The following is a 113,413-nucleotide window of genomic DNA, read 5'->3' as shown; positions in this document are numbered from 1 at the left end:
AGAGAAATGAAAAAGGCCTCGTTTTTCAACGAGGCCTTTTTCGTGGCAAGTTTTATAAATCAGCGCAATGAGGGTTAACGCTTATTTATAAATTACTGCTGTACCATGCAGAGTGTTCGGGCCAGTTACAGAAGTGATACGGAATGAGCTGGCACCCATTTGATCGGCTTTCTCAGCCAGTTGGTCTTCAAGCGAACCCAGGTTTGTACCGGCAGTCGCGGTGATAGTGCCGACTTTTTGTTGACCGGTTGGCGTTGCCTGCACTTCAACAGCGGCAAAGCTTGCAAAAGAGAGTGAACTCAGAACAGCAGCAGCGATAAGAGTTTTTACGTTTTTCATGTTATTTACCTTGAGCAGATGATTTATTAGGCCGTTAAGTTCTTTACTTAACGATCGATAACTAAATCATAGATGTGATCTGCATCACACGTCAAACTATTTTTATAACGCTCGTTAATTATTTTATAAACACGCTAATTTTCATAAGCATAGGATTAAATTTTTTTTAATAATCAACCTATGGCTTACGCGTGTTATTATTTTTATAATGATCGTTCATTAAACAACAAAAGGTTAAACGGTTTTCTATGTCTACTGACACCAGTTGCATCAAAAAAAGCCGTGGCCGACCGAAGGTGTTTGACAGGGAAGCAGCACTCGACAAGGCCATGGCTTTGTTCTGGCAACACGGCTATGAAGCCACCTCTATGGCACATTTGGTTGAAGCAACTGGCGCGAAAGCCCCGACGCTGTATGCCGAATTCACCAATAAAGAGGGGCTATTCAAAGCGGTGTTAGATCGCTACATCGCGCGCTTTGCACAAAAACACGAAGCCTGTTTGTTCTGTGAGGAGCGCTCACTTGAAGAGGCTTTAGAAGATTATCTCTCTATTGTCGCGAAGCTTTTCACCGATAAAGACACGCCGGCGGGCTGCTTTATCATCTGTACATCGTCAGTACTGGCGGCATCTTCGGAAGATATTGCTACGGTCATCAAAGCCCGTCATGCAATGCAAGAAAAGACGCTGGTGCATTTCCTGGAAAAACGTCAGCAGAAAGGTGAGATTCCGGCCAGCAGTTGTGTTCACAAACTGGCGAAGTACCTGTGCTGTATCATTCAGGGGATGTCGGTCAGTGCCCGTGAAAACGCAAGCTACGCAGAGCTGATGCAGATAGTCAGCACCACGATGCGGCTATTACCAGAGCTGAAGAAAGTCTGAATATCGGGCGGCATTTGCCGCCCTTTTCGTTTGCCTTAATGCTCTCGCCCTTTGCTCCAGTAGGCCATAAAGTTGATAGCGTCATGGCTCACACTGCATTCTCCGATTAAATAACGGCGCAGCATTTTCACAACGGATGATTCCGCCGCAACCCAGCCGTAAAAGGCGTTACTGGCTGTAGTGGCTTTATCCCACAACAGTTCACCTTCAGACTCTTCATTAACTGTTTCTGTAATTCCAGCAGTTTCAGGAAGCTGGGCACATTGACTCACCGCCTTGAGCAAGCACTCCCCATGCCTTGCGTTAACAGCCTTTCGCGGCAACCAATGAATTTTCGCAAAACCAAATTCACTTAAATCCACACAGTCCCCCTGCTCCGGGACTTCAAAAAACGCCTGAATTTCTGGCGGATGTTGCTGTTTCGACAGGAGTTCAAGTATGCCTCGCGCCGCAGGCATTGCCGTTTCATCCGCAACAATTAACCCCTGGCGTAAACCCACAGGTGGCGTCCATTCATAACCGCCGCTGTCTGCCGGATACTCAGCATTCGGTGCAACAATTTGTATTTTGTCACCAGGTTGCGAGCTAATCGCCCATGCGGAGGCTGGCCCTTCCGTGCCGTGGCTCACGAATTCAACCGTCACTTCCTGACGCTCGCGGTCAACGCGGCGCAAGGTATAGGTACGCACAACTGGCCGCTTTTCTTTAGGTAATTCTTGCAGCAACGAATACCACTGCCCGTGGTCTGGCAAGTTAGGAATTGAGCCATCTTCAGACGGGAACAACATTTTGATTCGCTGATCGGGCGAATCACATTTCATGTTTGCCACATCCGGACCGCCAAATACCAGACTCAACAGCGAAGGTGAAACGTGTGATTTATGCATTAGCCGCACATTAAACAATCTGTAGCTTTGTACCTCTGCCATTTCAACTCCTTTGCCTTGTCTTGCCTAAGCCCGAAAAAGTAACCCACAGAAATCATATGATTATTCATAAGATTAATTTGAGAAATACTATCAATTGAGATTGATAATGAGAAACGTTATCGGCAAAATTCAGCTCGTTCTTATTTCAAAACATTTTCAAATGTTAATATTTTCCCATCCAAGGAATGATGATGATGCATAAAAACGCACGCTGGGTGCTTAACCCTCTGCTTCTGGCGATGATGGCTCCGGCTTTCGCGCAGCAAACTTCCGAAGAAAATATTCTGGTTTCTGCCAACCGTATGCACCGTACGGTGGCTGAAATGGCGCAGACCACCTGGGTTATTGAAGGCACCGAGCTTGAGCAACAGATTCAGGGAGGTAAGGAGCTGAAAGACGCACTTGCACAGTTAATTCCCGGTCTGGATGTCAGCAGCCAAAGTCGTACCAACTACGGCATGAATATGCGTGGACGTTCTATCGTGGTTTTAGTGGATGGCGTTCGTCTGAACTCTTCCCGTACCGATAGCCGCCAGCTCGACTCTATCGACCCTTTTAACATCGAACATATCGAAGTTATCTCTGGTGCAACTTCGCTGTACGGCGGTGGTAGCACTGGTGGCTTGATTAACATCGTGACGAAAAAGGGCCAGCCTGACACTCAGGTCGAATTTGAAACCGGGATTAAGTCTGGTTTTAACAGCAGTAAAGATCATGATGAACGTGTCGCCAGCGCCATATCTGGCGGTAACGATAATGCCTCTGGCCGTTTATCGGTGGCTTATCAGAAATTTGGTGGCTGGTTTGATGGCAATGGCGACCAGACTTTGCTCGATAACACGCAAACCGGTTTACAGTATTCCGACCGTCTGGATGTGATGGGTACCGGCACAATAAACATTGATGAAACCCAGCAATTGCAGGTGGTGACGCAATACTACAAGAGCCAGGGAGACGATGATTACGGGCTGAATCTGGGTGAAAATTTCTCAGCAGTGACCGGCAACGGCAACGCGTTTGTCAGTGACAAGCTTAATTCTGACCGCATTCCTGGTACCGAACGCCATCTGATTAGCCTGCAATATTCCAACAGCGACTTCCTCGGCCAGGAAGTGGTTGGGCAAATTTACTACCGTGATGAGTCACTGACCTTCTATCCATTCCCGACGCTCACGCGTGGAGCCGTAACCAGTTTCTCAGCCTCCCAGCAGGATACCGATCAGTACGGTGCGAAACTGGCTCTCACCAGCCAACCAATTGATGGCTGGCAGATTACCTATGGAGTTGATGCCGATCACGAGAGCTTTACCTCCAACCAAATGTTCTTTGATCTGGCGAAAGCGAACGCTTCAGGTGGCCTGAATAACCAAAGTATTTACACCACCGGGCGCTATCCGGGGTACACCATCACGAACCTCGCACCGTTCCTGCAAACCAGCTATGACATCAACGACCTGTTTACCGTTAGCGGCGGCGTGCGCTATCAGTGGACTGAGAACAAAGTCGATGACTTTGTCGGCTTTACTCAGCAACAAGGTATCGCAAACGGCATCGCTCGGTCTGCGGACGCAATTCCTGGCGGCAGCACTGATTACGACAACGCGTTATTCAATGCCGGTCTGTTGATGCACATCACTGAACGCCAACAAGCGTGGTTTAACTTCTCGCAAGGCGTGGAGCTGCCAGATCCAGGCAAATACTACGGCAATGGCACTTACCGTCTGGTGAATGGTCATTACCAACTGGTAAATAGCGTGAACGTTGGGCAGTCAAAACTTCAGGGGATCAAGGTCGATTCTTATGAGTTGGGTTGGCGTTATACCGGCGACAGTCTGCGTAGCCAGATTGCGGCGTACTACTCATTGTCCGACAAGTCTATCTCCATCAACCGTGCAGATATGACCATCAATGTGGAAGATGACAAACGTCGTATTTACGGTGTTGAAGGTGCGGTGGATTACTTTATTCCGGACTCCAACTGGAGCACCGGCGTTAACTTCAACGTGCTGAAGTCCGAAACCAAAGTGGATGGTAAATGGCAGAAATGGGACGTGATTTACGCAAGCCCATCGAAAGCCACCGCTTATGTCGGCTGGGCGCCAGACCCATGGAGCCTGCGCGTTCAAAGCCAGCAAACCTTTGATTTAACCGACGCCAGCGACAATAAGATTAATGGTTATAACACCGTCGACTTTATTGGAAGCTACGCTCTACCATTAGGCAAACTGAGCTTCAGCATCGAAAACTTGCTGGATAAAGATTACACCACCGTGTGGGGCCAGCGCGCACCGCTGCTGTATAGCCCAACTTACGGCAGCCCTTCACTGTACGAATACAAGGGCCGTGGACGCACTTACGGTGTGAATTACTCGTTCTTGTTCTAAGCTAATACCCGCTGACTGGCTAAAAACCAGTCAGCTTTTTACCCTCGTACACAAAATCCCACTCGACCCCAGCGCAATAGTCATTTAAAACATACGGACTCTAACGATAGGCACGACTTCTATTTGGTAAGGTATTTATATGTTGGCAGGTATTATTGGTTTAGGTTCGGTTATCGAAACAGCATATCTTCCGGCGCTACGCCGCATGTCACTCCCTTCTATCGAATTGTTTGGTTACGATGCTGACCCGGCGAGGCAAGTTGACGGTGTTAAACGTTGTGATTCAATGGATGCATTACTGGCATTGCCGCTCGACGTCGTGCTGATAACCACCTCCTCACTTCACCACTTACCGGTGCTTGAAACGGTGCTGCAAAGCAAAGTTCCCGTCATTGTGGTTGAAAAGCCAGTCTCCGCCACACTTGCGCAGCTTGAACAACTAAAAACGTTGCTAGCAGATCCCCGGAAAGCCGCGCGTGTTCTGGCGTTAGATCACTGGATGGTGCGCACTCAGGCTTGCCAATATATTAATAATATCAATGAAATAAGCCATATCGAAGCGTTCTTGCTTGAACCCAGCGGCTTTAATGCTGCTGGAGAACCTATTGCGTTGAACTTTGCTACGGGTGAGGCAGATACCCGCCAGTTACGCCACCCTGATGGCGTAATTGTTGATATCGGCACCCATATTCTCGCCATGATGCGTGAAACCGTCCAACAGTTGGGTGGCAATGACAAATTATGCGTTGAGCTCAGTTACGCCCGGGATCGGTTAGGAAATGCGATTTCAGTCGGTGATTTTACGACCGCTGAGGGCGCGGCGCTGTTAATCGGAACTATGAGCGGCATTCCATTTACGCTCCATCTTAATAAATATGCCGGGCCTGCCGGTGGCCAAAAAGGGATGCGGATTCATCTTCATGACGGGCAAATTATTAATATCGACCGTGAAGGTACGAATGAAGTGGTTGAGCGAATTTCAACGCAAAACAGCGAACGCAATCTCATCGCTGGGCCGTTATATGATCGCTGCTTACTGGATGTGGTGTTTGGCGAAAACAGACTCTTCGCCCGTGCCGCCGAACAAGTCCCTGCCTGTACTCAGCGGCGGATAGTTGAGGTGACTGCGCTCCTGGAATTACAGCAACAATTACGTGGTTGTCATTAGTAAAAACGAAAGCAGTGGTGCATGACCATTCCCAGGAGAATCAGCCAGCGCATCACTGTTAATTTTTTCAACGGAAAGTATTTGACTGATCGTTCCATAATCAATACTATGCCGCCTCAACTCATTTCAAGTCCCCCACCCCTATGAGTGCTGAAAAACCAACCTTTCCCGGTCGTCCGCGCAAGTTCGAAGATCAGGATGTCATTGATGCTGCTGTCGCTGTTTTTAGTGCCAATGGTTATGCAGGTACCTCTGCGCAAGATTTATGCGATGGCACAGGACTAGGGCGGGGAAGCTTATATAATGCCTTTGGTAGCAAGCAAGCTCTGTACGAGCAAGCTTTGTTGCGCAGCCATGAGCAAACTATGTCAGCACAATTAGCAATACTCACACAATCTGGTCTGGTGAAAGAGCGATTACATACTCTGCTACTTTGGGGTATTGCCGAAGATCTTTCTCTTCCAGAACAGCATGATGCTATGGTTTTATTTTCAGCCCTGGAGATGGGCAGCAAAGATGAAGCTGTTGCCGGTCTGAATAATGAATATCGTCAACGCTTAGAACAAACGCTGGTTGCAGTATTTATCGAAGGTCAACAAAGCGGTGAACTAGGCAATAAAGCATCGCCCGTCGAAATGGCAAGAGGCTTTATGGCGGGCTATTACGGTTTACGTGTGCTAAATAAAAATATCTCAGATAGAAAAATCCTCGAAGATGTCGTCGCTGGTCTGTTAATCAATTTATAAATTCAAGCGTAAAGTTCATCAATTTTCCACATCCATTTTTGTAACGAACATTCCAATAAAGGGAGAAAATAAAAAGCTATGCCATTAGTCGTATATATTTTAGGGTTGGCCATTTTTTCATTAGGTACAGCAGAATTAATGGTAGCCGGCATGATGACCACGCTATCTGAAGCATTTGGTGTTACCGTTGGTGAAGTTGGGCACTTGATTTCGTATTACGCATTCGGCGTTATGCTAGGCGGCCCAGTATTAACTTACGCTTTCCTTAAATTTAAAGCCCCATACCGTGCGACGTTATTATGGTTATTAGGATTATATGTTGTCGTGCAAGGATTAAGTGTCTTTGTGTCTGATTACAATGTTCTGGTGGCTATTCGAATTGTGACAGGTATTTTATGTGCCGGATGTTTAAGCCTTTCTCTCGCCACAAGTATGGCCCTTGTAACTATAGAAAATCGCCCAAGGGCTGCCTCAATAGTGATTGCAGGTTTTATGGTATCCAATGTATTTGGTGTGCCAATCGCGACCATTATTGACCAGTACTGGGGCTGGAAAATGAGTTTTGGGCTAGTTGCTGTGCTGGTTTTAGTGTGTTTGTTGGCATTAGTTCGCTTATTACCACAGATGACCGGCGGCGCCTCTATCAAAATGGCCGAAGAAATTAAGGCATTTAAAAATAAAGCCTATTGGAAAGCCTGTACAACCAGCTGTTTAATTTTAGGCGCAAGTTTTGCTGCATTTAGTTATTTTGTCCCAGTACTGATGGATGTTAGCGGATTTACCATACAAACAGTCCCCTTCATTCTGATGCTTTACGGGTTGGCAAATATTATCGGAAATATGGTAACGGGGCGCCTGGCATATCGCCATAGTTTAGCGGTGATGGTCGTCGGTTTAACGGTATTGAGTATTTCTTTGCTAGGCATGGCGCTATTTGTACAATATCAATCAATCGCTATTCTGGCAGTTATACTTATCGGTTTATCGGGTGTGCCAATGAATCCAGCAATGATGGCACGTATTGTTAGCGTGGCGCATCCGGGCCCAATGGTAAATGCTGTTCATACTTCTGTCATTAATATTGGATTAGGTGGTGGTTCTTATTTAGGTGGAATGGCTATTTCTTCTGGGTATGGATTACGCTCAGCTTTATGGATCGGTCTGATATTGGCTATTCTGGCTTTATTGTCTGTCTTACCTTATGCACGCCGCGGAAAACAGGGATGGAATTAATCGACTGAGTCGTAACTAAAACGCCCTAGTCATTAATGACCTGGGCGTTTAGCGATCAATTTATAACCGTTAGATTTTGTTTAAAACTAACTGGCCTTTATCATTCAGTGGGATCTGCGTACCAGGGTCTTTATCCATACGGATTTTGCCCTGCTGCTCGCCAATGCGATAGGTTACGTCGTAACCAAGCATTTTTTCTGATTTGTCATAGACGGTTTTGCATTTCTGCTGGCTAGTTGTGTAGGTGTCGCGATCCTGCATTGCACCCTGAACCTGGTTACCTGCGTAACCACCACCTAATGCACCTGCTACCGTTGCAACATCTTTACCGCGCCCACCGCCAAACTGATGACCAATAACACCGCCTGCAACAGCTCCCAGAGCAGAACCAAGAATGCGGTTCTCATCCTGCACCGGACGACGGTGAGTTACCGTTACATTGCGGCACTCCTGACGTGGTGTTTTTACCGTTTCCTTGATGGGTGTCGCTGACACCACCTGTGCGTACTGAGGACCACGGTCAAAAACATTCATGCTGGCAACCGCTGCCACACCCAGTGCTGCGGCCACGCCGATACCAATACCCGCTACCATTGATTTATTCACAGGACATCCTCCTGATTGTGCAATTGCTTACAATTTTGCAACCAAAGGAGGCTTTCCACAAATCAGACAACGGATGAAAAATGCGGATTCATAGGTTAGAAATATGTGTTTGAGAGGAATCCTAAGCATGAAAGGCTAATTTACGGATTTTTATGCTGCTATATAAAATGAAAAAACCCGGCTCAAGGCCGGGTTTAGAGATCTCATGGAAACTGGATTAATGCAGTTTCAGGCGCGGACGAATCACGCGGTTAATACTGCCCACCAACATCATCAGGCCGGTTTTGAAGTAACCGTGTAGTGCCACCTGGTGCATACGGTATAGCGAGATATAAACGAAACGTGCCATACGCCCTTCTACCATCATCGAGCCGCGCATCAGGTTACCCATCAGGCTACCCACAGTTGAGAACTTAGACAGCGAAACCAGTGAACCGTGATCCTTATAAACATAGGACTTCAGCGGTTTATCTTTCATCTGCGCCAGAATATTGGTCAGAACCAATGAGGCCATCTGGTGTGCGGCTTGCGCACGTGGAGGCACAAAGCCCCCTTCAGGACGCGCACAGGATGCACAGTCACCAATCGCGAAAATATCAGGGTCGCGGGTGGTTTGCAGCGTAGGCTCAGTCACCAGTTGGTTGATACGGTTAGTTTCAAGACCACCAATATCTTTCATGAAGTCCGGCGCTTTGATACCTGCAGCCCAAACCATCAGATCTGCTGCGATATACTCGCCATCTTTGGTATTGAGTCCACCTGCATCTGCAGAAGTAACCATAGTTTGCGTCAGAACGCGCACGCCCAGTTTAGTTAACTCGCTGTGAGCCGCTGCTGAAATACGTGGTGGCAGCGCAGGCAGAATACGTTCACCAGCTTCCACCAGCGTTACATTCAGCGCTTCGTTCGTCAGGCCTTTGTAGCCGTAGCTGTGCAGCTGTTTTACTGCGTTGTGCAGTTCCGCAGACAGCTCAACACCGGTTGCCCCGCCACCAACGATAGCAATATTCACTTTGCCACTGGCACCCAGATTTGCAGAATACTTGAGGAACAGATTCAGCATTTCGGAGTGGAAACGACGCGCCTGGTGCGGGTTATCAAGGAAGATACAGTTATCTTTCACGCCTGGCGTATTGAAGTCATTGGAAGTACTACCCAGCGCCATCACCAGCGTGTCATAAGGGATTTTGCGTTCAGGAACCAGCAATTCCCCTTTATCATCACGCAATTCTGAGAGCGTCAGGGTTTTGCTTTCACGGTTGATATCAACCACTGAACCTAGCTGGAACTGGAAGTGATGATTACGGGCATGTGCCAGATAGCTAAGCGCGTCCACACCTTCATCCAGTGAACCGGTTGCGACTTCATGCAATAGCGGTTTCCACAAATGACTGTGGTTACGGTCGATAAGCGTGACTTTCGCTTTTTTACCACGGCCTAGTTTTTTACCGAGCTGAGTGGCCAGTTCAAGTCCGCCAGCACCACCACCGACAATGACAATCTTTCTTAATGGCGTAGTCAAAGTGACCCCCTTAAAATATTAACCAATTGTTAACTAAAGGTTATGGAAATAGCATTTAATTAACAACAAGTTACCTAAACAAACTCACTAATGTGACCAAAGAATAACATGGATGGTGTATTGGTCATACCAAAATTGATGTGCATCAAATTTTTATGCCGAAAAGATAAACAAAAAGGGCCAGCACATGGCTGACCCTTTCACTTTTACATCTTTAAGCCCCGGCTAGCCGAGAGTTTTGAAAGCTTTTATGCGCTGCAAATGTGGTGAGATATTTTTGAATTTATGGGTCTGTTCCTGATCCCATACAATTTCATAGTAATGATGTAGCAATTCTGCGGCGCGGGTATTATCCAGCGCTTCATCATTACGCGACAAAATCGCCAGGCAACGATCGCGGTTTTTCTCACGGAAGTTTTGCACGCATTTTGTCGAAATGTCGGTGTACTCTTCAGGGCGATCGATTTTGCCTTCCATGTTCTCTTGCGGGAACAAATTCGGGTTAAAAATCACCTGACGAATATCACACAAGAAACCGATGCGTTCCGCCCAGAAACCACCAAGCCCAACGCCACAAATCAGTGGGCGCTCATCGGCACTCAGTTGCAGCATCTTGTCGACTTCTTTGAGCAGATGTTGCATGTCGTGTTTAGGATGCCGCGTGCTGTAGCTGATAAGCCGCACGTCCGGGTCGATAAACTGGAGTTGCAGCACCTTTTCATGGTTACCAGGACTATTAGAGTCGAAACCGTGTAAATAGATAATCATTGCATCCTCACCACACGAATTCAGGCCATTTGGCCCGAGGAGTTAAAGACCCGCCTTGTGGGCTTGCCACTGCTCATGCAGCGCCTCAAGTTGCTGATTTGCTTCCTTCCAGCGCGCTGATGACATCAGCTCCTGACGGGTAAATGAACCTTTATGATACAAACCTGTAACACGCTCTGCTTTGACCGGAGACAGGTTATCTAACACGCTGACCGCACCATTACGATTATTGCAGACCAGGATCATATCGCAACCTGCATCCAGAGATGCCTGTCCACGTTCAGCATAGCTGCCCATAATCGCGGCTCCTTCCATCGACAAATCGTCAGAGAAGATAACGCCGTTAAAGCCAAGCTCACCACGTAGCACCGTTTTCAGCCAGTGCGGAGAACCGCTGGCTGGAAGGGGATCGACATCGGTATAGATGACGTGCGCAGGCATAATCGCATCGAGTTTGTTGTCGGTAATCAGCGTGCGGAAGATCTGCATATCGTGTTCGCGGATCTGCGCCTCTTCACGCGGATCACGAGGTGTTTCTTTATGAGAATCCGCAGTGACGGCGCCATGCCCAGGGAAGTGTTTACCCGTCGTTTTCATACCGGCTGCGTGCATCCCGTCTATAAAACGAGTTGCCATCGCGAGCGCTTTGCGCGGATCTTCATGATATGAACGCTCACCAATCGCGGCGCTGATATGGCCGATATCCAACACGGGCGCGAAGCTGATGTCGATATCCATGGCAATCATTTCACACGCCATCAACCAGCCCGCTTCCTCAGCCAGTTTGCCTCCCTGCTCCAGACCATGCAATGCAGCAAAAGATTGAGCAGCAGGCAAAAGGGTAAAGCCGTCACGAAAACGCTGAACACGGCCACCTTCCTGGTCAACAGCAACCACCAGACGATTGCGGGAAGCTTCACGAATCTGGCGCACCAGTTCACGCAGTTGCTCAGGATCGTGATAGTTGCGGGTAAACAGAATCAGCCCACCAACAAGTGGATGTTTTAGAATTTCACGCTCTTCGGCATCCAGCTCAAAGCCTGCCACATCTAACATTACCGGACCCACATCAACCTCTCTTTATCAATTCTTATTCCACAGCAGGCTCCAGGCCTCATCTGCAAGAGTTAAAAATGTTTTATCCTGCGTTTGCGACCAACGACATTCATACCAGGATGCCATCAGCATAATGACCCAGGGCTGCCAACGCGCAACCTGCTGGACTAGCACTTGTAATGGAATATGGCTTAACTTCGCGTAAGCATGAACCAACCGCTCGCAAACAATGTTATTAGCCAGCGCGACTGCCGCCAATTCCAGTGCTACATCCCCATCACCGGCATATTCCCAGTCGATAAGCTTGATACCATCTGACTGATTTACCAGGTTTCCGGCATGAACATCCATATGCAGCGGTGCCAGACGCAACGGCTTAGGTTCGCCTTGCCGCTTCATTTTTTTCAACAACCGTAGCCAGAGCAAACTTCTTCGTTCTGATGCTGTGTTTTGCCAATAATGCTCAAGTAATGGCAACAAACTGATTCGCCAGCCAAAACAGTGTTGACGATGCAAATCATACAGTAACGAAGTGAGCGTTTGCAGTGAGGGGAGTTCCGATTTCACCTCCCCATTTAACCATTCAACGATAAGCCAGCCTTCAGCCAGACAAACGGGCCGAGGACCTATTCCAGGAGGAAGGCGTCTCAGAGCCCGATGCTGTCTGCTGAGAGAAACCCCAGGCATTGGCGCGGCAAGCTGATGCCGGGCGACATATTCTTCCCTTCCAAGGTTGAAATGCAGACTGCCGCCGCTTAATCCCTGAAGATGAGAAAAGCAACCGGCGGCCTGAGCCGCCGGAAGGTACTTCTCAATCAAACGTTGCAGTGTCGAATTATTGAGTTTGTTGTACAGCACCGCTTCCTGACCAGATAATTTCGCCAGTTTGTACCAACATCAACTGCATTTTCAGCGTCGGCGCATTCACATTACCGCTGGCGTTGCTGTAGAGCACATATTGCGCGCCAACATTACGGGCAATGCCAATCGCTTTACTGCGCGATCCAAGACTGTCTTGCGGTGATAACCCTAATTGCTGTTTCGCCAACGAAAGTTGTTGTGCTGAAACAAGGGTAAATTTGGCATTGTTCTCCAGCGCACCACGCAGTGCTTCCGTCGCTTTGCTGGTTTGCAGTGAACCATTAGTGTGGTTATTTACGCTATCCACCAGTAATACACCACCGGCTGTCACACCATCGGCTTGCAGCATTTTTCCAACCATAGGCTGCATGGTGCTGCCCCAATCGTAGGTGCGCACTTTTGGTGTTGCAGGAATGGTAGGTTGTGGTTGTTCAATCGGGCCTGGCTGAGTGGGTACAGTTGGCACTGTTGGAACAGTTGGCGGCGGCTCTACGGGTTGCTGTGGAACAGGTTTCACTTCTTCCACTGGTGCAGGCGCTTCTCCACGATTAATACACCCGGATAAAATCATCGCCGCAGCGAGAATAACCAGATAACGATAGATTCCCTTAATCAAAATTCACCCCTTACAAAGAGAGAGAAAGACGAACTTTACGTGCGTCTGGATAACTGGCTATGGATGAGACCGAAACGCTTGATTTCGCTGGTAACGTAATCGTGCGTGGCTGCTCGAGAGGATGAATCTCAAGACCCTTTTCGTCATACCAATAGAAACGATAGTTGATGATGACCGGATTAGACTGTTCATTATATAGCTGGCTGCGAGAAACAGTGGCCCCCTTGTCAGTTGAAATTTCAGGCTTTTCAGCACTGACCCCCGCCGCAAGCACAGATGCCTCCATGACCAGCGTTTGCCCATCATTGACAGGGATAGCCGGTTTGGAGCTACACCCAGCCATCACAATGACGGCCAGTAGCGTTAACAGCGGTTTATTTTTCATCAACTTATCCTTTATGCGCCAGCATCGGCCCCAGCACGCGGCCGCCCAGCAGATGCATGTGGATATGATAAACTTCCTGCCCGCCATGACGATTACAGTTCATGATCAGACGATAGCCATCTTCAGCAATCCCTTCTTGCTCAGCAATTTTTGCAGCAACGGTCAACATGCGCCCCAGCGCCAGTTCATGCTCAGCAGTGACATCATTCACTGTTGGGATCAGTATGTTCGGAATAATGAGGATGTGGGTAGGTGCCTGCGGCGATATGTCACGGAATGCAGTAACTAACTCATCTTGATAAACGATATCTGCCGGAATCTCGCGGCGAATAATTTTACTGAAAATAGTTTCTTCGGCCATGACGTTACCTTTATTCATTAATTGCTGACTAATTGCTCGTTTAAGTCGCTGCGCGCACAGCCTTAAAGGCATAACGTAAGAGTATGAGCGAGTTACTCGTGCTCTTTCAACCTCAACCCGTTATTTCTTTATCACTCTTTGGGCAACCTTCTTCTCAGATCTTTCGTAAACCCTGCACTTCTCATGATTAAAACGATATTTCATTTGAGCTGTAACATATGTTTACAGCCAGTTAATGAATGAGTATATTTCTCATTTTCATTTTCATTCGTATGAAATAAATAAAATCGCAAACACTCTATGTACTCCGCGACCGGATTCCTTTGGCGCAGAGACACAACCTCCAACAATTCATTAAGGGTTTAAGATGTCTTTAACCATTTCTACCAGGGATGGGCAGCGCGCACCTGCCAGCGCTATTTCTATGCTGGCATCCTGTATTGCTTTCGCACTCCTTCCTTCTACCGCGCTCTCTGCCACTCAAAATGCAGAAGAAACGCTGGTTGTCGAAAACTCGGTGTCTAATACACCCGATACAGAAGAGAAGGATTACAGTGTCAAAACCACCACCAGCGGAACGAAAATGTTGCTGGTACCGCGTGATATTCCGCAGTCCGTTAGCATCATCAGCGAACAGCGCATGCAGGACCAGAATCTGGAGTCACTGGGCGATGTACTGAAAAACACCACGGGCATATCAGAAAGTGTTGCCGACTCCGACCGCAGCAACTTCTACTCGCGCGGATTTTTAATAGATAACTATATGGTCGATGGCATCCCAACGCTGTTTGAATCGCGCTGGAACCTGGGCGACGCCCTGACAGATACCGCGATGTATCAGCAGATTGAAGTGGTCCGTGGTGCTAATGGCCTGATGACCGGTTCCGGCAACCCTTCAGCTGCCGTCAATATGGTGCGTAAACATGCCGATAGTCGTGAATTCCAGACCAACGTTTCGGCAGAATATGGAAGCTGGAATAAACAGCGCTATGTTGCTGATATGTCTACGCCACTGACCGACAACGGTAATGTTCGCGGCCGTATGGTTGCAGGTTATCAGGATAACGACAGCTGGCTTGACCGCTACAATCAGAAGAAAAAATTCTTCTATGGTGTGCTCGATGCAGATTTGACCGAGGCCACCAGTTTCTCAGTCGGTTATGACTATCAGGAAACCAACGTTAACAGTCCGACATGGGGCGGCATTCCGCGCTGGTACACCGATGGCAGCAAAACTGATCCGGATCGCAGCTACAGCACGGCCCCTGACTGGGCCTACAACGATAAAGAATCGCAGCGCACCTTCGTCACCCTGAAGCAAAAGTTTGCCAATGACTGGCAGCTCACGGTGAACGGTACACACACGGAAATGGACCTCGAGAGTAAGCAGCTTTACCTGGACGGACTGGTAGATAAAAACAGCGGCATGATGGTTAGCCCGTATGGCGCATCCTACCCATATGTAGGTGGCACGGGTTACAACACCGGTAAGCGAAAAGTGGATGCGCTCGATACCTTTGCCAATGGCTCTTATGAGCTCTTAGGGCGCCAACATGAACTGATGATCGGTACCAGCTATACCAAACAGAACAACACCTATTACAGCTCCTGGGAAAATATCAGCGATACCCAGTTAGGTAATTACAATGATTATGACGGTAACTTCCCGGAAACAAACTGGACGCCGTTGAGTCTCGCTCAGGAAGATACGGTTCGCCAGAAGTCTGCCTATATGGCGACTCGCATCACTCTAGCCGACCCTTTGCACGTGATCGTCGGCGCACGTTATACCAAATACAACCTGCATACCCTGACCCAGGAACTTGAGAAAAATAACACCTCGCCTTACGCCGGTGTGGTGTTTGATATCAATGATGACTGGTCAACTTACGCAAGCTATACCTCAGTCTTTAAACCGCAAACCGAACGTGATGAGCAAGGTAACTACCTCACCCCAATCACCGGTAACAACTATGAAGCAGGTGTGAAGTCTGACTGGATGAACAGCCGTCTGACCACTTCTCTTGCCATCTTCCGTATCGAGCAAGATAACCTCGCACAATCGACTGGCATGGTAATCCCTGACAGCAACGGTGAGACAGCCTACCGCGAAGCTGATGGTACCGTAAGTAAAGGTGTGGAGTTTGAGATCAACGGCGCGCTGACTGATGACTGGCAGATGACATTTGGTGCGACACGCTATGTTGCTGAAGACAGCGACGGTAAAGCTGTTAACCCTAACCTGCCTCGCACTTCAGTTAAATTGTTCACCAGTTACCGGATCCCAACCCTGCGCGAGCTAACTGTCGGTGGCGGCGTCAACTGGCAAGACCATGTGTGGGCGGATGTTCCAGTACCGGGCGGTACTTTCCGTGCGGAACAAGGCAGTTATGCGTTAGTTGATTTATTTGCCCGTTATCAAGTCACGAAGGCGTTCTCCGTTCAGGCGAACCTCGATAACTTGTTCGACAAAACTTACGACACCAACATCGACAGCCGTTCCATCGTTTACGGTGCGCCGCGCAACTTCTCTGTAAGCGCTAATTACGCTTTCTAGCATCCTTAATGGCGGATGACGCAAGCTATCTGCCATTTAATTCATAGCCTAAATAATTCATGTTCAGGGTAGGCGGCAAGAGAACGAGTCCCGATAAGCTTAAATCAGTAAGTGATTCGGGCGAGAGCGCGAAGCCAACCCCCCCTGCTATTTGAAGTATGACGGCAATAAAAAAGGGAGGCCAATGGCCTCCCTCAGTTCTCCCCAACTACTTGTTAGCTGTTACGGATCCACTCATCCATTTCAGTTTTCAGGTTATCGGATTTAGTACCGAAGATTGCCTGAACACCTGAACCAGCTACAACTACACCTGCTGCACCCAATTTCTTCAGGCCAGCCTGGTCGACTTTAGAAATGTCGGCCACGCTAACACGCAGACGGGTAATACACGCATCCAGGTTAGTGATGTTTTCTTTACCGCCGAAAGCGCTAACCAGAGCTGGTGCCATTTCGCTTGTGGAAGTGGTAGAAGTCTCTGAAGTTGCGTCTTCACGACCTGGAGTTTTCAGGTCCAGCGCTTTAATCAGCACACGGAACACGGTGTAGTAAATCGCCGCGTAGCACAGGCCAACAATTGGGAACAACCACAGTTTGCTGCTGTTTCCGCTCAACACGATGAAGTCAATCAGACCGTGAGAGAAGGAAGTACCGTCACGCATACCCAGAAGGATACAGATTGGGAACGCCAGGCCTGCCAACACCGCGTGGATGATGTACAGGATTGGAGCAACGAACATGAAGGAGAACTCGATTGGCTCGGTAATACCGGTCAGGAACGAGGTCAGTGCAGCGGAGATCATGATACCGCCGACTTTTGCACGGTTCTCAGGTTTAGCTGAGTGCCAGATTGCGATAGCAGCAGCAGGCAGACCATACATTTTAAACAGGAAGCCACCAGACAGTTTGCCCGCAGTTGGGTCACCTGCCATATAACGTGGGATATCGCCGTGGAATACCTGACCTGCAGCATTGGTGTATTCACCAATTTGCATCTGGAATGGAACGTTCCAGATGTGGTGCAGACCGAATGGTACCAGGCAGCGTTCTACGAAACCGTAGATACCGAATGCCACAACCGGGTTCTGGTAAGCAGCCCACTGAGAGAAGGTCTGAATAGCCGTACCGATTGGAGGCCAGATGAAGGACAGCACAACGCCCATGAAGATCGCAGCCAGACCAGAGATGATCGGTACGAAACGTTTACCCGCGAAGAAGCCCAGGTATTCTGGCAGCTTGATGCGGTAAAAACGGTTAAACATGTAGGCTGCAATTGCACCAGAGATAATACCGCCCAGAACACCGGTATCAGCCAGGTGTTTTGCTGCGATCTCTTCAGCAGGTAAATGCAGAACCAGAGGCGCAACAACTGCCATGGTTTTCACCATGATGCCGTATGCAACCACAGAGGCTAATGCAGAAACGCCATCGTTATTTGTGAAGCCTAATGCCACACCGATAGCAAAGATCAGCGGCATGTTGGCGAATACTGAACCGCCCGCTTCCGCCATAACATGAGAAACCACTGCTGGCAGCCAGCTGAAGTTTGCAGAACCGACGCCCAGCAGGATACCTGCGATAGGCAGTACGGATACTGGCAGCATCAGCGATTTACCCACCTTTTGCAGGTTAGCAAATGCATTCTTAAACATAATTGAGAGTGCTCCTGAGTATTTGTGCTTTTTTTTACGCGTTATGCGCATCGGACTGGGGGGAGATCCGGTCCATAAACAGGCATCTAAGTACCTTTTGATTTATTACGCAGAGTAAAATAAATCGACGAAAGTTTGTTTGACGGCTATCACGTTTCTCAAACAGCCCTGTGAAAAACTTTCATAAGTTTACAAAACGCGTTTCTGAATGTTACAAAAATGGCGTTCACCGCCCTTTTTGAGGCGGTGAACTTTACTCGCTTCAATAATTAATTACGAGCTTTAAAATAACTTAGAATTATCAGGCGGATTGCAAGCGGGAGTCAGGAATATGGAACAAGGTGGCGAAGTTTTTTGTCGTCGCAACGGCCAATTCCTCAAGTGAAACACCTTTCAGTACCGCCATATATTCCGCTACATCACGAGTCATCGCTGGTTGGTTTTCTTTGCCACGATGTGGCACTGGCGCAAGATAAGGTGAATCAGTCTCCACCAGTATGCGATCCAGTGGCACATAACGGGCTGCATCCCTGAGTTGCTCTGCATTGCGGAACGTCACAATGCCCGAGAAAGAAATGTAAAACCCCATATCGAGCAATTTTCCAGCAGTTTCTCTGTCTTCCGTAAAACAGTGTAGTACCCCACCGCAGTCTGTCACTTTCTCTTCGCGAAGGATCGACAGAGTATCGGCGCGTGCGTCTCTGGTGTGGACAATCACTGGTTTGTTAAGCTCGCGGCCAATCTGGATGTGATGACGGAATGATTCCTGCTGGCGTGGCTTGGTTTCCGGGGTATAAAAATAATCCAGCCCAGTCTCCCCCATTGCCACCACGCCTGGATCGGCGGCCAGACGGCGAAGTTCTTCCACGTCGTACTCTTCATCCTGATTGAGCGGATGCACGCCACATGAATAAGCGACGTTCTGACGCTCGCCAACCAACTGGCGCATATTACGATAACCCTCCAGCGTCGTGGCAACCGCAAGGCAGAACTTCACATCGCGCGCGGCAGCTTTTTCCAGAACATCATCAACACTTTTGTGTAGGGATTGATAATCGAGGCCATCGAGATGGCAATGTGAGTCAACCAGGAACATACAAATACTCTTTAAAGATGGAAGGTAGGAAGGACAGCACCCGGTTGCATTAAACGCTCCCAGGTGAGCAATTGTTCAGTCAGCATTAATTCGCGGTTCACGCCCACAACACTTAACAGTGTTTCTCGGCATGAAAACCAGCTATGCAGTATAGCTTGTAGCATCGCAGGGGTTGCGATGGAGGCAAGGTTTGCTACCAATGAGTGTTGGTCATCGTTAGTCAACCACGGTGTCGCCCCTTGCTGCCATTTTAGTGCATCAACCAAAAGAGAACATAACCAGTGAACACGGACAGCTGCATCATCGCTGTTCAACGCTGGCAATAACGCCAGCATATTTTTGGTCGCACAGGCCTCATTGAGTTTGTCACACAGCAACTGCCGATGTTTCCACTGCTCGGGTTGCAGCAATGCCAAAGCGCCTGCTGGTGCTCCAGAACTTAAACGTAACGCAGCACGCAACTGGGCGCTATCAAGTGAGATTTCCCGCGCAAGCCAGGCCAGAGCAAAGGTTTCGTCTGGTGGCGTGAGATACCAGAACAGGCAGCGGCTACGCAAGGTTGCAGGTAAACGAGCCGGTTCGCGGCAACCCAGGAAAAACCAGGTATTCGCTGGTGGCTCCTCAAGTGTTTTTAGCAGCGCATTGGCTGCCGCTTCGGTGAGTAACCCTGCATCTTCAAGCCAGACCACTTTTGCCCCGCCCTGTTGAGCGTGGCTGTAGAGCTTCTCAGTAATTTCACGAATGGCATCAATGCCAAGGCTTGACTTGCCTTTCTCTGGCGCAACCACATAGCTGTCCGGGTGCGTGCCAGCCTGCATCAACTGGCAACTACGGCACTGACCGCAGCTTTTACTGCCTTGCGGTTTCTGGCACATCAACCAACGGGTAAGTGCGTAAATTAACGCGTCATCACCCATACCGGATAATGAATGAAGCAGTAATGCATGGTGCCCACGCCCGGCCTGATATTGGCTCAGGATTTGCTCAAATGGCGCGCGTAACCATGGATACCATTTCATTACGCCAGCCCCTTAGCCCACTCGAGTACAGTGTTGCGCACGTCTTGCGACACTTTATCCAACGATTGTGTTGCATCAATCGTATGAATACGGCTGTCAGCTGCGGCGAGTTCAAGGTAACGCGCACGGGTGCGGTTAAAGAAGTCGACAGACTCCTGTTCGATGCGGTCTAGCTCACCACGCGCACGCGCACGTGTCAGACCCACTTCTGGCGTGACATCTAGATAAATAGTCAGGTCCGGGTAAAAATCACCAAGCACTGTGTTACGCAGCGCCATCAATAATTCCTGATCGATGCAACGACCACCACCCTGATAAGCCTGAGTAGAGAGATCATGGCGATCGCCTATCACCCAGGCTCCACGTGACAATGCCGGTTTGATAACCGTTTCTACCAGTTGAACTCGTGCCGCGTAGAACATCAGCACTTCGGCTTTATCAGTAACGATTTCATCACCGATACCTTTGTTGTTCAGCGTCAGCTCGCGCAATCTTTCCGCAAGGGGGGTACCGCCGGGTTCACGCGTGAACACCAGATCGGTGACTCCCAGCTCTTTTAAGGTCGCAACTACCACGTTGTGCGCGTTAGTTTTCCCTGCTCCTTCGAGCCCTTCAATGACGATAAATTTACTGACCATTCTTATCCTTCAGCGCTTTGATATACACCTGTACAGCCTGGTTATGGCCTGCAAGGTTGGTATTAAATGTGTGGCCGCCCTTTCCATCAGCGACAAAATAGAGATACGGCGTTTTCGCCGGATGAGCCGCAGCCTGTAGCGAGGCATTGCCTGGAATTGCAATCGGCCCAGGCGGCATGCCACTAATCACGTAGGTATTATACGGCGTAGGCGTTTCGAGATCTTTGCGTGACAGCTTACCATTATAGCTTTCGCTCATGCCGTAAATTACCGTCGGGTCGGTTTGCAGGCGCATGCCGATACGCAGACGGTTGATAAACACCGATGCGACTTGATCGCGCTCTGCTGCAACAGCCGTTTCTTTCTCGATGATCGAGGCCATAGTGACCAGATCATTCTGAGTTTTGTACGGCAGCCCCTCTTTTTTGCCATCCCACGCCGCCTGCACCGCTTTGACCATGCGCTCATGAGCACGTTTTAACAGGGCTAAGTCAGTGGTATTAGCGGTATACAGCCAGGTGTCCGGGAAGAACCAACCTTCGACCCATTCCGGGTTTTCGAATTTTAAGGCGTCGGCAACAGTGGCGTAACTATCGTCTTTAAGCGTGTGCTGAATATATGGAGCTTCGCGTAATTGTTTTAGCCAGTCACTCAGGCGAGTGCCTTCCACAAAGCGAATCGGGAACTGCGCTTCTTTACCGCTCGCTAACAGTTTTAGCATGTCGCGCACGGTCATTTGCGGTGTAAACCGGTAAGTCCCCGCTTTGAATTTAGCGAGGTCGGGCTCAACTTTAAGCAACCACTGGAATACACGTGGCCGGTTAAGTAATTTTTCGTCATACAGCTGTTTACCCAACGCCAGGCGACCGGTGCCAGGTTTAAGGGTGAAAATGGTTTCTTGCGCAATCGTCAGATGGCTATTAGCGAGCTGGCGGACTTTGTATAAGCCAACACCTGCCGCCACGCCAAATATCACTAACAGCAGCAGAAAGAAACGTAGCATCTTTTTCATCGTTAATCGGTTACTCACAAAGTGGTGCTAAAAATTGATAAAGCTCGCGAGATTCAAATCGCCATAATTGAGCCTGATTCACAGGGACAACCGGCATCAATGCATTGCAAATGAGTAACTCGTCGGCTTGAGCCAGACTTTCAGGACGCTCCCGCACTTGCGTTACTTGCCAGGGTGAGTCTGCAAGACAGGCAATAATATGCTGGCGCATCGTGCCATTTACACCAGATTTATCCATATAAGGGGTAAATACCTGAGATCCTTTACGCCAGAATAAATTAGCGGCACAGCATTCCGTAAGCCACCCGTCACTGTCAAGAACCAGGGCTTCCTGAGCCTGCGTCTGTTCAAGATGCGTACGAATCAGTACCTGTTCAAGGCGGTTCAGATGTTTAATTCCAGCCAGATGCGGATTGATGCCTAATCGAATGGGGCTTAATGCAAGGCTAATACCCTGCTCTCGCCATTGCGGATAAAATGAAGGGTAAGCTGAAACGCTGAGTAACCGTGTCGGATGCTGGCAATTTGCTGCACTGTAACCGCGTCCGCCGCTTCCGCGAGTAATCATCACTTTCAGCACCGCTTGTTGGTGCGCCACAGCCAGTTGCTGCATTTCACTTTCCAGCACTGACCATTGAGCAAACGGGATCAGGAGTTTTTCGCAGGCTTGTTGTAAACGACCAAGGTGCTGCGCTAAAAAGCGAACGCGACCATCTTTGATCCGTGCCGTTGTGAAACAGCCATCGCCAAACTGCACGGCGCGGTCGTTTGCGGGCAAACTGGTCGAGAACTCACCATTGATTAAATACATAACAACTCCTCAACGTTCTGTGAGTTAAGAGTGCCAGTGTGAAAGATGTGCAGCAAGAGGGGATTAGTTGAGATGTATAAAGGGCCCGCAAGCGAGCCCTTTATTAAAACGACTTAGACCTTTTTAAAGATCAACGAGCCGTTTGTACCACCAAACCCGAAGGAGTTACACAGGGTGTACTCCATTCCTTTTACCTGACGTGCAACATGAGGAACAAAGTCCAAATCGCAACCTTCATCAGGATTATCGAGGTTAATCGTTGGTGGAACGACCTGGTCGCGCAATGCAAGAACGGAGTAGATTGACTCTACTGCTCCAGCAGCACCCAACAGGTGGCCGGTCATAGACTTGGTAGAGCTCACCAGAACACGGTACGCATCTTCACCAAAAATAGTCTTAACCGCTTGTGTTTCAGCTTTATCGCCAGCTGGCGTAGAGGTGCCATGCGCATTGACATAACCCACCATGCCCGGAGTAATACCTGCATCACGCAGAGCATTTTCCATAGCTAGTGCAGCCCCCGCCCCTGTTTCTGGCGGAGAAGTCATATGGTAAGCATCGCTGCTCATACCAAAACCAACGACTTCTGCATAGATTTTCGCGCCACGTTTCTTAGCATGTTCGTACTCTTCGAGTACCATCATGCCCGCACCATCACCCAACACAAAACCATCACGGTCTTTATCCCACGGACGGCTTGCCGCTTGTGGGTTGTCATTACGGGTAGAAAGTGCACGTGCGGCACCAAAGCCACCTACGCCCAACGGAGTACTGGCTTTTTCTGCACCACCTGCCAGCATAGCGTCTGCATCGCCATAAGCGATGATACGCGCTGCCTGACCGATGTTATGCACACCAGAAGTACACGCTGTAGCGATGGAAATGCTTGGACCACGTAGGCCGAACATAATGGTCAGGTGACCTGCCACCATATTCACAATAGTAGACGGCACAAAGAATGGGCTGATCTTACGTGGACCACCGTTGACCAACGAGGAGTGGTTCTCTTCGATAAGACCCAGACCACCGATACCAGAACCAATTGCGGCGCCGATACGGATTGCATTCTCTTCCGTTACTTCCAGACCAGAATCCAGCATGGCCTGGTGGCCAGCAACAATTCCATATTGAATGAAGGCATCCATTTTGCGCTGTTCTTTGCGCGAAATGATGTCGTCACAGTTAAAATCCTTTACTAAGCCAGCAAATTTCGTTGCATAGGCGGTAGTATCGAAATGGTCGATTAGGCTGATGCCACTCTGACCGGCAAGGAGAGCTTTCCAGGTAGACTCTACGGTATTGCCGACAGGAGACAACATGCCCAGTCCGGTCACAACTACACGACGCTTAGACACGTTTGTCCTCCAGGGAGGGAAAAAATAGGACTTGTGGGACACTTAGATAAAACTCAGGCGGTCGAATGACCGCCTGGAGATGTTCACTTACGCTTGGTGACCGTTGATGTAATCAATGGCAGCCTGAACGGTGGTGATTTTCTCAGCTTCTTCGTCCGGAATCTCAGTATCAAACTCTTCTTCCAGAGCCATTACCAGCTCAACGGTGTCAAGAGAATCAGCGCCCAGGTCCTCTACGAAGGAAGCGGAGTTGATAACTTCTTCCTGCTTAACGCCCAGTTGTTCGCCGATAATTTTCTTAACGCGTTCTTCGATAGTGCTCATACTCTTAAATTTCCTATCAAAACTCGCTTTCGCGATGGTTTTCGTAGTGTATAAAATGTTGAAAAAGATGCAACTAAATCCCGGCAGGTCATACCACGATTTTACGCTATTTTGCGGGCATTCGCCCAAATAACGCAAATAGTTTTATCTTGCGGTTAAACCATATACATTCCGCCATTGACGTGCAGGGTCTCACCAGAGATGTAACCCGCCTCGTCAGAGGCTAAAAATGCAACAGCACTGGCGATTTCTTTTGCGTCGCCTAAACGACCCGCTGGAACTTCCGCCAGTATACCCGCACGCTGTTCATCAGAAAGCGCACGTGTCATGTCCGTTTCAATAAAGCCCGGAGCAACAACGTTTACAGTAATACCTCGTGACGCAACTTCACGTGCCAGAGATTTACTGAAACCAATCAGACCCGCTTTCGCCGCAGCGTAGTTAGCCTGACCAGCATTTCCCATGGTACCAACCACAGAACCAATAGTGATAATACGACCATGACGCTTTTTCATCATAGCGCGCATTACCGCTTTTGACAGACGGAAAACTGATGACAGATTGGTTTCGATGATATCGTTCCATTCGTCATCTTTCATGCGCATTAACAGGTTATCACGAGTGATACCGGCATTATTAACCAGAATGTCGACTTCGCCAAATTCTGCGCGAATATTTCCTAAAACAGCTTCAATTGAAGCCGGATCGGTCACATTCAGCATATAACCTTTGCCGTTATCACCCAGATAATCACTGATCGCCTGCGCACCGCTTTCGCTAGTAGCAGTACCGATAACTTTCGCACCACGGGCCACTAAGGTTTCCGCGATTGCGCGGCCAATACCGCGGCTTGCGCCGGTTACCAGCGCAATTTTTCCTTCAAAACTCATGGTTTTCCTCGTCTTATTGCTCGAGCGCTGCTGACATCGCTACCGGCTCGTTAATGGCCGATGCAGTCAGTGTGTCAACAATACGTTTTGTCAGGCCAGTCAATACCTTACCAGGCCCTACTTCCAGCAACTGGGTCACACCCTGCGCTGCCATAAATTCTACTGATTTAGTCCACTGTACCGGGCTATAAAGCTGGCGTACCAGAGCGCTACGAATAGCTTCAGGAGAGGTTTCACATTTCACGTCAACGTTGTTCACTACCGGAACAACTGGAGCATTGAAAGTAATATCTTCCAGCGCAACAGCTAGTTTATCAGCTGCGGGTTTCATCAATGCACAGTGAGATGGCACGCTAACAGGCAGTGGCAGAGCACGTTTTGCACCGGCGGCTTTACAAGCTACACCTGCACGTTCTACAGCGTCTTTGTTACCCGCAATCACAACCTGGCCCGGTGAGTTAAAGTTCACCGGAGAAACCACTTCGCCCTGGGCTGCTTCTTCACAGGCTTTTGCAATAGACGCATCATCAAGACCGATAATGGCATACATGGCGCCTGTACCCGCTGGGACCGCTTCTTGCATCAATTTGCCACGTAATTCAACCAGACGGACTGCATCTGCGAAACCAATGACGCCGGCACAAACCAGAGCAGAGTACTCGCCCAGGCTGTGTCCTGCCATCATTGCAGGGGTTTTGCCACCCTGCTGCTCCCAGACACGCCACAATGCAACAGAGGCTGCCAGCAAAGCTGGCTGAGTTTGCCAGGTTTTGTTCAGTTCTTCAGCCGGACCTTGCTGGGTCAGCGCCCACAAATCATAGCCCAGCACATCAGAAGCTTCACGGAAGGTTGCTTCAACGACAGGGTTTGATGCCGCGATGTCTGCCAGCATACCTACAGCTTGCGAACCTTGTCCCGGAAAAACAAAAGCAAATTGAGTCATGGTTAAATCCCTAATAATCAAAAACGAACCAGTGCTGAACCCCAGGTAAAGCCGCCACCGAAGGCTTCGAGCAATACCAACTGGCCACGTTGAATCCGCCCGTCGCGTACCGCTTCATCCAGCGCTGCCGGAACAGACGCTGCTGAGGTATTACCGTGACGATCAAGGGTAACGACGACATTATCAAGTGACATACCGAGTTTTTTCGCAGTCGCGCTGATAATGCGCAGGTTAGCCTGATGCGGAACCAACCAATCAAGATCGGAACGATCCAAATTGTTCGCCTCAAGGGTTTCATCAACAATGTGCGCAAGCTCTGTAACCGCGACTTTAAAGACTTCATTACCGGCCATCGACAGATGAATCGAATTTTCGGGATTCACGCGATCGACATTCGGCAGCGTCAGCAGTTCACCATAGCTACCATCAGCATGCAGGTGGGTTGAAATGATACCAGGCTCTTCAGAAGCACTCAGTACAACCGCCCCCGCACCATCACCAAAAATAATAATTGTGCCGCGATCGGTAGGATCGCAAGTACGTGCCAGCACATCAGAACCAATAACCAGCGCATGTTTTACTGCACCGGACTTCACATATTGGTCTGCCACGCTCAGAGCGTAGGTAAAACCTGCGCAAGCGGCTGCAACATCAAACGCAGGGCAGCCTTTGATCCCTAACATTGCCTGAACCTGGCAGGCAGCACTTGGGAAAGCGTGAGTTGAAGAAGTTGTGGCAACGATAATCAGCCCAATTTCAGACTTATCGATTTCTGCCATTTCAAGCGCACGCGTAGCCGCAGCAAAAGCCATTGTTGCAACGGTTTCATCTGGTCCAGCAATTCGACGTTCACGAATACCTGTGCGGGTGACAATCCACTCGTCAGAAGTATCCACCATTTTTTCCAGGTCGGCGTTGGTACGCACGTGTTCTGGCAGATAGCTACCAGTACCAATAATCTTCGTATGCATGTACGTCAGTCACTCTTGGGTAATACAGATTCCAGGCGGGCAGCAATCCGTGTAGGGACTTGCCGCACCACCGCCTGCACTGCCTGTTCTATCGCGACAACAAACGCTCGCTGATTGGCCGCTCCGTGACTCTTAATCACTGTGCCGCGCAATCCTAACAGACAGGCGCCATTATACTGGTCGGGGTTGAGGTGACTGAATCGCCTTGTCAGGCTTTTTTGTAACCAATGCTTCAATATAATTAGCCACCACGACCTTTTTTTCCCTTCGCCCTGCGATTTCAAAAGCGAGAGGAACATCCTTGCAACCCCTTCCATCGTCTTGAGGGTGACGTTACCGACAAAACCATCGCACACCAACACGTCGGTTTTTCCCGTCAACAACTCGTTCGCTTCAAGATAACCAATATAGTTGATAGAAGGCATTGTTTTTAATAAAGCTGAAGCATCACGAATGCTATCGAGACCTTTCGTCTCTTCTTCGCCGATATTCAGCAATGCGACACGTGGAGAGTTGATGCTGAGGAGTTCCTCAGCCATCACTGAACCCATTATCGCAAATTGGACCAGCATATTGCTGTCACAATCTACATTCGCGCCAAGATCCAGCACGACTGTTTTGCCTTTTTGCTGATGCGGCAACACCGTCATCAACGCCGGGCGCGCAATCCCTTCAATTGGTTTGAGCAATAATTTGGCCAGGCCCATCAGAGCACCAGTATTTCCTGCACTGACGCAAGCTTCTGCACGGCCTTCTTTTACTAACTCAAGCGCCACTCGCATTGAGGATCCGCGACTATTTCGGATCGCATGCGAAGGTCTTGCATCACTGGCAATAACCGACTCCGCAGGAACTATCTGCGCACGTGAGCGTTTTTCAAAATCAGCTTTGGCAAGTAATGGCGTGATGGCGTCGGGGTCGCCGACTAATAGAAGGTTTAGCTGAGAGTTAGAGTCCAGTGCCTGCAATGCTGCAGGCACTGTCACGGAAGGACCGAAGTCCCCACCCATGGCATCTAACGCAAGGGTTAGACGTCTCAAGGTATCGCCAATTACTTAGCGATAACCTTGCGACCGCGGTAGAAACCGTCGGCGGTGATGTGGTGACGCAGATGAGTTTCGCCAGAAACTTTGTCCACGGACACTGCTGCTGTGGTCAGCGCGTCATGGGAACGACGCATGCCACGTTTAGAACGGGTTGGTTTATTCTGTTGTACGGCCATGGACCTTACTCCTTAATTACTTATGCTTTAAACTGGCTAATACGGCAAATGGGTTTGGTTTCTCCGCCTCGGAAGGCAGTTTGCCAAATACCATGTCCGCCTCGGACACTTCACAGTGTTCAGAATCATGCACCGGAACAACTGGCAAGGAGAGGATAATTTCATCTTCAACCAACGCCAGAAGATCGATTTCACCAAATTCGTTGACCTGAACTGGTTCATATCCTTCCGGGAGTGCTTCAGCCTGCTCGTCTTTGACGATCGGACTAAAACAATACTGTGTGTAAACCTGATGGGCAAACGGCTTTCCGCAACGCTGACACGCCAATGTTACCGAAACCTTCGCATCACCAGTAAGAACGGCAAGGCGTTGGTTATCGATGGCAAATGACATATCGCATTCCACATCACTGTCTACACTGACTACAAACTCGGCGACACGCTCTACCTGAATAGGTGTGTAAACACCCGTGTAATCAAGGCGTTTTTGAGCCGTACGAACCGGATCGAGAGTCAGGGGTAATTTTACTTTTTGCATAGGGCGCGCATATTAACTTTGTAACGTCATAGAGTCAAAGAAAAAGCCTGTAAACAGTGCCTTTTCTACTTATTCGCACACATTGCGGTGGCATAGTTTAAAATGCCTTTTCTCGGATCGCTATCATTAATGAAAAAAATATGACGCAAATTGTTCTGGCCTCAACTTCGCCATACCGTCGAGAGCTGCTTGAAAAGCTCGGTATGCCCTTTATCACCGCAGCGCCATTGGTCGATGAAACACCAATTCCCGGTGAGGATGCCCGCCAACTCGTCATGCGCCTTGCGCAAGCCAAAGCACAGGCGTTAAGTATGCAGTATCCAAATCATCTGATTATCGGTTCAGATCAAGTCTGCGTTTTAGATGGGAAAATCGTCGGTAAGCCGCACACAGAAGAAAAAGCAGTCGAACAATTGCTGATTGCGCGTAACAGTATTGTTACTTTTTATACCGGCCTGGCACTTTATAATTCCGCTGCAGGAAATTTACAGGTGATTTGCGAGCCCTTTGATGTGCATTTTCGTCATTTGAGTGAACAAGAAATCCGCCATTACGTACACAAAGAGCAACCTTTACAGTGTGCAGGAAGCTTTAAAAGTGAAGGACTGGGGATCACATTATTTGAACGATTATCTGGAAAAGATCCAAACACGTTAGTTGGACTGCCGCTGATTAGCTTGTGCGAAATGCTGTGCAATGAAGGCTGTAACCCACTCTTGATGTGAAAAAAGGGTGGGAAAGCGACAGCTTTACCCACCCTTTTTCTTTCGGCAAGCGTAATGCTTAGCCTAAAGACAGCAAACTAGCGTGCGTTACGCAACACGTTAAGGCAACGCTTTAGCTTCTCATCCAGCGGTGCTTCAACTCGCATAATTTCACCGGTATTAGGATGGGTGAAGCGCAAGGCCGCAGCGTGCAAGAACAAGCGATTCAGACCCGTTCCTGCGAGTTGCTTATCAAACTCACGATCGCCATAACGATCGTCAAACGCAATCGGATGGCCTGCGTGCTGCGTGTGCACACGAATCTGGTGAGTGCGCCCGGTAATCGGGCTACAACGCACAAGTGTGGCAAACTCGTAACGTTCTTCCACTTTAAAACGCGTCTCTGAAGGTTTCCCTTCACTATTTACGCGAACAATACGCTCACCGCTTTGCAAAATATTCTTCAGCAACGGAGCCTGCACTGCTTTCACATGCGATTGCCATTGGCCACGAACCAGCGCCAGATAATCCTTCTGCATCCCTTTTTCACGCAGTTGTTCGTGCAGCGAACGTAATGCAGAGCGTTTCTTCGCAACCAGCAAAATACCGGAAGTATCACGGTCCAGACGGTGAACCAGTTCGAGGAAACGCGCTTCAGGGCGTAACGCACGCAAACCTTCAATCACACCAAAGCTTAAACCAGAGCCGCCGTGAACTGCAGTACCCGATGGCTTATTTAGCACCAGAATGTGGTCGTCTTCATAGAGAATCGCATCAGTCAATGCCGCCACTTTTTGCAGATGCGGGGAAACCGCCTCTTCTTCACGTTCAGCAACGCGAACCGGTGGAATACGGATTTCGTCTCCATCCTGAATTTTATATTCAGGCTTGATGCGTTTTTTATTCACGCGCACTTCGCCTTTACGCAAAATGCGATAAATCATACTTTTCGGTACGCCTTTTAAGCGCGAGAGCAAAAAGTTATCGATACGCTGCCCTGCTTCGTCGGACGAAATGGCAACGATTTGTACTGAAGGAGTCTGAGTTTTCATGGTCGGCGATTCTAAATAGCGTGCGCGGATAGCGCCACTCATTTTTATGTGCTTAACTGAGAAATTGCCTGGTTTTAAGTCGCCTGACTCTCCTTTTTCAAATTTCTGCGACACGCAGCGAAAAAGTGAGTTAAAAAACTGTAAGAAACGAGGCATCAAAGGCAAAAGTCATCTTGCTATAATAAGGTTAGCAATGGAATAATGTTGCGGTTTTCCGTGTTGATACTTGTTAGAACAAGGAATTTTGCGGAATTACCAGTTTTGCCTGAATGTTCATCCACGCAGCAATGGCGTAAGACGTATTGCACTTTCAGGCAGTTAGCGGGCTGCGGGTTGCAGCCTGACCGGTAAAATGGAATCAACTCTTAAGAAATTTTCTAAGGTTATTCCCACGATAATTGCGCTGTATTTCCGTATGAAATACAGGCTACCGACACTTTGCGCCTCTCAGCAAGCGACAACCGTGAGGTTGGCGACTTAATGCGTTTAGTCACGAGGCCATCGGTTCACTCCCGGTCAGCGTCACCATGCCCGTAGCTCTGTCACCAATGTAAGAATAATGAGTAAGTTACGATGAAAAGAATGCTAATAAACGCGACTCAGCAAGAAGAGTTGCGTGTCGCCCTTGTAGATGGGCAACGTCTGTACGATCTGGATATTGAAAGTCCTGGACACGAACAGAAAAAAGCCAACATCTATAAAGGCAAAATCACCCGTATTGAACCTAGTCTGGAAGCGGCATTTGTAGATTACGGCGCGGAACGTCATGGTTTCCTTCCTCTTAAAGAAATTGCCCGCGAATATTTCCCGTCTAATTATTCATCACATGGTCGTCCAAACATTAAAGATGTTTTGCGCGAAGGCCAGGAAGTGATTGTCCAGATTGATAAAGAAGAACGTGGTAATAAAGGCGCAGCCTTAACCACCTTTATTAGCCTGGCAGGTAGCTATTTGGTACTGATGCCTAATAACCCACGTGCTGGTGGTATTTCCCGCCGCATTGAAGGTGACGATCGTACTGAACTGAAAGAAGCTCTGTCTTCTCTTGAACTACCCGATGGCATGGGTCTGATTGTACGTACTGCTGGCGTGGGTAAATCCGCCGAAGCACTGCAATGGGACTTAAGTTTCCGTCTGAAACATTGGGAAGCCATTCAGAAAGCGGCAGAAAATCGCCCGGCTCCATTCCTTATCCATCAGGAAAGCAACGTGATCGTCCGTGCTTTCCGTGATTACCTGCGTCAGGACATCGGTGAAATTCTTATCGATAACCCGAAAGTGCTCGAACTGGCTCGCCAGCATATCGGTGCTTTGGGTCGCCCTGATTTCAGCAGCAAAATTAAGCTCTACACCGGTGAAATCCCGCTGTTTAGCCACTATCAGATTGAATCGCAGATTGAATCCGCTTTCCAGCGTGAAGTTCGCCTGCCTTCCGGCGGTTCGATTGTTATCGACTCCACCGAAGCATTAACCGCCATCGACATCAACTCCGCGCGCGCAACTCGTGGTGGTGATATTGAAGAAACGGCATTCAATACCAACCTTGAAGCAGCTGATGAAATCGCACGCCAACTGCGTTTGCGTGACCTCGGTGGCCTGATTGTTATCGACTTCATCGATATGACGCCTGTGCGCCACCAGCGCGCGGTAGAAAACCGTCTGCGCGAAGCTGTACGCCAGGACCGTGCTCGTATCCAGATTAGCCATATCTCACGCTTTGGCCTGCTGGAAATGTCCCGTCAGCGTCTCTCCCCTTCTCTGGGCGAGTCCAGCCACCACGTCTGCCCGCGTTGTAGCGGAACAGGTACGGTACGTGACAACGAATCCATGGCACTCTCCATTCTGCGTCTGATTGAAGAAGAAGCGCTGAAAGAGAACACCCAGGAAGTTCACGCGATTGTTCCTGTACCCATTGCCTCTTACCTGCTGAACGAAAAACGTGATGCAGTGAGCGCGATTGAAACCCGTCAGGGTGGTGTGAAAGCTATCATCGTTCCTAACGATCAGATGGAAACGCCACACTATTCCGTACTGCGCGTACGTAAAGGCGAAGAAAGCAAAACTCTGAGCTACATGCTGCCGAAGCGGTATGAAGAAGAGATGGCTGTGCCGTCTGAAGAAGAGTACGCCGAGCGTAAGCGCCCAGAGCAACCTGCACTGGCAACCTTCGTGATGCCTGACGTGCCGCCAGCCCCACCTGAGTCAGCTCCTGCAGCAACCACGGTGCAAACTCCAGTTACCAAACCAGTAACTGCGAAAGTAGCAACAACAGAGCAGCCTGGCTTGCTTAGCCGCTTCTTCAGTGCGCTGAAAAACCTGTTCGCAGGTGAACCAACACCTGAAAGCAAAGAGGTTCAGGAAGTTAAACCTGCTGAGACTGAAGGCCAACGTCAAAACCAGGATCGCCGTAATAACCGTCGCCAGAATAACCGTCGTGACCGTAACGACCGTGGCGATCGCAACAACCGCGATCGTGATAATCGTGGCGAAGGCCGTGGTGAAAACCGCAGCGAAAGTCGTGACAACCGTGAGCCGCGTGAAAACCGCGATCGCGACGATAACCGCCGTAATCGCCGTCAGGGTCAGCAGCAAAATAGTGAAGTGCGTGAAAACCGCCCAACAGTTGCTGAAGAAGTTGAGAAGCCAAAAGCACGCGACGAGCAGCAACCACGTCGTGAGCGCAACCGTCGTCGTAGCGATGATAAACGTCAGGCTCAGCAAGAAGTTAAAGTTCTGCAACGTGATGAAACTGTAGACGTTGATGTCGAGACTGAGCAGGAAGAACGCGTCCAGGTTATGCCTCGTCGTAAACAGCGTCAGTTGAACCAGAAAGTTCGCTTCGAATCTGCTCAAGATTCTGCTGTTCAGGCTGTGGCAACGCCTGAAATCACTGAAACAGTCGCAGCACCAGCTACCCATACTGAGCTTGCAACTATTCCGTTACCGGCCGTTATCGAGAAGCCTGTTGTTGAACAAGAAGACAACAACGATTCACGTAACGACTCTAATGGTATGCCGCGCCGTTCTCGCCGCTCTCCACGTCATTTACGTGTTAGTGGTCAGCGCCGCCGTCGCTACCGTGACGAGCGTTACCCAACACAGTCACCAATGCCGTTGACCGTAGCATGTGCTTCTCCTGAACTGGCCTCTGGTAAAGCCTGGATTAGTTATCCGGTTGCCCGTTCGCAGGAAGATGGCCAGTTCGACAATAATGTTGAACGTACCCCGGTCTTCGTCTCGCACGAGCAAGAAGTTCCAGAAGTGATCATTTCACAACCTGTTGTTCAGGAAGTTGCTGCTCAAGCGCAACATGTGGTTGAAATTGCACAAGTTGAAACAGCGCACGTTGAAGCGGCACCTGTTGAAACTGCAAAAGTGGAAACCACGCATCCGGAAGTGATTGCAACGTCAGTGAACGAACAACCGCATCTGATTGCCGCTCAGGACGACGTTGTCGCAGAGCAAGTGATTGATGAAGTTGCACCGGTTCAGGATCATGTGGTTGTAGAAACACAGCAGCAAGCAGCTGAAATTGCTGAGAGTGCTCCGGTTGTGGTTGAAGAGACTGCACCAGTTGCTCCAGTAGAAGAAGCTCAGCCTGTTGAAGTGACTGAAGAAACTGTGCCAGCGGTTGAAACTGTTGTCGAAGCACAACCTGAAGTGAAAGCTGTAGAGCCAGCGCCACAAGTTGCTGCTCCAGCTGTTGCTCCGATTGTGACTCATGTTACTAAACATGCCACTGCGCCAATGACAAAAGCACCGGCTCCTGAATACACCCCTGAATCACCACGTCAAAGTGATTGGGTACGCCCAACTTATGACTTCAGTGGTCGCGGTTCTGCCGGCGGCAGCAGCGCAACTCACCAGGCAGCAGCACCAGCAACACGCCCGAAAAGCACTGATTAATCGCTAAGCGTTGCTAAAAAGCCGACCAGGAAACTGGTCGGCTTTTTTATTTCTGTGTGTAGGCTGTTAGATTTCGCGACCCTAATCCTTCCTACAAAAGCACTTTGTCTATTCGTAGGCAAATTCGCCGCAGCAACATTCCCCCATTTTTAGGCAAAAAAAAGCCCACTTCGGGGTGCAGAAGTGGGCATATAAAGCGTGCCCAGTTTCATGGCACGCCCAAAATGGTAAAACTTATTTGTTTAGCTGGAACAAGGACATCCCTTGCATATCGCTGAAGGCTTTATAAGAGGCCTGTAGAGCTGCCTGCTGCATCACATAAGAAGATATTGCTGAGTTCCAGTCTACATCAACCAAATCACTCATTTGTTGAGCCTGGCCCAATGCGCGATCGCTACCTAACTCATCAAGCTTATCCAGCTCGTTCAGCTGCGTACCGAGTTCTGCACGAACAGTCAGCACGTTGTTGAGGGAGTTTTTCAATCCACGGTTGGTTTTATCAATTGCCGCGTCCAGATCAGCCTTCTGAGTTTCATCCAGGCCTTCCGTCGGTGTTCTCAGCGTCGCAATAGCTGAATCAAGCATATTGAAAAGACTCTTCTCAGACGTGCCAGCTCCCGGTTCAGGCACAGCATTGCTGGTCAGTGACTCAAAAATCTCCGAGCCCAGATGCCCTACGGTCATGGTGCGAGAGGCGTCTACAGATTGCACAACCGCAGTATCACCACCACCATATGTAATCTTCCCGGCAACATCACTAAACGGTGCAGAATCCGTTTTGTAGCCGGCAAAAATATAGCGTCCGTTGCCATCGGTACTATTGGCAAGGTTTAATATCTGATTGCGAATACCTTCCAGATCGGTCGCCAGCGATGCGCGGTCATCATCGCTTAATGTACCGTTACCAGCATAAACGATTTTTTCTTGTGCTGACTGGATAGCTGTTGTCACCTGCCCTAACACGTTTTCTTCCAGCGAAACCTTTTGGGTAGCAAAGGTGCGTGCCAACGCATACTGGCTGTTTTGTGCCTGAGCCTGAGACAACACCACAGCCTGTGATGCTGCAATCGGATCGTCAGAAGGTTTAGTGACGCGCTTACCGGTCGACATCTGCTCGCCATAACGCAACCACTCACTTTGCGAGTTGGTTATGCCGCGCATGTTCTGTTGGTACATCATTGCGGTACTGATACGCATACGCCAGATTCCTTAATTAACGGATGGACAGTAACGCATCAAACAGAGTTGATGCCGTCTGTAGTACCTGGGCGTTGGCCAGGTAATATTGTTGGAAACGCTGCAAGTTACCGTACTCTTCGTCGAGATTGACGCCAGAGATAGACTGCTGTTGGTTACTCAACTGCGTGACCACGTTATTTTGTGTGGTGCTGGTGACTTTCAGCGTACTGGTTTTGTTACCGACATCGCTCACAAGGCTTGCATACGCATCGTTAAACGATTTGTTGCCGTTAACAAGTTTGCCGCTTTGTAAATCCAGCATTGCCTGGGCATTACGGTTATCGCTTGCGCCACCGCTGGTATTTCCGGTGCCACCATTAGGATCACCCGCCAGGGCCAGCTTACTTTCGTCGGTAATCAGTACCCCCATGTTCACAACAGCGTCAGAAACAGGTTTAACTATGAAGCTGTCATTTTTGCTCGGCGCCGTTCCACTAATATCAAGTTTCAGGCCGTCAAAGCTCATACTTTTGCCATCAGTGGAGAGTGTTGCTTCGAATTGTTTATTATCCGCCAGGCGTGTGACTTGCCACGCCTTACCGTCATAGGTCACTTTGTAGTCGCTGGCCTGCACTTCCGAGCTGTTCGTCATGCTTACTTTAAGCGAGGTATCTTTAGCGACATTGTTGGCATTTCCCCAGGCTGTCGGCCCGCCGATTGCAAAGAAATCGCCGCCTTTATCACCATTAGCATCAACCCCTTTGCCATGTTGTTGATTTATCGCATCGGCAAATGTCAGAGCCAGTTGCCCCAGGCGGTTGCGAGCGCTATCCAGATCCTGAGAACGGAAGGTCAACATGCCGCCCAGCGTGCCGCTGTTCAGCTGGTTTTCCGGGATTTCCTTAGTACCAGAAACAGGGTCAACATATGCAACAGTGGTGCGTGAAGGGTCTGCACTGGAAGAAACTGCCGCCAATTTATTGGCTTTATCCCCCTGTACCAGAGATAAACCATTCGCGATGGAGACGTTATAAGTGCCGCCATCCTGAACACTGACTTCAACGCCAACAATTTGGTTTAACTCGCTAACCAGCTGATCACGTTGATCGAGGAGATCGTTAGGTGCGGCACCCGCGCCCACCCCCGTCAGGCGCGAAATCTGGTTATTCAGATTGGCAATTTGACTGGCGTAGTTATTGATTTGCTCCACGCTGCTTTGGATAGCGGTATTCACCTGCTTATCCTGATCGCGCAGATACTGATCGGTCACCTTAAACTGGTTCACCAGGCCGCTGGCATTACCGAGCAATGCCTGGCGTGCCGCTGGATCTTCGGAGTTGCTTACCAGAGTCTGCAAGCCGCTAAAAAAGCTCTGCATGGTTGTAGCGAGAGTATTTGTCGTGCCAGACAGAATATTGTCAATTTTAGACATCTGCTGGTACTGAGTATTCAGACCACTGCTTTGCGTTTGTGCCGCACGCAGTTGGTTAGTGATGAACGCATCATATTCACGTTGCACACCGCTGACCTGTACGCCATTACCAATCCAGCCACCTGCGCCAAGCGTACTTTGCGACTGCGACAACACGGTAGTCTGGCGGGTATAGCCTGTGACGTTATAGTTAGAAATGTTGTTACTGACAGTATTCAGTGCCGCCTGGGCAGCACCCAGGCCACTCATGGCACTGTTAATCAGGCTACTGGACATGAAATTTCCTTAGCGCGTTAATCACGGTTCCTGTCGATGAGTATCGGCAGTTCCCTGCAATACTTGAGAGATTAATGACAGGTTTAAAACAAGTTTGAGAGATCATTGCTATACGCTTTCGCCACTTTCTCACCCATCGCCTTCATCTGCTGAATCATGCCCGTAAGCTTACGGGCATAGTTCGGATCGGTGGCGTAACCGGCATTTTGCAATGCCTGTGCACCCTGTTCAGCGGTATTAGCATTAGTGACGGCGGCATATCGCGGGTTGCGCGTCAGCAAGCCGACATAATCAGAAAGCGCTTCGAGGTAAGAGCTATAGACGCGGAATTTGGCTTTCACCTTTTTAGCTTCACCGTTTTCATACTCGGTAGTGGTGATTTCCGTCGTCGGGCCCTTCCAACTTCCCGACGCCTTCACACCAAACAAGTTAAAACTCGGTTCGCCTTTTTCAGTGAGGATTTGCCGCTGACCCCACCCTGACTCCAGCGCAGCTTGCGCCAGAATCAAGTGATGAGGAATACCGCTCTGTTCGCTCGCAAGTCTTGCAGGCAATGAAAGTTGCGCCAGAAAGTCCTTGCTATCCCCTGTTAGCGGCTCTTCATTAGAAGGGGCTTTCGGAATAGCCTGGCGCACCATTTGCGTTAACGCCTGGTTCTGGAAACTGGTCACGGTTTGCAGATCAAACTTCATCGGCACTTTGCCAGCATCTTCCGATGGGACGGCATTGCCGCCCATTTGCTCCACCATCATATCTGCCAGCCCAAGCCCTTTGGCACTGAGCTGCTGCGCGATTTGCTGGTCGTAGATGCTGGTGTACATGCGCGTTTGTTCACTGCTAAACAAACCATCTTTTGGCAGTGCCTCACGCATGCTTTTCAGCATCATCTGCACGAACATCCCCTCCACCTGGCGGGCAACCGATTTCATGTTGCCCTTTGGATCTTGCCCGGTTTTCGCTTTTAGCTCGTTAAGAGAGTTAGCATCCCATGCAGCATTCGCCAGTGACTGGGGATCGTTAAGCATCAGATGATTTCCACTTTGGCACGCAGACAGCCGGCGGTTTGCATCGATTGTAAAATCGACATCAATTCCATTGGTGATGCGCCTAATGTGTTCAGCGCACGCACCACATTATTTAAGTTGGCACTGGCATTAACACGTTGTAGAGCACCACCATTTTGACGCAGATCGATTTGCGTTTGCGGCGTCACCACTGTTTGACCGCCACCAAATGGCGTATCTGGCTGGCTTACCTGAGCTGAGCGATTAACTGTTACAGACAAGTTACCTTGCGCAACCGCACAAGTGTCGAGTGTCACTTCCTGGTTCATCACCACCGAGCCGGTGCGTGAGTTGATAATCACTTTCGCGTCCTGTGCAGGCATGTTGACTTCCAGGTTCTGAATATCGGCCAACAAACGCACTTGCGAGCTGTTGCCGCTTGGCACACGAATCTGAATGGTGCGCGCATCTAACGCAGAGGCACTACCAAAACCACGTGAGCGGTTGATGGTATCCGTTATCTGCTGCGCAAGAGTGAAATCATCGTTGTTAAGTTGCAGGCTAATTATATTCCCGGTGCCAAAAGTGCCCGGTAACTCACGTTCGATAACCGCACCGTTAGTGATACGGCCGCCGTTAAGCTGGTTAACCTGAACACTGCTGCCGCCCGCAGAAGCCCCGGCACCGCCCACCAGAATGTTACCCTGTGCGAGCGCATAAACCTGGTTATCAACACCTTTCATCGGCGTCATCAGCAAAGTGCCTCCACGCAGGCTTTTGGCGTTACCCATTGATGAAACCACCACATCAATATTCTGGCCAGAGCGTGCAAATGCCGGGTATTTTGCCGTCACCATGACCGCTGCGACGTTTTTAAGCTGCATGTTGGTGCCCGCCGGAACGGTGATCCCCAACTGCGAAAGCATGTTATTGAGTGTCTGGGTAGTGAACGGTGTTTGTGTGGTTTGGTCGCCTGTGCCATCAAGCCCGACCACCAGACCGTAACCAATCAGGGAGTTTTCACGCACGCCCTGAATCGTGGTCAGATCGCGGATGCGGTCTGCCTGTGCGAGAGTTGCCACCAGCATCAGCAATCCGAATAAATATTTGGTCATGAGTTTCCTCGCTTACATCGGCGATAAATTAAGGAAGAAGCGTTGCAACCAACCCATATTCTGCGCTTCGTTGATATAGCCGTTACCGACATATTCGATACGTGCATCCGCCACTTGCGTAGACGGCACGGTATTGGAGCCGCTAATAGTGCGAGGGTTCACCACGCCGGAGAAACGAATAAATTCGGTGCCCTGGTTAATGGCTATCTGTTTTTCACCCACGACGTGCAGGTTGCCGTTTGCCAGCACCTGATCCACCGTCACGGTTAAGGTTCCGCTAAAGGTGTTACTGGCGTTTGCCCCACCTTTACCGTTGAAACTGTTGCCGCCAGAGGCATCCACTGACGCACGATCGTTGCCGAATAGCCCCTCGAGATAACGAGGCGTTACGTCAAAGCCAAAGTTGGTTTTGCCATCACGGCTGGCATTAGCCGACGAGCTTTTGCTGGCACTGACATTTTCCTGGAGCTGAATAGTCAAGGTATCGCCGACATTCCTTGGACGGCGGTCTTCGAACAAAGGCTGATACCCATAGTTCACCGGTTGCACCGTCTGGAAAATTGAACCATTGACGAGAGGCGCAGGGCCTGGCACTGGCTGGGCCGTTGTCGCCCCTTCCACCAGCGGTTTAGTTGGTATCAGCGCGCAGCCCGTTGAGGCGAGCACCAGACACATCACGATAGGACGGAGAACCATTGGGTTTTGCATTGCTTTCATCTTCAGGTCATTCAGATAAAGACAGCCGGTGCAAACTGCACACCGGCAAACGCCTTACAGTTGCGTCAGTTTTTGCAGCATCTGATCGGTGGTAGAAACGGCTTTACTGTTGATTTCGTAAGCGCGCTGAACCTGGATCATATTCACCAGCTCTTCTGCGACGTTCACGTTAGAGGTTTCAACGTAACCCTGATACAGCAGCCCGGCGCCATTAAGCCCCGGAGTACTTTCATTAGGCGTTCCGGATGACTGGGTTTCGGCATACAAGTTTTCACCCAGGCTTTCCAGACCCGTGTCATTCATAAAGGTGGTCAAGTTAAGCTGGCCTACCTGTACGGGTTGCGCCTGCCCCTGCTGAGTGACACTCACGATGCCGTCACGTCCAACGGTAATCGTCAGGGCGTTAGCAGGAATGGTGATTGCAGGCTGAACCTGGAAACCACCCGCCGTCACCAGTTGACCGTTTTGATCAACCTGGAATGAACCATCGCGCGTGTAGGCACTGGTGCCATCCGGTAATTGCACCTGGAAGAAACCCTGGCCTTTGATAGCCACATCTTTACTGTTGTTAGTCTGCGACAGGTTGCCCTGGCTGTGCAGACGCTCAGTGGCGACCGGGCGCACGCCCGTACCAATCTGCAAACCTGACGGCAACGTGGTTTGCTCAGACGATTGGGCACCAGGCTGGCGAATGGTTTGGTAAAGAAGATCTTCAAACACAGCACGCTGACGCTTAAAACCGTTAGTGGAGACGTTTGCCAGGTTGTTGGCAATCACATCCATGTTGGTTTGCTGGGCATCAAGACCGGTTTTGGCAATCCATAAAGAACTGATCATTTTGAATTCCTGTTAGAGATTGTGTTTCGTAGGTCGGATAAGCGAAACGTCATCCGACAACCGTGGTGCAAGTGGTGGATAGCGTTTACCGCTTATCCACCCTACAAACCCCGGCTATCAACTCATCGACAGTAGTTGGTTGGCCCGTTGCTCGTTTTCATCCACGCTCGAAATAATCTTCATCTGCATTTCAAAACGACGGGCGTTGGAAATCATGTCAGCCATGGCTTCAACCGGTTTAACGTTACTGCCTTCCAGCACACCAGGCATCAAAGAGATGCTGGCATCGGCTTGTAAAGTCGCACCACGCGTGGCTTGGGCTGCTGGGCTCAAACGGAAAAATCCATCATCACCACGCACAACTTCTGTCCCGCTCGCTTTCACCAGTTTCAAACGGCCAATCGGTGCCACCGTGTTAGGCTGGTCACCCGCGTTAAGTGCAGAAATGGTGCCATCAGCCGCGATAGTTAGCTGTGCGCCTTGAGGAACGGCAATCGGGCCACCTTCTCCCATCACCGGTTGCCCGCCGATGGTCAGTTGCCCGGCAGGACTTACCTGCATATTGCCGTTACGGGTATAAGCTTCTGTACCATCAGCACTTTGTACCGCCAGCCAGCCATCTTGTTGCAGGGCAACATCCAGCGGGCGTTGAGTGTAATCAAGCTGACCCTGGGACATATCAGCGCCAGGCGTTGACGCGGTCACCAGCGTACGCGTTGGCAAAGAAAGCCCTTCCACCGGAACTGCGCGCAAAGCAGTAAGCTGTGCACGAAAGCCGGGAGTTGAAGCATTCGCCAGGTTGCTGGCCGTCACCGCTTGTTGATTGAGCGTCTGACTGGCCGCGCCCATGGCGGTATAAATCGCGTGATCCATTAAGCTTCCCCGTCAGTGCTTAGCGCAGGTTAACCAGGGTGTTAAGTATCTGGTCCTGAGTTTTGATAGTCTGCGCGTTAGACTGATAGTTGCGCTGTGCGACAATCATATTGACCAGTTCTTTACTCAGATCGACGTTTGAAGCCTCCAGCGCACCGTTAGTTAGCGTACCGAAGTTACCTGAACCCGCCGTACCCAACAGCGCAACGCCCGAAGCATTCGTTGCTGCCCAGACGTTGTTACCCTCAGAGGACAAGCCTTCCGGGTTAGCAAAGTTGGACAACACAATTTGCCCCAGCAATTGGGTTTGTTCGTTGGAGTAGTTACCAACTACGGTGCCATCTTCATTGATCTGATAGCTCACCAAATCGCCTGGCTTATAGCCATTCTGATTCGCGGCAACGATGTTGTTGGAGCCGGTGTTTTGCTGCATGGAATTCAAGAAGCTCAGGCTGAATGTTGCAGGCGTTGCACCATTAATGGCCTCAGTCTTAAAATTGCTACTAGTACCGCTGGTTAAGACACCACTGCTGCTGAACACCAGAGGTGTCCCTTTTTGAATTGGGCTGCCCGCAACGCTGCTGTCCTGGGTATAAACATCCCAGGTATTTGCCGTAGAAGATTTAACAAAGAAGACGTTCATATCATGGGAGTTACCCTGGCTGTCATAGACAGTGATAGAACCTTTTTTGTTGTAACTTTCTGAATCCGCAGGGTCAAAAGTCGTTTTGGCAGGCACCTTATCTGTGGAGTTCAGGTTAATCTGCATCGAGGCTGTGGTAGTGATTTTCGCAGCCATCAGAGTATTAGGAATTGAAAGCCCTACCGGGTTTGCCCCTTCCTGAATCGTTGGTGGTGTGCCGGTCGCCGGATAACCCGTCAATTGCATACCCTGCATGTTCACCAGGTTGCGGTTTTGATCCAGTTTGAACTGACCGTTGCGGCTGTAATAGACCGAACCGTTAGTATCCACCATACGGAAAAAACCATTCTGACTAATCGCCACATCCAGGCCACGCCCGGTATTAGTCGTAGTACCGTCGCCAAAGTCCTGCGTAATGCCTGCGACTTTAACGCCCAGACCCACTTTAGAACCTGCAAACATATCAGCAAAAGATACGCTGCCGGACTTAAAGCCATAGGTGGCGGAGTTGGCAATGTTATTACCAATCACGTCCAGGTTGGTGGCCGCAGCATTCAGGCCGCTGACCGCTTGAGAAAAGGCCATGTCTTACTCCTGCAAAGGGTTATAGGCTTAAATAATCTGCCTGATGTCGTCGAGAGTGGAGGTGCCGTAAGTACCGAGGTCGAGCAAGGTCTTGCCATTACTGAGTGTCACACCGTTGACCATCGCAAAATTTAGCGGCTGAGCAACCAGCTGTGTCCCACCATTTGTGGCATTGATAGCGACGTTATAAGCACCGTCTGGTGCGGTCGTGCCATCCGTCATCGTGCCATCCCAGGTAAAGGTATGGACACCTGCGCTTAGGCCACCAATATCGAGCGTACGTACCACTTTGCCGGTGTTATCGGTGATCGTTGCGGTCACTTTATCGGCGGCTTGTTGCAGCTCGACACCAAACGGAGTGGTGGCCTCGCTGCCTGCCAGAATTTTAGTACCGGGGATCATCACGCCATGACCAATCAGGGCGCTGGCCTGAACTGACTGGTTATTGGTTAACTGACCTGACACTGAACCGAGCGTGGTGTTGAGTTTTTCAATACCGCTTACGGTGCTGATTTGCGCAAGCTGTGTAGTCAGTTCGTTATTTTGCAGAGGGTTGGTCGGGTCCTGGTTTTTGAGCTGCGCAACCAGCAGCGTCAGGAAACTACTCTGAAGATCGGCAGCATTGTTCCCGGTAATGCTGCTATTACCCGATAAAGTATTAACACCACTGGTCGTGGTGTCGTTCATATTAACGGCTATGCCCATCAGTCACTCCTTTACTGACCAAGAGTCAGGGTTTTCAACATCATGCTTTTCACGGTGTTGAGTACTTCCACGTTTGCCTGGTAGCTACGGGAGGCTGACATGCTGTTAACCATCTCACCTACCACATCAACATTTGGCATCCGCACGTAGCCTTTCGCATCAGCGAGCGGATTACCCGGCTGAAACACCAGCTTGTCCGGCGCCTGACTCTCTTCAACGCCAGTCACTTTCACACCACCGGTTTCAGCACCAGGCGCTGCATCTACCTGGAAAATAACTTGTTTGGCGCGGTACGGTTGGCCATCCGGGCCAGTGACGCTATCGGCGTTAGCCAGGTTACTTGCCGCCACGTTCATACGCTTGGATTGCGCGGCCATTGCTGAACCGGCAATATCAAAAATATTCAGTAAAGCCATCTATTAGCCACCTTGTTGCAGCACAGACATCATGCCCTTGATTTGGCCGCCGAGAACCGTGAGGTCTGACTGGTATTTCAGGCTGTTGTCGGCAAATTGTGTACGCTCGCGGTCCATATCGACGGTGTTACCATCCATTGATGGTTGGTCAGGAATGCGGTAGAGGAGATCAAGCGAAGGTGTTGAATGTGTCGACGCCGGAATATGGCGCGCGGAGGTGAGCGCAAGCGAGACACCGCTGCCTTCAACACGTCCTCTGTCCATCACTTTTTTCATTTCACTGGCAAAATCAATATCGCGAGCCTGATAGCCTGGGGTATCGGCATTAGCGATATTTGCTGCCAGAATTTCCTGACGCTGGGCGCGCAAATTTATCGCTTCTTGCTGAAATCGCAGTGCGGCATCCAATTTGTCTAGCATGTTCCCTCCGCATAATTAGGATTTGTCCGACAGCTTAAAGCCCCTTACGCGTGCGTTATCGTTGGAATAGACACAAAATGCGTCGCTATTTATCGCCTTGATCAATTCCGTGTGCGGTTAAAATCACTGCAACCTGAACAAGGAGAGACGTCATGAACGGTCTGAAAACCTGGAGCACGATTGCACTTTTACTGGCATGCCCATCGGCATTCGCCAGTACGCTGGATGCACCTTTGAGCCAGTTTTTTCAGCAACGTCTGGCCGGCATTAGCGATGAAGTATCGGTAAAAGTGAAAACTCCCGATGCACAATTACCCTCCTGCCCGCTTCCCGAATTTTCAATGCCGGGTAATAGCCGCCTGTGGGGAACCGTGAGCGTGTTAGCCCAATGTGGTAATGACAAACGCTTTATTCAGGCGCAAGTGCAAGCTATTGGAAATTACGTCGTTGCAGCCCAGGCACTACCACGTGGCAGTGTCATTAATGAAAGTCAGGTACAACTTAAACGCGGGAGATTAGATCAACTCCCTCCGCGTGCCATGTTGGATATCCGCCAGGCAAACGATGCGGTAACACTGCGCGACATCGCACCAAATCAGCCCATAATGCTGTCGATGGTGCGCCAGTCCTGGCGAGTTAAAGCCGGACAACGAGTCCAGGTTGTGGCTGCAGGTGAAGGTTTTAGTGTGAATAGCGAAGGCAAAGCACTGAACAATGCCGCTGTCGCACAGAATGCACGTGTACGAATGGATTCGGGTCAGATTGTGAGCGGAACAGTCGACGCTGATGGGAATATTCTGATTAACTTATAATATTCTGCTGGCGATTAAGAAGGGTATAAAGGTTCTGCGGCGACTGCCGATAGTGTGTTAACAGATGATAGATATTGGCAGGCTCAAATGCTGCGAGCCACCTCGATGAGGATAGAATAATGAGCATTGATCGCACGTCTCCTTTGAAACCGGTAAGTACCGTACAACCACGTGAAACATCAGAAGCTCCGATTCAAAAGAGCCGCCTGGAAAAAAGTACCACGCCAAACAGCACCAACGTGACACTCAGTGACGCGCAAGCTAAGTTAATTCAGCCAGGCAGCGGTGATATTAATATGGAACGCGTTGAAGCACTCAAAACTGCGATCCGCAACGGTGAGCTTAAAATGGATACCGGCAAAATCGCCGATGCATTAATCCAGGAAGCTCAAAGCTATATCTCGAGTAAATAATTGCATGAATCGTCTGTTAGAAGTGATGGATCAAATGACTGTGGTGCTCAACTCTCTTAAGGAGGTGATGGACGCCGAACAGCAACAACTATCCGCAGGCCATGTGAATGGCAGTGCGTTGCAGCGCATTACTGAAGATAAAAGCTCGCTACTTGCGACGCTCGATTATCTCGAACAGCTTCGCCGTGATGCACAGAAAGCTGAAAATACCAGCAGCACGGATGTTAGCCAGCGTTGGCAGACGATTACGCAAAAAACGCAGCACTTACGTGATATCAACCAGCATAACGGTTGGTTATTAGAGGATCAGTTAGCGCGTAACGAACAAGCGCTGGCGGTACTCAAGCCGCATCAGGAACCGAATCTCTACGGGGCCGATGGGCAAGCGACGACGGTTAGTCGTGGTGGGAAGAAAATAACGATTTAATACCAGAAAGAATAAGGGCGGTTTCAAAGCACCGCCCTGGTAATGCGTTAAAGACCCTTCAGAATCTTCATCGTCGCTTCAACATCAATTTCATCTTCAGAGAAAATCAACGTCGAGCCCTGGAAAGTGGTGACAGCCAGTTTCTTCAGCGTGCGCATTTCACCCGGTTTTGGGTCAGCTTTCGGACGAATGCTGTTCATCAGAGCGCCTACAGACAACACCGCATTCTCTTTATCAATCTTGGTTTCGGCAGGGACTTCTTCGCTGTAAACCAGGAAGGATTTAATCGCTGTGATTTTAATGCGCTCGCCTGCGATATAAATGTACTTGCTGTCAGGCTCGACTTTGACCGCAAACGCCGACAGGCCTTTGTTGTTGGTCGTTGGTTCGAAAGTAACTGACGCATCTTTCTTAATCAATTCAGGGTTGGCGACCTTAATCACATGAAAATAACGATTGTCACCGTTTTCATCTTTGATAAAACCGAAACCTTTATCTTCAAACCAGGTTGTGATTGTCCCGTGCATCGCTATTACCGCCTAATTAATCGTTCAATAAGTCAAATTTTGCAGCGCGCAGTTTAATGCAGAATGCGCGTGCCGACTATGCCTTTGGCATGCGTCGACACGATAAATTGCCATCACACTACATTGTGCGTCGGGCAAAATCCTTCACTCTGAATCCCAGCACCGTAAGCGTTGCGAAATATGCTGCAATACCAGCCACGACAACAGCCATTAAGCGCAGTAAACGATACGGCATCGTGCCCAGATCCCAGGCAGGCATAATGTGCATCATGCCAACCAATACCACCGACATCACAATGACACCGGCAAACAGGCGCCAGAGGAATGCGCTCCAGCCCGGCTGAGGCTGGAAAATATCCTGTTTACGCAGTTGCCAGTATAGCAGGCTGGCATTTAGGCAAGCCCCCAGACCAATCGACAGCGACAGCCCTGCATGTTTGAGCGGGCCAATAAATGCAAGGTTCATTACCTGGGTCAAAATCAGCGTCACGATGGCGATTTTAACCGGGGTTTTGATGTCCTGGCGCGAATAGAAACCGGGTGCCAGGACCTTCACGACAATCAGACCCATCAAACCGACGGAATAAGCCACCAGCGCACGTTGCGTCATTGAAGCATCAAAAGCGGTGAACTTGCCGTACTGGAACAGTGAAACAGTGAGCGGCTTAGCCAGAATCCCCAATGCAACCGCACTTGGCAGCGCCAGCAGGAAACACAGACGCAAGCCCCAGTCCATCAGACGCGAATATTCATCGTGATTACCGCTGGCAAAACTTTTCGCCAGTGACGGCAGCAAAATGGTACCCAGTGCCACCCCAAGCACACCCGATGGGAACTCCATCAGACGGTCAGCGTAGTACATCCAGGAAACTGAACCGGATGTAAGGAACGAGGCGAAAATGGTGTTGATGATTAATGAGATCTGGCTAACGGAGACGCCAAGAATCGCAGGCCCCATCTGCTTAATCACACGCATTGCACCTGCATCTTTCAAGTTCACGCGCGGTAAAACCAGCATGCCAATCTTTTTCAGATGTGGTAACTGATACGCCAGTTGCAACACACCACCGACAGTAACCGCCCAGGCCAGTGCCAGAATCGGCGGGTTAAAGTGTGGTGCGGCAAAAAGTGCAAAGCCAATCATGCTGAGGTTTAAGAAGGTTGGCGCAAACGCGGGGACCGAGAAGCGGTTCCAGGTATTCAGTATCGCCCCACACAGCGAGGCCAATGAGATCAGGAAAATATACGGGAAAGTTATCCGCAGCAGGCTTGAGGTGAGCGCGAATTTATCGGCAGTATCCGCAAAGCCAGGTGCTGTGACCAGAATAACCCACGGGGCCGCAATCATCCCGATGACGGTAACAACCGCCAGTGCGAGTGTCAGAAGCCCGGAAACATAGGAAACGAACACGCGTGTTGCATCTTCACCCTGCTTACTTTTGTATTCAGCAAGAATCGGGACGAACGCCTGCGAGAATGCACCTTCGGCGAAAATACGGCGTAGAAGGTTCGGTAATTTGAATGCCACAAAAAAGGCATCCGTCGCCATTCCTGCGCCAAAAACCCTTGCCACAATGGCGTCACGTGCAAATCCGAGCACGCGAGAAAACATCGTCATCGAGCTGACGGCTGCCAGCGATTTTAATAGATTCATTTATTATATGGTTCCACAAACATCAACGCCTGCAAGGCAGGCGTTGTTAAGGGACATTTCGTAGGCGCGTAGTCTACCGATACTCTATTTAAATAGCACTCGTGTTATTCGCTCATGGCATCGCGCCACAACTTCTCTACCACGCGCTGGGCCATCAACGCCTGCTCACCGGAGGTTTCAGGAACTGTCTGATTTGCCACACAATCAAGGAAATGACGCGCACATCCAGCGAAACCGCGTTGTTCGAGTGTGGTTTGCCAGCCCGGAATTGGACGATTCACCACGCCATTGCCGCACTCTTCACGCCATTCGCGCATATCTGTAACGTCGTACAAGCCACCCTCTGTGACGGCCTGAACCCACTCACGTTGGCTACCCGCCCGGCGATGCATGCTGGTGGTGATTTGTAGGTTGCCTCGGGCAAAGTGATGTTCAGCATAAAGCATGTGCCCCTGATCGTTGGTCAACAGGGTCCCGCTTTGTAATTGTGCTTCACCGCCAGCCAGCCACAGTGCGGTATCAACCACATGTAGATAATCATCAAGCAAAGTAAAACGCAGATCGTTTGGCCCAACGCTGTCGGCACGATGTTTATCCATCCGTACCGATGAGCCATTCGCCAGCATCGCTTTCAAATCCTGGTACAGCGGTGAAAAACGACGGTTAAAACCAACCATCAGCGTACGCTTGTGACGCTGTGCCATTTCCACTAAACGTTCAGCATCGGCAAGGTTTTCAGCAAGCGGTTTATCCACACAAACATGGACGCCCGCCTGCAATAACTCACTGACTACCGCGTAATGGCTACTGGTCGCACTGTGAACGAACACGGCATCACACTGTGCCGCCAGTTCAGCAATAGAAGGAATATAGGGGATACGCCAGGTGTCACAGACTTTCTGCGCTTTCGCCTGTGTTGGGGAAAACGCGCCCTGAAGCGTCCAGTCGCTGGAGGCTCCCAGAACGGGTAGCCATGCTTTTTGCGCAATACCACCTAAACCGACAACGCCTACGCGAAGTTTAGTCATCAATTAATCTCCGAGATGAGCGAGCAGTGAATCCAGGCGTTGCTTAAGATCGGCAACTTCATTTTCAAGCTGTTCGACACGCGCCGTTAAATCGCCAGCAGGCGCAACAGTACTTTCTGGCGCTGCAATCTGTGACGTATCCACATCACCGCTGAAAAGATGCATATAGCGGCTTTCACGTTTGCCGGGTTCACGCGGTAAGCGCACCACAAAAGGGCCATCTTCGCGATTCGCGAGATGTTCAAGAGTCGCTTCAACCTGCGCCATATCGCTGAATTCAAACATTCTTCCGGAGCGGGTACGCAATTCACCTGGCGTTTGGGCGCCACGTAGCAGTAAGGCAGTGACCACTGCGACTTCTGCCGCAGAAAGTTTAAGGTCACCAAACTCTGAATTACAAAAACGTTGCTCATATTTAGTTACGCGATTGCCAAACCCGCTGACGGTGCGCAAAAAGTGGCGTTTGACCAGAATATCCAACGTTTCCTGGACATCATGCTCTTTCAGATCCATCACCGGTTCGCGGTTGGTCTTCTGGTTACATGCTGTCACCACACCGTTGACAGACATCGGATATTGTTCGGGAGTGGTCACCTGCTTTTCCATCAGGCTACCCACAACCCGCGCTTCAACCGCAGTTAACTGATATTTCATTTCTTGTCCTTAACGCCCAGGGGTCCATTCTTTGGTCGTTAGCGCGGTCAGAACATGATCCCGCCACACGCCATCAATCAATAGATACTCTTTGGCATAGCCTTCTTTTTCAAAACCAAGGCGCGCAAGAAGATCGCCGCTGCGCTGATTATGCGGCATATAGTTCGCCATGATGCGATGGATATGCTGGCTACGCTGCATGTAGCGAATAGCCGTAGTCAGTGCTTCAAACATCATGCCCTGCCCCTGCCATTTCTCACCAAGTGAGTAGCCCAGATAGCAGGCATGAAATGAGCCCCGCACTACGTTTGAGAAGTTGGCAACGCCAAGGATCTCTTTTTCTTCTGGATCGAGCAGCGCAAAGTAATAAGCGCTACCGGTTTTATGCATTTCGCTAATCATGCCAAGCCGCGCCTGCCAGCCGGAAGGATAGCAATGGCTGTCATCACGAATGGGTTCCCAGGGTTTCAGGAACTGACGGTTTTCAGCGTAATAATCTGCCAGACGCCATGCATCTCGCTCGTACACCAGACGCACCACCATGCGGTCCGTTGTTAAGCGTACTTTCGGCACGTTACTGCGGTAGCCAAACATGTTCACCCTACTCCTCACATCCCACGTATTTTTGAGCCAACGTAATTACTATACCTGCCCCTTGCGATGGAAGGAAAACAACAACATGCAGATTTCTCATCCGGCGATACTTTTTTCGATTAACGCGTTAAATCAAAGCGCTGGATTGATAAAAAAATATTGTCGCCATACGCCCTGTCAAAAAACCTGAGAGCAGTAGAGAATAGCGGTTTGTCACACTTTTAAGTTCCCTGGAGGGGAGATGTCACGGGTAGCGCAGGCCAGGAGCCTGGGTAAATACTTCTTATTGCTCGATAACATGTTAGTTGTATTAGGCTTCTTCGTGGTTTTCCCTCTTATTTCCATTCGCTTTGTCGACCAGATGGGTTGGGCTGCGTTAATGGTCGGTATCGCGCTGGGCCTGCGTCAGCTTACTCAGCAAGGGTTAGGTATTTTCGGTGGGGCCATCGCCGACCGACTAGGTGCCAAACCGATGATTGTCACCGGAATGCTGCTGCGGGCCGTCGGTTTTGCACTGATGGGTATCGCCCATGAACCCTGGGTGTTGTGGTTATCGTGTTTTATTTCCGGTATCGGCGGCACGTTATTCGACCCACCCCGGGCAGCCCTGGTGGTGAAACTGGTGCGCCCACATCAACGCGGCCGTTTCTTCTCGATTTTGATGATGCAAGACAGCGCAGGAGCTGTCATTGGAGCACTACTTGGCAGTTGGTTGCTGCAATACGATTTTCGTCTGGTGTGTGGTGCGGGTGCGGTGATGTTTGTGATTTGTGCGATGGTCAACGCCTGGCTGCTTCCGGCCTATAAACTCTCCACCATTCGGACACCAATACTCGAAGGCATGGGGCGCGTGCTGCGCGACAAACGTTTCATCACTTATGTATTAACGCTTGCCGGGTATTACATGTTGGCGGTGCAAGTGATGCTCATGCTGCCAATTATGGTGAATGAAATTGCCGGTACGCCTGCAGCGGTGAAATGGATGTATGCCATTGAAGCAGCACTCTCCTTAACGCTGCTCTATCCTATTGCGCGTTGGAGCGAAAAACGCTTCCGTCTGGAGCAGCGCCTGATGGCGGGTTTATTCCTGATGTCACTCGCTATGCTGCCAATTGGCCTTGCCAATAACCTTCAGCAACTGTTCACACTCATTTGTGTGTTTTATGTTGGTTCCATCATTGCTGAACCAGCACGAGAAACGCTGAGCGCATCACTTGCTGATTCCCGTGCTCGCGGCAGTTACATGGGCTTTAGCCGACTGGGTTTGGCAATTGGTGGCGCATTTGGTTACGCCGGTGGCGGTTGGTTATTTGATGCCGGAAAAAGTATCAACCAGCCAGAACTTCCGTGGGTGATGTTAGGAATTATAGGCTTCATCACGCTTATCGCATTATGGTGGCAATTTAGCCCGAAACCGGTAGACCCCTCTATGCTCGAGCCCGGCAACTAGTTTGCAGCCCCTGGTATTCTCCTCCATACTCAAAAATTGACGGATTTTTCCTGACGATTGATATGGAGGAGTAACGTGAAGCTTTATATTTACGATCACTGCCCTTTCTGCCTTAAAGCACGCATGATTTTTGGCTTAAAGAATATCCCCGTTGAGCTGGTCGTCTTGCAAAACGACGATGAAGCAACCCCGACGAAAATGATTGGCAAGAAAATGGCGCCAATTCTGCAAAAAGATGACAGTCGCTACCTACCTGAAAGCATGGATATCGTGCACTACGTCGACAAACTTGATGGTGAACCACTTTTAACTGGCGCAGCTAATGCGGCCATCAGTGACTGGTTACGCCACGTCAATAGCTATGTCCAACACCTGTTATTGCCGCGTATTGCGAAAGCGCCTTTTGATGAGTTTGCCACACCTGCTGCGCGTGCTTATTTCACACAGAAGAAAGAGGCAATGATCGGTTCTTTTGCTGACCATCTGACGCATTCACCGGGCCTGACCAAAAAAATCAGCGATGATTTACGCAAGCTCGATAAACTTATCGTGCAGCCAAATGCCGTCAACGGTGAGTTGTCCGATGACGATATCCACCTCTTCCCACTGCTGCGTAACCTGACGCTGGTTGCCGGAATTGAGTGGCCGAGTCGTGTTGCTGCATATCGCGATAATATGGCTAAACAGACGCAAATTAATCTGCTCTCGTCCCACGCTATTTAAAGAATGTTAACGGTTCTACGGCGGGTAGGATAACCCGCCTTAATCTCATGGTTCAGAAACTCATTTTGTTGAATAAAAAATTAAGCCTTTTCCTGTAGCACGCCCTGCACTGGTACATCATGATGCTTTATGTCAGGATCTGTGACCGATGCAGCATGTTAAGGAAATCCATGAAAAAAATAGTTTTAGCCGCAGCCTTGATGCTCAGCGGATTAGTGGTGGGTTGTAACCAGCTAACGCAGTACACCGTCAGCGAACAGGAAATCAACCAGGCGCTGCACAAACGGAATAATTTCTCTAAAGACATTGGCCTGCCAGGCGTTGCCGATGCTCATATTGTCTTAACTAATTTAGCCAGTGCGATTGGCCGAGAAGAACCGAACAAAATCACCCTGACTGGCGATGCCAAACTGGATATGACGTCTTTGTTCGGCAATCAAAAAGCTAATATCAAACTTAAACTCAAAGCCCTGCCAGCCTTTAATAAAGAGCAAGGTGCTATCTATTTGCAAGAAATGGAAGTGGTAGATGCAACCGTCGAGCCTGAAAAAATGCAGACGATCGTTCAGACACTGATTCCATATCTCAATCAGTCGCTACGCAATTACTTCAACCAACAGCCAGCTTACGTATTGAGCGAAGATAACAGTGCAGGCGAAAAACTGGCGAAGAAATACGCCAAAGGGATTGAAGTCAAACCAGGTGAAATCATTATTCCGTTCACCGAGTAAGCAAGCAAATACTGGGGAGGCACGTCCTCCCCAAGAAAATCTCAACGAAAATGGTGCAAAGCTAAACGTTTGCGCTTATCCTTTGTGCCCGGCATAAATCATCGTTATTTCCTTCCTACGCCGGAGCACTTTCATGACCGTATTACCTCAGGTATTAAAAATTCGCCGCCCAGACGACTGGCATGTTCACCTTCGTGATGGTGATATGTTAAAAACGGTGGTGCCTTATACCAGCGAAATTTATGGTCGCGCGATTGTGATGCCAAACCTGGCTCCGCCAGTGACAACGGTTGAAGCAGCCATTGCTTACCGCCAGCGTATTCTCGACGCCGTACCGCAAGGGCATAATTTTGAGCCTTTGATGACCTGCTACCTGACCGATTCTCTGGACCCGAACGAAGTTGAACGCGGGTTTAACGAAGGCGTGTTTACTGCGGCAAAACTCTATCCAGCAAACGCAACAACCAACTCAAGCCATGGCGTGACCAGCACCGCCGCAATCTTACCTGTGCTTGAGCGCATGCAGAAAATCGACATGCCGCTTCTTATCCACGGTGAAGTGACTCACGCTGACATTGATATTTTTGACCGTGAAGCTCGCTTTATCGACAGTGTAATGGAACCGCTGCGTAAGCAACTGCCGGAACTGAAAGTAGTGTTTGAACATATCACCACCAGAGACGCCGCACAGTATGTGAAGGAAGGCAACTCTCTGTTAGGTGCAACGATTACTCCGCAACACCTGATGTTTAACCGCAACCACATGCTGGTTGGTGGCGTGCGCCCTCACCTGTATTGCCTACCGATTTTGAAACGCAGCATGCATCAGGAAGCGTTACGTGAACTGGTAGCAAGCGGATGCGACCGTGTATTCCTGGGTACCGATTCAGCACCGCATGCACGCCATCGCAAAGAAGCAAGCTGTGGCTGCGCTGGTTGCTTTAACGCCCCTTCAGCTTTGGGCGCTTACGCGACTGTATTTGAAGAAATGAATGCTATGCAACATTTCGAAGCGTTTACATCTCTCAATGGCCCGCGTTTCTACGGTTTACCTGTTAACGAAGAAACTATCGAACTGGTTCGCACCCCTGTTGAAATGCCAGAAATCATCGAAACATCCGATGACAGCATCGTGCCATTCCTGGCCGGTGAGAAAGTCGCCTGGTCAGTTAACGCATAATTTTTACCGCCCCCTGTTGCATCACGGGTAATATGACTGTATAAATATCCAGTATATTATACAGGGGGCTGTTATGCGTATTGAAGTCACTATTGCCAAAACTACATCTCTGCCACCAGGCGCTATTGATGCGCTTGCCAATGAACTTTCACGCCGTATTACTCAACACTATCCTGAAAACAATAATCACGTTCAGGTGCGTTATGCCGCTGCAAATAACCTGTCGGTTTTAGGGGCTACCAAAGAAGACCGCGATCGCATTAGCGAAATATTGCAAGAGACCTGGGAAAGCGCTGACGACTGGTTTGCTGCGGATTAAAAAACAAAATGGGGATGGGCTGGCTTTAGATCAATTCGCCGCTCATTTCAGGTAAAAATTCCCTCGTTGTTATCTTTATACCGGGTGTCGCCATCCGGTTTTTTTAATTGTATGAAATTCGCTCATTTAAATAATTCCCTTTCGCGTACATTACACAGAATCATCTGATTCAATAATAAATATTATGCCGGTTTATTGTGCAATTAAGCACTTTATTGTAAAAAAAGTGTTGCAGGGTATTTATTTATCCGTCGAAATAGCTTAATCATTGATATACTTAACTGGCTTCACATTAAACAAGCATTAAACCTCACGAACCGTTGTCTCAAACACACGTATAAAAGGGGTTATGATGGAAAAAAATAGTGATGTTATCCAGACCCATCCCCTTATCGGATGGGACATCAGCACCGTTGATAGTTACGATGCGCTGATGCTTCGCCTGCACTACCTGACCTCGAATACGCAAAAGCACGACGAAACTGAAATCGGTCAAACTTTATGGCTGACCACGGATGTTGCCCGGCAATTTATTTCTATTTTAGAAGCCGGGATTGCTAAGATTGAATCCAGTGATTACCAGGTAAACGATTATCGTAAGCATTGATTGTCGATGCTGCCCAAATAACGCAAGGCACCGTACAGGTGCCTTTTTTATTATTCAGGTTTCACTTTATTGTCAGCCAATCAAGAATTAATTACCCTGCTATATAATGACTCTCAGAGAGAAAAGTGCCATGCATTATGATCTTATCATCGTCGGTAGTGGTTCGGTTGGCGCAGCCGCCGGATGCTACGCTACTCATTCTGGCTTGAACGTGCTCATGATCGACAGCTGCCACCCTCCCCACCAGCATGGTAGCCATCATGGTGATACTCGCCTGATGCGCCACGCTTATGGCGAAGGGGAAAAATATGTCCCGCTGGTGTTACGCGCCCAGACTTTATGGGATGCATTGCAGGAAATCAGCGGCGAGAAAGTCTTTCATCGCACTGGTGTGATTAACCTGGGCCCTGCGGATTCAGCTTTTATCTCAACGGTGCAAAGCAGTGCGCAAACCTGGTCACTGCCGCTTGAGACACTGACTGCTGAACAAATCACGGCACGCTGGCCACAGATTACCGTTCCAGAAAACTACCTTGGCTTATTTGAGCCGAATTCTGGCGTGCTACGCAGCGAGTTAGCGGTGGAAACTTATATCCGCCTGGCAAACCAGGGCGGCTGTGCTCAGTTATTTAACTGCCCGGTCACTGACATTCGCCATATCGCAGACGGTGTGGAAGTTGATACCCCGGAAGGCGAGTTCACCGCCGACAAACTGTTGGTGAGCGCAGGGACCTGGGTCACGAAATTATTACCCGAGCTGCCAGTGACACCAGTGCGTAAAATCTTTAGCTGGCATCAGGCTGATGGGCGTTATAGCGAAAAGAACAATTTCCCTGCATTCACGGCCGAGTTACCCGATGGTAGCCAGTACTATGGCTTCCCGGCCGGCGAAGATAACGAACTGAAGCTCGGGAAACATAATGGTGGGCAAGTCATCAGTGAACCGCAGCAACGCAAACCGTTTGGCGCTATCGCAACCGATGGCAGTGAAGTGTTCAGCTTCTTGCGCCAGATAATGCCAGGTGTTGGCGTTTGCATGCATGGTGCAGCCTGCACCTACGATATGTCGCCGGATGAGGATTTCATTATTGATACTCTGCCCGAGCATGACAATACGTTGGTGATCACCGGGTTAAGTGGGCATGGTTTTAAATTCGCCTCAGTGCTTGGGGAAATTGCGTGTCAATTTGCGTTAGGTAAAGAACCAGGTTTCGACCTGACACCATTCTCACTTTCACGTTTTAAATGAGCCTGCAATGCACCACTTTTTTAGCTATCTGATCAATAACGTACGCGAGCATTTAATGCTGTATCTGCTGTTGTCAGCATTACTGATTTTGATTGATGTGATTTATTTGTGGCTGAAATGAAAGGGAATAAACGGGTGGATAAAATTAACCCCACCCGTGCGAGTATTACTCGGGGTCAGGAATACCTAACGTGGTATTTAGTGCTCCACGAGATTTATTGAAAATCTTATTACCGTTTTCGCGCCCTGCGCGACGACGGCGCTGTTCTTCGGGTGAGAGTGCCAGTTCTTCGCGGCAAATGTCGCTGCAACAGCCTGCAAACTTCTGCGCGCAGGATGGACACTGAATAAACAGCAGGTGACATCCATCATTTTTGCAGTTGGTGTGGCTATCACAAGAAACCCCACATTGATGGCAGTGGGCAATCACATCATCGGAAATTCGCTCACCCATACGCTCGTCAAAAACAAAGTTCTTGCCAACAAAACGCACTGGAATCCCCTGCTCTCGCGCACGTCGGGCATATTCAATAATCCCGCCTTCAATGTGATAGACGTTCTTAAAGCCGTTGTGCAGCATCCAGGCACTGGCTTTCTCACAGCGAATCCCACCGGTGCAATACATGACAATTTTTTTATCTTTGTCATCCTGCAACATATCTACCGCTTTCGGCAGCTGTTCACGGAAAGTATCAGCCGGGATCTCTAAAGCATCCTGGAAATGGCCCACTTCATATTCGTAATGATTGCGCATGTCGATAAACACGGCTTCAGGATCATCGAGCATTGCGTTGACATCAGCCGCTTTAAGATAAGAACCGACGTTGCTGGCATCAAAAGATGGATCATCAATGCCATCGGCAACAATACGGTCACGCACTTTCATGCGTAGTACCCAAAACGACTTACCATCGTCTTCAAGGGCGATATTTAAACGCACGCCGTTAAGTGCAGGATGGAATCCGTATAGTGTTTCCCGGAACGCATCGACCCGGTTTTGCGGTACGCTGATTTGCGCATTAATCCCTTCATGGGCGAGATAGACGCGGCCAAATACATTCAGCGCGGTAAAAGCCAGATAAAGCGCATCGCGCGTGGCTTTAGGTTCTTCAATGGTGAAATACTTATAGAATGAGATTGTGGTGCGTGGCTCGGTTTCAGCCAACATACGCAGGCGCAATTCATCATTCGATATGCGGTTGTGTAACACTGGCATGGTGTTCGCTCGGCTATCGTTGATAAGAAAAAAACTGGGCAGCATCATAAAGCAATTATCGTTAATTTACATCCACGCATTTTGCGCTACATTTTCTTCATCTAGCCGCACCACAATCAACAATTGATGGATTATCAGTCACTCCGCAGCTGTTAATTTTGGCTGTCCCACAAAAAGTGTCACAATAGTCTTACTCAAGAAGATCCGGCATTTGCCGTCACAATAGGTTTTACATGACGAACTTACCGCAATTCTCGCGCGCATTGCTTCATCCTCGTTATTGGGGAGTTTGGTTTGGGATTGGCTTACTCTACTTAATTACTCTTCTCCCTTACCCTGTGATTTATCGACTTGGCCGTGGCCTTGGCCAACTCGCCAGGCGCTTTATGAAACGTCGCGTCAGAATTACACGCCGCAATCTTGAGCTCGCCTTCCCGCACAAAACCGTCGAGGAACGAGAGCACTATCTGGAAAAAAACTTTGAGTCCGTTGGCCTTGGTCTGATGGAGACTGGCATCGCCTGGTTCTGGCCAACACGGCGTATCCAGCGCTGGTGTGATGTGAGCGGTGTCGACCAGATTCATGCGGTACAAGAAGCCAAACGCGGCGTACTGCTGATTGGTATTCACTTCCTGACGCTTGAATTAGGCGCACGCATGTTCGGCATGAATACGCCCGGCATTGGCGTTTACCGCCCGAATGACAACCCCCTGCTGGACTGGTTGCAAACCTGGGGCCGTATGCGTTCCAACAAAAGTATGATTGACCGTAAAGATCTCAAAGGCATGATCCGCGCGCTAAAACAGGGCGAGATTATCTGGTACGCACCTGACCATGATTACGGCCCGCGCGGCAGCGTCTTTGTACCCTTCTTTGGCGTTGATCAGGCGGCGACAACCACGGGCACCTATACGCTGGCACGTATGTCGGGCGCGGCAATTGTCCCAATGGTGCCACGCCGCAAACCTGACGGAAAAGGCTATGAGCTGATTATTCTGCCTGCGGAATTTTCACCACCGCTGGAAACCCCGGAAGGCACAGCGCTCTGGATGAACAAAATCATTGAAGAATGCATCATGATGGCGCCTGAGCAATACATGTGGCTGCACCGGCGGTTTAAAACCCGACCCGAAGGCGTTCCTTCACGCTACTAGCTATCTTTCATTTAAGTCATAAGGCGGCCTAAAGCCGCCTTTATTCGTTCTAAAATTGTGTTTCAGAAACATTGCCACCCCAACGCTAACAGGCGCATAATTAGCAAGGTAATAATTCCCCGCATATCTTTTCTGCCCAATTTGGAGTTTTATGACTCTCCCTGAGAGCACCATCAACTGGAAACGAAATCTCACTGTCGCCTGGCTTGGGTGTTTTCTTACTGGTGTCGCATTTAGTCTGGTAATGCCTTTCCTGCCCCTGTATGTCGAACACCTTGGCGTAACAGGCCACAGCGCACTGAACATGTGGTCCGGAATCGTTTTCAGCATTACCTTTTTGTTCTCAGCAATTGCATCACCTTTCTGGGGCGGGCTTGCCGACCGCAAAGGCCGCAAAATTATGCTGCTACGTTCGGCACTGGGTATGGCCATTGTGATGGTGCTGATGGGCTTTGCGAGCAATATCTGACAATTTCTGGCGCTTCGCGCGCTACTCGGGTTATTAGGCGGCTTTGTGCCTAATGCCAATGCGCTGATAGCCACTCAGGTTCCACGCCATAAAAGTGGCTGGGCGCTGGGTACGCTTTCGACAGGTGGGGTAAGCGGAGCCCTTCTCGGGCCGATGATCGGCGGCTTTCTGGCGGATACTTATGGCCTGCGCCCTGTGTTTTTCATCACCGCTGGCGTGCTGTTTACCTGTTTCGTCTTTACCTTCTTCTGCATTCGCGAACAATTCACCCCGGTGCACAAGAAAGATATGCTGCACGCACGCCAGGTTTTAACTTCGCTTAAGAACCCAAAACTGGTGCTGAGTTTGTTTGTCACTACTATGATCATTCAGGTTGCAACTGGTTCCATTGCACCGATTCTGACGCTCTACGTTCGCGAGCTGGCAGGGAATGTCAGCAACCTGGCGTTTATCAGCGGCATGATTGCCTCAGTTCCAGGCGTTGCCGCGTTGATTAGCGCACCGCGATTGGGGAAATTGGGGGATAGAATCGGGCCGGAGCGGATTTTAATCTGCGCACTGGTTGTCTCCGTCCTTCTGCTTATTCCGATGTCGATGGTGCAAACGCCCTGGCAATTGGGCGTATTACGCTTCCTGCTGGGCGCTGCCGACGGCGCATTGCTGCCAGCGGTTCAGACCCTGCTTGTCTATAACTCCAGCAACCAGATTGCCGGGCGCATTTTTAGCTATAACCAGTCATTCCGCGATATTGGCAATGTGACCGGCCCGTTAGTGGGCGCCGCCGTCTCCGCCAGCTACGGTTTCCGTACCGTCTTTTTAGTCACGGCTTGTGTGGTACTTTTCAACGCGCTTTACTCATGGATAAGCCTGCGCCGCCCAACAGAACGCATCACCGTTTCAGAAGAGTGATAGCGGATTAAATCTCATACTTGCAACTTTGCAAACAGCGTCAACAATTAACTTGAAAATGCGCTGTAGCGCGCTCCCTGACCTGTAACAAAAGGAGATGAGTATGAGTCTGTACGCGACGCTGGAAGAGGCCATTGATGCCGCACGCGAGCTTTTCCTTGTAGATAACCCGGAGCTTGAAGAAGAGAGTGCCAGTGTTCAGCAACTGAACATTCAAAAGTATATTCTTCAGGATGGCGACATTATGTGGCAAGCCGAGTTCTTCGCAGATGACAGCGAAGATGGCGAATGTTTACCGATGCTCAGTGGTGAGGCGGCCCAAAGTGTATTCGACGGCGACTACGACGAAATCGAGTTACGCCAGGAGTGGATTGAGGAAAATACACTGCATGAGTGGGACGAAGGTGAATTTCAACTTGAGCCGCCGCTGGATACCGAGGAAGGGCAAACTGCGGCTGATGAATGGGATGAACGATAACGCTTATTCGTAAGGCCCGTGGCTGGCATCAATGGGCAATAGCAGTGTGTCGAAGACCAGCGAAAATGGTAAATCGAGCACTGTAATATAGCGCCATGCACTGTCACGCACGTCCCACTGCACTCCGGGGTAATACTGATTACCATGTCCCTGCCCCGGAACTGCACGGCTGATAATGCTGCCACAACCGCTCAGGGCGCAGGCCGCCAAAATAACCACTAATACTTTTAACAATGCTTTCTCCAGTCTTACCGGTAAAAAAATGCCGACCTTCCGGTCGGCAGATTTCGTACACTCCTGTCGTGTGGCGGCTTTCGCCTTTCCCGACCTACAAATCCGTATGGTTTTTGTAGGGTGGATAAGCGTTAAGCGCCATCCACCGAAGCCGTTTTTCTATCAAATGCCCTTAACCGGTAATGCAGCCGGATTCAACTCAACCGTTTTGTAGCTATCAACCCATGAAGAATAACGCTGCGGGTTAGACCAGACACGGTAATGCAAACGAGACATGGTGACCGGATCGCTTAGCAATACCAGGCGGCGATCGCGGTTTAGTTTGTCCGGCGTTTCGTTCAGTGCCTGTTCAACGTGACGATCGCGAGCGATTTCCAGCACCTGGCTTGCACGGTGACGCGCAGTTGCCATTGCGGTTGTCAGGGCATTAAACGACGGGTTAAACACCGCGTGCATAAAGCCATCATCCAGCGTACGGCTACGGTTCAGTTTCAGGTAGTTGTCGGTATCAACCAGAACCTGCGGAGGAGAATACTCTTCCGGAATCAGGAACAACTTCCAGCGTTTGGTACGCAAACCGATAGTCGCGCGGCTCGAAATCACCGACACAAACGGCGACAGAATCAGCGAGAACACGATTGGCGCAAGCCAGAACAAGAAGCGTAAATCCAGCCACGCCATGCCGACCGCCCACACCAGACCCAGCAGAAGCTGAGAACCGTGGCGCATAAACGCTTCGCCCCATGGGGTTGAATCGTCATCACGCTGCGGAGAGTTCCATACCACTTCCCAGCCGAGGAACGCGCTGACCACGAACACGGTGTGGAACAGCATACGCACCGGAGCCAGCAGCACGGAGAACAGCACTTCCAATAACAAGGAAGCCGTCACACGGAAGAAGCCGCCGAACTCTTTCGAACCTTTGCACCAAATCAGGATGATGCTCAGCAGTTTAGGCAGGAACAACAACACCATGGTGGAGGCAAACAAGGCAATCGCTAACTCTGGACGCCACTGCGGCCACACCGGGAACAACTGGCGAGGTTGCAGGAAGTATTGCGGTTCTGTCAGCGCATGCACCACCTGCAAGGCAGTTGATAATGCGAGGAACATAAACCACAACGGCGCAGACAAGTAAGACATAACGCCCGTCAGGAACACAGCGCGGTGAACCGGGTGCATACCTTTTACCAGGAACAGACGGAAGTTCATCAAGTTACCGTGGCACCAACGGCGGTCACGCTTGAGTTCATCGAGCAAGTTCGGCGGCAGCTCTTCATAAGAACCAGGCAGATCATAGGCAATCCACACCCCCCAACCCGCACGGCGCATAAGTGCTGCTTCCACGAAGTCGTGAGAAAGGATAGAACCTGCGAAAGAACCCTCACCTGGCAGCGGTGCTAACGCACAATGCTCGATGAATGGCTTAACGCGGATAATCGCGTTATGCCCCCAGTAGTGCGATTCACCCAATTGCCAGAAGTGCAGACCCGCAGTAAACAGTGGCCCGTACACACGTGTCGCAAACTGCTGGCAACGCGCGTAAAGAGTGTCCATGCCCGACGCTTTTGGTGAAGACTGAATGATGCCCGCATTCGGGTTAGCATTCATCAGACGCACCAGGTTAGTCAGACAGTCACCGCTCATGACGGAGTCAGCATCCAACACCACCATGTAGCTGTACTGATTACCCCAACGACGGCAGAAGTCATCGATGTTGCCGCTTTTACGCTTCACGCGACGACGACGACGACGGTAGAAAATCTGCCCTTCGCCCTGCACTTCGTTTATCAGTTCCATCCACGCTTTCTGCTCGGCAACACAGATATCCGGGTTGTAGCTGTCGCTTAAGATGTAAACGTCGAAATGCTGCTGTTGGCCGGTTGCTTTTACCGATTCCCACGTCGCGCGCAGGCCCGCAAATACGCGGTCTACGTCTTCGTTACAGATAGGCATAATCAACGCGGTACGATGCGCCGGGTCGATTGGCTCATCACCCACTGTTGAGGCAGAGATACTGTATTTATCTTTGCCCATCAGTAGCTGAAGGAAACCCATCAGCGCGGTCCAGAAACCAGCTGAAACCCAACAGAACAGAATCGCAAACAGGATAAGAATGCCGGTTTGCAGCACATACGGCAGAAGCTGCATGAAGGACACCCAAAGATCCTGACCGAACATGTCGGAAGGATTGATCAGTGCCCAACCCTGGTAAGGAAGAATAGTCTTCATGTACCAGGTCGCTACGACAGTCTGAGAAATGGTCAGCAGCAGCAGAATGTAACGGCGGATAGTCCCGACGGTACGCCATTTCTGCTCGGCTTCGGCCTCTTCTTTCGACATATAGCGAGGATTAACTTCGCGCCCGCGCAGACGGTCCCAGAAGCGACCAATTGGGTTGGTGCGCCATGGGTCCGGGAACATAGAGGCACGCGTTGCTTTTGGCATCGCCTGCAACTGAGTGCGCCCTTCTTCGTCCTTGATTAACTGTTCACCGCCCAACGATCCAGGCCAGCTCGCTTCGAGCCGGGCCTTTACCGAGGCTAAAGGGGAATCATCGGCTCTGTCATAGTGCTGCTCTTGCGCGCCAAGCGCCTCGTGCACCGCTTGCAAATCCGATGCAGGAAGAGCCGCCTTCTGCTCAGCAGAAAGCGGGAGTGCATCAATATAATCAGACGCAGTATCAGTAAACTTATTCATTGGCAGGTAGCTGGTAGCTCCAGGTTTCACTCAACGTTTGATCACCATTGACCAGCGCTGCACGCATTTCAGTCGGTTTCTTCTCATCTTTGACTTTCAGACGTACCGTCAAACGCCAGCCTTTAGTGACCGGGTTGTAACGTACCTGGCTGTCAACGATTTCACCATTGTCACCAATGCTGGTTTGAGCAGTTACCGGCGTATCTTGCGGCAGTTTTTTCATGTCTGTGCCAACGAAGTCCAACACAAACGCGATCGTGCCATCAGGCTGGCGAATCAGGTTCGACTGCTTCACATCACCGGTTGAGCGGCGAGTCTGCGCAACGTATGCGTTATCTGGCGCATGCATTTTGTCTTCATCACGGCTGAAGGTAATGGTGTACTTAAAGTTCATCTCTTTGCCTGGTTCCGGGAGCTGATCCGGAGTCCAGTAAGCAACGATGTTGTCGTTAGTTTCATCGTTGGTTGGAATTTCAACCAGTTCGACGCGACCTTTACCCCAATCACCTTGCGGCGCAACCCATGCACTTGGGCGCTGATCGTAACGATCGTCAAGGTCTTCAAAGCGAGAGAACTGACGGCCACGTTGCAGTAAACCAAAGCCAACTGGATTTTCGGTCGCAAACGAGCTCACCGCCAGATGTTTCGGGTTATTGAGCGGACGCCAAATCCATTCACCGTTACCGGCATGGATAGACAGACCGTTGGAGTCATGTAATTCCGGGCGGAAGTTGGTGCTTGGTGACGGCTGATTTGGCCCAAACAGGAACATACTGGTCAGCGGAGCCACGCCCAGTTTGCCAACTTTATCGCGCAGATAAACTTTTGACTGTACGTTCACCACTGTGTCGCGCCCTGGGGTAATCACAAAGCGATACGCACCGGTTGCACGCGGGGAATCGAGCAACGCGTAAAGGGTCAGCGTTTTGTCGCCAGTTTTCGGGCGTTCAATCCAATACTCACGGAAACGTGGGAACTCTTCGCCAGATGGCAAAGCAGTATCAATAGCCAAACCACGAGCAGACAGGCCATAAACCTGACCTGAGCCAATCACACGGAAGTAACTCGCCCCGAGCATGCTGACAATTTCGTCGTTCTTATCTTTGCTGTTGATCGGATAGAGCACTTTGAAACCGGCGAAGCCGAGATCTTTCACGGTGTCTTTATCGTGTTTCACATCACCGAAATTAAAGTAATCCGGGTTGTACTTGATCTTGTGAACCGCAGTTGCCGTCACTTCATTGATAGCAACAGGGGTGTCGAAGTACATACCCTGATGATAAAACTCAAGCTTAAATGGGGTCTTTAACTTGCTCCAGTAGGCTTTGTCGTGATTGAACTGGATCTGCTGGTAATCCGCATATTTCATGTCGCGGAAGAGCGAAGGCAGATTGCTTTTAGGTGCTTCGTAGCTTTTGCCCGCTAATGTTTTCGCTTGTTTTGCGACATCATCGATGTTGAAGGCCCAAACTGAGGTGGTATAAAGTGACAGCATTACTGCAGCACCGAGCCCACATACTTTCATCATTTTTAGTTTATGTTTCATATTAACCAGCACATCCCCCTTTGTGTGCTTAAATCAATCCAATCCATTTTAATGGAAACTTCTGCTTTCCGACAACCAAATACCCGCATTGTTCAGCGCGCCGGCTCAGCCTTTAAGCAAAAAAAGACAACTGCTTACGCTTTCAGCATCCATCCAGGAGACAGGATGTCATGGTTAGTGTAGGGTTGCCACGGAATTGATACCGTTCGGGACTTTAAGCCTATTGGGATATGTTCTTAAGGATAAGGCGATTCGTCCGATAATGTTTGGAGTATTATGAGTAACGCACCACAACAACGCGAGTTTTTCCTGGATTCTATCAGGGCCTGGCTAATGCTTTTAGGCATCCCGTTTCATATCTCGCTCATCTATTCAAGCCATCACTGGCACGTCAACAGTGCCGAAGCCTCGTGGGGTTTAACTCTGTTTAATGACTTTATTCACGCCTTTCGCATGCAGGTGTTTTTTGTCATTTCAGGTTATTTCTCTTACATGCTCTTTTTGCGCTACCCGCTTAAACGCTGGTGGAAGGTGCGTGTAGAACGGGTCGGCATCCCGATGCTCACCGCGATACCCTTGCTCACACTGCCGCAATTTTTAATGCTGCAACACGTTAATGACAAAGCCAAAAATTGGCCCGGCCTGACACCTTATGAAAAATACAACACCCTGGTGTGGGAGCTGGTTTCTCATTTGTGGTTCTTGTTAGTGATGGTAGTACTTACAACCGTATGTTTATTTTTGTTTCAACAGATGAAAGCACGCATGGCTGTTTCAGCAGAAAATAGTCAATCTTCTATTACTTTAGGAAAACTCTCAGTCGCCTTCCTGGGGTTTGGTATTCTATATGGCGTTATTCGCCGTACTATTTTTATTATTTACTCACCGATATTAAGTGATGGATTATTTAACTTCGTCGTCATGCAAACGCTGTTTTATCTACCCTTCTTCCTGCTGGGGGCTCTGGTGTTTGTACGCCCACAGTTAAAAGCGCTATTTACCACACCATCACCATGGTGTGCGGCAGGAGCAGCACTGGCATTTTGCGCCTATCTCCTTAACCAACGTTACGGTAGCGGCGATGCCTGGATGTACGAAACCGAGAGTGTGATTACCATGGTGCTGGGTTTGTGGATGGTAAACGTGGTGTTCTCACTGGGTCATAAACTTCTGAATTTCCATTCAAAACGTGTCACCTACTTTGTGAATGCTTCACTGTTTATTTATCTGGTACACCACCCATTGACGCTATTCTTTGGCGCATACATCACTCCGCATATCGCTTCAAATGCGCTGGGCTTTATCACCGGGTTAGTTTTTGTGGTGGGAATCGCCGTGATTCTTTATGAAATTCACCTGCGCATCCCATTGCTGCGTTTCCTGTTTTCCGGCAAGCCGCAGAATGTCGCAGTGAAAGTGACGAGTTAACTCTCCGGAAACTCAAAATAATTCGAGTTGCAGCCAGGCGGCAAGGGAACAACAAATCTGTCAGGAACAGATTTGAACAGCGCTTGCGCTGGCCCGAAGGGTGAGCCTCATGGACGAGGCTCATCAATCCCCAGGAGCTTACTTAAGTAAGTGACTGGGGTTTGTGAGTGCAGCCAACAACGCTGCAGCTTGAAGTATGAAGAGTTTTAGAGTAGCCACTCAATAGGCAACCGATACACTAACCGCACCAACACCCGCTGCCAAAAGCGGGTGTGCGGCTCTTTCTTCCAGACAATCTCTTTGCCCTCACTGTGTTCCACCCAATTCACCCGCCCCCACTTATCCAGACGCAGCGCCCAGGCATTCTCTTTCTGGCTTTGGGTAAAACGTTGGTGAATATCCTGCGCCAGCGCCTCACTTTCAATCACAAAACCCATCTCGGTATTGAGCATTGCGGAACGCGGGTCAAAATTAAAAGAGCCGATAAACACTTTTTGTTTATCCACACTAAACGTTTTGGCATGCAAGCTGGAACCTGAATTCCCTGTTAAGCCACGGTCATGGGGTCTGCGCTGGCCATCCTGTTCGGGCTTTAACTCATAAAGCTCGACCCCGTGGCGCATCAGTTTTTTACGCCAACGCGCATAACCAGCATGAACTACCGCCACATCATTGGCGGCAAGTGAGTTCGTCAGGATGGCTATTTTTACCCCTTTACGCACAAGCCCTAAGATTTGCGCGATACCCGCGCGAGTTGGCACAAAATAGGCTGAGATAATGTCTATCTCGCGCTCTGGCATGCCAATCACATTCATCAGACGTTGCGGCAGTAACGTGTGGTTGCGCGCTTTGCCCTGCCCCTTGCGCGGGTCATCACTGAGTAAGCGTGTTTTCGCCCAGTACATTTCCAGCGTGCGGGCGACAAGGTCGGTCGCAAACTGGCTGGTTGTCAGTCGGTCAAGATAGCGACGCGCTGTCGGGTCATCACGCCAGTTATCTGGAAGTTGTACCCGCTGCTGTAAAGCATCTGTATCAACATCCAGCACCTTTTCAAGCGTCGAGACACACTGGCTGTTCCAGTAGCGCTCAAAATCCTGGCTGACATCCTCAACAACCGGGCCGATGGCCAGCACATCTAAGTCTGAAAACAGCGGTTGTTTACCCACACCAAAGTAAGCGTCCCCCACATTTCGACCGCCAATAATCGTGGTTTCACCGTCAACAGTGAATGATTTATTGTGCATACGGCGGTTAAGCCTGGCAAAGTCGGTCAGGTAGCCAATGGCGCGAAACAGGCGGAATGAAAAGGGATTAAAAAGGCGAATTTCTATCTGAGGATGGGCGTTCAGAAGCGCTAACGTATCATCAAGGCCGTTGGTGTTGTTATCGTCAAGCAACAGTCTGACTTTCACTCCGCGATCTGCCGCCGCCAGTAGCGCGCTAAACATTAGCCGCCCGGACATATCATCCTGCCAAATGTAATACTGCACATCGAGGGTTTTCTCCGCCATGCCGCACAGCAGATAGCGCGCCGTAAACGCATCCAGGCTATCCGCGAGCGGATGTATACCGCTAAGCCCAGGATGCTCACTTGTCGCAGGAGAAATCGCCCTTCCGAGGCGCGTTGCGTGATCGTTCTTCACATTAGAGTTGGGCAAGTAGTTGCTCGTAAATATGGGTGTTTTCGTCGTCAAAACAGACAAAAACTACCTGTTCAGGTAATGGGCGCAGACCGATATAACGGTAGACGGTATCAACGGCTATTTTTGCTGCCAGCTCTTTCGGATAACCATATGCACCGGTGCTGATCGCCGGGAACGCAATCGTGCGATAGCTATTAGCTGCCGCTAAATCGAGGCTATTGCGGTAGGTCTGTTCAAGTAATTCAGCTTCATTTTTTTCACCACCGTGCCACACCGGACCAACCGCGTGAATCACAGCTTTAACCGGAATATTTCCTGCTTCGGTAATCACCGCATGTCCTGGTGCGCATTCGCCCTGATGTTGGCGAATAACCTGGCAGGCAGCCAATAATGCAGGCCCGGCAGCCCGATGAATAGCACCATCAACACCGCCACCTCCCATCAGGGATGAATTCGCCGCATTGACTATCACGTCAACCTCAACGCGGGTGATATCACCTTGTATCACCGACATTCTTTCACTCATTGGGAAATCTCCAGTTAGTCTTTGATCGTAGTCTAAACTTAGCGAACAGCAGACGTATATCACTTCGTAAGGATTTCTCAATATCACCTAAGTTCTGATTTTTTCTCATTTACTACAAAAAAGTTCCAATACACCTGAAGCACTTTTTATTTGCAGGCGCACCTGAGCAAGGCGCTTTTGCCGCAAAAATGAGATCTGAAATGTGCACGTAAACATTCCAGTAGCTACTTCATTCAGGAGAGGTTCTATGGCTAGTGAAGCGCAAAAAGTCGGGCTGGTCCCGGTGATGTTAATGGTGGCAGGCAATATCATGGGTTCCGGGGTTTTCCTACTCCCGGCAAACCTTGCAGCAACCGGCGGGATTGCCATTTTTGGTTGGATGGTGACGATTATCGGCGCGTTGTCGTTGTCGATGGTATACGCCAAAATGTCGTCTCTCGATGACAGCCCCGGTGGTTCTTATGCGTACGCGCGGCGGGCCTTTGGCCCGTTCCTCGGTTATCAAACCAACCTGCTTTACTGGCTGGCCTGCTGGATTGGTAACGTCGCCATGGTCGTTATTGGCGTCGGCTATCTGAGTTATTTCTTCCCGATGTTAAACCAGCCCTGGCCACTGACCGTCACCTGTATCGCTATTCTGTGGCTGTTCGTTGGCCTGAATATTATCGGCCCGAAAATGATCACTCGCGTGCAGGCGGTCGCCACTATTCTGGCGCTGATCCCAATAGTCGCCGTCGCGGTTTTAGGCTGGTTCTGGTTTAAAAGTGATACCTACATGGAAGCCTGGAACGTCAGCGGTAAGGGGACGTTTGGCGCGATACAGAGCACGCTGAGCGTGACGCTGTGGTCATTCATCGGCGTTGAAAGTGCGTCAGTCGCCGCAGCGGTAGTAAAAAACCCCAAACGCAACGTGCCCATCGCGACTATCGGCGGGGTTTTGATCGCCGCAGTTTGCTACGTGCTTTCCAGCACCGCGATTATGGGCATGATCCCCAACGCTGATTTGAAAGTTTCCGCTTCGCCATTTGGTGATGCGGCACGCATGGCGATGGGGCCAACGGCGGGGGCAATTGTTTCGTTTTGCGCCGCCGCAGGCTGTTTAGGCAGTCTTGGTGGCTGGACGCTTTTGGCAGGCCAAACGGCGAAAGCCGCCGCCGACGATGGCTTATTCCCGCCGATCTTTGCCAAAGTGAATAAAGACCAGACGCCCGTCTATGGCCTGTTGATAGTGGGCGTACTGATGACCATCTTCCAGCTCGCCAGTATTTCCCCGGATGCGACTTCGCAGTTCGCCGTTGTCTCGTCGGTATCCGTTATCTTTACGCTGGTGCCTTATATCTACACCTGTGCGGCGTTAATGCTGGTCGGCCAGGGGCATATGGGCAACCAACGCCTGCCGTTCCTGTTCATCACGCTGATTGCTTTTGTTTACTGTATCTGGGCCGTCGTCGGGTCCGGCGCTACGGAAGTGATGTGGTCGTTCGTTGCCATCATGGTGATTACCGCGATGTACACCATCAACTATAACCGTCGCCATAAAAACCCCTACCCGCTGGATAAACCCGTGGTTAACGATTAAAACGATTAACAGGAGTTCGTTATGCTTGATTTAGGCACCCATCAAAAACGTAAAATTCTGGTGGTCGACAGCAGCATTCAGGACGTTAACACCGCCAACGGACGCGCAGTAGCCGAGCTTATCGAAGCGCTGGAAGAAAATAACTTTGCGGTGATTTCGGCGGCAACCTTTGAAGACGGCATCGCGACAGTCACGTCCGATGCCTCGCTGTGCTGCATCTTTGTTGACTGGACTTCCGGTGGCAACGACGACGCCTCCCACAGCCAGGCTTTCGCGCTATTGCAAACTATTCGCCGCCGCAACAAGAGCGTGCCGGTGCTACTGATGGCCGAGCACTCTTGCGTGGATACGCTGACGCTCGATTCAATGCGGCTGGTGAATGAGTTCGTCTGGATGCACGAAGATACTGCTGAATTTATTGCTGCTCGAGCGCGTTCGTTAATCCAGCGCTATTACGAGCAACTGCTCCCTCCATTCACCCGGGCTCTGTTTAATTACACATTGGAAAACCCTGAATATTCGTGGGCCGCACCGGGGCATCAGGGTGGCGTGGCCTTTACTAAATCAGCCGTGGGGCGAGAGTTTCTCGATTTCTTTGGCGAGAATTTATTCCGCACAGATACCGGTATTGAACGCGCCGCCATGGGCTCGTTGCTGGACCATAGCGGGCCGATTAAAGCGTCCGAAACTTATGCCGCAGAAGTGTTTGGCGCGCACCGGAGTTACTCGGTTTTAAACGGCACGTCCGGTTCGAACCGCGCCATTATGCAGGCGGTGGTTGGCGAACTGGAAATCGCGCTCTGCGACCGCAACTGCCATAAATCCATCGAGCAAGGGTTAGTGATGACCGGCGCACTGCCGGTCTATTTTGTGCCGACACGCAACCGCTTTGGCATAATCGGGCCTATTCCCAAACGGCAATTTACCCCCGAAAGTATTCGTGCGGCGATTGACGCCAATCCGTTAAAACATGAAGTTGTCAGCGATAAACCGGTGTATGCGGTGGTCACCAATTGCACCTACGACGGCATGTGTTACCACGCGGAAGCGGCGCAAGAATTGCTGGCGCAAAGCGTTGACCAGATTCACTTTGATGAAGCCTGGTATGCTTATGCTCGTTTCAACCCAATGTACAAAGGCCGCTTTGCGATGCGCGGCGATCCGAAGGATTTCGACAGCAACGGGCCGACTGTTTTTGCTACACACTCCACGCACAAACTGCTGGCAGCGCTGTCGCAATCGTCTTACATCCATATCCGTAACGGCAAAAAACCGGTCGAACATTCGCGCTTTAATGAATCTTACATGTTGCAGGCCACCACCTCGCCGCTGTACGCCATTATTGCTTCCAACGAAATTGGTGCGGCGATGATGGATGGCGGCCAGGGTGAGGCGCTGACGCAAGAAGTGATCGTCGAAGCGGTGGATTTCCGCCTCGCACTGGCAAAAGTGCATGCGGCGTTTGCCAAAAAAGGCGAATGGTTCTTCTCGCCGTGGAACGCGCCTACAATCACCGATGCATCCGGTGTGCAAGTGCCGTTTGCCAAAGCTTCTCGTGAACAACTCACTACCGATCCGTCCTGCTGGACATTAAAGCCGGGGGATAAATGGCACGGCTTTGAGCAACTGGAAGATGAGTGGTGTTTACTTGATCCGATTAAAGCGGGGATTCTGGCGCCGGGCATGGGCGATGATGGCAACCTGCTGGAGTCAGGTATTCCTGCCGCGATGGTGACAGCATACCTTGGCGAGCGCGGCATTGTGCCTTCGCGTACTACCGATTTTATGGTGCTGTGCCTGTTCTCTATTGGCGTAACAAAAGGCAAATGGGGCACGCTGATTAACGTGTTGCTGGAGTTTAAAGATGACTACGACAACAACACGCAGCTCAAACGCTGCTTGCCCGATCTTATCAGTGCTGATGCCGCGCGTTATGCGGGAATGGGGCTAAAAGATCTGTGCGATGAGATGTTTAACTACATGAAAACCAGCCAGATGGACAAACTACAGGCGGAGGCGTTCGGTAATATTCCGGTGCCGGTAACACGCCCGCGCATTGCCTTCCAACAACATATGGCAGGCAAAGCAGACCATTTACCTATCGACCAATTACCGAACCGTATTTCTGCAGTCGGCGTAATTCCCTACCCTCCGGGCATTCCAATTGTAATGCCGGGTGAAAGCTTCGGTGCAGCGGACGGTCCATGGCTGAAATACATCCGTAGTATTGCCCAGTGGGGAGAGAAATTCCCCGGTTTTGAGAAAGAGCTGGAAGGTGCCGAACTTATCGATGGGGTTTATCACATCTGGGCATTGAAGGAGTAAAAGAACGGTGGATGTGTAGCGGTGGATGGCGCTTCGCTTATCCACCCTACAACAGCCTTTGGTAGGTCGGGTAAGCGCCAGCGCCACCCGACAAAATCAGACAATGATGAGGGTCGGAGAAAAATCATCCGGAAACGAAACCTCGCCACAACAAGCAATTAGCGTGTTGTGAACACAAAGATGAATCAGATGGCGGCCCGGTGGGCATAGCGTTTCCAGCGGCAAATTCAGCGCAGGGATTTGCCACACCGTGCCGCCCTGCTGTTTCACCACCGCTTCATGAGCAGTCCATAATTTCCAGAAAGCGGGTAGCTGGTTATCTGTGGGTAAATTTTCCAGCCAGCGGTAAAGTTCCGGCGTAAAACTGTGCTGCGCCACGGCCAGATAACGCTTTCTAGAGCGCAACAGTTCTATATCACAACCCACCGCATTGTCGCCCAGTAGCACCGCGACACTCGTCGCACTATTGCTGATATTAAAATGCGGCAGTTCTGGATGCTGAGGTTTACCATTAGGCCCTGTTTCCAGCAGCGGTAGCACTTTTTTTTCTGCCAACATCGCCAGCAGAACTCTTCCCGCAAGCCAGACAGGGCGACGGTTTCCGGCTGGTGCTGCCGCCACTAACTCTGGCGAAAGCCAGCATTTGACCAGCGCGTCATCAGATAAACGCGCCACATCGCCAAACGCCAGCCGGTAATCCATTACTGCCAACGACGCAGAACTAGCGAGGTGTTAATGCCACCAAAGGCGAAGTTATTACTCTGCACAAACTCCGTGTCGATCTTGCGCGCTTCGCCCATGATGTAATCCAGTTCGCCACACGCCTCGTCCGGCCTGGTCAAATTCAGCGTTTCGGCAAACCAGCCTTCACGCATCATTTCGATACTCATCCACGCTTCCAGCGCGCCGCAGGCACCAAGCGTATGGCCGAAGTAACTTTTCAATGAAGAGATAGGCGTATTGGCACCAAAAATTGCCGCGGTCGCGTGACTTTCAGCAATGTCACCGCGATCGGTTGCGGTGCCATGGGCGTTAATATAACCAATGTCCCGAGCCCCAAGCCCTGCCGAACACAGGCCGCGTTCAATGCAGATTTGCATGGTTTCTTTCTGCGGCTGCGTGATATGCGCGGCATCGCAGTTAGTATGGAAACCGACGATTTCCGCGTAGATCGTCGCGCCGCGCGCCAACGCATGATCGAGATCTTCAAGGATCAACGTACCCGCACCTTCACCAATCACCAGTCCGTCGCGCTTCATATCAAACGGCGATGGCGTGGTTTGCGGCTGGTCGTTGCGCTGGCTGGTGGCAAACAGCGTATCAAACACTGCCGCTTCCGACGGGCACAATTCCTCTGCACCACCCGCGACCATTACGGTCTGATAGCCATGACGAATCGCTTCCCATGCATAACCAATCGCCTGACTACCGGAGGTGCAAGCACTGGAGGTGGGAATAACGCGTCCACGTAAGCCAAAAAACAATCCGGTATTGACCGCGGCGGTATGCGGCATCATCTGCACATAGGTCGTACCGGTAATATTGCGGGTATGTTTTTCAGTGAGCATGGTGGCAAACTCGCTCACCGGCCCGGTGCTACCGGTCGAAGATCCGTAGGCAATACCGGTTTCACCACTGGTGAGAATGGGGTCGTCGAGCAACCCCGCCTGAATTAATGCAAGTTCCGTTGCCCTTGTCGCAAGCAGAGAAACGCGCCCCATCGCCCGAATACGCTTTCGCGTGTAGTGCTCCGGCAAAGTAAAATTATCGACCGGCGCACCGAGCATGGTGTTCAGCCCATCGTAAACTTGCCACTCTGGCATATGGCGAACCGCGTTTTTACCAGACTTCAAACCCGCAGCTACATCCTGCCAGTTAGTGCCAAAAGCGGTCACGCCACCCATTCCGGTTACGACTACACGCTTAATCACAACATACCTCCGTTGATGGAGATAACCTGGCGCGTGACATAACCTGCAAGCGGTGACATTAAATAACGCGCAAGTCCTGCCACTTCTTCAGGGCTGCCCATGCGTTGCAATGGAATCATGCGCATCGCCTCACTTAGCGCCGCCTCTTCTATTTCAATCATGCCGGTATCAATCAAGCCCGGTGCGATACAGTTAACGGTGATTTTGCGTTTCGCCAGTTCTATAGCCAGCGCTTTCGTCGCACCAATAATGCCCGCTTTTGCGGCGCTATAGTTCACCTGGCCACGATTGCCCATCAGGCCGGAAACCGAAGAAAGCGTAATAATACGCCCGCCTTTGCGCAGGCCAATCATCGGCATCACGCACGGCTGGATCACGTTGTAAAAGCTGTCGAGATTGGTACGAATCACGCCGTCCCAGTCGTCATCGCTGAGCGCGGGGAATGCGCCGTCACGCGTGATCCCGGCGTTGTTGACCACGCCCCAGTACGCGCCGTGGGTTTCGATGTCCGCTTCAATAACGCTGCGGCACTGGCTACGGTCTGAGCTATCAAACTGCATCACGCGCCCTTTTCCGCCCTGAATCTTAATTTGCTCAAGTGTTTGTTGTCCGCCCGCTTCGTCACGATGGTAGTGCACCACCACCGCAAATCCGTCGGCGGCAAGCCCCAGGGCAATCGCCTTGCCAATCCCCTTGCTGGCGCCGGTTACTAATACCGTCTGTGTCATCTTGCTATCTCATCAAAATAATTGTTTTAATTCATTATTATCAGGCTGATATGTATTAACTCGCCCGCTCGCCAGTACGTTGCCGTCCGCGAGAATTTGTCCTTCGAAACTACCAATTTTGTTATCGCGCATCAGCAGCGTGACATGACATTCCAGTCCCGCACCTTGCGGGAAAACGCCTGCCGGGCAGCGTATACCACGCCCACCCAGCAGCATTCCGACCAGGCTTTCTTCTTCACCGTTTTTTTTCGCATGCCAGCCTGACCACACGCCGACCGTCTGGGCAATCAGTTCGATAGCAAACCAGCCCGGTAAATTGCCTTCGGCATCAAGAAAAGGTGCAAGCACACCGAGGTTGCTCACCGTTACCCGACAATGCGCACTTTCTTGTTCCACCGCCACTACCGATTCGAGCAAGCACATGGGTGCTTCGTGCGGCAAGTAGTGGTGTGGGGCAAGAAAATCAGTCATGTGAAACTCCAAAAATCAGGCAAGCATTATTGCCGCCAAAAGCAAATGAGTTCGAAAGCATTATCGGTTTGAGGAATGGTTGTGGCGCGGTGAGTAGACCACAGGCCGCAAGGCTCATGTCTTGATGCGCGTCAGTGAAATCTTGCGCAGGTAGCAGTAAGTCGCGCTCTAACAGCAAATAACAGAGCACCGCTTCACAAGCACCCGCAGCGCCTAACGTATGCCCGGTAAGGTGTTTAGTGGAACTGGCCGGCACGCTTTCGCCAAAAAGTTGATTCACCACTTTGGCCTCGATTTCGTCATTCAGACGCGTGGCAGTGCCGTGCATATTAATATAGCCAATATCGGTAGCGGCGAGTTTTGCCTCGCGCAGCGCCATCTCTATCGCACGGATTGCGCCCACACCTTCAGGATGCGGAGCCGACATATGCCAGGCATCTGACGACTCACCGACACCCAGTAAACAGACTTTCCCCGGCTCTTTCGTCAGCAATATCAACGCACCTGCTTCACCGATAGTAATACCTTTGCGCTCGGCGCTAAACGGTTTGCAACGCACGTCACTTAATGATTCCAGACTATTGAAACCGTTGATGGGCATCCGGCTAAGGGTATCTGCGCCACCCACAATCGCGGCGTCCACCATGCCCGATTCAATCAGCCGTTTGCCGGTAATTATCGCCCTGGCGCTGGAAGAACAGGCGGTTGAAATCGTCAATGCCGGGCCAAAAAGTTGTAGATAGTCGCTCAGAAAACGTGAAGGATCGCCAAGCTCTTGCTGGCCGTAATAATAAGAAGCTGGCGGAGTCCCTTCATGGTTACCGCTGACCATACGGTCACCTTCATCAAGCCCTGAAGTACTGGTTCCCAATATGACTGCCACGCGTTCGTTTCCATATCGTGCAATGGCGTCATCCACCTGCGGGCGAATTTGCGCCAGCGCTGCCAATAACAAACGGTTATTTCGGCTGTTGTACCGGGCCATTTCTGGCGCTATTTCTGGCAGTTCGTCAATAATACGTCCAACCCAACATTCGCCCTGCTGCAACCAGCCATCGGTATCTGGCCCCATACCTGGTGCCGTATTGGCCTGTAAATTTGCTGCGATTTCGTCAAGGTTGTTACCCAACGCGTTGACCATTCCGGCAGCAGATAGAGTAATCATAATTAGCTGTCCAGATGTTGAATACTGATGACATAACCGAAACGATGGTGGTGCACACTCACCGGCTGACGACTGCCGTTACGCATCAGATAATGGATTGTCTCAATCAACTCCCCCTGGCCATCTCGTAGTTCGCGTCGGGAATCGATATCTTTTAATGTCCAGCCTTTAGGTAACTGCGGCTGCCAGGCGCTTATCGGCCAGTAGCTCAACATAATATCGGCAAGAACCTGACTTGCTGGAGGCAATTCTGGCAACGTCATTGACTGCTCTGTTTTCACGCCCTGGCTGTCATAGGTCAAGCGGAATAAACGAATCCCTAACGGCGACAAGCCAGCCAGCATGATTTTCTGCTGATCGGCATTGAGCAACACCATCAATGATTGAGTTTTACCTTTGACTTGCGCAGTCAGCAATTGCTGTTGGGTAATTGACGGCGAAATTCCAGGTGGGGGCAACGTCACTAAAATGCCGGCTTTTAACCAGGCCTGCGGCCTTGAGCTATCTGGTTTTGTTGTGCTGCACGCACTCAATAGTAAGGAGCCAAGTAACAATGCCAGTGTAGGTAGTATTTTCATTATTCTCTCTTTCCCTGAGTAGGTAGGGCTAAGGGGGCGGTCAGGAATGCACAGAAGATGCCGCAACTGAGCACAATGCCAAAACTTGCGATGGCCTGGGTCTGGCTAAAGACCAACATGCCTAATGTGAAGAGTGTGGTCAGCAATGCCACACTTATTGCCAGAAGCGACGTCAACGGGGTGCCGCGTGGGTTACTAAAGAACAGCGTGTAATTGATACCAATCCCGAGGACTAACACCAGCGCCAGGAGCGAGAACAGGTTTAATGTATGTCCGCTGAAGGCGAGTGCTGCAAGCCCACAACCGAGCGATAACAGTGAAGGTACAACACTTATTAGTCCGCGTTTTACACCCAGTCGCAGTACATAACTGCTGGCAATCGCCACCACTGCCGCAGCCAGTAAAATGGTCAACAAGCTACGGAAATGGCTGAATAATTCGTTAAACATCACTTTTCTATCGACCCAATTTACCCCCGGCAATTTTGCCGCAATGTTGGCAAGTAACTCGCTATTCTGAACACCATTTACCGGCACCAGTGCACCACTTTTACCGTTCGGCAGCGATAACCACAGTAAACGCCAGCCGCTACTGATCACGCTCTTTTGCCAAAGATCCGGGGTCACTGCCATCTGCTGTAAATTGGGGGCTGTCACCGGAACACCGCTTTCAGCGAGGCGTTTTTGCAATATGGGGGCGGCTTCGCGCAGCAGATGCAAATCCGCCTGTTGCTGTTCAAGAGAGGCTAACGGAATCAGGCGATAGCTATCGATAACTTTGTGTTTTTTAGCCTCTGCAAGCTCAGGAGCCAACTTTTCCAACCGTTGCAGCGTTTGCTCGGCAGTGTCGCCATAAACTACGAACCATTTCTGGTCCATCCCCTGCCCGGTCAAAGCGGTAATAGCCTGCTCTTCACGTACCAGATCCTGCGGCAATGCCTGGAAACTGGCGATATCGTCATTGATTTTTAAGGATGCAATTCCCGCGAGGCTAACCACCAGCAAGGCGAGCGGCACCCCAACGCGTACCGCTTTTCTGTTCTGCCATGCGTCAAGCCAGGCAGTGAGCACCCGGCGGCACGGCACCGGTCTGACGGGCAAACCGCGCACCGCGAACGGATACCAGCACACCACCGTCATGCAGGAGGCAATTAAACCACTGGCGGCAAAGACGGCGAGTTGGCGAATGCCGGGGAACGGTGCGAGGATCATAATCAGGTAGGCAATAGCGGTTGTCGCGAGCGCCAGCAGTAAAGCAGGAAGCACTTTTCGTAAGCTTGAGATGGGCGAGTTTTCACTGCCATGCACCATGCGTTCAGTGAGGTAATAGAGCGTGTAATCGGCCGAAACACCAACTATGCTCATGCTCATCACCAGCGTCATCAGGTGCAGTTCACCAAAGAAAAGTAGAGTGATAGCGGTGCCTGCCAGTGCTCCGATAGCAACCGATGTAGCACACAGCAGTAAAGGTCGTACCGAACGAAACACCGCAAGCACCAGTAGCAACACGCCAATCACCGTCGCCAGGCCAAGCGTTGAAACATCATGCTTTGCCTGCTGACTTGCATAATCACTGTAGAAAAGTGTGCCACGCGACATCACTTCAGCCTGCGGGAAGTGCTGTTTCAGGTTTTGCTGCAAGGCTTGCAGTTGCTCAACCGCTTCGCGCCCCTGCTGCATATCAAACGATGAACCTTTCAGTTCACCGTGCAGCAAATACCAGTAACGCCCCTGTTTATCACGTGCCACCAGCCAGCCGTTCATCAATCGCATTTGACTGGCCGTTTGCTGCAGCGCCAGTTGTGACCCACGCACCAGCATCAGCGGATCGTTTGTCAGCTCTTTACCACTAACGCCTGAAAACGCCGAGTAGAGTTGCGACAATACCCACTGTGCCTGAGCTTCACCACCATTTTGCAAACGACTGCGCGTCTGGTTATCAACCAGGCCGTTGCGATGATCGAAGTAGAACTTCCCCCACTCCTGCTGGCCCTTTGCATCCATCGGCCCCTGCACACCCTCCAGGAAAGGCTGCTGTTGCAGTTGCGTTTGCCACCATTGTGCGGCAGATGGATCGGGGTGATTACCGGGGCTGACCATCCACATCATTTGCCTATCGAGACGTTGCAGAAAACCGTTCTCGATTTGTAGTGGGATGTTACCGAGGCTGCTGGCGGGCAGCAGCGACAGCACACTGCTGTCGAGGCGCGCCTTTGGCAACAAAGTTGCGAGCAACACCACCAGCAGAGCGACTATCGCAAACCAGCCCCATGCGAGACGACGATGCATATTAGAAAGCGAAGCGCTGCTGCTCTTCATGAGTCAACTTTGGTGGATTTGGTCGGTGGTCGCTAAAGGTGATTTCGGTAAAATCGCCCTGCAAATCATTCAGCGCAATGCGGTTAAGGTATTTATCGCCTTCCAGTGTAATCGTGCTAAACAGCTTATCGAGTGGCGTGGTAGTCGGCGTTAATACCAGTTGCCATTTGCCATTGCCCTGGTCGGTAAAGGCGCTGGAAAAGTTTTCATCGAGTACTTTACGGTCGGCCTGGAATAGAGCGCGTAGCAAATGATTGAACTGGAACATTTGCGGGTTGCTATCCGCGGTAATGATTTGCGGGGCCTGACTGCCCATTATCTGCACCATATGGCTATCATCAAGCACCAGCGTCATCGGGAATGGGTGCTGTTGCTGCCACCACAAACCTTTGCTTTTAGCGATCAATACTTCACCGCTGGAATGCAACGGTTGCGCCATCCCACTAATCTGGCGGTCTTGCTGGAATTTAGCCCGCACCACCGGCTGTGATGCAAAGCTGCGTTGCACGTCATCGAGGGTAATTGCGTTTGCCATAAAGCTGATACACAGCAAGGCCATCAAAATAATCTTATTCATGACTCAAGCCCATGCGTTCAAAAAGTATCTGAGGAGAGACGAAACAAAGTTCTCCGCTTGTTGCCTCAACGGCAACCTGGATGGTGTAACCCGATGTGGTGCGTTTGCCACTTTGGGCATCCACAATTTCATAGCCGATTTTCAGGCGGTTTTCATACTCAACTACCGTGGCTCGCACCAGAATCTGCTGTTCAAATTTCACCGTATCACGGTATTTAACTCGCGTGTCGACCACTGGCCAGACATAACCAGACTCACTCATGGCACGATAGCCATAATCAAATTGGTTGAGCAATGCTTCGCGCGCCACCTCAAAGTAGCGGAAATAGTTGCCGTGCCACACAACCCCCATCGCATCGACATCATGGAACGGGACTTTGATGCTGACCTCCACAGTAAAACGTGGGTCATTTAACATCCGGACTCCTTTTCTGGTGGTAATTGCCAGAAATCATAAAAATTAAACCAATCGAGCGGCGAACGCAGTGCATAACACTCCAGACGGCGCGCGTAATTATCAATATGTTCTTGTAATGCTTGCTGCCTGGTTGCACGCGGCAACACCAATGGATCGGCAAAATTCTCAGCGTGGATGCGCAATTTTCCCTGTTCTCGCAAAACCATCATCAGAATGACCGGGCATCGTAATGCGGCGGCAAGAATAAACGGCCCTTGCGGGAAAGGAGCCCGGTTGCCCATAAACGGGCTCCAGCATACGCGCCGCTCGCCGCCACGTTGCGTATTAACGGCAACCCGATCACCGACGATCGCTACCCACTCTCCGGCATCGAGTTTTTCTTGCAAAAGCATGGCAGTTTCCGGGCCAATATGGCTAACCGGCAGCAGATTCACACCGGCCTGTGGAGCAATTTCTTCAATAATCTGACGAAAGCGCTGGGCATGGTCGGTAAAGACAAGCGCATTAATCACAAGCCCTGCCTCAACCTGAGCCAGCGCGCGGCTCGCTTCGATATCACCCAGATGTGCGGCGAGGATTAATTTTCCTTGCCCGGCCTGCGGTTGTAAAACTTCACGGCTGCCGGGGGCAAATTCAATATCCCTACCCCAGAGAATATCGCCGCGCCAGGCCGCAATTTTATTCAGCATTGCATCGCCAAAGCGTAAGAAATGGCGATAGCTGTTTAACCCCGCAGGCAGCGTTACGCCCAGACATTGCGCCTGTTGGCGAACCTGAGCTAACCACTGCTGTGATGCCTTACGCTGTGTACCACCCGTAAGCCACATCCAGGCCACCACCGGATAAAGCAACGCGTTAAATGCACGACGCCCTAAGCGCTGGTAGATATTGAGCATTAAGCGCATTCCCGCCAGCCCTTTGCGCTCCGGCACCTGCGCCCAGTGCGCGCTTTGGCGACGGCGAATAAGCAATGCTGGAATGCGTGGCAGCATGCCGAAGAACAGCCGCGTGTGCATCCAGGATATGCGCAGGTTGTCGCGCAATGCATCAAAGTGCGACACGCCATCGACCGGGTAAATCACGCGCGTGCGCAAAAACCGGCTGTCGGTTCCCGCCCAATATAAACGCACCATAATTTCGGTATCGAAATCCATCCCTTTACCTGGGGAATGTTTGGCAATAACCGCAAGTGTCGCCACCAGCGGATAAACGCGGAACCCACACATGCTGTCTTTTAACGACAGTGACAGAGTTTCAATCCACACCCAAACATGCGTGACATAGCGCCCGTAAAGACGCGATTTTGGAACTGAATCATCGTAATCCGGCATTCCAGAAATGAGGCAACCAGGATGCGTGCGCGCTTCATCTAAAAAACGTGGCACATCTTCAATACAGTGCTGCCCGTCAGCATCAAGTTGAATAGCATGGGTAAACCCTGCCTGTGACGCCGCTTTAAGGCCGGTAATAACTGCCTCCCCTTTTCCCCGATTGCTTTCCAAAGAGATGAGGGTGACTCCGGTTAATTGTGCCAGCTCCTGCTTTGTTACAGCATCGCTACCGTCATCAACAATAATGACCGGCAGAGCAAAAGGTTGCAGACGTTTCAGCACGCCCGCCATTGTCGCGCCGTGGTTATAACATGGGATCACCACACAAGGGCGAAAAGCGGTGGCCGTTATGGACATAGCTTAATTTTCCCGCTGCTGGCAGCAACCCTACCCTCTTCGTTTACCAGGGTATAAGTGAAACTCAGTACATTGCGCGTGGCATCCCATTGCAGATTCAGCTCAAGTTCATTTCCCGGCACAATCGGGCGTTGGAATTTAACGCTATCAATCGAACAAAAGCGCATTCCCGGTGCAAGTATGGCTCCGTAAACCATAACCCAATCGAGCTGCGCCACGCCGGGTAATAATGGTTGAGTGGGAAAATGGCCAGCAAACCAGCCTACCGTCGCTGGAACAGCTAAACGTAGGCACAGTTTTCCTGCTTCGGGTTGCGAGCGCTGTAACTCAACGGGTTTCATTAAATAACTCCTGTAATTGCACCCATGAACGCTTGCCCTGGCTATTGTGCGGAATAAGCTCGACGACACGCCAGTAACGCGGGATGGCTATTGGCTCAAGCCAGGCGCGGAGTGCTTCACGCCAGAGTTGTTTGTTAGCCGTTTGTTCACAAGCAACCACCACCGCACCCAGCGCAATTCGGTTACCGCGCGTAATGGGAACGACTGCTGCATCCTCAATACCGGGTAGCGCCAGTAATCGGCGTTCAATTTCACTTAGCGAAATACGCTTTTCTTCGATTTTTACGATGCGATCGCGGCGACCTAATAAACGAAAACTCCCCTGCGGGCTAAATTCGAGAATATCGTCCAACTGCACGCAACGGCGATGAATCAATGCTGACTCAACCTGCCAGCCATCACCCTGCGGGGTAAAACGCACTTCCGGGAAAGGCTGCCATTCGGGCGAGATTTGCGAATGTTGCCGCCACGCCAGCACACCGGTTTCGGTGGTGCCATAAATTTCTGATACCGGTGTTTTAAGCCATGCCCGGGCATTTTGTGCGGTATCGTCATCGAGTTTCCCGGCGGCGGAAATCACGCGTTTAAAAGTTGGAGCCGCGAGGTTCGCATCGAGGCGCTTTAAAAATGCCGGGCTGCTGATAAACAATAAAGGATGGGTCGAATGCGCCAACAGTTGCTCAGGGAAGTGAATCATTGCAGCATCACTGGCAAGACCAAGCGCCATTGGCAGCATCACACGGAAGGTAAAACCATAGAGATGCTGGTGCGATACCGAGCCCAACACGCGGCAATCGCGTATCTGTTCGCCCCACAATGCCGTAAGCCAGGCAATCTCTTCATCCAGCGCTTGTAGCGTTTTGAAGATTTGCGCCGGTTCACCGGTAGAACCTGAGGTAAATAGCACCACGCCAGCATCGGCAGAAACCGGTTCGAAGGATTGAACTGCCGTATACGCCAGGGTTTGCGGGTTAATCACCGGGCAACTGAGGTTGAGCGGCGCATCGCTAATGACTCCGCAAAAATGCATTTGCTGCTCTTGAAGCTGGGCTTCCCGGCAATGCCCGGGGATCACAGGGGTTTTACCCGCATGCAGTGTCGCCAAAAGCGCGGCAATAAAGGCATAGCTGTTATCAAGACAAAGCGCCCAGCGATCGCCCGGCTGTGTTTTTAGCCAGCCATAAATACGCTGAACATCATTGATTAAATCGGCCTGCGTCCAAAGCTGCGGCCCTTCAAATGCCACAACATGTTGCGGATTGCGGCCGCTTAGCCATAGCTTTAGAGGTAAAGGATTATTCATAGCGACGTTTCACCCGCTGCCTCACCAACCATTCACCGGTAAATAACGCGCCCATTAACAGGTAACTCACCATCCCATTCCACAACGTCCACCAGTGGATGTTACCCGCAAGACAGGTCAATAGCGCCATGCTGCCATTGAGGATAAAGAAAATGCACCACACTTGCGTTACTCGGCGGGTATATCGCACGCCCGCAGGTGGCAGATCCCCTTCACGCCAGCGAGCCAGTCGTTCAATCAAAGACTGCTTACTCCAAAGCGAAGCGCCAAATAGTGCCAGCATCACCATATTGACCACCACCGGATACCACAGCAAAAGCTGCGCTTCACGCATCCAGATACTGGCAAGTGATAACACCGCCCCCGCAATAGCCAGCCCTTTGAACGCGCGGCTCAAAGCACCCGTTTTGCCACGCAATGCGCACAAGCGCAGCACAAAGCACAACGCCAGAACAGGCAGCAAAATGTGTAATTTTGGATATGAAAGGGCTAACCAGACGGCAAAGGGCCAACCGATTACGGCTAGCCCTCCGACAATACTCAGCGCACGTTTTGCCAGCACGCTTTTAAGACCCGCTTTGCAGACGCTCAACCGCGTCTACGACATCCTGTACGGTACGAACCGTTTTAAAATCTTCCGGTTTGATTTTTTTACCGGTGCGTTTTTGCAGATGCACAACCATATCTACCGCATCGATACTATCGAGATCCAAATCTTCGTAAAGACGAGATTGCGGGGTGATTTGCTCAGGAGAGAGTTCAAATAACTTAACCAGTAACCCGGTGACTTCCTGATAAATATCTTCTTTATTCATAGCGTACTCGTGGTTTCAATCAGGCGCTGTGCGCAGGGTTTTGACTGTTAATAAATGCGGCCAGATTCGCGACCGAGTAAAAATGTTCACGCATCGTTTCGTTTTCTGCCGATAGCACCACACCATAACGCTTTTTAACCGCCAGACCCAATTCCAGAGCATCAATGGAATCAAGGCCAAGGCCGTCGTTACCAAATAAGGCAGCCTCACTTTCAATCTCATCGACACTTATCTCTTCGAGATTCAGTGTGTCGATAATGAGTTGTTTAATATCGGTCTCTAAGGATTCCATATAATTATCCGAGTCTTATAGCCCATTGGTACAGGGCTTTTAACGAACATCAGGAACAAGCTCCTGACATAAATATTGGCTAAGGCGGCGCGCCGCAATCGTAGGAGCATCGTCTTGATTTGCCATAAAGCTTTGGCTTGCGATCCGCTGTTTAACACTCACGGTGATCATCGGTTTGCGCTGAGGAATCTGGTACCAACGGCTGTATTTGTCCAGATAACGCTGGTCACAGTGGATATGCACCAGACGCAGCTCGCACCCACAACGCACAGCTATATTCGCAGCACCTCGCTGGATAACCAGCGGTTCGCCCGGGCGTGTACGCGTCCCTTCCGGGAAAATCAATATCGCCTCCCCTGCCGCAATGCGTTTCTGGCTTTCAGGGAGTAATGTTTCGCCCTGACTGTTAACCAGATAGTCCGCGGCTTTAATCACCCCGCGAAAACAGGGATTGTTCACAAGGCTTGCTTTAACCAGGCAACCAATATGGGGTGCCCGTGAAGCGATAAACACGTAATCCAGTAGCGTCGGATGGTTGGCGACAATCAAACATCCCCGATCCCCTGCCAACTCTTCGCAATTTTCAAACCGATAATCAAAGACGCCAAGGAGGCGCCCGATGCGTAAAAATAGCCGGAAGCTGGCGGCAATGCTACGACGGGCAATCTCACGGCGCTTGCCACTATCGCGAACAAACAGTAACAGCAAGTTAAACCACACCAGAGATAACGCCAGGCCACCGCTACCAAATAGAATGAACAACCAACCGGTCATCAGCACGCGCCAGCACCATTCAAAGCGTCCCCACATTAATGACGACTCCAACACCAGCAGAGGCGTTCACCAATAAGGGTAAATGTTGGCTCGCCACTGAGCCAGCCGTGCAAAAATGCCAGCCCCTGCGGCAAACCACGTGCACCAGGAGTTTGGTTCGGTGTTGTTTCACACTGAATCTGCGAGCCAGCCTCAAGCAACACAGCCACTGCAAATGGCAGGCTGACCGCCTCATCAGGAAGATGAGAGTGGTAAAACTCAGGTATCAACCCATCGAAATCTACCAGCATCACGCGTTGATACCCGGAATGATGCAGCGCTGCCACTTCGATTAATGCCTGCGAAAAGCTGTCAAATCCTGCGGAAACAGAGGACGAAACCAATGCTTGTTGGGCCGCAATCGTGGTATTGCCTACCGCAGAATTGTGGACCGACATTGCAAAATCTGTTGGTGAAAGACTTTCCCGGCCTGCTAATGCAGTTAAAATCCGAAAATTTCGTTCCAGCTCACCATGGCGGCTGGCAAAAACCAGAGCATCAACATTTTGTCGCGACAAAATAGCCAGGGCACAATCAACAGCAAGGCGGCTACCTGATGCCAGACGGCGTGCGGTCATCATAGGCAAATGGCGGCTTTTAGTAAGTGGGGAGGAAACATCAATAATAGCTGCGGTTTTTCCCCATGCCTGCCAGGCGTCATGTTCAGATAAACCTGGAGCACTGGCCTGCCAGTCGACAATGTTAAACGCTAACTTCATGCTCTGTACCATCACTCATCTGCAACATCCCGTCAGATATATATCTTCGGATTTATGCCGACTATAAAATAAGTCTTAAATTTACGGGGTTTTTCTCAAGCCGCTTATATTTTGTGCGTAAGAAACTCATCAACGGCGGGGAATAGTATCAAAATGACTGGGAAATAAATATTCATACATCGATTCCAACGGCCTGCTAATCACAGGCCGCTGATTTTAACGGTATGTGACTTCCAGAACGGCCAGTTGGTGTTGCGCGTCAATGTAGCGCATTTTGGTAGAAAACGGAGCATCGCCACTCGCCGTGTAATTATTCAGCTTATTGAGTGCAATCGTCTGAACAACTGGCTTCCCGTTTTGGGTACAGGAGAATTTAACCGATTGTTCCTGATGCGATAAAAGACAACCATCTTCAACTATTGCCCCCTGAAAATGAATCACACCACCACTGGCATGAGCATTAAGTAAAGGGAAGGCAAGAACTAAAATAGGCAAAAGCATTGAACGTCTCAAGCTTACTGTTTTCACGCTACGGACTCCTCAACTGAAGTGGTATGAGGGTTATCGGCACAAAACGGGGAACGCTACAGTTAAAACCTGGTATATAGAAGAAATAAAATCCACATCTTCGCAGCATTAATTAAACATATTGCTGTTAAACGCTACCCGGAGATGCCCACTGTTTTTCAAGATGAATATCTTTTCCGTCCGTCACGGTAACCATAATCGTCACACGATCGCCCGGAGAAAGCTCAAGGCTCATTCGCGATAATTTGGTAGGTTCATTACCTTTGATAAAAACACGTTGGCTCTGGCTGCTGTTACTTTGGCCTGCGGTCCCGGAACTTTGGGCGGTAAGTTTGACCATGCATTGGCAATCCTGGGTTAAGGTTGCCACTGGCTCAATAATGTAGGTATTGCCCTGCTGCCGGGTGTCAAAAGTAAGCTGATTACCGAGAGCCGCAAGTAATAATAAGGTATGCATTTTTCTTCCTCCCGATTAAAAAAGAAAAACAGGGCAACAATGGCCCTGTTTTTATATAGTGCATAACTTCAATTAATGCTGTTGAAGATTTGCCTGGTTGCCATAACCAGCTTGCGTCAATTCAACTGAAGAGGCAGCGGCTGTTTGGTTAACAACTGCGCCGTTTCTGACACCATATTGGCTAACATCAATGGTAGAGCCTTTAGCTTCCCATTGATCGATGGTTGCATTGTTGCCATAACCTTTTTGCAGCAGGTCAATAGATGCGTTATCCGCACCCTGGCCTACATCTGCACCATTCGAAGAACCTAATTGTTTAATGTCAACGGTAGATTTACGAGCATCAGCCTGTAGTGCAGTTACGTTGTTATTTGCACCGTGTTGATACACTTTCATTGTTGATTCTGGGTCGCTATTGTTGCCATTACCATTTCCAGGCCAGCCAAATTGAAGATCTGAAGCCATTGCACTACTTGAAACCACCACTGCTGCGATTGCTGCGATTTTGAAAAAGTTCATGGTGAAACCCCCATTGTATTGAGAATGTTAGTCCAAATAGTCATGTATTAACGTTGAATAACGCGTACCGCCATTTGAGACTGTTTCTGTACAACAATTGCTGATTTTTGCGTGCCCTGTTGAATAATGCTGGCCTTATTAGCAGCGCCTTGCTGGATAATAATTGCGGCATTACCCGACGATTGTTGCTGAATATCTGCATCATTGCCGTAGCCTGATTGCGAAACATAAGCAACGTTATAACTCCCTGATTGATCGACGTTCGCACGGTTACCAGATCCTGCCTGATTAACAACCGCCAACTGCCGGGTTCCATTTTGATCAACACTGGCATTATTATGATTGCCATATTGACCGACTATTGCTGCCTGATTAAATGAAGCTTTGCTTAATTCATTTGTAGCAAAGTTATATTCCGATTTTGCGAGGTCAGGACTATTCGCAAATACGTAACCAGGCGTACCCAGCAATGCAAACATCAGAAATAACGATCTGTTTTTCATGTTGTCACCCTGGACCTGGGTGCAGCCGTTGAAATAATCATCTCAATTTAAGCTGCTGGTTATTTTGTTAACGCTTGCAATGAGAAGTTACTGCTGCGTTACGGAAATGAGTATGTCCGTCGACACATTTAAAATATCTCACCCGCATGTTGTATTTTTATATTTCACCTCATTACAAAGTATGAGTGGAATAAAAAAAACCAAATACAACAATGGGTTCAAAATGGATCATTTTAATTAGTGTAATTTTTTTAATTCCATCAGATTAATCATGGCTGGACTTGCCGTTTGGTTGGGACCAGATGACTGGCAATCAGCAATTTTTAGTACGACTCTGTCACGAAGATGAGTTTTCTTAAGAAATCTGATAACGGTAGATGTAACGCTAACTATTTACATATGTTAAGTTAAAAAACATATAAATTAAAAATACAATAAATATTTAAAATCAACAATTTACATGAATTTGTATGATTTTTAAAATTATGCAAATTATAATATTTGTACAACTTTAGTGCTAAATCTAAATAGTAAAAACCCATCACTGCAACATTTAAATATCTACAGTTACATTCTGTAACAGCTTTAACACTTGCTTTAAGATTAGTAACCGCTAGATTGAAATCAGCAGTAACATTTTGTTTAACACATAAAGTCAGGTCGTAACTTAGCGATATTTGACAGTGTTATATTAATTTCAAACACAGCAGTGCAGCACCTATCAGTACTTCTGGTGAATTAACTTTCTGTTAATTCAGCTGATTGATGCGCAAACTCGGATGGAGTTTCATCATGTTTAATGAAGTCCGTACAATGAATAGCCAGGCGTTAAGTGCTCAAAGTTTATTATTGATCACAAAACCCTCGCTACAAGCTACTGCGTTATTACAGCATTTAAAGTCCTCCCTCTCTATAAATGGGAAACTTCATAATATTCAACGATCTCTTGAGGATGTCGCTGGAAATGTTGTGGTGCTTTTCGATATGGTCGAGGCCGATAAAAAGCTGATTAACTATTGGCAAGATAATTTAAGTCGTAAACATAACAGCATTAAGTTGTTGTTATTAAACACTCCTGAAGAGTATCAATTCCGTGACATAGAAAACTGGCCACATATTAACGGTGTGTTTTATATGTCTGAGGAAGAACCGCGTGTGGTGGAAGGTATCCGTGGTGTAATGGATGGAGAATGCTACTTCTCACAAAAATTAGCCAGCTATCTTATTAATCACTCAGGTAATTATCGTTTCAATAATGTCGAGTCGTCCCTTCTGACTCACCGTGAAAAGGAAATACTTAATAAATTGCGTATTGGCGCCTCGAATATCGAAATCGCTCAGTCGTTATTTATAAGTGAAAACACGGTAAAAACGCATCTCTATAATTTGTTCAAAAAAATATCCGTAAAAAACCGCACTCAGGCGGTTTCCTGGGCAAATGATAACCTCAGGCGATAAAGCGATGAAATTACATACTGCTTTAATGCTGGCGTCCGTCTTAGTCTGCGCCTCCGGGGGGGTACGCGCTGTTGAGGTGGAAGTCCCCGGTTTATTAACGGATCACACCGTTTCCTCTGTTGGGCACGAGTTCTATCGTGCCTTTAGTGACAGGTGGGAAAGCAGTTTTACCGGAAATTTAACGATAAATGAGCGACCCAGTGCCCGTTGGGGAAGCTGGATAACCATTACGGTCGATCAGGATGTCATTTTTCAGGCTTTTTTATTCCCCTCAAAACGTGACTTTGACCGTAATGTCAATTTCGCATTGGCTCAAACCGAACAAGCGATTAATCGCCGGCAAATTGACAAGACATTGTTGAGCACCGGTGATTTAACCAGCGATGAATTTTAGGAGGCTGTCATGCGTGCCACTCATGCAGTTCTATCTTTGCTGCTTATTTCTCCCCTTTCATGGGGGGGAAATATGACGTTCCAGTTCACTAACCCAAACTTTGGTGGGAACCCCAATAACGGGTCTTTTTTACTTAACTCTGCTCAAGCGCAAAACTCGTATAAAGACCCGAGTTTTGACGATAACTTTGGTATAGAAACGCCATCTGCACTGGATAACTTCACTCAGGCAATCCAGTCGCAAATTCTCGGTGGTTTGTTAACCAATATTAATACCGGTAAACCAGGGCGAATGGTAACCAATGATTATATTGTCGATATTGCTAACTCTGACGGGCAGCTGCAATTAAATGTGACTGACCGTAAAACAGGGAAAACTTCGACTATTCAGGTTTCTGGCTTACAGAGTTCATCTACTGATTTCTAGTGGATCTTAAATAATCAAAAAGTATTTAAGGATAAACATCATGCAGCGTTTATTTCTTATCGTAGCGGTGTGTTTATTGAGTGGCTGTTTAACCGCGCCACCTAAAGAAGCTGCGAAACCTACACTCATGCCTCGGGCACAAAGTTATCGTGATTTAACCCATTTACCGGAATCGAAAGGTAAGTTGTTTGTCTCGGTTTATAATATTCAGGATGAAACAGGGCAATTTAAACCTTACCCTGCAAGTAACTTCTCAACCGCAGTGCCACAGAGCGCAACCTCTATGTTGGTTACTGCTTTAAAAGATTCACGCTGGTTTGTTCCATTGGAACGTCAGGGCCTGCAAAACCTGTTAAACGAACGTAAGATCATTCGTGCAGCGCAGGAAAATGGCACCGTTGCAGAGAACAACCGTAGACCACTAGATTCTCTAATAGCGGCAAACGTGATGGTTGAAGGTTCAATTATCGGTTATGAAAGCAACGTGAAATCGGGCGGTGTTGGCGCACGCTACTTTGGTATCGGTGGCGAGACGCAATATCAGCTTGATCAAATAGCAGTGAACTTACGTGTAGTAAATGTGAGTACCGGTGAAGTATTGTCATCGGTCAATACCAGCAAAACAATTTTGTCTTATGAAGTGCAGGCCGGGGTATTCCGTTTCGTGGATTATCAACGATTACTGGAAGGTGAAATCGGCTACACCACCAATGAACCTGTCATGATGTGTCTGATGTCAGCAATAGAAACAGGGGTTATTTATCTAGTTAATGATGGTATTAATCGCGGCTTGTGGGATTTACAAAATCCGAAAGATATTAACAATCCGATACTGGCTAAATACAGAGAGATGTCCGTCCCTCCTGAATCTTGATAATCAACAGATAATAAAAAACCAGCCTCGGCTGGTTTTTTTATTTATTTGGCAATCATTTGAGTTTCAGACTTCGTTTTCCGTGCTGCCAGCCACAGTCCACTATTTTTCATCGCAAAACCAAATACAAGGCCTAGCAATAAAGAAGGCACTACAATCCGCCATTCACCCTGGTTTGCAAAGGTCGCGCAAGCACCAATAAATGTGCCCGGTACAAACGAGAGCAGCATATGCCTGGCCTGAATACACATAAGGAATGCCACAACCCCCGTAACCATGTAGCCCAAAATCTCCAGGTGGGGTGCTATCGCACTACCGTGAATGATGACCTGAGCCCATAATACGCCGCTGCAGAGTGTGCATGCAGAAATGAAAAGACCTTTGATACCACTTTGTGGACACGCAAAATATGCGGTGCAACCAAGAAAGCCTGCCCAACTAATTAAGCCAAGACTCACCGCAACCCAACCCCAGAGGCCAGAGAGAATACCGGTGGTCAATGCAAGAGAGATAAGTATGTTCATAGCGGCACATCATAGCAGAGCCTTATCGTTCGACCACGATCTGCCGCACATTTTTTGTAAACCAAAAATCAAAGTTGCAGTTTATTTGTGATTTAAATCACATTACTCGTCGTCAGATTCTTCCAGTTCATCGCGCATTGCCTGAATAGCTTCGCGGCTTATTAACGCCAGTGTGCGGTAGAACGGTGTTGTAGAATGCGCTTCGACTTTACCAAGGAAGGTGCCAGCCCATGGCATCAGATAGTCGTCAAACAAGCGAACTTGCGCCTCAAACTCATCTTCCTGTGACTGATCTTCAAGCCAGGAAGCAGCCAGCAACAAAGTGCCAAAATGATCGGCAGGGGTTTCGGCAAGCGGCATACCACGCTGTTTTAGAAACTCACGCACATCGCCCTCATTACTGCCTGCTTCCCATACTGAACGATAAGGCGGCACGCTACACTCTTCACCAACAAATAGCGCATTGTAATCAGCAGCCAGTTGTTGAGGATCGCAGCTGTGTTGCAGACGAGTCAGCAACTCATCTTGTTCCAGCGGCCAGTGCTCTGCCAGCTTGCCTTCACGGATCATCGTCAACAAGGGAACCAGAAGCGGATCCTGAGGCTGACGATAATAAAGTGATCCTAAAATACGGCAAATAATTGAAAACTCATTCATGCTAACGATCCATTTAGTAGAGATTTAACAAATAGAAATTAAAGTGTGGCGAACTCTTCGATTGGCGTCATACCGCGAGCTTCGAGGAAACCAAGCATACGGGCGACTGAAATATTCAGAATACGATCTTCCGGGAACTCAACTTCGTCAAGAATTTTGCGGCACTCATCAAAATCCCCGAGAGTAAAAGCGGTGTGGGAATCTGAACCCAACGATAACCAGCCACCGGCGTCACGCACTGCGGCAGCAATCGCTCGGCAGTTCGGGCCGCTGCCCTTACGTGAATGAGTAAATGAGGAGTTATTAAGCTCCAGCGCGACATTATATTTTGCTGCCGCTTGCGCTATAGCGGGGATATCGACCGGGAATTTGGGGTTGCCTGGGTGGCTAATAATGTGGACATTGCCACTCGCCATTGCGGCAATCATCGCTTCGGTATGAGTAGCACTATCCTGAGGCGGGAAAACAGGTTCGTGGAAACCGGCAATAATCAGATCCAGCGAGTCCAACATCGGCCCGGTGCAGTCAATTTCACCCGCAGTATTTTTTATATTGGATTCGATACCACGCAAAATACCGACACCATCGACCATTCGTGGCCAGATGCGCATATTCACAAAGTGCCAGTAATGAGGCGCGTCAGCCATGTCCGGGCCGTGATCGGTGATGGCAAACAACTTGATACCTTTGCTTTTAGCAATCGCAATGTAGTCATGAAGGGTGCTATAGGCGTGGGTGCTGGCGACGGTGTGCATATGCAGGTCAACGGGATACATGGCTCTCTCCTTTTATGTCTTTCTCGCAAGGATAGCAGTTATCACCGTGGTTTTTTAGCCCGGCTCAAGCCGGGCTGTGCACTAATAACCGTGATGCAAAGAAACCTGGCCACTCGGCGACTCACCGTTTTCAATCTGGCGAATCGTTTTGGCAATATATTCCATTGCCTCCTGAGGACGGGTGACGGCTGCCAGATGAGGTGTTATGGCAATACGCGGGTGTTTCCACAGCGGGCTTTCCATAGGAAGCGGCTCTTTGGCGAATACATCGAGCATGGCTCCTTTCACTTTTCCGCTCTCAAGAGCAGCGAGCAAATCACTTTCAACCAGGTGCACGCCACGGGCCAGATTCATAACGAAAGCCTCATCCGCAAGTTGATTGAGCAACTGGCTGTTAATAATGCCCACAGTTTGCGGAGTATTCGGTAGCAGGTTAATCAATACACGAGTGCCTTTGAGGAAGTCACCCAGTTGTTCAGTGCCCGCAAAACTCGTTACGCCAGGATACTCTTTTTTGCTGCGGCTCCAGCAACGCACCGGGAAACCCCAGGCCGCCAGGCTTTCTGCCACTTTCCCACCCAGTACACCCGCGCCAAGCAGGCCGATAGTAAAGTCTTCACGGCGATAATCATCCAGCGGCTGCCATTTTGACTGCTGTTTTAATGCCTGATAATCATCGAACCTACGGAACCAGTGCAATACCTGACTCACCGCGTATTCCTGCATCTGCAGCGCCATACCCGTATCTTCGAGGCGAAATAGCGGTACACCTGCTGGCAGCATATCCGGATGAGCCTGAAGCTTACTTAGGATAGAGTCCACACCCGCTCCCAATGCAAACACCCCTTTCAGCGTCTCGCGTCCACTGAGCATTTCTACCGGGGGATGCCATACCAAGGCGTAATCCGCAGGCTGGTTGTCACCCGGATGCCATTGGCGAACCGTGGCACCTGGAAGTTGCTGCTGCATGCCCTCCAGCCAAAGTTGCGTATTAAATGTTGGGTGATGAAAAATAATGTCCATGCTTTCTCCATTTATTCTTAGGCTTACGCGCAGCCCTAAACAATACATGAGATGAATGTAATAAAAAATCAGCGTGTAATGCTGTTTTAAGAAGCAGATTGCTTGAAGTTTGGCTTAACACACCAGATTTACTCAAAAGTGAATTGACGCAGGCTGCTCTTTTCCCTACATTAGCGCCCGTCCCAGATGTCAGGGGACAACAAAACGGTGAGGTGTCCGAGTGGCTGAAGGAGCACGCCTGGAAAGTGTGTATACGGCAACGTATCGAGGGTTCGAACCCCTCTCTCACCGCCATATTTCAAGAGAAAGTCTGAATTCACATTCAGACTTTTTTTTCGCCCGTAATTCGTGGAGAGAGGGTAAGAACCCTCGACCCGAGGTTCGACAAATGCTTTAGCATTTGGACGTCAGGGGCGCTTGCGACCATGACGCCCGCAGGGTGAGCGCAGCGAATCAGCCCCTCTCTCACCGCCACATTCCAGGAGAAAGTCTGAATTCACATTCAGACTTTTTTTCGCCTGTAATTTGCCACCAAGAATACATTGGGTAGATGAAGCGAACTTAAAGTTCAACCATCGCTCACACCTTGACCAAACGGTATAGAAACAGAAGATTAAACTTGACCGAATGCGGCCTAATCCCTATAGTAGCGCCCCGTTGCCCCATGATGTTGGCAACAGATTCAAAACGGTGAGGTGTCCGAGTGGCTGAAGGAGCACGCCTGGAAAGTGTGTATACGGCAACGTATCGAGGGTTCGAACCCCTCTCTCACCGCCACATTTCAAGAGAAAGTCTGAATTCACGTTCAGACTTTTTTTTCGCCTGTAATTCGTGGAGAGAGGGTGAGAACCCTCGACCCGAGGTTCGACAAATGCTTTAGCATTTGGACGTCAGGGGCGCTTGCGACCATGACGCCCGCAGGGTGAGCGCAGCGAATCAGCCCCTCTCTCACCGCCATATTCCAAGAGAAAGTCTGAATTCACGTTCAGACTTTTTTTTCGCCCGTAATTCGTGGAGAGAGGGTGAGAACCCTCGACCCGAGGTTCGACAAATGTTTTAGCATTTGGACGTCAGGGGCGCTTGCGACCATGACGCCCGCAGGGTGAGCACAGCGAATCAGCCCCTCTCTCACCGCCATATTTCAAAAAAAAAGTCTGAATTCACATTCAGACTTTTTTTCGCCCATCGTTTGCCATTTCCTGTCGTAAAGACAAAAAGGGCAACGGTTTTCTCAGTTGCCCAGTCGATAAGCCCCTTCAAAGATCTTTAAACGTTCCCAGACGGTAGCCATGTTCTGCTATCGCATATTTTAGCGAAGCGGAGGTCAGCACATCCAGTTCGGCAAGACGCGGATAGCAATACTTGCTCGCAAGAATGGTGTTATCAATGAATGATGGGTGACACATAATTTCCAGTGATTTTTCACCACGCGACATTGCGCGATCCAGGGTATTCAGGAAAAGTGTTTCTGAGATTGCATCGCCATAAAACCCGCTGTCAAAACCCTCTGGTGTTTTAACGCCCTGACACTCTAAACCTTGTGGCGCGGCAGCATCGTAATCAAAACGAATTGCGACACCTTTTTCTTTAGCGAACGCTTCAACAATTGGGTAAATTTGCGCGATCATATGAACATGGTGATGGCTATCGATATGTGTTGGCATACGGCCAAATAACTCGATAAATCTCGCAAACTGGCACTCAAGTTCATGCTCAATTTCTGCAAGCGGCAGCGTGTCTTCTTCCGCTCGCTGCCAGATCCATTTGCCCAACTCGCCCTTTTCATCAACCAGGCCCGGCATGGCAGAAAGTGGCCGGCCTAATGTCAGTACAAAGTGCATCCCAACAGCCAGACCAGGATGTTTTGCACTGAGTGCAACAGCATGTTCAATACCTGCGGCGTTAACCATCGCGGTGGTAGACGTCACTACACCGTGGGTGAATGCGTCAATAATTCCGTAATTTTGTGCCTTACACAGCCCAAAATCGTCCGCGTTAACAATTAATAACTTATCCATTGTCGCCTCGGTAAGCAGCCCTCCCTTTGCAGGGAGGGCCTCCAGTTATTTAAGTGCAGCGATAGCTTGTGCAAAGTTTGGCAGATTAGCTTCGTGCGCTAACAACATATCGCGAGCAATTTTCTCGGCATCTTTATCAGAATGAATCAGCGGGCTTAAATTCAGTGCCAGCAGAACATCATTAAAGTTTCCGCTAAGCGCCGCTTCACTGGCCGCCACTTCAAACCCTTTGATGGTGTAAATCAGGCCCAACACTTTTTCATCAAAATGAGTGATGCGCGAGCTTGGGGTTGCACCATCACGACCGATGGTACAGGTCATTTCGACCGCCCAATCAGCAGGAATATTATCAACATGGCCGTGGTGCGGCACGTTAACATAGTGCTCACTTTGCTTGTCGTTATAGATATCGCTGATAACTTCACAAGCCGCGTCGGAGTAGTAAGCCCCGCCACGCAGCTCCAGCTCTTTAGGTTTCACATTCAACGCAGGGTCTTTGTACAGCTCGAACAGTTGCTTCTCGACTTTCTGCACAACCGTTGCGCGTGCGCCGCCTTTGTAGAACTCGCCCATTTCGATGGCCAACATCTCTTTTTGCTTGAAGTAGTAGAGCAAATAAGAGCACGGCAGCAGGCGCAGAGAACGAATCAGACCTTCACTGAACGGCAGATCAAAGATGTTTTTCACCGAACCTGCGGTCAAGGTGCCGGACGCCACGCCATCGAGCAGCTCGTCAAAGCGAGAGATACCGTTAACGATGACATCTTTGATGAAGACCATATGGTTCAGGCCGAACAAATCGATATTCAACTCATCTGTTGGTGCAAGTTTCAACACATCTTTAATGAACATTTTCATGCCCACGGGAATGTTGCAAACACCGATGAATTTTTTGAAGTCAGTGTGGCGATAAACCGCTTCGGTTACCATGCCGGCCGGGTTAGTGAAGTTGATGACCCATGCGTCCGGACAAATCTCTTTCACATCATTAATGATGTCGAAAATCACCGGAATCGTACGCAGGCCTTTAAACAAGCCACCCGCACCGTTAGTTTCCTGGCCCAAATAGCCGTAGCTTAGCGGAATACGCTCATCAAGCTCACGGGCTTTAAGTTGCCCAACACGCAATTGTGTAGTAACGAAATCGGCATCAACCAGGGCTTCCCGACGATTGAGAGTCTTATACAGTGCAATCGGTACACCTGCGCGTTCAATCATGCGTAAGCAAAGATCAAAGATAATATCTTGTTTCTCTTTACCGGCTTCGACATCAACCAGCCATAATTCACTAATCGGCAATTCATCGTAACGTTTAATAAAACCTTCGAGTAATTCAGGGGTATAACTGCTCCCACCACCAATTGTGACGACTTTCAATTTTTTACTCATAGGAACTCCGGTACAAGTATTTGCACTGTAATTAATACAGAAATATAGATGTATTATTGAAGATTATATTTAACCCTCACTAATACATTTACAGGATATAAATAAAATCACTTAATGCTATATAACTGCTTCCGATAATGCTGCGGTGTAAATGACGTTAGCTTTTTAAAGTTTTTAATAAACATACTGGCACTACTGTAACCTGACTCAAAAGCAATATCGGTGACAGAGTAGTTAGTGATCTCCAGTTGTTTCTTAGCAAAATTAATTCTTATCTCATTGATAATTTGCATCGGTGTTTTTCCATAGTGGCGCTGTGTAGCACGGGTTAAATACTCCTGTGACTTACCGGACAACTCCACCATATTCACTAATGCTTTATCACCAAACATTGACTTGCCATGCATCAACTCGACAGTATTTTTTAGCCAGCCTGGAATATCACCACCTGACTCAGATTCTTTATGGTGACGCAGACGGTTCACAATATAAAACGTCACCATTTCGAGAAACTCACTAAACTCGCCCTGACGGAAGTTTAATGAAGCAGTCACAGATTCAATATAAGTCAAAAACTCATTCTTAATTTGATAAACCTGTGACGCAATAAAATATGCCGGGAATAACGGTAAATAATGTTGTTCGAAAAAAGCCTTGCTAATACCAACATTCAGAATTCGAGTCGCACCAAAATCATAAAAGCTTTGATGATAAGAGCCGAGTGGAATGAAAACAAAACTCCCTCTTTCCAACAGCACACGTTTACCGTTGATTTCCTGATAATAACGTCCCGTCAATACCACCGTGAATTCGTAATAATCATGCTGATGCAGCCCGGAGACACTTTCGACTTTGTTGTGGATGAACATGTGGAAATGTTGACCATCAAAAAGCTGACTCTCGCGTGCCGTGTTGATTTCCATACTGATTACCGGTGGCTGCATAGGGACTCCAACTTATTTTATTTTTTCGTGAAGCTCAATAAGTTCTGTCACCAGCTCACGCGCCAGCATAGAAGTCATCAGGTGATCCTGTGCATGAACCAACACCAGGCTAACTTTAGTTTTGCCTTCGCCCTGATCACCCTCAATCAGTTTGGTCTGTACCAGGTGTGCCTGGTTCAGTGCTTCACGAGACTGCGCCATCAACTCCCATGCCTTTTCAAAATCACCGGTTTTAGCGATTTTCAGTGCGCCGTATGCCAGGCTGCGGGCTTGTCCAGAGTTAATAATTAAACCCATTACAACTTCTTCAAGATCGTCAGTATCTACTTCGTTTTCTACTGCGCTATCCAAATCAAACATCTCAATCTCCCGGTGTGTTCAAAGTGGCTGGGGACAGGGGGCCATCCCCAGCCAAAACTTAACATTAGAATTTCAGTGCGTTAGCAATATCTTCTTCGCTTTCTTCTTCTTCAATTACAGCCTGCGCTTTGTTAGACAGGATAACGAACGGAATGTAGACACATGTCGCAACACCCAGGTTAAACAGTGCAACTAACAGTGCTGCAATACTACCGTTACTGTTGAAGAAGGCGCCCAAGCCGGTAGGCATCGTCCACGGGGCCAGGTTGGTGACCGGTGGAATAATTCCCAGAGAGTAAGCCGCAAGTGTGATGGCTGCCAGAATCGGCTGAACCAGTACGAACGGGATAAACATAACCGGGTTCATGATGATTGGCAGACCAAACAGGATAGGTTCGTTAATCTGGAAGATGCCTGATGGCAATGCCAGTTTCGCAACCTGACGGTGATCGGCACGACGTGAAACCATGAAGATGGCGATAATTAAGCCCAGTGTCGCACCAGAACCACCCAATAGGATGTAGGAGTCGAGCATTGGTTTCGCCCAGAAGTGGAACTGTTTACCCGCGTCAAGTGCCGCCTGTACAGAGCCATACTGGTTGTAAATTGCGATGTTTTCCAACGCCCACGGGGTCATGATGCCGTTGTCCAGCGCAGTAAGCGCCAGTGAACCATGCACACCAAAGAACCACAGCAGGGAGTTGAAGATTACGTACGCCCAGCCCACTACCGCACCCATCGACGCCAGCGGCGTAGAAATGGAGTCCATAATGATCTGGTGGAAGTTGCTACCGTGATTTGCCAGCAGCCAGGAAATAATCCCGAAAATAGACAGGATAATAAAGCCTGGAATTAATGCAGAGAAAGAACGTGATACCGATGTCGGCACACTATCTGGCAAAGTAATAACCCAGTTTCTACGGATGACGAAAGTAAATAGCTCCGCGACAACCAGACCAATAACAATACCGGAAATAATATTCTGACCACCTAACCAGTTAGCGCCAACAGCATAAGCTTCGCCTACGCTATAGGGTGTAACGGTCATAAATGCCGCAACGGATAATAAACCGGCTGCAAGAGGGTCAACTTTACGTTCCTCAGCAAGTGCCATACCAATGAAAAAAGGAGCCATTAGCGACATAATACCTAACGTGCCGTTATATACGTTGCCGCCAATGGCTTTTAACCCATTAAGAGTTTCAATGGTTGAGGGATCTAAACGAATACCTAAGGAATAAAAAAATGAACCAGCGCCAAAACTCAGAAATACGTTATTGATTAATACAAACATGGCCCCGGCAAGGGTCAATGGCATTAATTTGATGAAACCATTTTTAATTGCGTTGACGTGCGGTTGCTTCCCAATTTTCACTGCGAAAGGAAGCAATATCTTCTCAAGTGAATCAATGACTTTACTCATTTGTAATTTCCTTTATTGCCGCAAGATTCTTGCGGCCAGGTTGTGTAAGGTCGTTCTTTGACGGAAAAATAAAACAAAATATAAAATTAATTGTTTGCTGCTTTCTTGATAGATGCGACAGCTGCTTTCAGCACGCCTAACCCATCAATTTTGCCGTACATTGCTGAATCAATAACTTCTACCGGTTTACCTGGTAACACTTTCTGAATTTCTGGCAGCATATAAGCGATTTGTGGTCCAAGTAATACCAGATCCGCATCCTTGCCTTTTTCAGCAGCCAGAGTTTCAGGCCAGGCTTCGATAATTACAGGCACTTCATACTTCTCTGCCTGCGCCTTCATTTTTGATACCAGCAATGAGGTGGACATCCCGGCAGAACAAAATAGGTAGATACGTCTTTTAGTCATAATAAATTCCTCACGTTGCAACAGCCTGCATGTCTGAAATCAGCACAACCCACGCCTGCAAAAGGGACTGATTGGAAAGTTCTGATTGTTTCTTGTTGAGAGAAGTATACGGCAACACGCAGGCGGGGAATAATATTGTGAGGCCTAAAATTGTCTCTCCTTGACCATCCGTTTTGATACCCTTCACATTTTGGGTAAATAATTCGCGCAAAGAAAAAAGCCCAAACAGAGTTTGGGCTTTACAATTCTTTCACACCAGAAATCAGTCGTAGGCATTCAATGCGCGCTGGCAAAGGGCTGAGCGCACACAATCTTGTTTGCCAAAGCGGACCACACCTACCATCTCATCTTCTTCAAAACGTGCCAGAGCATCACTCAGGCCGGACTGAACACCCCGTGGCAAATCACATTGGGTGATATCGCCATTGACGATGACCGTCACGTTTTCCCCAAGGCGCGTTAAGAACATTTTCATTTGCGCTGCGGTAACATTCTGCGCCTCATCAAGAATAACCACCGCATTTTCGAAGGTACGTCCACGCATATAGGCGAACGGCGCAATCTCTACTTTGCCAATTTCGGGACGCAGACAGTACTGCATAAAAGACGACCCTAAACGTCGCACCAGGATGTCATACACCGGGCGGAAATAAGGTGCGAATTTTTCCGAAATATCCCCGGGTAAGAAGCCGAGATCTTCGTCAGCTTGCAGAACCGGGCGGGTGACAATAATCCTGTCGACATCCTTATGTATCAGGGCCTCAGCGGCTTTCGCCGCACTGATATACGTTTTGCCGCACCCGGCTTCACCGGTGGCGAATATCAGCTGCTTTTTCTCGATGGCGTTAAGATAGTGCTCCTGAGCCTCATTTCGCGCCGCTATCGGTGAGTTATCACGGCAATCTCTTGCCATACCGATAGATTCAACGCCGCTCATCTGCACAAGCGTTGTGACCGATTCCTCTTCGCGCTGTTTATGGCTACGCGAATCCCGTCTCAGCACACGTTTTGCTTCACGACGAGCTTTGATCACTGCTTTCTGTCTTCCCATGGATGGCACCTTACAGTTGGTTTCATTTCCCGCGCCACAGCACAGTGCGCGATTATGTTCACTAACGGATGAGGTTTGGCTTCCTTTTAAGCCATGAACTGCCGGTTGAGAGGGTGCACCAGTTAGACGAATTACGCCGCTTAGCGCATCGTTAATACATTGATTGATTGAGGATTCAGGGTTTTTAGCGGTGAAGATAGCGAAGCCGGAGGAGATGCCTCCGCGCTGGTTTGTGCGGGTAAGATGTTTGTTCAATCGTCCAGTACAGGACCCTACCATTCGCGATCTCCATTGTGATTAAGATTCACAGCCGGGAACTACCGCTCGTGCTTTAATTACATCAAAAATTATCTAAATTGCAACTTTTATTTTACTTTAAATCAACATTCGCGTTTCGTCATTCGCTTATCAAATTTATGACATAAAAATATTACACTTTTATATCAAAGGTATAGTCATAGAGAAATTGAATGAATACCAGGCAGGCAAATTGTTAGCAATTGAAAAATTAGCAGGAGAAGAATTATAGAAAGAGAGGTGTTTGACGTGAGAGTAGAACGCCCTCACCCCGGCCTTCTTTCAAAAAGAAGGTCAGGATGAGAGTCATTCCAAAATGATTAAATCAAGCTTCTAAAAGCCCCTGCCCTAAATAATGCTGCTTATCCACAACACCTGGTAATACAAAGAAGTACCCGCCGCCAATCGGCTTCACGTACTCCTCCAGCGCTTCGCCATTAAGACGTTGCTGCACAGCCAAAAAACCTTTCTCAAGGTCATGCTGGAAGCAGACAAATAACAATCCCATATCCAGTTGCCCGGACTTTGATACGCCCAGCGAATAGCTGTAACCACGGCGCATCATCAGGCTGGACTGCGTCTCTTTGGTGCGCGGGTTCGCCAGACGAATATGAGCATCAAGCGCAATCACATTACCGTCAGGATCGGCTGCATAATCAGGCTCGTCGTGCTCATTCTTCATACCTAGCGGCGCGCCGCTATGTTTATCGCGGCCAAAAATCGTTTGCTGCTCTTTTAGTGGCGTTCGGTCCCAGGACTCAACATGAAACTGAATAATACGCACTGCCTGATAGCTGCCACCTACCGCCCATGCGGGTTCCTGCTGGTCTGCCGTCACCCATACCACATTATCCATCAGCGGCTTATCTTCGCTGTTGGGATTGGCCGTACCATCTTTAAAACCTAACAGGTTGATAGGTGTTTCTTTGCCGCGACTACGCGCTGCGTGGTTAGAGATAAACCCTTCCCGCTTCCAACGCACACTTAGCAAATCTGGCGTGTGTTTGATGATATCTCGCAAGGCATGGATAATCGTGTCGGCGGTATTGGCGCAGATTTGCAGCAATAAATCCCCGTGACACAAGCTGGCATCGAGCGAATCGTTCGCAAAGCGTTCCATCTTTTGCAACTTCTTCGGCATCTGTCCTTTAAGACCATAACGATCGTCGAATAGCGATGTCCCTACAGAGAGCGTGAAAGTCAGGTTATCAGGATAAATCTGCGCACCGAGAATCCCTGAATCCATTGGTGGCATCCGCGGATTAGGGGTATCCGGAGCAGGCCCACCCGTAGTGAGGAAATCGAAACGCGCAGACAGTAACTTGAATAAACGCTCAAGGTCAGCTTTATCACTGGCCAGCACATCAAAGGCAACCAACATCATTGCCGCTTGCTGTGGAGTCAGTACGCCAGCCTGATGCTCACCGTAAAACGGTTGCTTTTCCATGCGTGCATCAGGGGGCAAGGTTCCGGGTGAGGTTTCTTGTTTTGCCGCATGTGCTACCGGGCAACCACCGTTAACAGCAAGGGCGCCACCAAGCGCGCCCAGGCTTTTCAGTAACCGACGGCGCGCCGGAAGATGGCCGCCGTGTTTAGTTTTTTCTTCCATAAAACTTAGTCCAGACCCAGTACGCCACGCAGTTGTGACAAGTCTTCCGCCAGTGCCGTTACTGGCCCTTTCAGCGCATTGCGGTCAGCATCGGACAGTTTGTCGTAAGTCTCGTAACCGTCTTTGGTTTTGTACTTAGCGAGAATAGTGTCAACTTTCTTGAAGTTGGCATCCACTTTTGCCAGCAGCGGAGCGTTGTCTTTAATCAGTAACGGGCGCAGCAAGTTAACAATTTTCTGTGCACCATCGACGTTTGCCTGGAAGTCCCACAGGTCAGTGCGGCTGTAGCGATCTTCTTCGCCACTGATTTTGCTCGCTGCGACTTCTTCAATCAGGCCCGCTGCACCGCCCACAACTTTACTCGGCGGGAATGCCAGCTCAGAAATACGCGTTTGCAGATCCAACACGTCGCTGTTGAGCTGATCGGCATATTTTTCCATGTCTTTGGTGGAGTTATCACCAAACAGCGCTTTTTCCAGACGGTGGAAACCGGTGAATTTCGGATCGTTCGCTTTTTGCTCGTAATCATCTTCGCGGGCATCAATACTACCGTCGAGATCGGAGAACAGTTCAGCAATAGGTTCGATGCGCTCGTAATGCTGGCGAGTCGGCGCATACAGGGATTTAGCTTTTTCGATATCGCCGGCTTTCACAGCGTCAGTAAAGGCTTTTGTACCTTTAACCAATTCTGCAACTTCCGCAGTCACATAAGCTTTGTATTCGGTGATTGGGCCGGCCAGTGCCATCAGGTCGTTTTTCGGTGCACTCTGATCGCCCGCCGCTTTAACGATAAGCTTGCCCTTAGGGTTGCTTAACAGGCCGCAAGTCATGTCGTACTCGCCAGCTTGCAGGTTAGCAGTCATTTTCTGAGAGAAACCAGGTGCGATGTTCTCACGCTCTTCAACTACCATCACCCCTTTCAGGATTTCCCACTCAAGCGCTTTCTGGCTGTTGTTTTGAATGATGAACTGGGTTTTACCGGCGTTAACCGTAATGTTCATCGGTTCGCACTGTTTATCAATCACAGTGACTTTTACCTGAGGAACATCAGCCGCGTGGGCTGTAAAAGCAGTAGAAACAAGAGCAACCAGCGCAACATTCAGCGCCTTAAGACGGAAGTGTGTATTCATGGCCAATCCCTTTCAAACAAAAGTATGTTGTAACTAAGCGACGAAATGCGCCGCAATATTATTAGCGAACGCTATTTGTCGCTTGAGTGTTAATACGTGGTGGAATAAAGAACAGTACCAACGCGGGAACCAGGTAAATAAAGTACATCCCGACTTCACTGACAGTTGGCGTTTCCTGATAACCAAAAATCCCTTCCAACAGCGTTCCGGTAAGAGAATGAGTGGTAAGAACATTACTGAGGTCAAAAGCGATATCCTGGAAGTGATTCCAAAGTCCCGCTTCGTGGAACGCACGAACGGCACCTGCCGCGAGCCCTGCGGCGACCAGCAGAATAAACAGGCTGGTCCATTTGAAGAACACGGCCAGATTCAGGCGGATACCGCCCCAGTAAAGCAGGAAACCAAGAATAATGGCGGTGCCAAGGCCGAGCATCGCGCCCAGCGGCGGCATAATGCCCACATCCTGCTGGAATGCCGCCAGCAGAAAGAATACCGACTCCAGCCCTTCACGGGCGACGGCGAAGAACACCATTAAAATTAGCGCCCAACCGTGGTTGCCTTTGCTGTGTAGCGCTTCGTCGACTTTCTGCTCAAGCTGCCCTTTCACATTGCGCGACACTTTGCGCATCCAGAACACCATCCAGGTCAGAATAAAGACCGCAATGACAGCCACAATGCCTTCAAATAGCTCCTGCTCTTTTTGCGGGAACTCACCGGTGGTTTCATTAATAAAGATGCCCAGGCCTAAGCAAAGTGCAGCCGCCGCCACAACACCAATCCACATCACGCCAATCCACTGGCCGCGTTGAGTACGCTTCAGATAGCTGGCAATCAGGCTAACAATCAGCGCGGCTTCCAGGCCTTCGCGTAACATAATGAGAAACGGCACAAACATTCCTGACACCCCAACTGTGAACCCAGGTCAAAAGACGTAAAGAAAAGTAAACCAGAACGATTGTGATTATCATTACCGCAAAAATAAACACAAGAGGAGAATTTAGTTATTTATGTGCATATGTAAAAAGGGCCGCTATTTGCGGCCCTTGCAGACTAATGGCAAACCTCATACGCCCAAAATATGGACATATAGCACCGGAAAAATAACAAGGAAAATCAATTCATTGATTTTCGGCTGATAACCACAAAGAAGGAAAAATCACACTTTTTCCTTCTTTGTCAGCAATACAAAAGGGCCGCGATTTGCGGCCCTTGCAGGATTATTCAGGTTGTAACTTGGTTGGCGGTGCGGTGTGGTAAATCGCGTCCGCTTCAGCGAAGCGTTTCTGCATTGAGGTACTTGGTGCTTTACCAAGCAGGCTTACCACCACAATGCCGATACTGCCGAAGATAAAGCCTGGGATGATTTCATACAGGCCGAGCCAGCCGAACTGTTTCCAGACGATTACGGTCAGCGCACCGATGATCATGCCAGCCAGCGCGCCATTACGCGTCATTCGTGACCACATTACCGAGAACAGTACAACCGGGCCAAATGCGGCACCGAAGCCTGCCCATGCATAGCTGACCAGACCCAGAACGCGGTTTTCCGGGTTAGCCGCCAGGGCGATGGCGATAAGAGCCACCAGCAACACCATAAAGCGCCCTACCCATACCAGCTCTTTTTGCCCCGCATCTTTACGGAAGAACGCTTTATACAGATCTTCAGTGATTGCACTGGAACAGACCAGCAGCTGGCAGCTTAGCGTAGACATCACCGCAGCTAAAATTGCCGACAACAAAATGCCCGCAATCCATGGGTTAAACAGCAACTGCGCCAGTTCGATGAACACACGCTCGCTATTCTGGTTAACCGCGCCTGCCAGTGATGGATTATTGGAGAAGTAAGCAATGCCAAAGAAGCCCACGGCACACGCACCACCCAGGCACAGAATCATCCACGTCATACTGATGCGACGCGCTTTAATGATGGTGTGATGTGAATCTGCCGCCATGAAGCGCGCAAGAATATGTGGCTGACCAAAGTAGCCCAGACCCCAACCCATCAAAGAGATAATTGCGACGAAGTTCAGCCCTTTGAGCATATCGATATTTTCAATGCTCTTTTGTTTGATAACCATCATCGAATCATCAAACCCGCCAACTGCAATCACCACCATCACCGGCGTTAAAATCAGGGCGAAAATCATCAAACTCGCCTGAACGGTGTCCGTCCAACTTACTGCCAGGAAGCCACCGACAAAGGTATAAATGATAGTTGCCGCAGCCCCCGCCCAGAGCGCGGTTTCGTAGCTCATACCAAAGGTGCTTTCGAACAGGCGCGCCCCAGCCACGATGCCAGACGCACAATAGATAGTGAAGAACAGCAGAATCACTAACGCGGAGATAATACGCAATACACGACTTTTATCTTCAAAACGTCCGGTGAAATAATCAGGCAGTGTCAGTGCGTTGTTGTTCACCTCGGTATGAACACGCAAACGTCCGGCGACCAGTTTCCAGTTGATGTAAGCGCCCACAGTCAGGCCGATGGCAATCCAGCTTTCCGAAATACCGGAAAGGAAGATAGCGCCAGGCAAGCCCATCAGCAGCCAGCCGCTCATGTCGGAAGCGCCCGCTGATAATGCGGTGACCACACTACCCAGGCTGCGACCGCCCAGAATGTAGTCATCAAAGTTTTTGGTTGAACGCCAGGCGATAAACCCAATCAATATCATGCCAAAGATATAGATGAAGAATGTCACCAGCATTGGTGTACTCATGGTCATGCAAGTTCTCCAGATTATTCCGGTGTTACCCGGTATTACCGTGCCGGAACGTAGCTCGGTTTATTTATAGTCATTTCACTTCGCAACAGTTTCCTGCTGGAAGCTTTTTTATTCACAAACGTTTTAACACAACATTCACAATAAATTCACCGTACAAAAAATAGCTTTTTTCGGGAGGTTGCACTCGCTCACGCTTTTGAGCGGTTGCACCTACAAAAAACGTTAACTATGCCCGTTAAATCTTCCTGCTCATGAAGGATTAACCCGCTCACTTTCTAATTTTTGATTTAACAATTCACTCTTTTCCCAGCTTGCTGGCTGGCTCACATTTAACAAGGTTGCACAAAGTTGCAACATGATAGATATTGCCGCATAACTTTTATCAACCCTTCAATATTTACCCGAGTGATAACGGGTATGGGAGTTACTGGCATGGCCACCACCATGGGCGTAAAACTGGACGACGCAACCCGCGAGCGCATTAAAGACGCCGCTTCACGTATTGACCGCACACCACACTGGCTAATTAAACAGGCGATTTTTAATTATCTCGAACGCCTGGAAAATAACGATGAATTACCAGAACTTCCGGCCATGCTGGCTGGTGCCGCGAATGAAAGCGAAGAAGCTGCCCCGCACGTTGAAGAAACACACCAGCCGTTCCTTGATTTTGCAGAACAAATTCTTCCTCAGTCTGTTACTCGCGCAGCTATCACCGCAGCCTGGCGCCGTCCGGAAACCGATGCGGTGCCAATGATTCTGGAACAGGCGCGTTTGCCACTGAATATTGCTGAACAAACTCACAAACTGGCTTACCAACTCGCTGAAAAGCTTCGTAATCAGAAGAGTGCATCAGGCCGGGCGGGCATGGTACAAGGTTTGCTGCAAGAATTCTCACTTTCCTCACAAGAGGGTGTGGCGTTGATGTGTCTGGCCGAAGCGTTACTGCGCATCCCGGACAAAGCCACGCGCGATGCGTTAATCCGCGACAAAATTAGCAACGGCAACTGGCACTCGCATATTGGCCGCAGCCCATCACTGTTTGTGAACGCTGCCACCTGGGGTCTGCTGTTCACCGGCAAACTGGTGTCCACCCACAATGAAGCGAGTCTGTCGACATCCCTGAACCGCATCATCGGTAAAAGCGGTGAGCCATTAATCCGCAAAGGTGTGGATATGGCGATGCGCCTGATGGGCGAGCAGTTTGTAACCGGCGAAACCATTTCCGAAGCGTTGGCTAATGCACGCAAACTCGAGGAGAAAGGTTTCCGCTACTCTTACGATATGCTGGGTGAAGCAGCACTTACTGAAGCCGATGCACAGGCTTACATGGTTTCTTATCAGCAAGCGATTCACGCGATTGGTAAAGCCTCTAACGGGCGTGGCATTTATGAAGGCCCAGGTATTTCCATCAAGCTTTCCGCGCTGCACCCACGTTACAGCCGTGCGCAGTACGATCGCGTAATGGAAGAGTTGTACCCACGCTTGAAATTCCTGACACTGCTGGCGCGCCAGTATGATATCGGCATTAATATCGACGCCGAAGAGGCCGATCGCCTGGAGATCTCTCTCGATCTGCTGGAAAAACTCTGCTTCGAACCTGAATTAGCCGGCTGGAACGGCATTGGTTTCGTGATTCAGGCATACCAAAAACGCTGCCCGTTTGTGATTGATTACCTGGTAGATCTCGCAACCCGCAGCCGTCGCCGCCTGATGATCCGTCTGGTGAAAGGCGCGTACTGGGACAGCGAAATCAAACGCGCCCAGATGGACGGGCTGGAAGGCTACCCGGTTTATACCCGCAAGGTTTACACCGACATCTCTTATCTGGCATGCGCGAAAAAACTGTTGGCAGTACCAAACCTGATTTACCCGCAGTTTGCGACGCACAACGCCCATACACTGGCGGCAATCTACAACCTGGCCGGTCAGAACTACTATCCAGGCCAGTATGAATTCCAGTGCCTGCACGGCATGGGTGAACCACTTTACGATCAAGTGGTGGGTAAAATTGCCGACGGTAAACTCAATCGCCCTTGCCGTATTTATGCACCTGTCGGCACTCACGAAACACTGCTGGCATACCTGGTGCGTCGCCTGTTGGAAAATGGCGCGAATACTTCGTTTGTTAACCGTATTGCCGACAACACGCTACCGCTTGATGAACTGGTTGCCGATCCGGTTACCGCCATTGAAGCAATCGCGGTTAAAGAAGGCCAACTCGGTCTGCCACATCCTAAAATCGCTGTACCGAAAGAGCTGTACGGCGCGAATCGTACCAACTCCAGCGGTCTGGATCTGGCGAACGAACATCGCCTCGCCTCCCTCTCCTCTGCCCTACTTAACAGTGCGGCACAAAAATGGCAGGCGCTGCCGATTCTGGAAAATGCCGTTGCTCCAGGCGATATGGTAGCGGTGAAAAACCCTGCGGAACCGACAGATATCGTGGGCTATACGCGTGAAGCCACTGAAGAAGAAGTTTCACAAGCACTCGTGAGTGCCGTTAACAATGCACCAATTTGGTTCGCCACCCCACCGCAAGAACGCGCTGCAATCCTTGAGCGTGCGGCGGTGATGATGGAAGGCCAGATGCAGAAGCTGATTGGCGTTCTGGTACGTGAAGCCGGTAAAACCTTTAGCAACGCAATTGCCGAAGTGCGTGAAGCCGTGGATTTCCTGCATTATTACGCAGGCCAGGTACGCGATGATTTCGATAACGAAACTCACCGCCCACTTGGCCCGGTCGTTTGCATCAGCCCGTGGAACTTCCCTCTGGCTATCTTTACCGGGCAAATTGCTGCGGCACTCGCAGCCGGTAACAGTGTGCTGGCAAAACCTGCTGAGCAAACCCCGCTGATTGCCGCCCTTGGTATCAATATTCTGCTGGAAGCCGGTGTACCTGCGGGCGTACTGCAACTGCTGCCTGGCCGTGGTGAAACCGTTGGCGCACAGTTAACAGGCGATGCCCGCGTACGTGGCGTGATGTTTACCGGCTCCACAGAAGTGGCTACCTTGCTGCAACGCAACATTGCTGACCGCCTTGATCCACAAGGTCGCCCAACGCCGCTGATTGCCGAAACCGGCGGCCTGAATGCAATGATCGTCGATTCTTCAGCGCTTACCGAACAGGTGGTTGTTGATGTGCTGGCCTCGGCCTTTGATAGCGCAGGCCAACGTTGTTCCGCACTGCGCGTGTTGTGTATCCAGGAAGATGTCGCCGACCACACGCTGCAAATGCTGCGCGGTGCGATGGCGGAATGTCGTATGGGTAACCCTGGCCGCTTAACCACGGACATCGGCCCGGTTATCGACGCCGAAGCAAAAGAGAATATCGAGAAACATATTCAAACGCTGCGCAGTAAAGGCCGCAAAGTATTCCAGGCTGCTCGTGAAAACAGCGTGGATGCGAAAGAGTGGCAGAGCGGTACTTTCGTCGCACCTACATTGATTGAGCTGGAAAGCTTCGATGAGATGCAAAAAGAGGTGTTTGGCCCGGTGCTGCATGTGGTGCGTTATAACCGTAACAACCTGGAAACGCTGATTAACCAAATCAACGCGGCGGGATATGGCCTGACGCTTGGCGTACATACGCGTATTGACGAAACCATTGCTCAGGTCACCTGTTCTGCACACGTAGGGAATATGTACGTCAACCGCAATATGGTTGGTGCGGTCGTCGGTGTGCAGCCATTTGGTGGAGAGGGTTTATCGGGGACAGGCCCGAAAGCTGGTGGCCCACTGTATCTGTATCGCCTGCTGGCAAACCGCCCGGACAACGCGCTGCAAACCACCTTTAACCGCCAGGATGCTGAACTACCGGTGGACTCCACGCTTAAAGCCAGCCTTCAGGAAACTCATCAAGCGTTAGCGCAATGGGCGGTAAAAAAAGGTGAATTGCCTGCTATCTGCGCACGCTTCGCGCAACTGGCGCAAAGCGGTACGTTACGCCAGTTACCGGGGCCAACGGGTGAACGTAACACCTATGCCCTTATGCCGCGTGAGCGAGTATTGTGTATCGCGGATAATGAGCAGGACGTACTGGTGCAACTGGCAGCGGTCACAAGCGTGGGCAGTCGTGCGCTATGGGCTGATGACAAACTGCATCGCGAACTGGCAAAAGCGCTACCGGCTCTGGTACAGAAACATATCGATTTCGCGAAAGAAGATATGTTACTGACCCAGCCGTTTGATGCGGTGATTTATCACGGTGATTCCGACCAGTTACGCGCCCTGTGCGAGAAAGTGGCAGCCCGCGATGGCGCTATTGTTTCCGTACAAGGTTTTGCACGCGGGGAAACCAACCTGCTACTGGAACGTTTATACGTTGAACGTTCGCTAAGTGTAAACACCGCAGCAGCGGGCGGTAACGCCAGTCTGATGACAATCGGCTAAGGTTTCATTAAGCTAAAAAGGCTCCTTACCTGGAGCCTTTTTTATTTAAGGT

The 113,413-nt window shown here is 49.8% G+C and carries 112 protein-coding genes, 2 tRNA genes, 1 other RNA gene and 1 pseudogene; 33 read left to right on the top strand and 83 right to left on the bottom strand.

The annotated features are described in order from the left end of the window. Positions 1 to 81: 81 nt before the first annotated feature. On the bottom strand, positions 82 to 339 hold the full coding sequence (bhsA, locus tag M979_RS04070) for a multiple stress resistance protein BhsA (protein WP_034456127.1): 258 nt from the start codon (positions 337 to 339) through the stop codon (positions 82 to 84). Positions 340 to 587: 248 nt separating this feature from the next. On the opposite strand from bhsA, the gene M979_RS04065 reads away from it, so the two are divergent. Next, positions 588 to 1,220, top strand: a complete 633-nt coding sequence (locus M979_RS04065) for a TetR/AcrR family transcriptional regulator (RefSeq protein ID WP_034456128.1) — start codon at positions 588 to 590, stop codon at positions 1,218 to 1,220. Positions 1,221 to 1,255: 35 nt separating this feature from the next. Here the strand turns inward: M979_RS04065 and M979_RS04060 are convergent, their stop codons facing one another. Then, complete coding sequence (locus M979_RS04060; protein WP_064553852.1) at positions 1,256 to 2,149, bottom strand: siderophore-interacting protein; 894 nt, start codon at positions 2,147 to 2,149, stop codon at positions 1,256 to 1,258. Positions 2,150 to 2,343: 194 nt separating this feature from the next. On the opposite strand from M979_RS04060, the gene iutA reads away from it, so the two are divergent. From iutA to M979_RS04040, 4 genes are all read left to right on the top strand, one after another. Further along, the gene (gene iutA, locus M979_RS04055) at positions 2,344 to 4,533 is read left to right on the top strand and encodes a ferric aerobactin receptor IutA (RefSeq protein WP_064553855.1); all 2,190 of its coding nucleotides are present in this window, start codon (positions 2,344 to 2,346) and stop codon (positions 4,531 to 4,533) included. Between the two features lie 139 nt (positions 4,534 to 4,672). Continuing rightward, the gene (locus M979_RS04050; RefSeq protein WP_064553851.1) at positions 4,673 to 5,701 is read left to right on the top strand and encodes a Gfo/Idh/MocA family protein; all 1,029 of its coding nucleotides are present in this window, start codon (positions 4,673 to 4,675) and stop codon (positions 5,699 to 5,701) included. A gap of 143 nt (positions 5,702 to 5,844) precedes the next feature. Continuing rightward, positions 5,845 to 6,447: a TetR/AcrR family transcriptional regulator gene (locus M979_RS04045; protein ID WP_034456131.1), complete on the top strand. Its 603-nt coding sequence runs from the start codon at positions 5,845 to 5,847 to the stop codon at positions 6,445 to 6,447. Positions 6,448 to 6,525: 78 nt separating this feature from the next. Next, a complete protein-coding gene (locus tag M979_RS04040; RefSeq protein WP_064553850.1) occupies positions 6,526 to 7,680 on the top strand; it encodes an MFS transporter in 1,155 nt (384 codons plus the stop codon). 69 nt (positions 7,681 to 7,749) lie between these two features. On the opposite strand, the gene M979_RS04035 is transcribed toward M979_RS04040, so the two are convergent. The 8 genes from M979_RS04035 to hinT form a co-directional block, all read right to left on the bottom strand. Continuing rightward, entirely contained in the window at positions 7,750 to 8,286 is a 537-nt protein-coding gene (locus tag M979_RS04035) for a glycine zipper 2TM domain-containing protein (RefSeq protein ID WP_034456134.1), read from the bottom strand. Positions 8,287 to 8,503: 217 nt separating this feature from the next. After that, positions 8,504 to 9,808 (bottom strand): NAD(P)/FAD-dependent oxidoreductase, encoded by a 1,305-nt coding sequence (locus M979_RS04030; RefSeq protein ID WP_034456136.1) that lies wholly within the window; start codon positions 9,806 to 9,808, stop codon positions 8,504 to 8,506. A gap of 225 nt (positions 9,809 to 10,033) precedes the next feature. Then, positions 10,034 to 10,576 carry an alpha/beta hydrolase YcfP gene (gene ycfP, locus M979_RS04025; RefSeq protein ID WP_034456138.1) on the bottom strand — a complete coding sequence of 181 codons (543 nt, stop codon included), beginning with the start codon at positions 10,574 to 10,576 and terminating at the stop codon, positions 10,034 to 10,036. A gap of 42 nt (positions 10,577 to 10,618) precedes the next feature. Beyond that, positions 10,619 to 11,644, bottom strand: a complete 1,026-nt coding sequence (gene nagZ, locus M979_RS04020) for a beta-N-acetylhexosaminidase (RefSeq protein WP_064553849.1) — start codon at positions 11,642 to 11,644, stop codon at positions 10,619 to 10,621. A gap of 15 nt (positions 11,645 to 11,659) precedes the next feature. Beyond that, positions 11,660 to 12,490, bottom strand: coding sequence for a thiamine kinase (gene thiK / locus M979_RS04015; RefSeq protein WP_064553848.1), 831 nt, complete (start codon positions 12,488 to 12,490; stop codon positions 11,660 to 11,662). Beyond that, entirely contained in the window at positions 12,468 to 13,064 is a 597-nt protein-coding gene (gene lpoB / locus M979_RS04010) for a penicillin-binding protein activator LpoB (RefSeq protein WP_245164646.1), read from the bottom strand. The genes thiK and lpoB overlap by 23 nt, the downstream gene beginning before the upstream one ends. Positions 13,065 to 13,119: 55 nt before the next feature. Next, positions 13,120 to 13,494, bottom strand: coding sequence for a YcfL family putative periplasmic lipoprotein (locus tag M979_RS04005; RefSeq protein ID WP_064553846.1), 375 nt, complete (start codon positions 13,492 to 13,494; stop codon positions 13,120 to 13,122). A gap of 4 nt (positions 13,495 to 13,498) precedes the next feature. Then, complete coding sequence (gene hinT / locus M979_RS04000) at positions 13,499 to 13,855, bottom strand: purine nucleoside phosphoramidase (protein ID WP_034494554.1); 357 nt, start codon at positions 13,853 to 13,855, stop codon at positions 13,499 to 13,501. A 367-nt stretch (positions 13,856 to 14,222) separates the two neighbouring features. On the opposite strand from hinT, the gene fhuE reads away from it, so the two are divergent. Continuing rightward, the gene (fhuE, locus tag M979_RS03995; RefSeq protein ID WP_064553845.1) at positions 14,223 to 16,412 is read left to right on the top strand and encodes a ferric-rhodotorulic acid/ferric-coprogen receptor FhuE; all 2,190 of its coding nucleotides are present in this window, start codon (positions 14,223 to 14,225) and stop codon (positions 16,410 to 16,412) included. Between the two features lie 215 nt (positions 16,413 to 16,627). Here the strand turns inward: fhuE and ptsG are convergent, their stop codons facing one another. The 14 genes from ptsG to yceD all read right to left on the bottom strand — a co-directional run bounded on the left by ptsG (position 16,628) and on the right by yceD (position 28,880). Next, entirely contained in the window at positions 16,628 to 18,061 is a 1,434-nt protein-coding gene (gene ptsG, locus M979_RS03990; RefSeq protein ID WP_034456148.1) for a PTS glucose transporter subunit IIBC, read from the bottom strand. Between the two features lie 301 nt (positions 18,062 to 18,362). Continuing rightward, a complete protein-coding gene (locus M979_RS03985) occupies positions 18,363 to 19,157 on the bottom strand; it encodes a metal-dependent hydrolase (protein WP_064553844.1) in 795 nt (264 codons plus the stop codon). A gap of 11 nt (positions 19,158 to 19,168) precedes the next feature. Then, complete coding sequence (gene holB / locus M979_RS03980) at positions 19,169 to 20,176, bottom strand: DNA polymerase III subunit delta' (protein WP_064553843.1); 1,008 nt, start codon at positions 20,174 to 20,176, stop codon at positions 19,169 to 19,171. Continuing rightward, entirely contained in the window at positions 20,176 to 20,814 is a 639-nt protein-coding gene (gene tmk, locus M979_RS03975; protein WP_034456153.1) for a dTMP kinase, read from the bottom strand. The genes holB and tmk overlap by 1 nt, the downstream gene beginning before the upstream one ends. Further along, complete coding sequence (gene yceG / locus M979_RS03970; protein ID WP_064553842.1) at positions 20,804 to 21,826, bottom strand: cell division protein YceG; 1,023 nt, start codon at positions 21,824 to 21,826, stop codon at positions 20,804 to 20,806. Before yceG ends, tmk begins: the two co-directional genes overlap by 11 nt. 10 nt (positions 21,827 to 21,836) lie before the next feature. After that, entirely contained in the window at positions 21,837 to 22,637 is an 801-nt protein-coding gene (gene pabC / locus M979_RS03965; RefSeq protein WP_064553841.1) for an aminodeoxychorismate lyase, read from the bottom strand. Between the two features lie 113 nt (positions 22,638 to 22,750). After that, complete coding sequence (fabF, locus tag M979_RS03960; RefSeq protein ID WP_034456158.1) at positions 22,751 to 23,992, bottom strand: beta-ketoacyl-ACP synthase II; 1,242 nt, start codon at positions 23,990 to 23,992, stop codon at positions 22,751 to 22,753. 87 nt (positions 23,993 to 24,079) lie between these two features. Beyond that, positions 24,080 to 24,316, bottom strand: a complete 237-nt coding sequence (acpP, locus tag M979_RS03955; RefSeq protein WP_034456161.1) for an acyl carrier protein — start codon at positions 24,314 to 24,316, stop codon at positions 24,080 to 24,082. 155 nt (positions 24,317 to 24,471) lie between these two features. After that, positions 24,472 to 25,206: a 3-oxoacyl-ACP reductase FabG gene (gene fabG, locus M979_RS03950; protein WP_034456162.1), complete on the bottom strand. Its 735-nt coding sequence runs from the start codon at positions 25,204 to 25,206 to the stop codon at positions 24,472 to 24,474. 13 nt (positions 25,207 to 25,219) lie between these two features. After that, the gene (gene fabD, locus M979_RS03945) at positions 25,220 to 26,149 is read right to left on the bottom strand and encodes an ACP S-malonyltransferase (RefSeq protein WP_064553840.1); all 930 of its coding nucleotides are present in this window, start codon (positions 26,147 to 26,149) and stop codon (positions 25,220 to 25,222) included. A gap of 17 nt (positions 26,150 to 26,166) precedes the next feature. Beyond that, positions 26,167 to 27,120 carry a beta-ketoacyl-ACP synthase III gene (locus M979_RS03940; RefSeq protein WP_034456165.1) on the bottom strand — a complete coding sequence of 318 codons (954 nt, stop codon included), beginning with the start codon at positions 27,118 to 27,120 and terminating at the stop codon, positions 26,167 to 26,169. Between the two features lie 5 nt (positions 27,121 to 27,125). Beyond that, positions 27,126 to 28,160: a phosphate acyltransferase PlsX gene (plsX, locus tag M979_RS03935; protein WP_157093203.1), complete on the bottom strand. Its 1,035-nt coding sequence runs from the start codon at positions 28,158 to 28,160 to the stop codon at positions 27,126 to 27,128. A gap of 11 nt (positions 28,161 to 28,171) precedes the next feature. After that, positions 28,172 to 28,342, bottom strand: a complete 171-nt coding sequence (rpmF, locus tag M979_RS03930; RefSeq protein ID WP_034456167.1) for a 50S ribosomal protein L32 — start codon at positions 28,340 to 28,342, stop codon at positions 28,172 to 28,174. Between the two features lie 16 nt (positions 28,343 to 28,358). Further along, positions 28,359 to 28,880 (bottom strand): 23S rRNA accumulation protein YceD, encoded by a 522-nt coding sequence (gene yceD / locus M979_RS03925; protein WP_034456169.1) that lies wholly within the window; start codon positions 28,878 to 28,880, stop codon positions 28,359 to 28,361. Between the two features lie 140 nt (positions 28,881 to 29,020). Here yceD and M979_RS03920 point away from each other — a divergent pair, with 140 nt between their 5' ends. Next, positions 29,021 to 29,605 carry a Maf family protein gene (locus M979_RS03920; RefSeq protein ID WP_064553838.1) on the top strand — a complete coding sequence of 195 codons (585 nt, stop codon included), beginning with the start codon at positions 29,021 to 29,023 and terminating at the stop codon, positions 29,603 to 29,605. Between the two features lie 77 nt (positions 29,606 to 29,682). Here the strand turns inward: M979_RS03920 and rluC are convergent, their stop codons facing one another. Further along, positions 29,683 to 30,636: a 23S rRNA pseudouridine(955/2504/2580) synthase RluC gene (gene rluC / locus M979_RS03915; RefSeq protein ID WP_167350262.1), complete on the bottom strand. Its 954-nt coding sequence runs from the start codon at positions 30,634 to 30,636 to the stop codon at positions 29,683 to 29,685. A 573-nt stretch (positions 30,637 to 31,209) separates the two neighbouring features. On the opposite strand from rluC, the gene rne reads away from it, so the two are divergent. Further along, positions 31,210 to 34,542: a ribonuclease E gene (gene rne, locus M979_RS03910; protein WP_064553837.1), complete on the top strand. Its 3,333-nt coding sequence runs from the start codon at positions 31,210 to 31,212 to the stop codon at positions 34,540 to 34,542. 234 nt (positions 34,543 to 34,776) lie between these two features. Here rne and flgL read toward each other — a convergent pair whose 3' ends face one another. The 11 genes from flgL to flgB all read right to left on the bottom strand — a co-directional run bounded on the left by flgL (position 34,777) and on the right by flgB (position 44,744). Beyond that, positions 34,777 to 35,739 carry a flagellar hook-associated protein FlgL gene (gene flgL, locus M979_RS03905; RefSeq protein ID WP_064553836.1) on the bottom strand — a complete coding sequence of 321 codons (963 nt, stop codon included), beginning with the start codon at positions 35,737 to 35,739 and terminating at the stop codon, positions 34,777 to 34,779. 16 nt (positions 35,740 to 35,755) lie between these two features. After that, a complete protein-coding gene (gene flgK / locus M979_RS03900) occupies positions 35,756 to 37,429 on the bottom strand; it encodes a flagellar hook-associated protein FlgK (RefSeq protein ID WP_064553835.1) in 1,674 nt (557 codons plus the stop codon). A gap of 83 nt (positions 37,430 to 37,512) precedes the next feature. After that, on the bottom strand, positions 37,513 to 38,454 hold the full coding sequence (gene flgJ / locus M979_RS03895) for a flagellar assembly peptidoglycan hydrolase FlgJ (protein WP_064553834.1): 942 nt from the start codon (positions 38,452 to 38,454) through the stop codon (positions 37,513 to 37,515). After that, complete coding sequence (locus M979_RS03890) at positions 38,454 to 39,548, bottom strand: flagellar basal body P-ring protein FlgI (RefSeq protein WP_064553833.1); 1,095 nt, start codon at positions 39,546 to 39,548, stop codon at positions 38,454 to 38,456. Before M979_RS03890 ends, flgJ begins: the two co-directional genes overlap by 1 nt. Before the next feature lie 12 nt (positions 39,549 to 39,560). Next, on the bottom strand, positions 39,561 to 40,256 hold the full coding sequence (locus M979_RS03885) for a flagellar basal body L-ring protein FlgH (RefSeq protein WP_122974002.1): 696 nt from the start codon (positions 40,254 to 40,256) through the stop codon (positions 39,561 to 39,563). A 63-nt stretch (positions 40,257 to 40,319) separates the two neighbouring features. Continuing rightward, complete coding sequence (gene flgG, locus M979_RS03880) at positions 40,320 to 41,102, bottom strand: flagellar basal-body rod protein FlgG (RefSeq protein WP_064517889.1); 783 nt, start codon at positions 41,100 to 41,102, stop codon at positions 40,320 to 40,322. A 117-nt stretch (positions 41,103 to 41,219) separates the two neighbouring features. Then, positions 41,220 to 41,975, bottom strand: coding sequence for a flagellar basal body rod protein FlgF (locus tag M979_RS03875; RefSeq protein ID WP_034456183.1), 756 nt, complete (start codon positions 41,973 to 41,975; stop codon positions 41,220 to 41,222). Between the two features lie 19 nt (positions 41,976 to 41,994). Continuing rightward, positions 41,995 to 43,203 carry a flagellar hook protein FlgE gene (flgE, locus tag M979_RS03870; RefSeq protein WP_064553832.1) on the bottom strand — a complete coding sequence of 403 codons (1,209 nt, stop codon included), beginning with the start codon at positions 43,201 to 43,203 and terminating at the stop codon, positions 41,995 to 41,997. Positions 43,204 to 43,230: 27 nt separating this feature from the next. After that, complete coding sequence (gene flgD / locus M979_RS03865; protein WP_034456185.1) at positions 43,231 to 43,908, bottom strand: flagellar hook assembly protein FlgD; 678 nt, start codon at positions 43,906 to 43,908, stop codon at positions 43,231 to 43,233. Positions 43,909 to 43,919: 11 nt separating this feature from the next. Next, positions 43,920 to 44,324: a flagellar basal body rod protein FlgC gene (gene flgC / locus M979_RS03860; RefSeq protein ID WP_034456187.1), complete on the bottom strand. Its 405-nt coding sequence runs from the start codon at positions 44,322 to 44,324 to the stop codon at positions 43,920 to 43,922. Between the two features lie 3 nt (positions 44,325 to 44,327). Continuing rightward, the gene (gene flgB, locus M979_RS03855; RefSeq protein WP_034456188.1) at positions 44,328 to 44,744 is read right to left on the bottom strand and encodes a flagellar basal body rod protein FlgB; all 417 of its coding nucleotides are present in this window, start codon (positions 44,742 to 44,744) and stop codon (positions 44,328 to 44,330) included. Positions 44,745 to 44,896: 152 nt separating this feature from the next. Here flgB and flgA point away from each other — a divergent pair, with 152 nt between their 5' ends. From flgA to flgN, 3 genes are all read left to right on the top strand, one after another. Continuing rightward, positions 44,897 to 45,556 (top strand): flagellar basal body P-ring formation chaperone FlgA, encoded by a 660-nt coding sequence (flgA, locus tag M979_RS03850; RefSeq protein WP_064553831.1) that lies wholly within the window; start codon positions 44,897 to 44,899, stop codon positions 45,554 to 45,556. Positions 45,557 to 45,675: 119 nt separating this feature from the next. Further along, positions 45,676 to 45,969, top strand: a complete 294-nt coding sequence (gene flgM / locus M979_RS03845) for a flagellar biosynthesis anti-sigma factor FlgM (protein WP_034456191.1) — start codon at positions 45,676 to 45,678, stop codon at positions 45,967 to 45,969. A gap of 4 nt (positions 45,970 to 45,973) precedes the next feature. Continuing rightward, positions 45,974 to 46,396, top strand: a complete 423-nt coding sequence (gene flgN, locus M979_RS03840) for a flagella biosynthesis chaperone FlgN (protein WP_034456193.1) — start codon at positions 45,974 to 45,976, stop codon at positions 46,394 to 46,396. Positions 46,397 to 46,443: 47 nt separating this feature from the next. On the opposite strand, the gene M979_RS03835 is transcribed toward flgN, so the two are convergent. The 5 genes from M979_RS03835 to rimJ all read right to left on the bottom strand — a co-directional run bounded on the left by M979_RS03835 (position 46,444) and on the right by rimJ (position 50,853). Further along, on the bottom strand, positions 46,444 to 46,929 hold the full coding sequence (locus M979_RS03835; RefSeq protein ID WP_064553830.1) for a cold shock domain-containing protein: 486 nt from the start codon (positions 46,927 to 46,929) through the stop codon (positions 46,444 to 46,446). Positions 46,930 to 47,041: 112 nt separating this feature from the next. Further along, on the bottom strand, positions 47,042 to 48,577 hold the full coding sequence (murJ, locus tag M979_RS03830) for a murein biosynthesis integral membrane protein MurJ (RefSeq protein WP_064553829.1): 1,536 nt from the start codon (positions 48,575 to 48,577) through the stop codon (positions 47,042 to 47,044). Between the two features lie 104 nt (positions 48,578 to 48,681). Further along, positions 48,682 to 49,605 (bottom strand): Gfo/Idh/MocA family protein, encoded by a 924-nt coding sequence (locus M979_RS03825; RefSeq protein ID WP_034456197.1) that lies wholly within the window; start codon positions 49,603 to 49,605, stop codon positions 48,682 to 48,684. A 3-nt stretch (positions 49,606 to 49,608) separates the two neighbouring features. After that, positions 49,609 to 50,259 (bottom strand): YceH family protein, encoded by a 651-nt coding sequence (locus M979_RS03820; protein ID WP_034456198.1) that lies wholly within the window; start codon positions 50,257 to 50,259, stop codon positions 49,609 to 49,611. Between the two features lie 9 nt (positions 50,260 to 50,268). Then, a complete protein-coding gene (gene rimJ, locus M979_RS03815; RefSeq protein WP_034456200.1) occupies positions 50,269 to 50,853 on the bottom strand; it encodes a ribosomal protein S5-alanine N-acetyltransferase in 585 nt (194 codons plus the stop codon). Positions 50,854 to 51,094: 241 nt separating this feature from the next. Here rimJ and mdtH point away from each other — a divergent pair, with 241 nt between their 5' ends. The 8 genes from mdtH (at position 51,095) to M979_RS03775 (ending at position 57,233) form a co-directional block, all read left to right on the top strand. After that, complete coding sequence (gene mdtH, locus M979_RS03810) at positions 51,095 to 52,303, top strand: multidrug efflux MFS transporter MdtH (protein ID WP_034456203.1); 1,209 nt, start codon at positions 51,095 to 51,097, stop codon at positions 52,301 to 52,303. A 75-nt stretch (positions 52,304 to 52,378) separates the two neighbouring features. Next, positions 52,379 to 53,026 carry a glutaredoxin 2 gene (gene grxB / locus M979_RS03805; RefSeq protein ID WP_064553828.1) on the top strand — a complete coding sequence of 216 codons (648 nt, stop codon included), beginning with the start codon at positions 52,379 to 52,381 and terminating at the stop codon, positions 53,024 to 53,026. 170 nt (positions 53,027 to 53,196) lie between these two features. Next, entirely contained in the window at positions 53,197 to 53,757 is a 561-nt protein-coding gene (locus M979_RS03800; RefSeq protein ID WP_034456206.1) for a lipoprotein, read from the top strand. A gap of 133 nt (positions 53,758 to 53,890) precedes the next feature. Next, positions 53,891 to 54,937 (top strand): dihydroorotase, encoded by a 1,047-nt coding sequence (pyrC, locus tag M979_RS03795; protein WP_064553827.1) that lies wholly within the window; start codon positions 53,891 to 53,893, stop codon positions 54,935 to 54,937. Positions 54,938 to 55,010: 73 nt separating this feature from the next. After that, positions 55,011 to 55,256 carry a DNA damage-inducible protein I gene (gene dinI / locus M979_RS03790; protein ID WP_034456209.1) on the top strand — a complete coding sequence of 82 codons (246 nt, stop codon included), beginning with the start codon at positions 55,011 to 55,013 and terminating at the stop codon, positions 55,254 to 55,256. A 352-nt stretch (positions 55,257 to 55,608) separates the two neighbouring features. Then, a complete protein-coding gene (bssS, locus tag M979_RS03785) occupies positions 55,609 to 55,863 on the top strand; it encodes a biofilm formation regulator BssS (RefSeq protein ID WP_034456211.1) in 255 nt (84 codons plus the stop codon). Positions 55,864 to 55,993: 130 nt separating this feature from the next. Next, positions 55,994 to 57,112 carry an N-methyl-L-tryptophan oxidase gene (solA, locus tag M979_RS03780; protein WP_064553826.1) on the top strand — a complete coding sequence of 373 codons (1,119 nt, stop codon included), beginning with the start codon at positions 55,994 to 55,996 and terminating at the stop codon, positions 57,110 to 57,112. A gap of 7 nt (positions 57,113 to 57,119) precedes the next feature. Then, positions 57,120 to 57,233, top strand: a complete 114-nt coding sequence (locus M979_RS03775) for a DUF2770 family protein (RefSeq protein ID WP_064553825.1) — start codon at positions 57,120 to 57,122, stop codon at positions 57,231 to 57,233. A 45-nt stretch (positions 57,234 to 57,278) separates the two neighbouring features. On the opposite strand, the gene trhO is transcribed toward M979_RS03775, so the two are convergent. Continuing rightward, complete coding sequence (gene trhO / locus M979_RS03770; RefSeq protein WP_064553853.1) at positions 57,279 to 58,328, bottom strand: oxygen-dependent tRNA uridine(34) hydroxylase TrhO; 1,050 nt, start codon at positions 58,326 to 58,328, stop codon at positions 57,279 to 57,281. Between the two features lie 233 nt (positions 58,329 to 58,561). Here trhO and M979_RS03765 point away from each other — a divergent pair, with 233 nt between their 5' ends. The 3 genes and pseudogenes from M979_RS03765 (at position 58,562) to M979_RS03755 (ending at position 61,338) form a co-directional block, all read left to right on the top strand. Continuing rightward, positions 58,562 to 59,482 (top strand): Kdo(2)-lipid IV(A) acyltransferase, encoded by a 921-nt coding sequence (locus tag M979_RS03765; RefSeq protein WP_034456213.1) that lies wholly within the window; start codon positions 58,562 to 58,564, stop codon positions 59,480 to 59,482. A 151-nt stretch (positions 59,483 to 59,633) separates the two neighbouring features. Next, positions 59,634 to 60,860 (top strand): annotated as a pseudogene (gene mdtG, locus M979_RS03760) (multidrug efflux MFS transporter MdtG). A 103-nt stretch (positions 60,861 to 60,963) separates the two neighbouring features. Continuing rightward, positions 60,964 to 61,338: a MysB family protein gene (locus tag M979_RS03755; protein ID WP_034456217.1), complete on the top strand. Its 375-nt coding sequence runs from the start codon at positions 60,964 to 60,966 to the stop codon at positions 61,336 to 61,338. A 3-nt stretch (positions 61,339 to 61,341) separates the two neighbouring features. Here the strand turns inward: M979_RS03755 and M979_RS03750 are convergent, their stop codons facing one another. The 3 genes from M979_RS03750 to mdoG all read right to left on the bottom strand — a co-directional run bounded on the left by M979_RS03750 (position 61,342) and on the right by mdoG (position 65,800). Beyond that, a complete protein-coding gene (locus tag M979_RS03750) occupies positions 61,342 to 61,572 on the bottom strand; it encodes a YceK/YidQ family lipoprotein (protein ID WP_034456219.1) in 231 nt (76 codons plus the stop codon). Between the two features lie 162 nt (positions 61,573 to 61,734). Further along, complete coding sequence (gene mdoH, locus M979_RS03745; protein ID WP_034456220.1) at positions 61,735 to 64,272, bottom strand: glucans biosynthesis glucosyltransferase MdoH; 2,538 nt, start codon at positions 64,270 to 64,272, stop codon at positions 61,735 to 61,737. Next, positions 64,265 to 65,800, bottom strand: a complete 1,536-nt coding sequence (mdoG, locus tag M979_RS03740; protein WP_122974003.1) for a glucans biosynthesis protein MdoG — start codon at positions 65,798 to 65,800, stop codon at positions 64,265 to 64,267. The genes mdoH and mdoG overlap by 8 nt, the downstream gene beginning before the upstream one ends. Positions 65,801 to 66,094: 294 nt before the next feature. On the opposite strand from mdoG, the gene mdoC reads away from it, so the two are divergent. Next, positions 66,095 to 67,246: a glucans biosynthesis protein MdoC gene (gene mdoC, locus M979_RS03735; protein WP_064553824.1), complete on the top strand. Its 1,152-nt coding sequence runs from the start codon at positions 66,095 to 66,097 to the stop codon at positions 67,244 to 67,246. Positions 67,247 to 67,452: 206 nt separating this feature from the next. Here mdoC and M979_RS03730 read toward each other — a convergent pair whose 3' ends face one another. Both M979_RS03730 and ymdB read right to left on the bottom strand, forming a co-directional pair. After that, positions 67,453 to 68,940: a phospholipase D family protein gene (locus M979_RS03730; protein ID WP_064553823.1), complete on the bottom strand. Its 1,488-nt coding sequence runs from the start codon at positions 68,938 to 68,940 to the stop codon at positions 67,453 to 67,455. Beyond that, entirely contained in the window at positions 68,891 to 69,415 is a 525-nt protein-coding gene (gene ymdB, locus M979_RS03725; RefSeq protein WP_064553822.1) for an O-acetyl-ADP-ribose deacetylase, read from the bottom strand. Before ymdB ends, M979_RS03730 begins: the two co-directional genes overlap by 50 nt. A gap of 247 nt (positions 69,416 to 69,662) precedes the next feature. On the opposite strand from ymdB, the gene adiC reads away from it, so the two are divergent. Next, a complete protein-coding gene (gene adiC / locus M979_RS03720) occupies positions 69,663 to 70,994 on the top strand; it encodes an arginine/agmatine antiporter (RefSeq protein ID WP_064553821.1) in 1,332 nt (443 codons plus the stop codon). 21 nt (positions 70,995 to 71,015) lie between these two features. Further along, the gene (locus M979_RS03715) at positions 71,016 to 73,319 is read left to right on the top strand and encodes an Orn/Lys/Arg family decarboxylase (RefSeq protein WP_064553820.1); all 2,304 of its coding nucleotides are present in this window, start codon (positions 71,016 to 71,018) and stop codon (positions 73,317 to 73,319) included. Between the two features lie 96 nt (positions 73,320 to 73,415). On the opposite strand, the gene M979_RS03710 is transcribed toward M979_RS03715, so the two are convergent. The 21 genes from M979_RS03710 to csgB form a co-directional block, all read right to left on the bottom strand. Continuing rightward, complete coding sequence (locus tag M979_RS03710; RefSeq protein WP_064553819.1) at positions 73,416 to 74,021, bottom strand: 4'-phosphopantetheinyl transferase superfamily protein; 606 nt, start codon at positions 74,019 to 74,021, stop codon at positions 73,416 to 73,418. Then, positions 74,021 to 75,250: a beta-ketoacyl-ACP synthase gene (locus M979_RS03705; RefSeq protein ID WP_064553818.1), complete on the bottom strand. Its 1,230-nt coding sequence runs from the start codon at positions 75,248 to 75,250 to the stop codon at positions 74,021 to 74,023. The genes M979_RS03710 and M979_RS03705 overlap by 1 nt, the downstream gene beginning before the upstream one ends. Next, positions 75,247 to 75,978 (bottom strand): 3-ketoacyl-ACP reductase FabG2, encoded by a 732-nt coding sequence (locus M979_RS03700; protein WP_064553817.1) that lies wholly within the window; start codon positions 75,976 to 75,978, stop codon positions 75,247 to 75,249. Before M979_RS03700 ends, M979_RS03705 begins: the two co-directional genes overlap by 4 nt. 12 nt (positions 75,979 to 75,990) lie before the next feature. Then, a complete protein-coding gene (locus tag M979_RS03695; protein ID WP_064553816.1) occupies positions 75,991 to 76,449 on the bottom strand; it encodes a hotdog family protein in 459 nt (152 codons plus the stop codon). Continuing rightward, a complete protein-coding gene (locus M979_RS03690; protein WP_064553815.1) occupies positions 76,442 to 77,614 on the bottom strand; it encodes a beta-ketoacyl-[acyl-carrier-protein] synthase family protein in 1,173 nt (390 codons plus the stop codon). The genes M979_RS03695 and M979_RS03690 overlap by 8 nt, the downstream gene beginning before the upstream one ends. Positions 77,615 to 77,616: 2 nt before the next feature. Continuing rightward, positions 77,617 to 78,192, bottom strand: a complete 576-nt coding sequence (locus M979_RS03685; RefSeq protein WP_064553814.1) for a DUF3261 domain-containing protein — start codon at positions 78,190 to 78,192, stop codon at positions 77,617 to 77,619. Next, the gene (locus tag M979_RS03680; protein WP_064553813.1) at positions 78,192 to 80,510 is read right to left on the bottom strand and encodes an MMPL family transporter; all 2,319 of its coding nucleotides are present in this window, start codon (positions 80,508 to 80,510) and stop codon (positions 78,192 to 78,194) included. The genes M979_RS03685 and M979_RS03680 overlap by 1 nt, the downstream gene beginning before the upstream one ends. Next, positions 80,482 to 81,087 carry an outer membrane lipoprotein carrier protein LolA gene (locus M979_RS03675; protein ID WP_064553812.1) on the bottom strand — a complete coding sequence of 202 codons (606 nt, stop codon included), beginning with the start codon at positions 81,085 to 81,087 and terminating at the stop codon, positions 80,482 to 80,484. Before M979_RS03675 ends, M979_RS03680 begins: the two co-directional genes overlap by 29 nt. Next, on the bottom strand, positions 81,080 to 81,505 hold the full coding sequence (locus tag M979_RS03670) for an acyl-CoA thioesterase (protein WP_034456239.1): 426 nt from the start codon (positions 81,503 to 81,505) through the stop codon (positions 81,080 to 81,082). The genes M979_RS03675 and M979_RS03670 overlap by 8 nt, the downstream gene beginning before the upstream one ends. Then, complete coding sequence (locus M979_RS03665) at positions 81,499 to 83,193, bottom strand: glycosyltransferase family 2 protein (RefSeq protein ID WP_064553811.1); 1,695 nt, start codon at positions 83,191 to 83,193, stop codon at positions 81,499 to 81,501. Before M979_RS03665 ends, M979_RS03670 begins: the two co-directional genes overlap by 7 nt. Next, positions 83,184 to 83,534 carry a 3-hydroxyacyl-ACP dehydratase FabZ family protein gene (locus tag M979_RS03660; protein ID WP_064553809.1) on the bottom strand — a complete coding sequence of 117 codons (351 nt, stop codon included), beginning with the start codon at positions 83,532 to 83,534 and terminating at the stop codon, positions 83,184 to 83,186. Before M979_RS03660 ends, M979_RS03665 begins: the two co-directional genes overlap by 10 nt. Continuing rightward, positions 83,521 to 84,837 (bottom strand): AMP-binding protein, encoded by a 1,317-nt coding sequence (locus M979_RS03655; RefSeq protein WP_064553807.1) that lies wholly within the window; start codon positions 84,835 to 84,837, stop codon positions 83,521 to 83,523. Before M979_RS03655 ends, M979_RS03660 begins: the two co-directional genes overlap by 14 nt. Continuing rightward, a complete protein-coding gene (locus tag M979_RS03650; protein ID WP_245164642.1) occupies positions 84,830 to 85,399 on the bottom strand; it encodes a COG4648 family protein in 570 nt (189 codons plus the stop codon). Before M979_RS03650 ends, M979_RS03655 begins: the two co-directional genes overlap by 8 nt. Before the next feature lie 4 nt (positions 85,400 to 85,403). After that, on the bottom strand, positions 85,404 to 85,652 hold the full coding sequence (locus M979_RS03645; protein ID WP_034456245.1) for an acyl carrier protein: 249 nt from the start codon (positions 85,650 to 85,652) through the stop codon (positions 85,404 to 85,406). Positions 85,653 to 85,671: 19 nt separating this feature from the next. Beyond that, positions 85,672 to 85,944: a phosphopantetheine-binding protein gene (locus tag M979_RS03640; protein WP_064553805.1), complete on the bottom strand. Its 273-nt coding sequence runs from the start codon at positions 85,942 to 85,944 to the stop codon at positions 85,672 to 85,674. Between the two features lie 39 nt (positions 85,945 to 85,983). Further along, entirely contained in the window at positions 85,984 to 86,754 is a 771-nt protein-coding gene (locus M979_RS03635; RefSeq protein ID WP_034456247.1) for a lysophospholipid acyltransferase family protein, read from the bottom strand. Next, positions 86,754 to 87,476, bottom strand: a complete 723-nt coding sequence (locus M979_RS03630) for a beta-ketoacyl synthase chain length factor (RefSeq protein ID WP_064553803.1) — start codon at positions 87,474 to 87,476, stop codon at positions 86,754 to 86,756. Before M979_RS03630 ends, M979_RS03635 begins: the two co-directional genes overlap by 1 nt. 216 nt (positions 87,477 to 87,692) lie before the next feature. Next, positions 87,693 to 88,004 carry a hypothetical protein gene (locus M979_RS03625; protein WP_245164640.1) on the bottom strand — a complete coding sequence of 104 codons (312 nt, stop codon included), beginning with the start codon at positions 88,002 to 88,004 and terminating at the stop codon, positions 87,693 to 87,695. 127 nt (positions 88,005 to 88,131) lie between these two features. Beyond that, positions 88,132 to 88,461, bottom strand: a complete 330-nt coding sequence (csgC, locus tag M979_RS03620) for a curli assembly chaperone CsgC (protein ID WP_034456250.1) — start codon at positions 88,459 to 88,461, stop codon at positions 88,132 to 88,134. Between the two features lie 72 nt (positions 88,462 to 88,533). Continuing rightward, entirely contained in the window at positions 88,534 to 88,980 is a 447-nt protein-coding gene (csgA, locus tag M979_RS03615) for a curli major subunit CsgA (RefSeq protein WP_064553799.1), read from the bottom strand. A gap of 47 nt (positions 88,981 to 89,027) precedes the next feature. Continuing rightward, positions 89,028 to 89,483, bottom strand: coding sequence for a curli minor subunit CsgB (csgB, locus tag M979_RS03610; RefSeq protein ID WP_034456252.1), 456 nt, complete (start codon positions 89,481 to 89,483; stop codon positions 89,028 to 89,030). Between the two features lie 792 nt (positions 89,484 to 90,275). On the opposite strand from csgB, the gene csgD reads away from it, so the two are divergent. From csgD to csgG, 4 genes are read left to right on the top strand one after another with little or no spacing between them, the layout of a single operon-like run. After that, positions 90,276 to 90,941: a biofilm master transcriptional regulator CsgD gene (gene csgD / locus M979_RS03605; RefSeq protein WP_064553797.1), complete on the top strand. Its 666-nt coding sequence runs from the start codon at positions 90,276 to 90,278 to the stop codon at positions 90,939 to 90,941. A 4-nt stretch (positions 90,942 to 90,945) separates the two neighbouring features. Beyond that, entirely contained in the window at positions 90,946 to 91,335 is a 390-nt protein-coding gene (gene csgE, locus M979_RS03600; protein ID WP_064553796.1) for a curli production assembly/transport protein CsgE, read from the top strand. A gap of 9 nt (positions 91,336 to 91,344) precedes the next feature. Further along, positions 91,345 to 91,761: a curli production assembly/transport protein CsgF gene (gene csgF / locus M979_RS03595; RefSeq protein ID WP_034456254.1), complete on the top strand. Its 417-nt coding sequence runs from the start codon at positions 91,345 to 91,347 to the stop codon at positions 91,759 to 91,761. A gap of 40 nt (positions 91,762 to 91,801) precedes the next feature. After that, a complete protein-coding gene (csgG, locus tag M979_RS03590; protein ID WP_034456255.1) occupies positions 91,802 to 92,635 on the top strand; it encodes a curli production assembly/transport protein CsgG in 834 nt (277 codons plus the stop codon). A 44-nt stretch (positions 92,636 to 92,679) separates the two neighbouring features. Here the strand turns inward: csgG and M979_RS03585 are convergent, their stop codons facing one another. The 4 genes from M979_RS03585 to ghrA all read right to left on the bottom strand — a co-directional run bounded on the left by M979_RS03585 (position 92,680) and on the right by ghrA (position 95,615). After that, positions 92,680 to 93,159, bottom strand: a complete 480-nt coding sequence (locus tag M979_RS03585; RefSeq protein WP_064553794.1) for a DUF1097 domain-containing protein — start codon at positions 93,157 to 93,159, stop codon at positions 92,680 to 92,682. Positions 93,160 to 93,261: 102 nt separating this feature from the next. Then, entirely contained in the window at positions 93,262 to 93,816 is a 555-nt protein-coding gene (locus tag M979_RS03580) for a TorD/DmsD family molecular chaperone (protein WP_034456258.1), read from the bottom strand. Between the two features lie 38 nt (positions 93,817 to 93,854). Further along, positions 93,855 to 94,592 carry a phosphatase gene (locus M979_RS03575; RefSeq protein ID WP_064553792.1) on the bottom strand — a complete coding sequence of 246 codons (738 nt, stop codon included), beginning with the start codon at positions 94,590 to 94,592 and terminating at the stop codon, positions 93,855 to 93,857. A gap of 81 nt (positions 94,593 to 94,673) precedes the next feature. Next, positions 94,674 to 95,615 carry a glyoxylate/hydroxypyruvate reductase GhrA gene (ghrA, locus tag M979_RS03570; protein ID WP_064553791.1) on the bottom strand — a complete coding sequence of 314 codons (942 nt, stop codon included), beginning with the start codon at positions 95,613 to 95,615 and terminating at the stop codon, positions 94,674 to 94,676. Between the two features lie 206 nt (positions 95,616 to 95,821). Here ghrA and M979_RS03565 point away from each other — a divergent pair. The 3 genes from M979_RS03565 (at position 95,822) to M979_RS03555 (ending at position 96,572) form a co-directional block, all read left to right on the top strand. Further along, a tRNA-Ser gene (locus M979_RS03565) sits at positions 95,822 to 95,909 on the top strand. A gap of 395 nt (positions 95,910 to 96,304) precedes the next feature. Then, positions 96,305 to 96,392, top strand: a tRNA-Ser gene (locus M979_RS03560). 45 nt (positions 96,393 to 96,437) lie between these two features. Continuing rightward, positions 96,438 to 96,572: non-coding RNA, RtT sRNA (locus M979_RS03555), on the top strand. 299 nt (positions 96,573 to 96,871) lie between these two features. On the opposite strand, the gene chbG is transcribed toward M979_RS03555, so the two are convergent. The 11 genes from chbG to putP form a co-directional block, all read right to left on the bottom strand. Continuing rightward, positions 96,872 to 97,633: a chitin disaccharide deacetylase gene (gene chbG / locus M979_RS03550; protein ID WP_034456261.1), complete on the bottom strand. Its 762-nt coding sequence runs from the start codon at positions 97,631 to 97,633 to the stop codon at positions 96,872 to 96,874. Positions 97,634 to 97,678: 45 nt separating this feature from the next. Continuing rightward, positions 97,679 to 99,022 (bottom strand): 6-phospho-beta-glucosidase, encoded by a 1,344-nt coding sequence (locus M979_RS03545; RefSeq protein ID WP_034456262.1) that lies wholly within the window; start codon positions 99,020 to 99,022, stop codon positions 97,679 to 97,681. Positions 99,023 to 99,129: 107 nt separating this feature from the next. Then, a complete protein-coding gene (gene chbR, locus M979_RS03540; RefSeq protein ID WP_051880561.1) occupies positions 99,130 to 99,966 on the bottom strand; it encodes a transcriptional regulator ChbR in 837 nt (278 codons plus the stop codon). Between the two features lie 12 nt (positions 99,967 to 99,978). Then, on the bottom strand, positions 99,979 to 100,326 hold the full coding sequence (gene chbA, locus M979_RS03535; RefSeq protein ID WP_034456263.1) for a PTS N,N'-diacetylchitobiose transporter subunit IIA: 348 nt from the start codon (positions 100,324 to 100,326) through the stop codon (positions 99,979 to 99,981). Between the two features lie 64 nt (positions 100,327 to 100,390). Further along, on the bottom strand, positions 100,391 to 101,749 hold the full coding sequence (gene chbC, locus M979_RS03530; RefSeq protein WP_034456264.1) for a PTS N,N'-diacetylchitobiose transporter subunit IIC: 1,359 nt from the start codon (positions 101,747 to 101,749) through the stop codon (positions 100,391 to 100,393). Positions 101,750 to 101,835: 86 nt separating this feature from the next. Then, positions 101,836 to 102,156 (bottom strand): PTS sugar transporter subunit IIB, encoded by a 321-nt coding sequence (locus M979_RS03525; protein ID WP_034456265.1) that lies wholly within the window; start codon positions 102,154 to 102,156, stop codon positions 101,836 to 101,838. Between the two features lie 262 nt (positions 102,157 to 102,418). Next, the gene (phoH, locus tag M979_RS03520; RefSeq protein ID WP_034457187.1) at positions 102,419 to 103,207 is read right to left on the bottom strand and encodes a phosphate starvation-inducible protein PhoH; all 789 of its coding nucleotides are present in this window, start codon (positions 103,205 to 103,207) and stop codon (positions 102,419 to 102,421) included. A gap of 622 nt (positions 103,208 to 103,829) precedes the next feature. Continuing rightward, positions 103,830 to 105,113: an iron uptake transporter deferrochelatase/peroxidase subunit gene (gene efeB, locus M979_RS03515; protein ID WP_064553787.1), complete on the bottom strand. Its 1,284-nt coding sequence runs from the start codon at positions 105,111 to 105,113 to the stop codon at positions 103,830 to 103,832. A 5-nt stretch (positions 105,114 to 105,118) separates the two neighbouring features. After that, positions 105,119 to 106,243: an iron uptake system protein EfeO gene (gene efeO, locus M979_RS03510; RefSeq protein WP_064553785.1), complete on the bottom strand. Its 1,125-nt coding sequence runs from the start codon at positions 106,241 to 106,243 to the stop codon at positions 105,119 to 105,121. A gap of 61 nt (positions 106,244 to 106,304) precedes the next feature. Further along, positions 106,305 to 107,138 carry an iron uptake transporter permease EfeU gene (gene efeU, locus M979_RS03505; protein ID WP_064553783.1) on the bottom strand — a complete coding sequence of 278 codons (834 nt, stop codon included), beginning with the start codon at positions 107,136 to 107,138 and terminating at the stop codon, positions 106,305 to 106,307. A 322-nt stretch (positions 107,139 to 107,460) separates the two neighbouring features. Further along, positions 107,461 to 108,969, bottom strand: a complete 1,509-nt coding sequence (gene putP, locus M979_RS03500) for a sodium/proline symporter PutP (RefSeq protein WP_064553781.1) — start codon at positions 108,967 to 108,969, stop codon at positions 107,461 to 107,463. 432 nt (positions 108,970 to 109,401) lie between these two features. Here putP and putA point away from each other — a divergent pair, with 432 nt between their 5' ends. Then, positions 109,402 to 113,361 (top strand): trifunctional transcriptional regulator/proline dehydrogenase/L-glutamate gamma-semialdehyde dehydrogenase, encoded by a 3,960-nt coding sequence (gene putA / locus M979_RS03495; RefSeq protein ID WP_157093202.1) that lies wholly within the window; start codon positions 109,402 to 109,404, stop codon positions 113,359 to 113,361. The last annotated feature ends 52 nt before the right edge of the window (positions 113,362 to 113,413 follow it).

The sequence above is a fragment of the Buttiauxella noackiae ATCC 51607 genome (assembly GCF_001654865.1).
Taxonomy (GTDB): domain Bacteria; phylum Pseudomonadota; class Gammaproteobacteria; order Enterobacterales; family Enterobacteriaceae; genus Buttiauxella; species Buttiauxella noackiae.
The sequence above is the reverse complement of the archived record's forward strand: the minus strand, read 5'-3'. Positions and strand labels throughout refer to the sequence as shown.

Bases quoted from the DNA above. Each gene is read 5' to 3' on its own strand.
- csgA (WP_064553799.1), bottom strand. From the start codon at position 88,980: ATGAACTTTTTCAAAATCGCAGCAATCGCAGCAGTGGTGGTTTCAAGT.
- iutA (WP_064553855.1), top strand. From the start codon at position 2,344: ATGCATAAAAACGCACGCTGGGTGCTTAACCCTCTGCTTCTGGCGATG.
- holB (WP_064553843.1), bottom strand. From the start codon at position 20,176: ATGAAATGGTATCCATGGTTACGCGCGCCATTTGAGCAAATCCTGAGC.
- chbR (WP_051880561.1), bottom strand. From the start codon at position 99,966: ATGCAGCCACCGGTAATCAGTATGGAAATCAACACGGCACGCGAGAGT.
- M979_RS03675 (WP_064553812.1), bottom strand. From the start codon at position 81,087: ATGAATAAGATTATTTTGATGGCCTTGCTGTGTATCAGCTTTATGGCA.
- M979_RS03715 (WP_064553820.1), top strand. From the start codon at position 71,016: ATGCTTGATTTAGGCACCCATCAAAAACGTAAAATTCTGGTGGTCGAC.
- M979_RS03825 (WP_034456197.1), bottom strand. From the start codon at position 49,605: ATGACTAAACTTCGCGTAGGCGTTGTCGGTTTAGGTGGTATTGCGCAA.
- rluC (WP_167350262.1), bottom strand. From the start codon at position 30,636: ATGAAAACTCAGACTCCTTCAGTACAAATCGTTGCCATTTCGTCCGAC.
- M979_RS04005 (WP_064553846.1), bottom strand. From the start codon at position 13,494: ATGAAAAATAAACCGCTGTTAACGCTACTGGCCGTCATTGTGATGGCT.
- M979_RS03580 (WP_034456258.1), bottom strand. From the start codon at position 93,816: ATGAATGAGTTTTCAATTATTTGCCGTATTTTAGGATCACTTTATTAT.
- ycfP (WP_034456138.1), bottom strand. From the start codon at position 10,576: ATGATTATCTATTTACACGGTTTCGACTCTAATAGTCCTGGTAACCAT.
- ptsG (WP_034456148.1), bottom strand. From the start codon at position 18,061: ATGTTTAAGAATGCATTTGCTAACCTGCAAAAGGTGGGTAAATCGCTG.
- M979_RS03800 (WP_034456206.1), top strand. From the start codon at position 53,197: ATGAAAAAAATAGTTTTAGCCGCAGCCTTGATGCTCAGCGGATTAGTG.
- fabD (WP_064553840.1), bottom strand. From the start codon at position 26,149: ATGACTCAATTTGCTTTTGTTTTTCCGGGACAAGGTTCGCAAGCTGTA.
- M979_RS04045 (WP_034456131.1), top strand. From the start codon at position 5,845: ATGAGTGCTGAAAAACCAACCTTTCCCGGTCGTCCGCGCAAGTTCGAA.
- flgN (WP_034456193.1), top strand. From the start codon at position 45,974: ATGAATCGTCTGTTAGAAGTGATGGATCAAATGACTGTGGTGCTCAAC.
- rne (WP_064553837.1), top strand. From the start codon at position 31,210: ATGAAAAGAATGCTAATAAACGCGACTCAGCAAGAAGAGTTGCGTGTC.
- mdoH (WP_034456220.1), bottom strand. From the start codon at position 64,272: ATGAATAAGTTTACTGATACTGCGTCTGATTATATTGATGCACTCCCG.
- flgM (WP_034456191.1), top strand. From the start codon at position 45,676: ATGAGCATTGATCGCACGTCTCCTTTGAAACCGGTAAGTACCGTACAA.
- M979_RS03670 (WP_034456239.1), bottom strand. From the start codon at position 81,505: ATGTTAAATGACCCACGTTTTACTGTGGAGGTCAGCATCAAAGTCCCG.
- adiC (WP_064553821.1), top strand. From the start codon at position 69,663: ATGGCTAGTGAAGCGCAAAAAGTCGGGCTGGTCCCGGTGATGTTAATG.
- acpP (WP_034456161.1), bottom strand. From the start codon at position 24,316: ATGAGCACTATCGAAGAACGCGTTAAGAAAATTATCGGCGAACAACTG.
- flgB (WP_034456188.1), bottom strand. From the start codon at position 44,744: ATGCTAGACAAATTGGATGCCGCACTGCGATTTCAGCAAGAAGCGATA.
- M979_RS03765 (WP_034456213.1), top strand. From the start codon at position 58,562: ATGACGAACTTACCGCAATTCTCGCGCGCATTGCTTCATCCTCGTTAT.
- mdoC (WP_064553824.1), top strand. From the start codon at position 66,095: ATGAGTAACGCACCACAACAACGCGAGTTTTTCCTGGATTCTATCAGG.
- M979_RS03755 (WP_034456217.1), top strand. From the start codon at position 60,964: ATGAGTCTGTACGCGACGCTGGAAGAGGCCATTGATGCCGCACGCGAG.
- M979_RS03690 (WP_064553815.1), bottom strand. From the start codon at position 77,614: ATGATTACTCTATCTGCTGCCGGAATGGTCAACGCGTTGGGTAACAAC.
- phoH (WP_034457187.1), bottom strand. From the start codon at position 103,207: ATGGGAAGACAGAAAGCAGTGATCAAAGCTCGTCGTGAAGCAAAACGT.
- bhsA (WP_034456127.1), bottom strand. From the start codon at position 339: ATGAAAAACGTAAAAACTCTTATCGCTGCTGCTGTTCTGAGTTCACTC.
- M979_RS03820 (WP_034456198.1), bottom strand. From the start codon at position 50,259: ATGAAATATCAGTTAACTGCGGTTGAAGCGCGGGTTGTGGGTAGCCTG.
- M979_RS04060 (WP_064553852.1), bottom strand. From the start codon at position 2,149: ATGGCAGAGGTACAAAGCTACAGATTGTTTAATGTGCGGCTAATGCAT.
- M979_RS03700 (WP_064553817.1), bottom strand. From the start codon at position 75,978: ATGACACAGACGGTATTAGTAACCGGCGCCAGCAAGGGGATTGGCAAG.
- csgG (WP_034456255.1), top strand. From the start codon at position 91,802: ATGCAGCGTTTATTTCTTATCGTAGCGGTGTGTTTATTGAGTGGCTGT.
- M979_RS03635 (WP_034456247.1), bottom strand. From the start codon at position 86,754: ATGTGGGGACGCTTTGAATGGTGCTGGCGCGTGCTGATGACCGGTTGG.
- M979_RS03640 (WP_064553805.1), bottom strand. From the start codon at position 85,944: ATGGAATCCTTAGAGACCGATATTAAACAACTCATTATCGACACACTG.
- M979_RS03695 (WP_064553816.1), bottom strand. From the start codon at position 76,449: ATGACTGATTTTCTTGCCCCACACCACTACTTGCCGCACGAAGCACCC.
- M979_RS03775 (WP_064553825.1), top strand. From the start codon at position 57,120: ATGCACCACTTTTTTAGCTATCTGATCAATAACGTACGCGAGCATTTA.
- M979_RS03630 (WP_064553803.1), bottom strand. From the start codon at position 87,476: ATGAAGTTAGCGTTTAACATTGTCGACTGGCAGGCCAGTGCTCCAGGT.
- pabC (WP_064553841.1), bottom strand. From the start codon at position 22,637: ATGTATTTAATCAATGGTGAGTTCTCGACCAGTTTGCCCGCAAACGAC.
- dinI (WP_034456209.1), top strand. From the start codon at position 55,011: ATGCGTATTGAAGTCACTATTGCCAAAACTACATCTCTGCCACCAGGC.
- chbA (WP_034456263.1), bottom strand. From the start codon at position 100,326: ATGTTTGATTTGGATAGCGCAGTAGAAAACGAAGTAGATACTGACGAT.
- rimJ (WP_034456200.1), bottom strand. From the start codon at position 50,853: ATGTTTGGCTACCGCAGTAACGTGCCGAAAGTACGCTTAACAACGGAC.
- M979_RS03890 (WP_064553833.1), bottom strand. From the start codon at position 39,548: ATGACCAAATATTTATTCGGATTGCTGATGCTGGTGGCAACTCTCGCA.
- M979_RS03710 (WP_064553819.1), bottom strand. From the start codon at position 74,021: ATGGATTACCGGCTGGCGTTTGGCGATGTGGCGCGTTTATCTGATGAC.
- M979_RS04040 (WP_064553850.1), top strand. From the start codon at position 6,526: ATGCCATTAGTCGTATATATTTTAGGGTTGGCCATTTTTTCATTAGGT.
- yceG (WP_064553842.1), bottom strand. From the start codon at position 21,826: ATGAAAAAGATGCTACGTTTCTTTCTGCTGCTGTTAGTGATATTTGGC.
- mdoG (WP_122974003.1), bottom strand. From the start codon at position 65,800: ATGATGAAAGTATGTGGGCTCGGTGCTGCAGTAATGCTGTCACTTTAT.
- M979_RS04065 (WP_034456128.1), top strand. From the start codon at position 588: ATGTCTACTGACACCAGTTGCATCAAAAAAAGCCGTGGCCGACCGAAG.
- M979_RS03575 (WP_064553792.1), bottom strand. From the start codon at position 94,592: ATGTATCCCGTTGACCTGCATATGCACACCGTCGCCAGCACCCACGCC.
- putP (WP_064553781.1), bottom strand. From the start codon at position 108,969: ATGACCATGAGTACACCAATGCTGGTGACATTCTTCATCTATATCTTT.
- flgJ (WP_064553834.1), bottom strand. From the start codon at position 38,454: ATGCTTAACGATCCCCAGTCACTGGCGAATGCTGCATGGGATGCTAAC.
- M979_RS03660 (WP_064553809.1), bottom strand. From the start codon at position 83,534: ATGAAACCCGTTGAGTTACAGCGCTCGCAACCCGAAGCAGGAAAACTG.
- flgK (WP_064553835.1), bottom strand. From the start codon at position 37,429: ATGTCCAGTAGCCTGATTAACAGTGCCATGAGTGGCCTGGGTGCTGCC.
- csgC (WP_034456250.1), bottom strand. From the start codon at position 88,461: ATGCATACCTTATTATTACTTGCGGCTCTCGGTAATCAGCTTACTTTT.
- csgD (WP_064553797.1), top strand. From the start codon at position 90,276: ATGTTTAATGAAGTCCGTACAATGAATAGCCAGGCGTTAAGTGCTCAA.
- flgC (WP_034456187.1), bottom strand. From the start codon at position 44,324: ATGGCTTTACTGAATATTTTTGATATTGCCGGTTCAGCAATGGCCGCG.
- M979_RS03920 (WP_064553838.1), top strand. From the start codon at position 29,021: ATGACGCAAATTGTTCTGGCCTCAACTTCGCCATACCGTCGAGAGCTG.
- M979_RS04050 (WP_064553851.1), top strand. From the start codon at position 4,673: ATGTTGGCAGGTATTATTGGTTTAGGTTCGGTTATCGAAACAGCATAT.
- flgA (WP_064553831.1), top strand. From the start codon at position 44,897: ATGAACGGTCTGAAAACCTGGAGCACGATTGCACTTTTACTGGCATGC.
- csgE (WP_064553796.1), top strand. From the start codon at position 90,946: ATGAAATTACATACTGCTTTAATGCTGGCGTCCGTCTTAGTCTGCGCC.
- M979_RS03940 (WP_034456165.1), bottom strand. From the start codon at position 27,120: ATGCATACGAAGATTATTGGTACTGGTAGCTATCTGCCAGAACACGTG.
- M979_RS03985 (WP_064553844.1), bottom strand. From the start codon at position 19,157: ATGTTCCTGGTTGACTCACATTGCCATCTCGATGGCCTCGATTATCAA.
- fhuE (WP_064553845.1), top strand. From the start codon at position 14,223: ATGTCTTTAACCATTTCTACCAGGGATGGGCAGCGCGCACCTGCCAGC.
- murJ (WP_064553829.1), bottom strand. From the start codon at position 48,577: ATGAATCTATTAAAATCGCTGGCAGCCGTCAGCTCGATGACGATGTTT.
- bssS (WP_034456211.1), top strand. From the start codon at position 55,609: ATGGAAAAAAATAGTGATGTTATCCAGACCCATCCCCTTATCGGATGG.
- efeO (WP_064553785.1), bottom strand. From the start codon at position 106,243: ATGAATACACACTTCCGTCTTAAGGCGCTGAATGTTGCGCTGGTTGCT.
- ymdB (WP_064553822.1), bottom strand. From the start codon at position 69,415: ATGAGTGAAAGAATGTCGGTGATACAAGGTGATATCACCCGCGTTGAG.
- lpoB (WP_245164646.1), bottom strand. From the start codon at position 13,064: ATGATTTTATCCGGGTGTATTAATCGTGGAGAAGCGCCTGCACCAGTG.
- tmk (WP_034456153.1), bottom strand. From the start codon at position 20,814: ATGGTCAGTAAATTTATCGTCATTGAAGGGCTCGAAGGAGCAGGGAAA.
- M979_RS03875 (WP_034456183.1), bottom strand. From the start codon at position 41,975: ATGGATCACGCGATTTATACCGCCATGGGCGCGGCCAGTCAGACGCTC.
- M979_RS03645 (WP_034456245.1), bottom strand. From the start codon at position 85,652: ATGAATAAAGAAGATATTTATCAGGAAGTCACCGGGTTACTGGTTAAG.
- pyrC (WP_064553827.1), top strand. From the start codon at position 53,891: ATGACCGTATTACCTCAGGTATTAAAAATTCGCCGCCCAGACGACTGG.
- chbC (WP_034456264.1), bottom strand. From the start codon at position 101,749: ATGAGTAAAGTCATTGATTCACTTGAGAAGATATTGCTTCCTTTCGCA.
- csgF (WP_034456254.1), top strand. From the start codon at position 91,345: ATGCGTGCCACTCATGCAGTTCTATCTTTGCTGCTTATTTCTCCCCTT.
- flgD (WP_034456185.1), bottom strand. From the start codon at position 43,908: ATGGGCATAGCCGTTAATATGAACGACACCACGACCAGTGGTGTTAAT.
- M979_RS03680 (WP_064553813.1), bottom strand. From the start codon at position 80,510: ATGAAGAGCAGCAGCGCTTCGCTTTCTAATATGCATCGTCGTCTCGCA.
- chbG (WP_034456261.1), bottom strand. From the start codon at position 97,633: ATGGATAAGTTATTAATTGTTAACGCGGACGATTTTGGGCTGTGTAAG.
- M979_RS03525 (WP_034456265.1), bottom strand. From the start codon at position 102,156: ATGACTAAAAGACGTATCTACCTATTTTGTTCTGCCGGGATGTCCACC.
- efeB (WP_064553787.1), bottom strand. From the start codon at position 105,113: ATGGAAGAAAAAACTAAACACGGCGGCCATCTTCCGGCGCGCCGTCGG.
- flgL (WP_064553836.1), bottom strand. From the start codon at position 35,739: ATGCGTATCAGTACCGCAATGATGTACCAACAGAACATGCGCGGCATA.
- putA (WP_157093202.1), top strand. From the start codon at position 109,402: ATGGCCACCACCATGGGCGTAAAACTGGACGACGCAACCCGCGAGCGC.
- flgG (WP_064517889.1), bottom strand. From the start codon at position 41,102: ATGATCAGTTCTTTATGGATTGCCAAAACCGGTCTTGATGCCCAGCAA.
- trhO (WP_064553853.1), bottom strand. From the start codon at position 58,328: ATGCCAGTGTTACACAACCGCATATCGAATGATGAATTGCGCCTGCGT.
- solA (WP_064553826.1), top strand. From the start codon at position 55,994: ATGCATTATGATCTTATCATCGTCGGTAGTGGTTCGGTTGGCGCAGCC.
- M979_RS03665 (WP_064553811.1), bottom strand. From the start codon at position 83,193: ATGTCCATAACGGCCACCGCTTTTCGCCCTTGTGTGGTGATCCCATGT.
- M979_RS03655 (WP_064553807.1), bottom strand. From the start codon at position 84,837: ATGAATAATCCTTTACCTCTAAAGCTATGGCTAAGCGGCCGCAATCCG.
- efeU (WP_064553783.1), bottom strand. From the start codon at position 107,138: ATGTTTGTGCCGTTTCTCATTATGTTACGCGAAGGCCTGGAAGCCGCG.
- mdtH (WP_034456203.1), top strand. From the start codon at position 51,095: ATGTCACGGGTAGCGCAGGCCAGGAGCCTGGGTAAATACTTCTTATTG.
- ghrA (WP_064553791.1), bottom strand. From the start codon at position 95,615: ATGGACATTATTTTTCATCACCCAACATTTAATACGCAACTTTGGCTG.
- M979_RS03585 (WP_064553794.1), bottom strand. From the start codon at position 93,159: ATGAACATACTTATCTCTCTTGCATTGACCACCGGTATTCTCTCTGGC.
- fabG (WP_034456162.1), bottom strand. From the start codon at position 25,206: ATGAGTTTTGAAGGAAAAATTGCGCTGGTAACCGGCGCAAGCCGCGGT.
- csgB (WP_034456252.1), bottom strand. From the start codon at position 89,483: ATGAAAAACAGATCGTTATTTCTGATGTTTGCATTGCTGGGTACGCCT.
- flgE (WP_064553832.1), bottom strand. From the start codon at position 43,203: ATGGCCTTTTCTCAAGCGGTCAGCGGCCTGAATGCTGCGGCCACCAAC.
- hinT (WP_034494554.1), bottom strand. From the start codon at position 13,855: ATGGCCGAAGAAACTATTTTCAGTAAAATTATTCGCCGCGAGATTCCG.
- M979_RS03545 (WP_034456262.1), bottom strand. From the start codon at position 99,022: ATGAGTAAAAAATTGAAAGTCGTCACAATTGGTGGTGGGAGCAGTTAT.
- M979_RS03885 (WP_122974002.1), bottom strand. From the start codon at position 40,256: ATGCAAAACCCAATGGTTCTCCGTCCTATCGTGATGTGTCTGGTGCTC.
- rpmF (WP_034456167.1), bottom strand. From the start codon at position 28,342: ATGGCCGTACAACAGAATAAACCAACCCGTTCTAAACGTGGCATGCGT.
- M979_RS03685 (WP_064553814.1), bottom strand. From the start codon at position 78,192: ATGAAAATACTACCTACACTGGCATTGTTACTTGGCTCCTTACTATTG.
- yceD (WP_034456169.1), bottom strand. From the start codon at position 28,880: ATGCAAAAAGTAAAATTACCCCTGACTCTCGATCCGGTTCGTACGGCT.